This is a genomic window from Streptomyces sp. NPDC102451, assembly GCF_044765485.1.
In the GTDB taxonomy this organism is placed as follows: Bacteria; Actinomycetota; Actinomycetes; order Streptomycetales; family Streptomycetaceae; genus Streptomyces.
In genome coordinates this window covers 1-109,906 of sequence record NZ_JBIWKD010000012.1, presented here as the reverse complement: position 1 = coordinate 109,906, position 109,906 = coordinate 1, and the positions used below count along the sequence as shown (strand labels likewise).

113 protein-coding genes and 1 pseudogene (1 of these 114 cut by a window edge) are annotated in these 109,906 nt (G+C 71.0%); 63 read left to right on the top strand and 51 right to left on the bottom strand.

The features are described from left to right. Nucleotides 1-554, bottom strand: partial view of an acetylxylan esterase gene (locus ACIRD8_RS25090; protein WP_403995929.1) — the 5' portion only. 421 nt of this gene lie to the left of the window's left edge; only the first 554 of its 975 coding nucleotides appear in the window; its start codon is at nt 552-554; its stop codon lies off the left edge, out of view. A gap of 130 nt (nt 555-684) precedes the next feature. Between ACIRD8_RS25090 and ACIRD8_RS25085 the strand changes: the two genes are divergently transcribed. Continuing rightward, a complete protein-coding gene (locus ACIRD8_RS25085) occupies nt 685-972 on the top strand; it encodes a DUF2087 domain-containing protein (RefSeq protein ID WP_403995648.1) in 288 nt (95 codons plus the stop codon). A 75-nt stretch (nt 973-1,047) separates the two neighbouring features. Here the strand turns inward: ACIRD8_RS25085 and ACIRD8_RS25080 are convergent, their stop codons facing one another. Beyond that, nucleotides 1,048-1,872 (bottom strand): aldo/keto reductase, encoded by an 825-nt coding sequence (locus tag ACIRD8_RS25080; protein WP_403995645.1) that lies wholly within the window; start codon nt 1,870-1,872, stop codon nt 1,048-1,050. Nucleotides 1,873-2,143: 271 nt separating this feature from the next. On the opposite strand from ACIRD8_RS25080, the gene ACIRD8_RS25075 reads away from it, so the two are divergent. Continuing rightward, nucleotides 2,144-3,445, top strand: coding sequence for an alpha/beta fold hydrolase (locus ACIRD8_RS25075; protein ID WP_403995642.1), 1,302 nt, complete (start codon nt 2,144-2,146; stop codon nt 3,443-3,445). A 10-nt stretch (nt 3,446-3,455) separates the two neighbouring features. On the opposite strand, the gene ACIRD8_RS25070 is transcribed toward ACIRD8_RS25075, so the two are convergent. Continuing rightward, nucleotides 3,456-4,028 (bottom strand): rhodanese-like domain-containing protein, encoded by a 573-nt coding sequence (locus ACIRD8_RS25070; protein WP_403995639.1) that lies wholly within the window; start codon nt 4,026-4,028, stop codon nt 3,456-3,458. Nucleotides 4,029-4,242: 214 nt separating this feature from the next. On the opposite strand from ACIRD8_RS25070, the gene ACIRD8_RS25065 reads away from it, so the two are divergent. The 8 genes from ACIRD8_RS25065 to ACIRD8_RS25030 all read left to right on the top strand — a co-directional run bounded on the left by ACIRD8_RS25065 (nt 4,243) and on the right by ACIRD8_RS25030 (nt 11,358). Beyond that, a complete protein-coding gene (locus ACIRD8_RS25065) occupies nt 4,243-4,974 on the top strand; it encodes a PIG-L deacetylase family protein (RefSeq protein WP_403995636.1) in 732 nt (243 codons plus the stop codon). 72 nt (nt 4,975-5,046) lie between these two features. Then, complete coding sequence (locus ACIRD8_RS25060) at nt 5,047-5,646, top strand: helix-turn-helix domain-containing protein (protein ID WP_403995633.1); 600 nt, start codon at nt 5,047-5,049, stop codon at nt 5,644-5,646. Between the two features lie 103 nt (nt 5,647-5,749). Next, entirely contained in the window at nt 5,750-6,718 is a 969-nt protein-coding gene (locus ACIRD8_RS25055) for an NADPH:quinone oxidoreductase family protein (RefSeq protein ID WP_403995630.1), read from the top strand. Beyond that, on the top strand, nt 6,715-7,905 hold the full coding sequence (locus tag ACIRD8_RS25050) for an acyl-CoA dehydrogenase family protein (protein WP_403995627.1): 1,191 nt from the start codon (nt 6,715-6,717) through the stop codon (nt 7,903-7,905). Before ACIRD8_RS25055 ends, ACIRD8_RS25050 begins: the two co-directional genes overlap by 4 nt. Then, entirely contained in the window at nt 7,902-9,023 is a 1,122-nt protein-coding gene (locus tag ACIRD8_RS25045; RefSeq protein ID WP_403995624.1) for an acyl-CoA dehydrogenase family protein, read from the top strand. Before ACIRD8_RS25050 ends, ACIRD8_RS25045 begins: the two co-directional genes overlap by 4 nt. 197 nt (nt 9,024-9,220) lie before the next feature. After that, nucleotides 9,221-10,111 (top strand): phosphatidylinositol-specific phospholipase C/glycerophosphodiester phosphodiesterase family protein, encoded by an 891-nt coding sequence (locus ACIRD8_RS25040; protein WP_403995621.1) that lies wholly within the window; start codon nt 9,221-9,223, stop codon nt 10,109-10,111. 136 nt (nt 10,112-10,247) lie between these two features. Continuing rightward, complete coding sequence (locus tag ACIRD8_RS25035; protein WP_099177066.1) at nt 10,248-10,442, top strand: hypothetical protein; 195 nt, start codon at nt 10,248-10,250, stop codon at nt 10,440-10,442. A 166-nt stretch (nt 10,443-10,608) separates the two neighbouring features. Continuing rightward, entirely contained in the window at nt 10,609-11,358 is a 750-nt protein-coding gene (locus ACIRD8_RS25030; RefSeq protein WP_403995618.1) for a hypothetical protein, read from the top strand. Between the two features lie 5 nt (nt 11,359-11,363). On the opposite strand, the gene ACIRD8_RS25025 is transcribed toward ACIRD8_RS25030, so the two are convergent. Together ACIRD8_RS25025 and ACIRD8_RS25020 are read right to left on the bottom strand one after the other, a co-directional pair. After that, nucleotides 11,364-11,981, bottom strand: a complete 618-nt coding sequence (locus ACIRD8_RS25025) for an endonuclease (protein WP_403995615.1) — start codon at nt 11,979-11,981, stop codon at nt 11,364-11,366. Next, nucleotides 11,978-12,160: a hypothetical protein gene (locus tag ACIRD8_RS25020; RefSeq protein ID WP_104782654.1), complete on the bottom strand. Its 183-nt coding sequence runs from the start codon at nt 12,158-12,160 to the stop codon at nt 11,978-11,980. The genes ACIRD8_RS25025 and ACIRD8_RS25020 overlap by 4 nt, the downstream gene beginning before the upstream one ends. Before the next feature lie 127 nt (nt 12,161-12,287). Between ACIRD8_RS25020 and ACIRD8_RS25015 the strand changes: the two genes are divergently transcribed. Beyond that, the gene (locus ACIRD8_RS25015; RefSeq protein WP_403995612.1) at nt 12,288-13,526 is read left to right on the top strand and encodes an aromatic acid exporter family protein; all 1,239 of its coding nucleotides are present in this window, start codon (nt 12,288-12,290) and stop codon (nt 13,524-13,526) included. 6 nt (nt 13,527-13,532) lie between these two features. On the opposite strand, the gene ACIRD8_RS25010 is transcribed toward ACIRD8_RS25015, so the two are convergent. The 5 genes from ACIRD8_RS25010 to ACIRD8_RS24990 all read right to left on the bottom strand — a co-directional run bounded on the left by ACIRD8_RS25010 (nt 13,533) and on the right by ACIRD8_RS24990 (nt 17,001). Beyond that, the gene (locus ACIRD8_RS25010; RefSeq protein ID WP_403995609.1) at nt 13,533-13,760 is read right to left on the bottom strand and encodes a CDGSH iron-sulfur domain-containing protein; all 228 of its coding nucleotides are present in this window, start codon (nt 13,758-13,760) and stop codon (nt 13,533-13,535) included. Further along, nucleotides 13,744-14,427: a HemK2/MTQ2 family protein methyltransferase gene (locus ACIRD8_RS25005; RefSeq protein ID WP_403995606.1), complete on the bottom strand. Its 684-nt coding sequence runs from the start codon at nt 14,425-14,427 to the stop codon at nt 13,744-13,746. Before ACIRD8_RS25005 ends, ACIRD8_RS25010 begins: the two co-directional genes overlap by 17 nt. 46 nt (nt 14,428-14,473) lie before the next feature. Beyond that, complete coding sequence (locus ACIRD8_RS25000; RefSeq protein ID WP_403995603.1) at nt 14,474-15,436, bottom strand: iron-containing redox enzyme family protein; 963 nt, start codon at nt 15,434-15,436, stop codon at nt 14,474-14,476. Nucleotides 15,437-15,547: 111 nt separating this feature from the next. Further along, a complete protein-coding gene (locus ACIRD8_RS24995; RefSeq protein ID WP_403995927.1) occupies nt 15,548-16,567 on the bottom strand; it encodes a PHP domain-containing protein in 1,020 nt (339 codons plus the stop codon). 2 nt (nt 16,568-16,569) lie between these two features. Further along, nucleotides 16,570-17,001 (bottom strand): hypothetical protein, encoded by a 432-nt coding sequence (locus ACIRD8_RS24990; RefSeq protein WP_403995600.1) that lies wholly within the window; start codon nt 16,999-17,001, stop codon nt 16,570-16,572. A gap of 125 nt (nt 17,002-17,126) precedes the next feature. Between ACIRD8_RS24990 and ACIRD8_RS24985 the strand changes: the two genes are divergently transcribed. The 13 genes from ACIRD8_RS24985 (at nt 17,127) to ACIRD8_RS24925 (ending at nt 27,096) form a co-directional block, all read left to right on the top strand. Continuing rightward, nucleotides 17,127-17,447 carry a gas vesicle protein gene (locus ACIRD8_RS24985; protein WP_403995597.1) on the top strand — a complete coding sequence of 107 codons (321 nt, stop codon included), beginning with the start codon at nt 17,127-17,129 and terminating at the stop codon, nt 17,445-17,447. A gap of 32 nt (nt 17,448-17,479) precedes the next feature. Next, nucleotides 17,480-17,929, top strand: coding sequence for a gas vesicle structural protein GvpA (locus ACIRD8_RS24980; RefSeq protein WP_403995594.1), 450 nt, complete (start codon nt 17,480-17,482; stop codon nt 17,927-17,929). A 3-nt stretch (nt 17,930-17,932) separates the two neighbouring features. Continuing rightward, on the top strand, nt 17,933-18,682 hold the full coding sequence (locus ACIRD8_RS24975) for a GvpL/GvpF family gas vesicle protein (protein ID WP_403995591.1): 750 nt from the start codon (nt 17,933-17,935) through the stop codon (nt 18,680-18,682). A 1-nt stretch (nt 18,683) separates the two neighbouring features. Then, entirely contained in the window at nt 18,684-18,938 is a 255-nt protein-coding gene (locus ACIRD8_RS24970) for a gas vesicle protein GvpG (RefSeq protein WP_403995588.1), read from the top strand. 7 nt (nt 18,939-18,945) lie between these two features. Continuing rightward, on the top strand, nt 18,946-19,767 hold the full coding sequence (locus ACIRD8_RS24965; RefSeq protein ID WP_403995585.1) for a histone protein: 822 nt from the start codon (nt 18,946-18,948) through the stop codon (nt 19,765-19,767). Between the two features lie 6 nt (nt 19,768-19,773). Beyond that, a complete protein-coding gene (locus tag ACIRD8_RS24960) occupies nt 19,774-20,838 on the top strand; it encodes an SRPBCC family protein (protein WP_403995582.1) in 1,065 nt (354 codons plus the stop codon). Next, on the top strand, nt 20,835-21,170 hold the full coding sequence (locus ACIRD8_RS24955) for a gas vesicle protein (protein WP_403995579.1): 336 nt from the start codon (nt 20,835-20,837) through the stop codon (nt 21,168-21,170). The genes ACIRD8_RS24960 and ACIRD8_RS24955 overlap by 4 nt, the downstream gene beginning before the upstream one ends. A gap of 19 nt (nt 21,171-21,189) precedes the next feature. Beyond that, complete coding sequence (locus tag ACIRD8_RS24950) at nt 21,190-22,008, top strand: GvpL/GvpF family gas vesicle protein (RefSeq protein WP_403995577.1); 819 nt, start codon at nt 21,190-21,192, stop codon at nt 22,006-22,008. Nucleotides 22,009-22,010: 2 nt separating this feature from the next. Further along, nucleotides 22,011-22,238: a gas vesicle protein gene (locus tag ACIRD8_RS24945; protein WP_403995574.1), complete on the top strand. Its 228-nt coding sequence runs from the start codon at nt 22,011-22,013 to the stop codon at nt 22,236-22,238. Further along, the gene (locus tag ACIRD8_RS24940) at nt 22,235-22,513 is read left to right on the top strand and encodes a gas vesicle protein K (RefSeq protein WP_403995571.1); all 279 of its coding nucleotides are present in this window, start codon (nt 22,235-22,237) and stop codon (nt 22,511-22,513) included. The genes ACIRD8_RS24945 and ACIRD8_RS24940 overlap by 4 nt, the downstream gene beginning before the upstream one ends. Before the next feature lie 212 nt (nt 22,514-22,725). Next, nucleotides 22,726-23,394 (top strand): lytic polysaccharide monooxygenase, encoded by a 669-nt coding sequence (locus tag ACIRD8_RS24935; RefSeq protein WP_403995568.1) that lies wholly within the window; start codon nt 22,726-22,728, stop codon nt 23,392-23,394. Between the two features lie 182 nt (nt 23,395-23,576). Next, nucleotides 23,577-25,250, top strand: coding sequence for an MFS transporter (locus tag ACIRD8_RS24930; protein WP_403995565.1), 1,674 nt, complete (start codon nt 23,577-23,579; stop codon nt 25,248-25,250). A 43-nt stretch (nt 25,251-25,293) separates the two neighbouring features. Beyond that, nucleotides 25,294-27,096, top strand: a complete 1,803-nt coding sequence (locus ACIRD8_RS24925; protein ID WP_403995562.1) for a serine/threonine-protein kinase — start codon at nt 25,294-25,296, stop codon at nt 27,094-27,096. A gap of 68 nt (nt 27,097-27,164) precedes the next feature. Here the strand turns inward: ACIRD8_RS24925 and ACIRD8_RS24920 are convergent, their stop codons facing one another. The 3 genes from ACIRD8_RS24920 to ACIRD8_RS24910 form a co-directional block, all read right to left on the bottom strand. Further along, nucleotides 27,165-27,746 (bottom strand): N-acetylmuramoyl-L-alanine amidase, encoded by a 582-nt coding sequence (locus ACIRD8_RS24920; protein WP_403995559.1) that lies wholly within the window; start codon nt 27,744-27,746, stop codon nt 27,165-27,167. Between the two features lie 88 nt (nt 27,747-27,834). Continuing rightward, nucleotides 27,835-29,127 carry an SWF or SNF family helicase gene (locus ACIRD8_RS24915; RefSeq protein WP_403995925.1) on the bottom strand — a complete coding sequence of 431 codons (1,293 nt, stop codon included), beginning with the start codon at nt 29,125-29,127 and terminating at the stop codon, nt 27,835-27,837. Then, a complete protein-coding gene (locus ACIRD8_RS24910; RefSeq protein ID WP_403995556.1) occupies nt 29,127-31,994 on the bottom strand; it encodes a DEAD/DEAH box helicase in 2,868 nt (955 codons plus the stop codon). The genes ACIRD8_RS24915 and ACIRD8_RS24910 overlap by 1 nt, the downstream gene beginning before the upstream one ends. Before the next feature lie 259 nt (nt 31,995-32,253). Here ACIRD8_RS24910 and ACIRD8_RS24905 point away from each other — a divergent pair, with 259 nt between their 5' ends. From ACIRD8_RS24905 to ACIRD8_RS24895, 3 genes are all read left to right on the top strand, one after another. Beyond that, nucleotides 32,254-33,312 (top strand): fatty acid desaturase family protein, encoded by a 1,059-nt coding sequence (locus ACIRD8_RS24905; protein ID WP_403995553.1) that lies wholly within the window; start codon nt 32,254-32,256, stop codon nt 33,310-33,312. A gap of 95 nt (nt 33,313-33,407) precedes the next feature. Then, complete coding sequence (locus ACIRD8_RS24900) at nt 33,408-33,590, top strand: hypothetical protein (RefSeq protein ID WP_403995550.1); 183 nt, start codon at nt 33,408-33,410, stop codon at nt 33,588-33,590. Continuing rightward, nucleotides 33,587-34,129 carry an MOSC domain-containing protein gene (locus ACIRD8_RS24895; RefSeq protein ID WP_403995922.1) on the top strand — a complete coding sequence of 181 codons (543 nt, stop codon included), beginning with the start codon at nt 33,587-33,589 and terminating at the stop codon, nt 34,127-34,129. The genes ACIRD8_RS24900 and ACIRD8_RS24895 overlap by 4 nt, the downstream gene beginning before the upstream one ends. A gap of 39 nt (nt 34,130-34,168) precedes the next feature. On the opposite strand, the gene ACIRD8_RS24890 is transcribed toward ACIRD8_RS24895, so the two are convergent. Further along, on the bottom strand, nt 34,169-35,059 hold the full coding sequence (locus ACIRD8_RS24890; protein ID WP_403995548.1) for a hypothetical protein: 891 nt from the start codon (nt 35,057-35,059) through the stop codon (nt 34,169-34,171). Nucleotides 35,060-35,266: 207 nt separating this feature from the next. Here ACIRD8_RS24890 and ACIRD8_RS24885 point away from each other — a divergent pair, with 207 nt between their 5' ends. Then, complete coding sequence (locus tag ACIRD8_RS24885; protein ID WP_403995545.1) at nt 35,267-36,172, top strand: oxygenase MpaB family protein; 906 nt, start codon at nt 35,267-35,269, stop codon at nt 36,170-36,172. 60 nt (nt 36,173-36,232) lie between these two features. On the opposite strand, the gene ACIRD8_RS24880 is transcribed toward ACIRD8_RS24885, so the two are convergent. Beyond that, on the bottom strand, nt 36,233-36,832 hold the full coding sequence (locus tag ACIRD8_RS24880) for a class I SAM-dependent methyltransferase (RefSeq protein ID WP_403995542.1): 600 nt from the start codon (nt 36,830-36,832) through the stop codon (nt 36,233-36,235). Between the two features lie 160 nt (nt 36,833-36,992). Here ACIRD8_RS24880 and ACIRD8_RS24875 point away from each other — a divergent pair, with 160 nt between their 5' ends. The 9 genes from ACIRD8_RS24875 to ACIRD8_RS24835 all read left to right on the top strand — a co-directional run bounded on the left by ACIRD8_RS24875 (nt 36,993) and on the right by ACIRD8_RS24835 (nt 45,148). Beyond that, nucleotides 36,993-37,790, top strand: a complete 798-nt coding sequence (locus tag ACIRD8_RS24875; RefSeq protein WP_403995539.1) for an MHYT domain-containing protein — start codon at nt 36,993-36,995, stop codon at nt 37,788-37,790. A gap of 73 nt (nt 37,791-37,863) precedes the next feature. After that, complete coding sequence (locus ACIRD8_RS24870) at nt 37,864-40,452, top strand: nitrate- and nitrite sensing domain-containing protein (RefSeq protein ID WP_403995536.1); 2,589 nt, start codon at nt 37,864-37,866, stop codon at nt 40,450-40,452. Further along, the gene (locus ACIRD8_RS24865) at nt 40,449-40,877 is read left to right on the top strand and encodes a roadblock/LC7 domain-containing protein (RefSeq protein WP_403995533.1); all 429 of its coding nucleotides are present in this window, start codon (nt 40,449-40,451) and stop codon (nt 40,875-40,877) included. The genes ACIRD8_RS24870 and ACIRD8_RS24865 overlap by 4 nt, the downstream gene beginning before the upstream one ends. A gap of 10 nt (nt 40,878-40,887) precedes the next feature. Continuing rightward, a complete protein-coding gene (locus ACIRD8_RS24860; protein WP_403995530.1) occupies nt 40,888-41,295 on the top strand; it encodes a DUF742 domain-containing protein in 408 nt (135 codons plus the stop codon). A gap of 173 nt (nt 41,296-41,468) precedes the next feature. Then, a complete protein-coding gene (locus tag ACIRD8_RS24855) occupies nt 41,469-42,104 on the top strand; it encodes a GTP-binding protein (protein ID WP_403995527.1) in 636 nt (211 codons plus the stop codon). Nucleotides 42,105-42,284: 180 nt separating this feature from the next. After that, entirely contained in the window at nt 42,285-42,695 is a 411-nt protein-coding gene (locus tag ACIRD8_RS24850) for a roadblock/LC7 domain-containing protein (RefSeq protein ID WP_403995920.1), read from the top strand. 106 nt (nt 42,696-42,801) lie between these two features. Then, nucleotides 42,802-43,770: a DUF6397 family protein gene (locus ACIRD8_RS24845; protein ID WP_403995524.1), complete on the top strand. Its 969-nt coding sequence runs from the start codon at nt 42,802-42,804 to the stop codon at nt 43,768-43,770. A 41-nt stretch (nt 43,771-43,811) separates the two neighbouring features. Further along, nucleotides 43,812-44,300 (top strand): GNAT family N-acetyltransferase, encoded by a 489-nt coding sequence (locus ACIRD8_RS24840; protein WP_403995521.1) that lies wholly within the window; start codon nt 43,812-43,814, stop codon nt 44,298-44,300. A gap of 203 nt (nt 44,301-44,503) precedes the next feature. Further along, a complete protein-coding gene (locus tag ACIRD8_RS24835; protein ID WP_403995518.1) occupies nt 44,504-45,148 on the top strand; it encodes an LAETG motif-containing sortase-dependent surface protein in 645 nt (214 codons plus the stop codon). 159 nt (nt 45,149-45,307) lie between these two features. Here the strand turns inward: ACIRD8_RS24835 and ACIRD8_RS24830 are convergent, their stop codons facing one another. Then, nucleotides 45,308-47,401, bottom strand: a complete 2,094-nt coding sequence (locus tag ACIRD8_RS24830; RefSeq protein WP_403995515.1) for a SpoIIE family protein phosphatase — start codon at nt 47,399-47,401, stop codon at nt 45,308-45,310. A gap of 177 nt (nt 47,402-47,578) precedes the next feature. Here ACIRD8_RS24830 and ACIRD8_RS24825 point away from each other — a divergent pair, with 177 nt between their 5' ends. Beyond that, complete coding sequence (locus ACIRD8_RS24825) at nt 47,579-48,637, top strand: enoyl-CoA hydratase/isomerase family protein (protein WP_403995511.1); 1,059 nt, start codon at nt 47,579-47,581, stop codon at nt 48,635-48,637. 83 nt (nt 48,638-48,720) lie between these two features. On the opposite strand, the gene ACIRD8_RS24820 is transcribed toward ACIRD8_RS24825, so the two are convergent. The 3 genes from ACIRD8_RS24820 to rhaI form a co-directional block, all read right to left on the bottom strand. Next, on the bottom strand, nt 48,721-50,202 hold the full coding sequence (locus tag ACIRD8_RS24820) for a rhamnulokinase family protein (protein ID WP_403995508.1): 1,482 nt from the start codon (nt 50,200-50,202) through the stop codon (nt 48,721-48,723). 86 nt (nt 50,203-50,288) lie between these two features. Then, complete coding sequence (locus ACIRD8_RS24815; RefSeq protein ID WP_403995505.1) at nt 50,289-52,334, bottom strand: bifunctional aldolase/short-chain dehydrogenase; 2,046 nt, start codon at nt 52,332-52,334, stop codon at nt 50,289-50,291. Nucleotides 52,335-52,399: 65 nt separating this feature from the next. Continuing rightward, entirely contained in the window at nt 52,400-53,566 is a 1,167-nt protein-coding gene (rhaI, locus tag ACIRD8_RS24810) for an L-rhamnose isomerase (RefSeq protein ID WP_403995502.1), read from the bottom strand. Between the two features lie 249 nt (nt 53,567-53,815). On the opposite strand from rhaI, the gene ACIRD8_RS24805 reads away from it, so the two are divergent. Next, the gene (locus tag ACIRD8_RS24805) at nt 53,816-54,268 is read left to right on the top strand and encodes an SRPBCC family protein (protein ID WP_403995498.1); all 453 of its coding nucleotides are present in this window, start codon (nt 53,816-53,818) and stop codon (nt 54,266-54,268) included. Between the two features lies 1 nt (nt 54,269). Here ACIRD8_RS24805 and ACIRD8_RS24800 read toward each other — a convergent pair whose 3' ends face one another. Continuing rightward, nucleotides 54,270-54,497 carry a hypothetical protein gene (locus tag ACIRD8_RS24800; protein ID WP_403995495.1) on the bottom strand — a complete coding sequence of 76 codons (228 nt, stop codon included), beginning with the start codon at nt 54,495-54,497 and terminating at the stop codon, nt 54,270-54,272. Nucleotides 54,498-54,582: 85 nt separating this feature from the next. Beyond that, nucleotides 54,583-55,068: a hypothetical protein gene (locus tag ACIRD8_RS24795; protein WP_403995492.1), complete on the bottom strand. Its 486-nt coding sequence runs from the start codon at nt 55,066-55,068 to the stop codon at nt 54,583-54,585. Between the two features lie 140 nt (nt 55,069-55,208). Between ACIRD8_RS24795 and ACIRD8_RS24790 the strand changes: the two genes are divergently transcribed. Then, the gene (locus ACIRD8_RS24790; protein ID WP_403995489.1) at nt 55,209-56,078 is read left to right on the top strand and encodes a pentapeptide repeat-containing protein; all 870 of its coding nucleotides are present in this window, start codon (nt 55,209-55,211) and stop codon (nt 56,076-56,078) included. Here ACIRD8_RS24790 and ACIRD8_RS24785 read toward each other — a convergent pair. Together ACIRD8_RS24785 and ACIRD8_RS24780 are read right to left on the bottom strand one after the other, a co-directional pair. Further along, nucleotides 56,065-56,680 (bottom strand): annotated as a pseudogene (locus ACIRD8_RS24785) (TOPRIM nucleotidyl transferase/hydrolase domain-containing protein). The gene ACIRD8_RS24790 and the pseudogene ACIRD8_RS24785 sit on opposite strands and share 14 nt — an antisense overlap. A gap of 106 nt (nt 56,681-56,786) precedes the next feature. Further along, nucleotides 56,787-57,668 carry a SigB/SigF/SigG family RNA polymerase sigma factor gene (locus ACIRD8_RS24780; RefSeq protein WP_403995917.1) on the bottom strand — a complete coding sequence of 294 codons (882 nt, stop codon included), beginning with the start codon at nt 57,666-57,668 and terminating at the stop codon, nt 56,787-56,789. 268 nt (nt 57,669-57,936) lie between these two features. Here ACIRD8_RS24780 and ACIRD8_RS24775 point away from each other — a divergent pair, with 268 nt between their 5' ends. Continuing rightward, nucleotides 57,937-59,112 (top strand): PP2C family protein-serine/threonine phosphatase, encoded by a 1,176-nt coding sequence (locus ACIRD8_RS24775; protein ID WP_403995486.1) that lies wholly within the window; start codon nt 57,937-57,939, stop codon nt 59,110-59,112. Nucleotides 59,113-59,160: 48 nt separating this feature from the next. Here the strand turns inward: ACIRD8_RS24775 and ACIRD8_RS24770 are convergent, their stop codons facing one another. Beyond that, the gene (locus ACIRD8_RS24770) at nt 59,161-59,652 is read right to left on the bottom strand and encodes a MarR family winged helix-turn-helix transcriptional regulator (RefSeq protein WP_403995914.1); all 492 of its coding nucleotides are present in this window, start codon (nt 59,650-59,652) and stop codon (nt 59,161-59,163) included. A 314-nt stretch (nt 59,653-59,966) separates the two neighbouring features. Between ACIRD8_RS24770 and ACIRD8_RS24765 the strand changes: the two genes are divergently transcribed. After that, nucleotides 59,967-60,341: an STAS domain-containing protein gene (locus ACIRD8_RS24765; protein WP_403995483.1), complete on the top strand. Its 375-nt coding sequence runs from the start codon at nt 59,967-59,969 to the stop codon at nt 60,339-60,341. Between the two features lie 25 nt (nt 60,342-60,366). Here ACIRD8_RS24765 and ACIRD8_RS24760 read toward each other — a convergent pair whose 3' ends face one another. Continuing rightward, nucleotides 60,367-60,912, bottom strand: coding sequence for an SRPBCC family protein (locus ACIRD8_RS24760; RefSeq protein WP_403995480.1), 546 nt, complete (start codon nt 60,910-60,912; stop codon nt 60,367-60,369). A gap of 144 nt (nt 60,913-61,056) precedes the next feature. On the opposite strand from ACIRD8_RS24760, the gene ACIRD8_RS24755 reads away from it, so the two are divergent. After that, nucleotides 61,057-62,406, top strand: coding sequence for a radical SAM protein (locus ACIRD8_RS24755; protein ID WP_403995477.1), 1,350 nt, complete (start codon nt 61,057-61,059; stop codon nt 62,404-62,406). Nucleotides 62,407-62,470: 64 nt separating this feature from the next. Here the strand turns inward: ACIRD8_RS24755 and ACIRD8_RS24750 are convergent, their stop codons facing one another. Beyond that, the gene (locus tag ACIRD8_RS24750) at nt 62,471-63,127 is read right to left on the bottom strand and encodes an NADPH-dependent F420 reductase (protein WP_403995474.1); all 657 of its coding nucleotides are present in this window, start codon (nt 63,125-63,127) and stop codon (nt 62,471-62,473) included. A gap of 190 nt (nt 63,128-63,317) precedes the next feature. On the opposite strand from ACIRD8_RS24750, the gene ACIRD8_RS24745 reads away from it, so the two are divergent. From ACIRD8_RS24745 to ACIRD8_RS24735, 3 genes are all read left to right on the top strand, one after another. Continuing rightward, nucleotides 63,318-63,869, top strand: coding sequence for a GH25 family lysozyme (locus ACIRD8_RS24745; protein WP_403995911.1), 552 nt, complete (start codon nt 63,318-63,320; stop codon nt 63,867-63,869). Nucleotides 63,870-64,066: 197 nt separating this feature from the next. After that, nucleotides 64,067-65,797: a cytochrome c oxidase subunit I gene (ctaD, locus tag ACIRD8_RS24740; RefSeq protein ID WP_403995471.1), complete on the top strand. Its 1,731-nt coding sequence runs from the start codon at nt 64,067-64,069 to the stop codon at nt 65,795-65,797. A gap of 36 nt (nt 65,798-65,833) precedes the next feature. Next, complete coding sequence (locus ACIRD8_RS24735; protein WP_403995468.1) at nt 65,834-66,175, top strand: hypothetical protein; 342 nt, start codon at nt 65,834-65,836, stop codon at nt 66,173-66,175. A 35-nt stretch (nt 66,176-66,210) separates the two neighbouring features. Here the strand turns inward: ACIRD8_RS24735 and ACIRD8_RS24730 are convergent, their stop codons facing one another. From ACIRD8_RS24730 to ACIRD8_RS24715, 4 genes are all read right to left on the bottom strand, one after another. Beyond that, nucleotides 66,211-66,588: a VOC family protein gene (locus ACIRD8_RS24730; RefSeq protein ID WP_403995465.1), complete on the bottom strand. Its 378-nt coding sequence runs from the start codon at nt 66,586-66,588 to the stop codon at nt 66,211-66,213. A 24-nt stretch (nt 66,589-66,612) separates the two neighbouring features. Then, nucleotides 66,613-68,445 carry an FUSC family protein gene (locus ACIRD8_RS24725; RefSeq protein ID WP_403995462.1) on the bottom strand — a complete coding sequence of 611 codons (1,833 nt, stop codon included), beginning with the start codon at nt 68,443-68,445 and terminating at the stop codon, nt 66,613-66,615. A 139-nt stretch (nt 68,446-68,584) separates the two neighbouring features. Next, nucleotides 68,585-70,174 carry a sigma-70 family RNA polymerase sigma factor gene (locus tag ACIRD8_RS24720; RefSeq protein WP_403995459.1) on the bottom strand — a complete coding sequence of 530 codons (1,590 nt, stop codon included), beginning with the start codon at nt 70,172-70,174 and terminating at the stop codon, nt 68,585-68,587. Between the two features lie 209 nt (nt 70,175-70,383). Further along, the gene (locus ACIRD8_RS24715; RefSeq protein WP_403995456.1) at nt 70,384-70,578 is read right to left on the bottom strand and encodes an antitoxin; all 195 of its coding nucleotides are present in this window, start codon (nt 70,576-70,578) and stop codon (nt 70,384-70,386) included. Nucleotides 70,579-70,885: 307 nt separating this feature from the next. On the opposite strand from ACIRD8_RS24715, the gene ACIRD8_RS24710 reads away from it, so the two are divergent. After that, on the top strand, nt 70,886-71,692 hold the full coding sequence (locus tag ACIRD8_RS24710) for an SAM-dependent methyltransferase (protein WP_403995453.1): 807 nt from the start codon (nt 70,886-70,888) through the stop codon (nt 71,690-71,692). Between the two features lie 34 nt (nt 71,693-71,726). Continuing rightward, nucleotides 71,727-73,016 carry an FAD-binding protein gene (locus ACIRD8_RS24705; RefSeq protein ID WP_403995450.1) on the top strand — a complete coding sequence of 430 codons (1,290 nt, stop codon included), beginning with the start codon at nt 71,727-71,729 and terminating at the stop codon, nt 73,014-73,016. Nucleotides 73,017-73,042: 26 nt separating this feature from the next. Here the strand turns inward: ACIRD8_RS24705 and ACIRD8_RS24700 are convergent, their stop codons facing one another. The 3 genes from ACIRD8_RS24700 to ACIRD8_RS24690 form a co-directional block, all read right to left on the bottom strand. Beyond that, complete coding sequence (locus ACIRD8_RS24700; protein WP_403995447.1) at nt 73,043-74,032, bottom strand: MASE1 domain-containing protein; 990 nt, start codon at nt 74,030-74,032, stop codon at nt 73,043-73,045. 63 nt (nt 74,033-74,095) lie between these two features. Further along, nucleotides 74,096-74,929: a PP2C family protein-serine/threonine phosphatase gene (locus tag ACIRD8_RS24695; RefSeq protein WP_403995444.1), complete on the bottom strand. Its 834-nt coding sequence runs from the start codon at nt 74,927-74,929 to the stop codon at nt 74,096-74,098. Nucleotides 74,930-75,021: 92 nt separating this feature from the next. Then, the gene (locus ACIRD8_RS24690; protein WP_403995441.1) at nt 75,022-75,501 is read right to left on the bottom strand and encodes a MarR family winged helix-turn-helix transcriptional regulator; all 480 of its coding nucleotides are present in this window, start codon (nt 75,499-75,501) and stop codon (nt 75,022-75,024) included. Between the two features lie 108 nt (nt 75,502-75,609). Here ACIRD8_RS24690 and ACIRD8_RS24685 point away from each other — a divergent pair, with 108 nt between their 5' ends. From ACIRD8_RS24685 to ACIRD8_RS24665, 5 genes are all read left to right on the top strand, one after another. Continuing rightward, on the top strand, nt 75,610-76,020 hold the full coding sequence (locus ACIRD8_RS24685) for an organic hydroperoxide resistance protein (protein WP_359474406.1): 411 nt from the start codon (nt 75,610-75,612) through the stop codon (nt 76,018-76,020). 262 nt (nt 76,021-76,282) lie between these two features. Further along, on the top strand, nt 76,283-76,447 hold the full coding sequence (locus tag ACIRD8_RS24680) for a hypothetical protein (RefSeq protein ID WP_403995438.1): 165 nt from the start codon (nt 76,283-76,285) through the stop codon (nt 76,445-76,447). A 111-nt stretch (nt 76,448-76,558) separates the two neighbouring features. After that, nucleotides 76,559-77,191: an SGNH/GDSL hydrolase family protein gene (locus ACIRD8_RS24675; protein WP_403995435.1), complete on the top strand. Its 633-nt coding sequence runs from the start codon at nt 76,559-76,561 to the stop codon at nt 77,189-77,191. Between the two features lie 264 nt (nt 77,192-77,455). Continuing rightward, on the top strand, nt 77,456-77,692 hold the full coding sequence (locus tag ACIRD8_RS24670; RefSeq protein WP_403995432.1) for a DUF397 domain-containing protein: 237 nt from the start codon (nt 77,456-77,458) through the stop codon (nt 77,690-77,692). A gap of 108 nt (nt 77,693-77,800) precedes the next feature. Next, a complete protein-coding gene (locus tag ACIRD8_RS24665; protein ID WP_403995429.1) occupies nt 77,801-78,748 on the top strand; it encodes a helix-turn-helix domain-containing protein in 948 nt (315 codons plus the stop codon). 94 nt (nt 78,749-78,842) lie between these two features. Here the strand turns inward: ACIRD8_RS24665 and ACIRD8_RS24660 are convergent, their stop codons facing one another. Then, complete coding sequence (locus ACIRD8_RS24660) at nt 78,843-79,658, bottom strand: SAM-dependent methyltransferase (protein WP_403995426.1); 816 nt, start codon at nt 79,656-79,658, stop codon at nt 78,843-78,845. Nucleotides 79,659-80,047: 389 nt separating this feature from the next. Between ACIRD8_RS24660 and hemC the strand changes: the two genes are divergently transcribed. After that, complete coding sequence (gene hemC, locus ACIRD8_RS24655) at nt 80,048-80,983, top strand: hydroxymethylbilane synthase (RefSeq protein WP_403995423.1); 936 nt, start codon at nt 80,048-80,050, stop codon at nt 80,981-80,983. Between the two features lie 62 nt (nt 80,984-81,045). Here hemC and ACIRD8_RS24650 read toward each other — a convergent pair whose 3' ends face one another. The 6 genes from ACIRD8_RS24650 to ACIRD8_RS24625 are packed head-to-tail and all read right to left on the bottom strand — an operon-like array spanning nt 81,046 to nt 86,533. Beyond that, the gene (locus tag ACIRD8_RS24650) at nt 81,046-82,299 is read right to left on the bottom strand and encodes a cytochrome P450 (protein ID WP_403995420.1); all 1,254 of its coding nucleotides are present in this window, start codon (nt 82,297-82,299) and stop codon (nt 81,046-81,048) included. 57 nt (nt 82,300-82,356) lie between these two features. Further along, complete coding sequence (locus ACIRD8_RS24645) at nt 82,357-83,628, bottom strand: cytochrome P450 (protein WP_403995417.1); 1,272 nt, start codon at nt 83,626-83,628, stop codon at nt 82,357-82,359. After that, complete coding sequence (locus ACIRD8_RS24640; RefSeq protein ID WP_403995414.1) at nt 83,625-84,233, bottom strand: GTP-binding protein; 609 nt, start codon at nt 84,231-84,233, stop codon at nt 83,625-83,627. Before ACIRD8_RS24640 ends, ACIRD8_RS24645 begins: the two co-directional genes overlap by 4 nt. Next, entirely contained in the window at nt 84,211-84,576 is a 366-nt protein-coding gene (locus tag ACIRD8_RS24635) for a DUF742 domain-containing protein (protein WP_403995411.1), read from the bottom strand. Before ACIRD8_RS24635 ends, ACIRD8_RS24640 begins: the two co-directional genes overlap by 23 nt. Further along, complete coding sequence (locus ACIRD8_RS24630; RefSeq protein WP_099177138.1) at nt 84,573-84,980, bottom strand: roadblock/LC7 domain-containing protein; 408 nt, start codon at nt 84,978-84,980, stop codon at nt 84,573-84,575. The genes ACIRD8_RS24635 and ACIRD8_RS24630 overlap by 4 nt, the downstream gene beginning before the upstream one ends. A gap of 2 nt (nt 84,981-84,982) precedes the next feature. Continuing rightward, a complete protein-coding gene (locus ACIRD8_RS24625) occupies nt 84,983-86,533 on the bottom strand; it encodes an ATP-binding protein (RefSeq protein WP_403995408.1) in 1,551 nt (516 codons plus the stop codon). Between the two features lie 577 nt (nt 86,534-87,110). Here ACIRD8_RS24625 and ACIRD8_RS24620 point away from each other — a divergent pair. Continuing rightward, complete coding sequence (locus tag ACIRD8_RS24620; protein ID WP_403995405.1) at nt 87,111-87,554, top strand: SRPBCC family protein; 444 nt, start codon at nt 87,111-87,113, stop codon at nt 87,552-87,554. Between the two features lie 46 nt (nt 87,555-87,600). Then, the gene (locus tag ACIRD8_RS24615; RefSeq protein ID WP_403995402.1) at nt 87,601-87,987 is read left to right on the top strand and encodes a VOC family protein; all 387 of its coding nucleotides are present in this window, start codon (nt 87,601-87,603) and stop codon (nt 87,985-87,987) included. Here ACIRD8_RS24615 and bla read toward each other — a convergent pair. Beyond that, the gene (gene bla, locus ACIRD8_RS24610; protein ID WP_403995399.1) at nt 87,975-88,940 is read right to left on the bottom strand and encodes a class A beta-lactamase; all 966 of its coding nucleotides are present in this window, start codon (nt 88,938-88,940) and stop codon (nt 87,975-87,977) included. The genes ACIRD8_RS24615 and bla overlap by 13 nt on opposite strands. A gap of 253 nt (nt 88,941-89,193) precedes the next feature. On the opposite strand from bla, the gene ACIRD8_RS24605 reads away from it, so the two are divergent. The 5 genes from ACIRD8_RS24605 to ACIRD8_RS24585 all read left to right on the top strand — a co-directional run bounded on the left by ACIRD8_RS24605 (nt 89,194) and on the right by ACIRD8_RS24585 (nt 94,509). Further along, on the top strand, nt 89,194-89,961 hold the full coding sequence (locus ACIRD8_RS24605) for a class I SAM-dependent methyltransferase (protein ID WP_403995397.1): 768 nt from the start codon (nt 89,194-89,196) through the stop codon (nt 89,959-89,961). Between the two features lie 71 nt (nt 89,962-90,032). Next, nucleotides 90,033-90,446 carry a thiol-disulfide oxidoreductase DCC family protein gene (locus ACIRD8_RS24600; RefSeq protein WP_403995394.1) on the top strand — a complete coding sequence of 138 codons (414 nt, stop codon included), beginning with the start codon at nt 90,033-90,035 and terminating at the stop codon, nt 90,444-90,446. A 213-nt stretch (nt 90,447-90,659) separates the two neighbouring features. Continuing rightward, nucleotides 90,660-91,109 carry a spore-associated protein gene (locus ACIRD8_RS24595; protein WP_403995391.1) on the top strand — a complete coding sequence of 150 codons (450 nt, stop codon included), beginning with the start codon at nt 90,660-90,662 and terminating at the stop codon, nt 91,107-91,109. A 343-nt stretch (nt 91,110-91,452) separates the two neighbouring features. Continuing rightward, nucleotides 91,453-93,591: an FUSC family protein gene (locus ACIRD8_RS24590; protein WP_403995388.1), complete on the top strand. Its 2,139-nt coding sequence runs from the start codon at nt 91,453-91,455 to the stop codon at nt 93,589-93,591. Nucleotides 93,592-93,732: 141 nt separating this feature from the next. Next, on the top strand, nt 93,733-94,509 hold the full coding sequence (locus tag ACIRD8_RS24585) for a DUF427 domain-containing protein (RefSeq protein ID WP_403995384.1): 777 nt from the start codon (nt 93,733-93,735) through the stop codon (nt 94,507-94,509). Nucleotides 94,510-94,518: 9 nt separating this feature from the next. Here ACIRD8_RS24585 and ACIRD8_RS24580 read toward each other — a convergent pair whose 3' ends face one another. The 4 genes from ACIRD8_RS24580 to ACIRD8_RS24565 all read right to left on the bottom strand — a co-directional run bounded on the left by ACIRD8_RS24580 (nt 94,519) and on the right by ACIRD8_RS24565 (nt 100,126). Continuing rightward, nucleotides 94,519-96,081 carry a mucoidy inhibitor MuiA family protein gene (locus ACIRD8_RS24580; protein ID WP_403995381.1) on the bottom strand — a complete coding sequence of 521 codons (1,563 nt, stop codon included), beginning with the start codon at nt 96,079-96,081 and terminating at the stop codon, nt 94,519-94,521. Between the two features lie 8 nt (nt 96,082-96,089). Further along, entirely contained in the window at nt 96,090-98,135 is a 2,046-nt protein-coding gene (locus ACIRD8_RS24575; protein WP_403995379.1) for a DUF4139 domain-containing protein, read from the bottom strand. An 87-nt stretch (nt 98,136-98,222) separates the two neighbouring features. Further along, nucleotides 98,223-98,798 (bottom strand): RNA 2',3'-cyclic phosphodiesterase, encoded by a 576-nt coding sequence (gene thpR, locus ACIRD8_RS24570; protein WP_403995376.1) that lies wholly within the window; start codon nt 98,796-98,798, stop codon nt 98,223-98,225. 107 nt (nt 98,799-98,905) lie between these two features. Beyond that, nucleotides 98,906-100,126, bottom strand: a complete 1,221-nt coding sequence (locus tag ACIRD8_RS24565; protein ID WP_403995374.1) for an alginate lyase family protein — start codon at nt 100,124-100,126, stop codon at nt 98,906-98,908. Nucleotides 100,127-100,410: 284 nt separating this feature from the next. Between ACIRD8_RS24565 and ACIRD8_RS24560 the strand changes: the two genes are divergently transcribed. Continuing rightward, a complete protein-coding gene (locus tag ACIRD8_RS24560; RefSeq protein WP_403995371.1) occupies nt 100,411-101,004 on the top strand; it encodes a secreted protein/lipoprotein in 594 nt (197 codons plus the stop codon). Nucleotides 101,005-101,067: 63 nt separating this feature from the next. On the opposite strand, the gene ACIRD8_RS24555 is transcribed toward ACIRD8_RS24560, so the two are convergent. From ACIRD8_RS24555 to ACIRD8_RS24545, 3 genes are all read right to left on the bottom strand, one after another. Beyond that, the gene (locus ACIRD8_RS24555; protein ID WP_403995368.1) at nt 101,068-103,302 is read right to left on the bottom strand and encodes an FUSC family protein; all 2,235 of its coding nucleotides are present in this window, start codon (nt 103,300-103,302) and stop codon (nt 101,068-101,070) included. A gap of 207 nt (nt 103,303-103,509) precedes the next feature. Further along, nucleotides 103,510-104,130, bottom strand: a complete 621-nt coding sequence (locus ACIRD8_RS24550) for a dihydrofolate reductase family protein (RefSeq protein ID WP_403995365.1) — start codon at nt 104,128-104,130, stop codon at nt 103,510-103,512. A 312-nt stretch (nt 104,131-104,442) separates the two neighbouring features. Continuing rightward, nucleotides 104,443-105,900: an amino acid permease gene (locus ACIRD8_RS24545; protein WP_403995362.1), complete on the bottom strand. Its 1,458-nt coding sequence runs from the start codon at nt 105,898-105,900 to the stop codon at nt 104,443-104,445. Between the two features lie 301 nt (nt 105,901-106,201). Between ACIRD8_RS24545 and ACIRD8_RS24540 the strand changes: the two genes are divergently transcribed. After that, the gene (locus ACIRD8_RS24540) at nt 106,202-106,516 is read left to right on the top strand and encodes a hypothetical protein (protein WP_403995360.1); all 315 of its coding nucleotides are present in this window, start codon (nt 106,202-106,204) and stop codon (nt 106,514-106,516) included. Between the two features lie 48 nt (nt 106,517-106,564). Here the strand turns inward: ACIRD8_RS24540 and ACIRD8_RS24535 are convergent, their stop codons facing one another. The 3 genes from ACIRD8_RS24535 to ACIRD8_RS24525 form a co-directional block, all read right to left on the bottom strand. Continuing rightward, entirely contained in the window at nt 106,565-107,473 is a 909-nt protein-coding gene (locus ACIRD8_RS24535; RefSeq protein ID WP_403995357.1) for an NAD-dependent protein deacetylase, read from the bottom strand. Nucleotides 107,474-107,610: 137 nt separating this feature from the next. Beyond that, on the bottom strand, nt 107,611-109,002 hold the full coding sequence (locus ACIRD8_RS24530) for a hypothetical protein (RefSeq protein WP_403995354.1): 1,392 nt from the start codon (nt 109,000-109,002) through the stop codon (nt 107,611-107,613). Nucleotides 109,003-109,292: 290 nt separating this feature from the next. Beyond that, nucleotides 109,293-109,682 carry a hypothetical protein gene (locus ACIRD8_RS24525; protein ID WP_403995351.1) on the bottom strand — a complete coding sequence of 130 codons (390 nt, stop codon included), beginning with the start codon at nt 109,680-109,682 and terminating at the stop codon, nt 109,293-109,295. Nucleotides 109,683-109,906: the final 224 nt, after the last annotated feature.

Below are 109,906 nucleotides of genomic sequence, written 5' to 3'. Positions count from 1 at the left end.
CCTATGGCGGCGGTGCGGGACGCGTCGGCCAGCGGATGCGAACGGGCCGCCTCCACCGCGCGTACGGCGTCCGTGATCACTCTGCGGTAGTAGTACGTGGCCGGGTCCTCGATGCCCTGGGTCATGAAACCGGGCAGGGACGGGCCGGAGCCCACCGGGTCGGCGGTGTCGCCCGGGGCCCAGCCGCTGCCCTGGCCCCGGGTGTCCATCACGAAGTGGGCCATGCCGGCCGAGGCCCAGAGCAGATGGGCGTGGGGCAGGCTCCGTCCTCCGCCGTACCCGATGAACTCCACGACCACCGGCAGGGGTTCGGTGGTCCCGGCGGGTACGACGAACCACCCCTTGACCGGGTGGCCGCCGAAGCCGGCGAACGTGACGTCGTACACGTCGACCGTGACCAGGCCGATGTCGGTGCGCAGTTCGAAGCGGGCGTCAAGGTCGTGCGTGCCGGCCTCGTCGAGCGTGGCCGACCAGAACGCGTCGAAGTCCTCGGGCTCCACCGACCGGCTGCGGTAGGCGTGCAGTTCGTCGAGGGAGAGATCGAACAGGGCCATGCTGAACCGCCTCATGTCGTGAGGGTGAATGAATGGTCACACCGTACGACGGTCCGCCCGAAGGTCAACAAGCGCTCGAATCGTGGGAAAAGGCGTTGCCCGGCCGGCGGGCTCCTGAAAGGCTTCCTGCATGTCCGATACGGAACCCCGCGGTTCGCACCAGGTGGCCGCACTCTTCTCGGGCGGGCGCCTGACGGCGATCCCCCGGAAGCCCGCCCGCCGCGAGCAGTTGCTGGTGCATCTCGCGCACACGCTTTTCGAGCGGGATCGCGTCTACACCGAGCGCGAGGTCAACGACGCGCTGCTCACCGTTCACGAGGACTGCTCGGCCCTGCGCCGCTACCTGGTGGTGGCCGGCCTGCTGGAGCGGCCCAGGGACGGCAGCAGCTACCGGCTGGGAAACCCTTCGCGTTCGTGAAGCACGGCTGGGCAGGCGCAGTGCGCCTGCCCGGCTCCGGCGGTTCGTGGCCCGGTGGCGAGTCGTCGGCGCGGGTCAGTTGAGGGTGTCGGGGTCCGGGCCCGTCCGCATGCCACGGTCCAGGCCCGCGATCGCGTCCATGTCGGCGGCCGACAGCTCGAAGTCGAAGACATCGATGTTCTGCCGGATGCGTGCGGGAGTCACCGACTTGGGGATCACGACGTTGCCGAGCTGGAGGTGCCAGCGCAGGACGGCCTGGGCGGGAGTCCTGCCATGGCGTTCGGCGACCGCCACGACCGCCTCGTCGTCCAGCAGCGCGCCCTGCGCCAGCGGGCTCCAGGCCTCCGTGGCGATGCCGTACTCCTCGTGCACGGCCCGCAGCTCGCTCTGCTGGAGCCCGGGGTGCAGCTCGATCTGGTTGACGGCGGGGACCAGGGAACTCTCCTCCCGGAGGCGGCGCAGGTGCGCGGGCTGGAAGTTGGAGACACCGGCGGCCCGGATCCGGCCGTCGGCCAGCAGCTTCTCCAGGGCGCGCCAGGTGTCGGTGTAGAGGTCCCGGGCCGGGGTGGGCCAGTGGATGAGGTAGAGGTCCACATGGTCGAGGCCGAGCTTGGCCAGGCTCGTGTCGAAGGCGGCGAGCGTGGCGTCGTATCCCTGGTCCGCGTTCCAGAGCTTCGTCGTCACGAACAGTTCCTCGCGGGCGATCCCGGACTCGGCCAGCGCGCGGCCGACGCCTGCCTCGTTGCCGTAGACGGCGGCGGTGTCGACGGAGCGGTAGCCCGCCTCCAGCGCGGCGGCGACCGCGGCGGTCGTCTCGTCGTCGGGGACCTGGAAGACGCCGAAGCCGAGCTGCGGGATCGTGACGCCGTTGTTGAGCGTGACGGTGGGGACCGTGGGCATGGTGGGGCCTCTCCTGTGTCGGACCAAATCGATCCGCGTGCGGTGATTGCTGGCGTCAACAATAATTGCACACGCGGGTTAATGGCAAGCGCCGATAAAGTCCGCACCGTCCGTGCGCCCGGACGGGTCCGGCCCCGGCGGAACGCCGACCCTCACCCTCGACCGCAGGGTGAGGGTGAGGCGTCCGGGCGAGGGCCGCACATGGGCCGCGACCGGCCGGAACGCGGCGATGTGCTGAACTGTCCGGGAAGCACCGGATACAGGAGTTCACTTGAGCAGCTATCGCCAGCCCGGCATCGTCCTCACCGACCGACGGTTCACGGTCCCCCTCGACCACGAGGATCCGGGCGGCGAGACGATCGAGATCTTCGGCCGCGAGGCCGTGGCGAGCGGGAAGGCCGCCGAACACCTCCCGTGGCTGGTCTACCTGGAAGGCGGCCCCGGCTTCGGCGCCCGCCGCTTCGTGGGTACGGAGGCCTGGCTCGGGCGGGCGGTCCAGGAGTTCCGTGTGCTGCTGCTCGACCAGCGCGGCACCGGGCTGTCCACCCCGGCCAACCGGCAGACCCTGCCGGTGCGCGGCGGTGCCCGCGAGCAGGCCGACTACCTCGCCCACTTCCGTTCCGACAGCATCGTCCGCGACTGCGAACTGATCCGCCCCCGGCTCACCGGGGGAGCGCCCTGGACCGTCCTGGGGCAGTCCTTCGGCGGCTTCTGCGCCGTTCACTACCTGTCGGCCGCCCCGGAAGGGCTCGAAGCCGTCCTGATCACCGGCGGTCTGCCCTCCCTGGACGCACACGCCGACGACGTCTACCGGGCCGCTTACCCGCGGATCGAGCGGAAGGTGGCCGCCCACTACGCCCGTTACCCGCAGGACGTCGCCCGTGCCCGCGCCATCGCCGCACACCTCGCCGAGCACCGCCCGGACAGTGCCGGGCACACGCTGACACCCGAGGGATTCCAGTCCCTCGGCATCGTGCTGGGCTCCGGCAGCGGCAGCTACCAGCTGCACTACCTCCTGGAGAACGCGTTCGTCGAGGGCCCGCACGGCACCGAGCTGTCCGACGCCTTCCAGGAGGCCATGCGCACCGCCACCTCCTTCGCCGGCCACCCGCTGTACGCCCTCATGCACGAGGTGATCTACGGCCAGGGCGCACGGCCCACCGACTGGGCCGCCGAACGCGTCCGCGCCGAGTTCCCGCAGTTTGACGCCGCCACCGCCCTGGCCGGTGACGGCCCCGTGCTCTTCACCGGCGAGAGCATTCACCCGTGGCACTTCGAGGTCGATCCCGCGCTGCGTCCCCTGCGCGAGACGGCGGAGCTGCTCGCCGCCCGTACCGACTGGCCCGTCCTGTACGACGCGGAGCGGCTCGCGGCCAACGAGGTGCCGGTGGCCGCGGCCGTCTACCACGACGACATGTACGTCGACACCGGCCACTCGCTGCGCACCGCCTCCTCGATCCGCGGGCTGCGCACCTGGGTGACCAGCGAGTACGAGCACGACGGAGTGCGGGCGGGCGGCCCCCGTGTACTGGACCGCCTGCTCGCCCTCGTGCGGGGCGACAGCGACCGTTAGCCGGGCGCGGTCAGCCCTGGAGGGCGTCCAGCGTGGCGTCCAGGCCGGCCGCGGACTGCGGCGCGCGGTTGTACGGGAGCTTCGAGAGGGCGGCCGCCATGCCGCAGGTGTTGCTCACGGCGGAGTAGACGAGTCCGGTGCCGATGCCGGCCGACAGCCACCGTGCCGCCGGGAAGCGACGGCCGGCCAGCAGGCCGGCCACCACCAGTGAACCGGCGGCGAGGCGGACCTGGCGCTCCATCGGCCAGGTCGCCCGGGCGCCCACCGGGCGGTCGAGCCCGTGCCCGTCGCCCTCCCATGCGGAGGTCCCACCGGTCAGGGTGGCGGCGTCGATGTCGGCGTCGGCGAGGATCTCGCACGCCCTGGTGGACCGCACGCCGGAAGCGCACACCACGAGCAGCGAGCCGCGGGCGGAGGCCGACTTGAGTGCGGGCACCGCCTCGGTGAGCCGGTCGAGCGGGATGTTCAGGGCGCCGGGCACGTGTCCGGAGGCGTATTCGCCGGGGGCCCGTACGTCGATGACGGTGAACTCCTCCAGCCGGGCTGCGGCCTCGGTGGGGGAGAGGGAGGCGGGGCTGATCACGAGCGGGGTTCCTTTCGGTCGCCGGAGCGGGGGTCTTCCAGGGTCCTGCTCACCCCGGCGCCCCGGATCGTAATAATACCCCTAGGGGTATCGTCCTCCGGCTCTGCGCGGCCGGTCGTACGACGCGTCCGGCCGGAGCGACTCCTTGCTCCCTGCCCCGAACCGCTTCCGGAATGCACGTATCCGTCACCTTCCGCTGGATAGCCTGCCCGGTATGACACAGCAGCTGGAACCCATGCCCACGGACTGGCGCCGTGCCCTGGCGGTGGTCGCCCACCCCGACGACCTGGAGTACGGCTGCGCCGCTGCCGTGGCCGGCTGGACCGACGAGGGGCGCGAGGTCACCTACCTCCTGGCGACCCGCGGGGAGGCGGGGATCGACACGATCGCCCCGGCCGAGTGCGCTCCCCTGCGGGAGCGGGAACAGCGGGAGAGCGCGGCGGCCGTCGGTGCCGCCGCCGTGGAGTTCCTGGACCACCGGGACGGTGTCATCGAGTACGGCACGGCGCTGCGCCGCGACATTGCCGCGGCCGTCCGCCGTCACCGGCCCGAACTGCTCATCACCCTGAACCACCGGGACACCTGGGGCGGAGTCGCCTGGAACACCCCGGACCACCGCGCCGTCGGCCGGGCCACCCTGGACGCCGCCGGTGACGCGGGCAACCGCTGGATCTTCCCCGAACTGGGCGAGCAGGGCCTCGAGCCGTGGGACGGGGTGCGCTGGGTCGCTGTGGCGGGCACCGACCGGCCCACCCACGCCGTCGACGCGACGCCGGGGTTCGAGCGCTCCGTGCAGTCGCTGCTGGCCCACCGCACCTACATCGAGGTGCTGACGGACGACGACCCGGAGGCGTACTGCCGTACGTTCCTCACCGGCACCACCGGGGCGGCCGCCGAGCGCTTCGGCGGCCGCCCCGCCGTCACCTTCGAGCTCTTCGCCCGCTGACCTGCCCGCCTATAGGCCCGCGGCTCCTGCGCCTGATTGACAAACAGGGTTGCTGATTCTGCAATGGACGTCATGACGGAACAGCACCACGACGACCCGGACCTCGACGCCGTGCTCACCGGCGTGGGCCCACGGCTGAGGCGGCTGCGCAAGGACCGGGGGGTGACGCTCGCGGGGCTCTCCGAGGCCACCGGAATCTCCGTCTCCACCCTCTCCCGCCTCGAATCCGGCGGTCGGCGCCCCAGCCTGGAGCTGCTGCTCCCCATCGCCCGCGCCCATGAGGTGCCGCTGGACGACCTCGTCGGGGCGCCGCCGGTCGGCGATCCCAGGGTCAAGGCGAAGCCGATCGTGCACGGTACGAAGACCTCCCTGCCGCTCACCGCACGGCCGGGGGGCCTCCAGGCGTACAAGGTCATACAGGAGGCACCCTGCACCGAGACGCCCGAGCAGCGCACCCACGAGGGGTACGAGTGGCTGTACGTGCTCAACGGACGGCTGCGGCTCAAGCTCGCCGAGCACGACCTGGTGCTGGCCCCCGGTGAGGCCGCCGAGTTCGACACCAGGCTTCCGCACTGGTTCGGCCCCGCGGGCGACGAGCCGGTCGAATTCCTCAGCCTGTTCGGGCCGCAGGGGGAGCGGATGCACGTCAGGGCCAAGCCGAAGCGGTCGTGAACGGGTCCGGGGCCGGCCGGCCCGAGGTGTTCCCAGACGGGCAAGCGACCGCTTAGTATGCGGCGGAGCAGTGGTAATGCCGACAGTGTTGTGGAGGCCCCTCATGCAGGCATGGCGAGTGCACCGGAACGGCGAGCCGAGCGAGGTGATGGAGCTCGAGGAGACCGACCGGCCGACCCCCGGGGACGGGCAGGTGCTGCTGGAGGTGCGCGCGGCGAACATCAACTTCCCCGACGCGCTGCTCTGCCGCGGCCAGTACCAGGTGAGGCCCCCGCTGCCTTTCACCCCCGGTGTGGAGATCTGCGGCGTGACGGAGGACGGGCGCCGGGTGCTCGCCACCCCTGCCCTCCCCGACGGCGGATTCGCCGAGTACGTCGTGGCGGACGAGGCGGCCCTGCTGCCCGCGCCCGACGCATTGGACGACGCGGAGGCCGCGGCCCTGCACATCGGCTACCAGACCGGCTGGTTCGGACTGCACCGGCGCGCACACCTGCAGGCCGGTGAGACGCTCCTGGTGCACGCGGCCGCGGGCGGCGTCGGCAGCGCGGCCGTCCAGCTCGGCAAGGCCGCCGGCGCCACGGTGATCGGGGTCGTCGGCGGGCCCGAGAAGGCCGCGATCGCCCGCGAACTGGGCTGCGACCTGGTCATCGACCGCCGGAGCGAGGACATCGTCGCGGCGGTGAAGGAGGCCACGGGCGGACGCGGCGCGGACGTCGTCTACGACCCGGTCGGCGGCGACGCCTACGCCAAGTCCGTCAAGTGCATCGCCTTCGAGGGCCGTGTCGTCGTCGTCGGCTTCGCGAGCGGCACCATCCCCACACCCGGCCTCAACCACGCCCTGGTGAAGAACTACTCGATCGTCGGACTCCACTGGGGTCTGTACAACACCAAGGACCCCGCCGCCGTACGCGCCTGCCACGACGAGCTCACCAAGCTCGCGGCGCAGGGCGTCATCAAGCCCCTGATCAGCGAGCGCGTCCCCATGGCCGACGCGGCGCGAGCCGTCCAGCGGGTCGCCGACGGCACCAGCACCGGCCGCATCGTCGTCCTGCCGTCAGGAGGCACCCGATGAGCACCGCCATCGACGCGGCACAGGTCCGCCGCCTCACCCAGGAACTGCTGGCCGCCCACCCGCCGGCCACCACCGATCGCACCGACTTCCTCAAGGCGCGCTTCGACGCCGGCCTGGCCTGGGTGCACTACCCCGTCGGCCTCGGCGGACTGGACGCCCCGCGCTCCCTGCAGTCCGTCGTCGACGCCGAACTCGCCGCAGCGGGCGCCCCGGACAACGACCCGCGCCGCATCGGCATCGGCCTCGGCATGGCCGCCCCCACGATCCTCGGCTACGGCACCGAGGAGCAGAAGCAGCGCTTCCTGCGGCCGCTGTGGGTCGGCGAGGAGGTGTGGTGCCAGCTCTTCAGCGAGCCCGGCGCCGGATCAGACCTCGCCGCCCTCGGCACCCGCGCCGTCCGGGACGGCGAGAGCTGGGTGGTCGACGGGCAGAAGGTCTGGACGTCCAGCGCCCATGTGGCCCGCTGGGCGATCCTGATCGCCCGCACCGACCCGGACCTCCCCAAGCACCGCGGCATCAGCTACTTCATCTGCGACATGACCGACCCCGGCGTCGAGGTCCGGCCGCTGCGCCAGATCACCGGCGAGGCCGAGTTCAACGAGGTCTTCCTCACCGGCGTACGCATCCCGGACAGCAGGCGCCTCGGCCCGGTCGGAGACGGCTGGAAGGTCGCCCAGACCACCCTGATGAACGAGCGCGTGTCCATCGGCGGAGCCCGCATCCCCCGTGAGGGCGGCATGATCGGCACCGTCGCGAAGACCTGGCGCGAACAGCCCGGCCTGCGCACCCACGACCTCCACCAGCGGCTGCTCACGCTCTGGGTCGAGGCCGAGGTCGCCCGGCTCACCGGCGAACGGCTGCGCCAGCAGCTCGTCGCCGGACAGCCCGGCCCCGAAGGCTCCGGCATGAAGCTCGCGTTCGCCCGCCTCAACCAGGAGATCAGCGGACTCGAAGTCGAACTCCTCGGTGACGAAGGCCTGTTGTACAGCGACTGGACCATGCGCCGCCCGGAACTGGTCGACTTCACCGGACGGGACGCCGGTTACCGCTATCTGCGGTCCAAGGGCAATTCCATCGAGGGCGGTACGAGCGAGGTCCTGCTCAACATCGTCGCCGAGCGCGTCCTCGGTCTGCCCGCCGAGCCCCGTAACGACAAGGACGTCGCCTGGAAGGATCTCGCCCGATGACCGCACAGACCGAAGCCGCCCAGGCACCCGACCTGCTCTACTCGGAGGCCGAGGAGGACCTGCGGTCCGCCGTGCGTTCTCTGCTCGCCGACCGGGCCGACGCGCCGACGGTGATCGCCGGGATCGAGTCCGACACGCCGTACGACCTGCGGCTGTGGGAATCGCTCGCCGCGGGCATCGGAGCAGCCGGGCTGCTCGTCCCGGAGAAGCTCGGCGGTCAGGGAGCCACCCACCGTGAGGCCGCGGTGGTCCTGGAGGAGCTCGGCCGCAGCGTCGCCCCCGCGCCGTACCTGACGAGCGCCGTCGTCGCGACCGAGACCCTTCTCGAACTGGCCGCCGACGGCGGCCCGGCCGCCGGGCTCCTGGGCGAGCTGGCGGCGGGCAGCAAGGTCGCCGTGCTCGTCCTGCCGTTCGCCACGGCACCCGCCGACGGGGCCGCGTCGATGACCGGCACCCTGGAGCGGACCGTGACCGGCGTCGCGGAGGCGGCGGCGGCCGATGTGCTGCTGGTGCCCACCGCGGAGGGCCTGTACGCGGTCGAGGCCGGCGGAGCCGGTGTCGCCGTCCAGCCGCTCGTCCCGCTCGACCTGACCCGCCCGCTCGCCACGGTCGCCCTCACCGGGGCCACCGGCACCCTGCTCGCCGAGGCGGTCCCCGCGGCCGCGGCCGTGACCAGGGGCCTGCTGGCCGGTGCCGGACTGCTCGCGTCCGAACAGCTCGGACTGGCCGAGTGGTGCCTGACCGAGACCGTCCGGTACACCCGCGAACGCCACCAGTTCAACCGGCCGGTGGGCTCGTTCCAGTCACTCAAGCACCGGATGGCCCAGCTCTGGCTGGAGGTCGTCTCCGCGCGCGCCGCCGCCCGCAACGCCGCGGACGCGCTGGCGACCGGCAGCCCGGACGCGCCGCTCGCCGTCGCCGTGGCGCAGGCCTACTGCTCCGAGGTCGCGGTGCACGCGGCGGAGGAGTGCGTCCAGCTGCACGGCGGGATCGGGATGACCTGGGAGCACCCCGCGCACCTGTACCTGAAGCGGGCCAAGGCCGACTCGATCGCCTACGGAACCGCGGGTCGCCACCGCGAGGCCGTGGCGCGGCTGGTGGAGCTGCCGGCTCCGTGAAGCGGCGCGTGGCGGGGGCGTGTGCACACACGCCCTCGCCACGCGGGGCGCGGGGGAACAGCAGGCGCAGCGCGACCGACGTACGGACGAAGGGCGTTCCAACTCTTGGCAGGTACCTGCCTTTCGGTCGGTCCCCGCCTCCATACTCGTCGCGTCCCCGTCCGCTCTGCCCCCTCCGACCGCTTCAGGGAGACCCCATGGCACACCTGACCCGTCGCAGAGTCGTCACCACCGCCCTCGCCACGGCCGCCGCGGGAGCGTTCATCCCCGCCCAGACCGCAGCCGCGACCCCCACCGTGAACACCCGCCCCCGTGGCCCGCGGCCACTGGCCCGGGCCCACGCCCACAACGACTACCTGCACCCGCGCCCCCTCCACGACGCCCTCGCGCACGGTTTCACCAGCGTCGAGGCGGACATCTTCCTCGTCGACGGCGAACTGCTCGTCGCCCACGAGGCCGAGAGCCTCGACCCCGCACGCACCCTCGTCTCCCTCTACCTCGACCCCCTGGCGACCCTGGTGCGCGCCAACCACGGACACGTCCACGCCGGGCACCCCGCCCCGCTCCAGCTGCTGATCGACATCAAGACCGACGGCGCCGCCACCTACCTCCAGCTCGACCGGGTGCTCCACCGCTACCGCCACATCCTCACGCGCTCGGTCCACGGCCGGGTCCGCACCGGGGCCGTCACCGCCGTCGTCTCCGGCGACCGGGCCGCCCGCGTCCCGATGGAGGCACAGACCACCCGGTACGCCTTCTACGACGGCCGGCCGGAGGACCTCGGCACCGCAGCCCCCGCCTCCTTCATCCCGCTCATCAGCGGGAACTGGGCAACGAGCTTCAGCTGGCAGGGGACCGGCCCCTTCCCGGCGGCCGAACGCGACAGGCTCCGCACCCTCGTCGCGGCGGCGCACGCGAGCGGACAACGGGTCCGTTTCTGGGGAACGCCCGACCTCGCGGGTCCGGAACGCGACGCCGTCTGGAGCGAGCTCGTCGCCGCGGACGTCGACCACCTCAACACCGACGATCTGGCCGGTCTCGAGGGCTTCCTCCGCCGGCGCGAGCCCGGCAGCCGTCGGAACGGCTGACCGGCGCCGACGGCCGCATCCCGTCACCGTGAGTCAACACCCGTTCGGCGGACACGCCAGTGCGCTGAACGGCCCCTCCGCTGCGCCACACTGGCGGCCGAATGCCGCAATTCCGGCGCGGCGGAGGAGGTTGGCCATGGCCATTTCGATCTCAGTGGTGCTGCTCCTGCTGATCCTCGCAGTGATCTTCCTGCGCAACGGCGGGCTCAAGATCTCGCACGCGATCGTCTGCGCCCTGCTGGGATTCTTCCTCGCGGGTACGAGCATGGCTCCCACCATCCACGAAGGGATCACCGCCACCGCGAACGTGGTCAGCGGCCTGCGGCCCTGACCACACCACACGCACCGCCCGGGTGCGGGAGAATGTCGGCTGATCGCGGCACTGTGCCGCACGAGGCCCGGCGAGGGCGATACCGTCGTCGGAGGGCCCCTGCGCGCGCTTCGTCGACATGGCTTGGACCTGACCGGCCCTCGCCACGCACCTGGAGAACGTATCCATGTCATTCCCGCCCCCCGGACGGCACTCGGGCGCCGCCCACCACGAGTACTGCAACAACGCCCTGTGCTGCCGCTGCCAGCAGCGGCAGTGGACGACGAAACTCGGCGACGAGCGCCTCTGCGGACCCTGCGCCGCCTGCTGCCGCGACTGCGGCCGGGCGCCCGCACCCCACCTGGACGGCCTCGAGAACGGGCTCTGCGCCGAATGCAGGGGCCGGTGCGGACGGTGCCAGCGCGCGCTGCCCGCCGAGGGGCCCTGCAGCTGCCGCAAGTGGCGTGAGCGCGCGGCGGGCGACCCCGTCACGTACATCCTCCAGGCACTTCCGCAACCGCTGGTCCAGGCACTGGGCCACCGCCACCCCCGTACGGTGCACGACCTGATCCACCAGGAACTCGGCCGGCGCACCCCCGACCAGCTGCTGGAACGGCTCGAACGCCGGTGGAACGTCCGCTGGTCCCACGCCCTCCACGAGAAGGACGAGGACGGCCGGCGCCGCTGGGCACCCCAGGAGATCGCCGAGGCGCTCGTGAGCCCCGGCCGCTGCACGGACCCCCAGTGCGAGGACGGATACCTGATCACCGACGACACCCCGTGCGGCCGCTGCCTGCGCCCCACCCACCGCTTCGTCACCTCGGTGGCCGACCGGACGTCCACCTCGGAGCACGCCCGCACGACCGCCGCGCAGATCAGGCGCGCACTCGTGGAGGGCCGCTCCACCAAGCCGGGCAAGCGGCGGCCCACAGGCTGAGCGGTTCAGCCCTTGTCCAGCGCGCCCCGCACCAGTGCCGCGGCGAGCACGGCCGGGTCCTGGCCCTTCGCCAGCCGGCTGAGCTCGTCCGGCGTGGTGGGCAGACCCAGCCGTTCCGCTCCCTGGAGCGCCTTCGCGTCAAGATAGGGCGACGCCTCGGGCCACACCGTCTGCACCTCGCGCAGGAAGATGTCGGCGCCCGTCGGCCCGATGCCGGGGAAGCGCCGGAGCCCCGCACGCAGCGTGTCCATGTCGCCGTCGGCCTCCCGGCGCAGGCGCCGCAGATCCCCGCCGTACGCGTCGAGCAGGAGCAGCGCGCCGTCCCCCAGCTGGGTCGCCGTCCGTTCGTCGTACCGGCGGTAGCCGCCCTCGCCCAGCGCGTCGACACGCTCCTGCCACGTGGCGTCGGCCATACGGCGCGGCGTGCGCAGCCGGTGCGAGAAGAGCGCCCGAGCCGAGGCCACGGCGATGTCCGCACGGATCCGCGCACTCAGCAGAAGGCTCAGGACGAGCAGCTGGTACAGCGGCTGGGGAGTGTCACGCAGCCGGACACCCGCCTCCGCCGCATACGTGGTGCCGTGCCGCTCCAGCAGTGAGTCCAGGGTCCGGCGGGACGACGTCATGTGAACCCGAAGATCCGCGCGATGAAGTACCCGGCGACGACGAGTGAGCCCAGCAGCACCACGGCTGCCCAGAAGACCGGGTGTTCCCAGATCCCTCCGTCGGCGCGTTCGACGTGTGCTTCGCTTATGCAGCCCTCGGCGGGAGGCGTCTCCGTGGGGGGCGTGAGTGAGATAGCCATGTCTCCACCTTCTCTCCGAGCGCCCGCGACCGCGAGGCCGGTGCCGATGGGGGCACGCGTACGTCCGTACGGATTCCGACCGGTCCCCGAACCGCTGCGGGAGCGCGGAACGGGGCACCGTCTAGGAATGCCTGCAGTCTCCACGCCCGAACCCGTCGTCAAACTCGTCCAGCGCACCACCGAGCCGGCCGCGGCCCAGACGCTGCGGTCGACGGCGGCGGCCGTGATCGCCTTCGCGGTGGCCCAGGCGGTCCTGCCCGCCCCGCACCCCGCACCCCTCACCGCGCCCCTCACCGCCCTCCTCGTGGTGCAGGTGACGCTCTACGCCACGCTCACCACCGGGATCCGGCGCGTGAACGCCGTCGTCGTCGGGGTCCTGATCGCCAGCGGATTCAGCTCCCTCGTGGGGCTGAGCTGGTGGAGCCTCGGACTGACCATCTTCACCTCCCTGCTGATCGGACGACTGGTCAGAGTCAACGAGTTCGTACCCGAGGTGGCCATCAGCGCGATGCTGGTCCTCGGCGTGTCGCAGGTCGCCGCCACCGCCTGGGAGCGCGTGCTGGAGACGCTGATCGGGGCCGGCGTCGGCCTGCTCTTCAACCTCCTGCTGGCACCGCCCGTCTGGGTCGAGTCCGCGGGCGCGTCCATCGGCGGCCTGGGGGAGCGGATGGGAAAGATGTTCCGGGCCCTGGGCGAGGAGATCGGCGGCAACCACCCCGTGCGGGAGGCCGCCGCACGGCTGCACGAAGCCCGCCGCCTCGACCACGACATCGTGGAGGTCGACGCATCGCTGCGGCAGGCCGAGGAGAGCCTCATGCTCAACCCCCGCGTCAAGCAGGGGCTGCTCTACCGCGTCGTCCTGCGGACCGGGCTCGACACGCTGGAGATCTGCGCCGTCGTGCTCCGCGTCCTCACCCGCACGCTGACCGACCTCGCCAAGGCGCGCACCGAGGAAGCGCTCTTCCCCGAGGACGTGGCCACGGACCTCAGGGAACTGTTCGGGCACATGTCCGATGCCATCGAGGGGTTCGCGTTGATGATCACCACGCCGATGGCCGAGAGCGGTGAGGAGGCCGAGGAGCGACTGGCTGACGCGCTCGCCCGGAGCCGCGCGACCCGCGACCGGGTGGCGGACCTGCTGCTCGAAGACGTCCAGGAACACCCCAGGCAGTGGCAGCTGCACGGCGCACTGCTCGCCGAGGTCGACCGCATCCTCGACGAACTCGACATCGACAAGCGCACGGAGCGCCTGGCCGAAGAGCTGGACCGCCGTTCGGCCGAGGCCCACGAACGCCACCCCCGGCTGCGGGAGGTGTCCCGCCGACTGCGCGGGGCGAAGCGGACGAGGCCTCGCACCGAGGAGTGAGAGACATCAGTCCGCCGACCGGTGGGACCCCTCGCCCGGCCGCGTACGGCGTCGGTGGCTGGTGTCGCACCACGGGTACATCCGGCTGCGACGGCACATGCAGAGGGCCACGACGAACCGGTCGGAGGTGGCCACGCTGCCGTCCGCGCAGGTGACCTCCACCGGGCCTTCGAGCAGCAGCGGCCCTTCGTCGCCGAGGGTGATCCGGCACGGGCGTTCAGGCTTGTTCGGCACGGATGACCACCAGTTCCTCCGCCGTCGCCGTGCCGTCCACCAGCCCCGTATCCCGGAGCCACCGCAGTCTGGAGCGCAGCACCGGCCCGAGGGGCACCAGGGCCCGGTCGCTGACCTGGGCCCGCAGCCCGGCATCGGAGAGGCGCCGCAGGGTCACGTCGCTGTCGCACAGACCGGAGTGGACGAGCAGGAGACGTCCTCCGGGGCGCAGCGCGGCCGGGGCGGTCCGGCAGACCCGGTCGAGGATCGCCCGGCCGTCGCGCCCGGCCTCCCAGGCCCGCGCCGCACCGTGCCCGGGGAGCCGGCCCAGGGGCGACGGCACGTAAGGCGGGTTGCAGATCACCAGGTCGTAGGACCGGCCGGGCAGTGCCGAGAGGAGATCGCTGCGCCGCACGGTGATGCGCCGACGGTGCAGCAGCGCGTTCAGCCGGGCGGTCGCCACGGCCCGCCGCGCGACGTCCACAGCCGTCACCCGCGCTCCCAGCCGCGCCGCGTGCAGAGCGAGGGCGCCGCTGCCCGTGCCGACGTCCAGGACCTCGGTGCCGGGACCGATCTCCTCCCGGTTCAGCGCCGCCATGAGCAGACGGGTGTCGTGCTGGGGGGCGTACACCCCGGGGAGGGTCATCAAGCGGACGGTACGGGCGTCCTCGGCCACGTCTGCGGACATCTGCGCTCCATTCGGTGGTTCGCCGGCGGTACGGACGGGGCGGTGTTCAGGCCTGCCAGTCCGTGAGCAGCCGGTCTCCGAGCCTGTCCTCGAGACACGAGGTGGCGGTGATGCCGAACGCGACATCGGCCGCCAGTCCGGGTTCGTCCTCGAGCAGACCGCCGATCACGTCGCGGCGCACCACCTGCTCGTGCACCGCGTCCGCCTCGACGTGCTCCGTGTAGAAGAACTCCGCTGCCGGGCCCGCGCCGGTGCGCTTCATGGCATCGGCGAGGCGCCGCGACGCGGGGGAGGAGGTGATCTCGACAGCGGCGAAGTGGCCCACCAGCGAGCCGCGCAGTCGGCGGTGCAGGCCGAACAGCGACATCAGGTTCACCAGGGCCAGCATGGGCGCGCAGCCCTCGTCCAGATAGCGGCCGTACGCGGTGTCGAGTCCCAGATCGGTCATGAGGCCGGCGAACAGCTGAGCATGGACACGGTCCGCGCGCCCGGCGCCGAACTCGTCGTACTCGATCGCCGCCATGCCCGCCTTGGCCCGGCCGCTGAGCCGGGGCAGCACCCAGGCGTGCGGGTCGGCCTCCTTGAGGTGGTACAGCGAACGCTGCATCGCGTAGGCACGCAGATGGCGCAGCTCGCCCCGGTCCTGGAGGAACCACGAGACGCCGGTGCCACGGACCGGTTCCACGAGGAGACCGTCCAGGACCTCCTCCAGGCTCGCGTCCACCGGGGCGTCGTGCCGCAGAGCCGTCAGGAAGCGGTCCTCCATCGCGGCGCGAACCGTGAGCAGGGGCGGATCCCACTCCAGTTCGGGACGTACGCCGCTGAACCCGCGGTAGTGCAGCTCGTAGCAGACGTACAGCGCGAGCTGCAGATCGTCGCCGTAGGGTTCGGCGCCCCGCGCGGTCTCCGGATCAGGCAGAGCGCCGTCGTCCCGCAGGTAGCCGATCACACCTGCGGACAACACCCCGCGTGCTCGCGGAAGGGAAGGGCCCGTGCGGTGAGGTGACATGGCTTTCCTCCTGCCCCGGCATGCCCCGGAGTCACATGGACAACCGAGATCGACTGTACGCCGAAGGCCCGCGACCAGCCTGTCCGCGCCGGTGCACCCCTGCAGGGAGCACTACCGGCGGTGCTTCTCGCCCGTCCACCCCAGGAGCCGTTCCACGGGCCAGGTGGTGACGACACGGTCCACGGGGACCTCGCACTCCTCGGCCCGCGCGCACCCGTAGATCTGCCAGTCCAGCTGCCCCGGCGCGTGCGCGTCGGTGTCGATCGACAGGAGAGCACCCGAGGCGACCGCCTGCCTGAGCAGGCCGCGCGGGGGATCGAGCCGCTCCGGACGGCAGTTGATCTCCACCGCCGTGCCGGCCTCGGCACACGCCTCGAAGACCCGGTCCGCGTCGAACTGCGATTCGGGCCGCTTCTTCCCGCCGAGGAGCCGCCCCGTGCAGTGCCCCAGGATGTCCGCGTGCGGATCGCGCACGGCGGCGAGCATCCGTTCGGTCATCGCGGCCGCGTCCATGCGCAGCTTCGAATGGACCGAGACGACCACCACGTCGAGCCGCTCCAGCACGTCGTGGTCCTGGTCCAGCGAGCCGTCCTCGAGGATGTCGCACTCGATTCCCGTGAGCAGACGGAAGGGCGCCCACTGCTCGTTGAGCTCCGCCACGACGGACAGTTGTTCGAGGAGACGTTCGGTCGAGAGCCCGTTGGCCACGGTCAGCCTCGGGGAGTGATCGGTGAGCACCGCCCACTCATGGCCCAGCTCGGCCGCAGCCCGGCCCATCTCCGCGATCGGACTGCCCCCGTCGGACCAGTCCGAGTGCATGTGGCAGTCACCGCGGAGGGCAGCGAGGAGTGCCTCACCGCCCGTGGCCAACGGCGCCGAAGCCTCTTCCTCGAGCGCCTGGAGATACGCCGGTGTCGCGCCCTCCACCGCCTCGCGGATCACCTTGGCAGTCTTCGGCCCGATGCCACGCACCGTCTCCAGTGAACCGTGTGCCACCCGCTGGGCGATCTCCTCCGCGCTCATGGAGCCGATCGCTTCCGCGGCCGTGCGGAAGGCCTTCACCCGGTACGTGGCAGCCTGGGACCGCTCCAGGAGGAACGCGATCCGCCGCAGGGCGTCCGCCGGATCCACCGTCATGGCCGCGCGGTGTGATGAGGGTGGCCGCGCGTACGGCGGGCTTCCTTCATCTCCGCCTCGTAGAGGTGGCGCCGCCCTCCGACGAGCTCCCGGCGCACCCGCTCCTCGACAGCGACGAACGGCCGGTAGTACGTGTCGTCGTACGCCTCGACGATCTGGAAGGTCCAGCGGCCGGGAATGACGTTGCGGCCCAGGATCTCCCGTTCCACCAGGTCGGCCTGGTCAGCGTGGCCACCCATCCGGAGCAGTTCGACCGCCCGGTCCAGCGTCAGGTCCGCACCGCCCGTGAGCTGATGGAATCCGAAGAGCTGCCCCCGGGCACGCTCCACCCCCTCCAGCGCCTCCGTCAGCGCTCCGAGCGCCTCGACGGCCCCGGATGGCCGTACGTGCTCTTCATCGGGCCCGTCAGGGCCGCGGCTCTCGCTCATGCCTACGACTGTGCACGCGTCGCGGGTGCCGCGTCCCGCCGGAACGGCGAAAGGGTGAGTGCCTCCGCCGGCCACCGGTCCGCCGTCGAGGTGCGCCGGAACCGATCCTGACCAGACTGGATTCCATGGCAGAGAACCGTCGAGCCCGATCCGGGCACACAACGAAAACGGCAGCCCCACGCTCGTCGTCCCGACGCGGCCCCGAGCACGCTGCCCGTGCTGCCAGCGAGAGCCTGGAACGACTGATCTGTCACCCCGCCGAGGGGGTGTCGGCCGTGCGGCGGAACGACGACGGATGGTGCGTCGTCGTCGACGTGCTCGAAGTGCCCCGCATCCCGGACACCACAAGTCTGCTGGCCTCCTACGAGGTGCAGATCGATGAGCGGGGCGAACTCGTGGAGTACAGCAGGGTCCGCCGCTACAGGCGTGGCTCCGCCGACGAATGACCCGTTTCGCCCCTCACCCGGAAGGACACCCCATGACCCCGACCATGTACGCCGACGAAGTCGTCCCCTGCGCGCCCAGGGCCGGCACGCTCTACGACGTCCTGGAACTGATCCTCGACCGGGGCATGGTCATCGACGTGTTCATCCGGGTGTCACTGGTCGGAATCGAGATCCTCAAGATCGACGCGCGCATCGTCGTGGCGAGCGTGGACACCTATCTGCGTTTCGCCGAGGCGTGCAACCGGCTCGACCTGGAGCGCGACTCGGGCAGCACCACCGTCCCCGAGCTGCTCGGCGGGGGCGTCGCCAAGTCGGTCGGCAAGCGCAAGGTGCGGAGGGCGGCGGAGTCCGTGGGGGACACCGTGCGCAACGCGGTGGGTGTCGGCGACGGGGACGACGAGGAGGAGCGGGAAGAACGGCCGAAGAAGCGCCGGGCGCCCGCACGCGACAGTGCGAGCCGGCGCCGACGCGCGGAGGCATGAGCCGTGACCGAGAACGGCGTGTACGTGTACGCGATCATCCCGGCCGGCGAGGCACTTCCGGCAGGCGGGGCCGGCGTGGGCAGCCCTCCGGCCACGCTGCGGCTGGCCGGTGACGGGCGCGTCACCGCCGTCGTGAGCGACGCACCGCCGCAACTGCGGGCCCGGAGACGCGATCTGATGGCACACCAGGAGCTGCTGCTGCGTCTCTCGGACAGCGGCCCGGTACTGCCCATGCGGTTCGGTGTGGTCGCGCCGGACGAAGCCTCGGTCCGTGCGCAGCTGGCCGGCTCGCAGGCCGAGCACCTCGCGACCCTCCGCCACCTCGGCCGGAGCGTGGAGATCAACGTGAAGGCGCTGCCGGCCCAGGACTCGCTCGCCGCCGTCGTCGCGGAGGAGAAGAACGTACGGCGTCTGCGCGAGGAGGTCCGACGGCGCCCCGGCTACGAGGCGAACGTCCGGCTCGGTGAGGCCGTGTCCACTGCTCTCTCCCGCCGGGCGGCCGAGGCGGGGAAGAAGCTCCTTCACCAGCTCACTCCCATGGCCCGTGCGGTGGCCGCCGGGCCGGAGGTCCATGGGTGTGCGCTCAACGTGTCGTTCCTCGTCGACCGGAACGAGAGCGACGCCTTCCGGGCAACGGCGCGGCGGTTCGCCGACGCGAACCGGGAGCGCGTCGAGCTACGTGTAGCCGGGCCGCTGCCCTGCTACAGCTTCGTCTCCTCCCGCAGTCCGCAGCCGACGGCCGCGAGGGTCTGACATGGGACTGTTCAGCGGCCTGCTCCTGCTGCCCCTCGCACCGGTCCGAGGCGTGATCTGGGTCGCCGAGAAGGTGAATGACGCGGCCGACCGCGAGCTGCACGACCCGGGCGTGATCCGGGCGCAGCTCGCCGCGCTCAACCAGGAGCTCGAGGACGGCAACGTCAGCCTGGAGGAGTTCGAACGGGAAGAGGCGGAGCTGCTCGACCGGCTTTACGCCGGGCGAGTCCGCCCCGCGCCGAACCATCGAAGGTGACTCACTCATGGAAGATCAGACAAAGGTGACGCTCGCGGCAGCCGTCGTGGGCGGATACGTACTCGGCCGCACGAAGAAGGGCCGTCTGGCGCTCTCCGTCGCCACCTATCTGGCAGGCAGACGCTTCGGCCTCGAACCGCGCCAGCTCGCCGCCGAAGGCGTGCGCCGGTTGAGCGAGATGCCGCAGTTCGCGGAGCTCCAGGGCCAGTTGAGGGGCGAGGTCCTCGAATCCGGCCGCAAGGCACTGACGGCGGCAGCGGACCGCGGCATGAACTCGCTGGCCGATGCCCTCAGCGACCGGACGGCGCGGCTGGGGGAGCCCGAGGAGGAGGACGAAGAGGAAGACGAGGAGTACGAGGACGACGAGCCCGAGGACGAGGAAGAGGAACCGCAGGACGAGGACGAGGAGGACGAAGAGGAAGAGGAACCCGAGGACGAGGACGAGGAGGACGAAGAGGAAGAGGAACCCGAGGACGAGGAGGAGGACGAGCCGGAGCCGGAGGAGCCGCGGCCGAGCGCCCGCGGGGCCGGCAAGAAGGCCGCCAAGAAGACACCGCCGAAGAAGGCCCCGGCAAAGAAGGCCCCTGCGAAGAAGGCCGCCGCGAAGAAGGCCCCCGCCAAGAAGGCCGCGGCGAAGAAATCGGCACCGGCCAGGAAGAAGGCGGCGGCCGGAAAGAAGTCGGCGCCGGCGAAGAAGTCCGCAGCCCGGAAGGCGCCTGCCAAGAAGTCGGCCTCGGCCAAGAAGTCGTCGGCCCGGAAGACCGCTTCGGCCAAGAAGACGACGTCATCGAAGCGAACCGCGTCCCGGCGCGGCGAACGGCGGAGGTAGACAGCCATGGCAAGGACGGACAAGGAAGAACCCGAGGCGGAGGAGTCGGGCCTCGACCGCCTCCGCGGGGAGCTCTCGAACTTCCTCGGGGCACAGACGGACAAGCTGGCGCAGAAGGCCGGCGACAAGCTGACCGGCCTCACGGGGCAGCTCACCGACATGGCGGAGAACGGCGGTTCGCTGCCTTCGATCGCCTCTCGTGTGATGCAGGGCGAATCCCCGGTGAAGGCCTTCGTCTCGGAGAAGGCCGGGAACGTCAAGGACAAAGTCGTGGACAAGGCCAAGGAGACGTTCGGGGGCGGCGGGGACGGGGGCGGCAAGGGCAAGGGCAAGCCCGGCGGGGGCAAGTCCATGAACATCATCGAGGTCCTCGACGTGGGGGTGCCTCTCCGCACCGCCTACGACCACTGGACGCGGTACGACGAGTTCAGCGGCTTCACGAAGGGCGTGCAGAGCGTCTCGATGAGTGAGGAGATGTCGAGCGACTGGAAGGTCAAGATCGGCCCCTCCTCACGCGGATTCAAGGCCACGGTCCAGGAACAGGTCCCTGACGACCGGATCGTCTGGACCTCCGAAGGGGCCAAGGGCTCGACCCGTGGGTGTGTCAGCTTCCACGAACTGGCGCCGAGCCTCACCCGGATCGTGCTGGTGGTGGAGTACTACCCCTCCGGCTTCTTCGAGAAGACGGGCAACCTGTGGCGGGTGCAGGGGCGCCGCATGCGGCTCGACTTCAAACTCTTCCAGAAGTTCGTCACGCTCACCGACGACGAGCCCGAGGGATGGCGCGGAGAAATTCGCGACGGCGAAGTGGTCGTGTCGCACGAGGAGGCCATGGAGAAGGAGGAAGCGGAGAACGAGGACTCCGAGGACTCCGAAGACTCCGGCTACGAGGACGAGGACGAGGAGGAGCCGGAGGAGGAAGAGGAGCCCGAGGGCGAGGACGACGAGGAGTACGAGGACGAGTACGAGGACGACGAGGAAGAAGACGACGAGGAACCCGAAGAAGAAGAGGAAGAGGAAGAAGAGGAGCCCACGCCGAGGAAGCGACGCGGACGGAGGGCGTCCGGATGACCGATCTCGACCTCGGGCGGGACGCGTACCCCATCCCCGGGCCGCCGAACACCAACCTCGCGGAGATCCTCGAGCGGGTCCTCGACAAGGGCATCGTCATCGCGGGTGACATCAAGATCGACCTTCTCGACATCGAGCTGCTCACCATCCGGCTCCGCCTGTTCGTCGCGTCCGTCGATACCGCGAAGAAGGCCGGCATCGACTGGTGGGAGACGGATCCCGCGCTGAGTTCGCGCGCCGCCCGCGACTCCCTCCAGGCCGAGAATCGCGAACTGCGCGAGCGTCTCGAGGCGCTCGAGTCGAAGACGGACGAGACGTCGGACCACCGATGAGCAAGGAGGACCGAACCACATGACGGAGCGGGGACCCGGACAGGCTCCGGACCACAGCGCCCTCTACGTATTCGCGGTGTGCGACGCACCGGATCCGGCAGCCTTCGCAGGCCTGCCGGGTGTGGCGGCGGGAGAACCGCTGCGCCGACTGCCGTTCGGTGAGCTGACGGCGATCGTCCAGACCGTCCGAGCGGCCGATTTCACGGACGAGGTGTGGCAGGCCCGTATGGCGGACCGCGACGAGCTGGAACGGTACGCACGCGCCCACCACGACGTGGTGTCGGCGGTCGCCGCGTCGTGTCCCACCGTCCCCCTCCCGCTCGCCACGCTCTATCACGGTGAGGACCGGGCCCGGCAGGCCCTCCTCGACGAGACCGAGCGCTTCCGCACCGCTCTGGAGCGCACGGCCGGCCACTCCGAATGGGGCGTGAAAGTATACGCGGCCGAGCCCCCGGTGACCGACCCGGGCCCCGCTCCGCCCCGGCCGGAGACGCCGGCCGGGCGCTCCCGCCCCGCCCCCGGGGCCGGCCTCGCCTATCTGGAACGCAAGCGAGGGGTGCAGGCGCGGCGCGAGCGGCGGCACGAGGACGCACTGCGGCTCGCCGAAACGGTGGATGCCTCGTTCGGGATGATTGCCGCCGCGGGTCGCAGGCTGCGGCTGCACGCTCCCGAGCTCGTGGGAAAGGGCCGCGTCCAGGTGCTCAACGCCACCTACCTGGTGGCGGAGGACCGCGGAGCCGCACTCCAGGAGCTCATCCGGACACTGCGGGACGCGACAGGCGCCCGGATCGAGGTCTCCGGGCCCTGGGTGCCGTACTCCTTCGTCGGTCAGGTGTAGCGATGGAGCGCGAGGTGGTGCCCTGGGACGATCCCGAGCCGCTGAGCGGCCCCATCGGAGTTCCGCTCGTCGACCTGCTGGACCGGCTCCTGGCCACGGGCGTGGTGATCAGTGGGGACCTGGTGATCGCGATCGCGGACGTTCCGCTCGTACGGCTGTCGCTCCACGCCCTGCTCTCGTCCGTCAACGAACGCGTTCCGGCCCCCTGGGCGGACGGAGGCCCGCTGTGAGCACCTCGCGACTCGACGTCGACTCGGACCAGTTGGGACGCGATCTCGTGGCCCTGGTGCTGACCGTGGTGGAACTGCTGCGCCAGCTGATGGAGAGGCAGGCCATCCGCCGTATCGATCAGGGAGATCTCACCGACAGCCAGGTGGACGAGATCGGTACCACGCTCATGATGCTCGACCAGCGGATGGCGGAGCTCTGCGAGCAGCACGGGGTCCGGCCCGAGGACCTCAACCTGGACCTCGGGCCGCTGGGGACCCTGCTGCCCCGCGACTGAGGCGTGAGCGGAACTCGAACGTTCACAGAAGTGCATGTGGACCGACCTGGGCATGGCGGCTGCATGGCGACTCCCGGAGGTCGTCGGCATTACCGATGATGTCGCGTCGGGCATGTTTGAGGCGAGAGTGGCGGGGCAAAGCCCAAGTGGCGCGGGAGCGCTCCCACGCCAGTCAGCAGATCCCCCCACCTCCCGGAAACGGAGATCGCACCATGATATGTCATGATCGTGTCAACTTAGGCGGCTGGGCGCTGCGCCTCGGCGGCGTACTCGTCGCCGCCGTCCTCTGTCTCCTCCCGTGGACAGGTACGGCGAGTGCCCACGGCTCCGTCGTCGATCCGGCCTCCCGCAACTACGGCTGCTGGCTGCGCTGGGGCGACGACTTCCAGAACCCGGCCATGGAGCAGGAAGACCCCATGTGCTGGCAGGCCTGGCAGGCCGACCCGAACGCCATGTGGAACTGGAACGGCTTGTACCGCAACGGGTCCGGCGGCAACTTCCCGGCCGCCGTGCCCGACGGGCAGCTGTGCAGCGGCGGCCGGACGGAGAGCGGACGGTACAACTCCCTGGACACCGTCGGTGCGTGGAAGACCACGGACATCTCCGGTGACTTCACCGTGAAGCTCTACGACCAGGCCAGTCACGGTGCCGACTACTTCCAGGTGTACGTCACCCGGCAGGGCTTCGACCCCACCACCGAAGCGCTGACCTGGGGCGACCTCCAGCTGGTCGCCGAGACGGGCAGCTACGGGCCCAGTCAGAACTACGAGATCCCGGTGAGCACCTCAGGGCTCAGCGGCCGCCACGTGGTCTACACGATCTGGCAGGCGTCGCACATGGACCAGACGTACTTCCTCTGCAGCGACGTGAACTTCACCTGATCCCGCGCCCCTGCTCCGTCCCCAGGCCCCGCCGGTCACCCATGTCCGGCGGGGTCGTCGAACGGTCGTGCACCCAGGCGTGCGTGTGTCGGTCATGTGATCGATTGGCGGTCCGGTGCGGTCCGTCCTAACGTCGATGAGTGGCTGTTCCTCTACACCGCTGACCCGCACGACCCCACGCCATGACCGCATCGCGAGCGAAGTCCGCGCCGATTGCCGCATCCCCGGAGCGGGGCCACGGCAATGGGATAGCCCTGCTCGTCATCGCGTCGTGCCAGCTGATGGTGGTTCTCGACGTCACCATCGTCAACATCGCTCTGCCGCACATCCAGAGGTCCCTCGGCTTCTCGACCGAGAGCCTGTCGTGGGTGATCAACGCCTACACCCTGACGTTCGGCGGGCTGCTTCTGCTCGGCGGGCGGCTGGGCGACATCCTCGGGCGCCGCAGAGTCTTCATCTTCGGCGTGCTGCTCTTCGTGGTGGCCTCGCTGCTGGGCGGCCTCTCGCAGGAATCCTGGCAACTGCTCGCAGCGCGTGCCCTGCAGGGCGTCGGCGGTGCGATCGCCTCACCGACCGCCCTCTCCCTGATCACCACGACCTTCCACGAAGGGCCCGAGCGGAACCGGGCGTTCGGCGTGTTCGCCGCGGTGTCCGCGGGCGGAAGCGCGATCGGTCTGCTCGCCGGCGGCGTGCTGGTGGAGTGGCTCGACTGGCGCTGGGTGCTCTTCGTCAACATTCCCATCGGCCTGCTGATCGCCCTCGCGACACCGCGCCACATCAAGGAATCCGAACGGCACCCCGGCCACTTCGACCTCTTCGGGGCGCTCACCTCCACACTCGGCATGGTGCTCCTCGTCTACGGCTTCATCCGGGCCTCCGAGGACGGATGGACCGACAGACTGACCATCGCGTCCTTCGGCGGCGCCGTGGTGTTCCTGCTTGTCTTCCTGGCGGTCGAACGCCGGTCGAAGCAGCCCATCACACCCCTGCGCATGTTCCGTGACCGCAACCGTGCCGGCGCCTACGGGATGATGCTGTGCCTGGCCGCGGCCATGTTCGGGATGTTCTTCTTCCTGACCCTCTTCGTGCAGAACATCCTCGACTTCAGCCCGCTGCGGGCCGGTCTGGCCTTCCTGCCCGTGAGCGCGATCATCGCGGTCAGTGCGGGCATCGCCTCGCGGTTGCTGCCCAGATGGGGTCCCAAGCCCTTCATGGTGACGGGTGCGATCCTGGCGGCGGCGGGGCTCGCCTGGCTCACACGCACCGATGTCCACAGCACCTACCTGGGCAGCATCCTCGGACCCATACTGGTCTTCGGCTTCGGCATGGGCATGCAGTTCGTCTCGCTGACGCTGATGGCGGTCTCGGGTGTGGTGCCGAGAGAAGCCGGCGCCGCGTCCGGGGTCCTCAACGCCACCCAGCAGGTCGGCGGTTCTCTGGGACTGTCCATCCTGGTCACGGTGTTCGGTACGGCCAGCCGTAACGAGGCGACGGATCAGATACCCCGTTTCCTCGCCGAGGCCACCCCCGCCCAGCAGTTGGAGTTCCGCAGGACGGGTGAACTCCCGGCGCCGTGGGGTGACCAGGTGCTGGCTTCCGGCGTCTCGAGCGCGTTCATCGTCGCCGCCGTCGTCTCCTGCATCGCGGCGCTGATCGCGCTGGTGGTCATCCAGGTCCGTGCCTCCGACCTGGAACGGCTGCGGGGCGGCGTGCCCGTGGGGCCTCCGACGGCCGACGAGGACGCCCCGGACGAAGACGGAAGCGGCCCGCAGGAGGGGCGTGCGGACGACGCGCGCGACACCGGGGTCCCGACACGGAAACGAGGCGGAGGCGAAGGTTCCCCTCCACTTGGGTAGGGTGCCGTTCGCCATCAGTGTCCTTCGGGGGAGATACAAGCAGATGAGTGGTCAGCAGCAGGACCGGGGCAACGGCTCCCAGATCTTCCAGCCACTGGCGGGGGACGACCCGGCCACGATCGCCGGGTACCGGATCGCGGCCAAGCTCGGCGCGGGCGGGATGGGCAAGGTCTATCTGTCGTACACACCCGGCGGGCGGCCCGTAGCGATCAAGGTGATCCGCCCCGAATTCGGTGAGGACGCCGAATTCCGGCGTCGCTTCGCCCAGGAAGTGCAGTCCGCGCAGCGGGTGCAGGGGCTGTTCACGGCACCCGTGATCGACGCCGACACCGAAGGCACACAGCCCTGGCTGGCCACCGCCTACGTGCCCGGCCCCTCGCTCGCCGACGCCGTCGCGGCGCACGGTGCGCTGCCCGTACAGGCCGTGCTCCTGCTGATCGCCGGCATGGCGGAGGCGCTCCACGTCATCCACGGCGCGGGCATCGTCCACCGCGACCTGAAGCCCTCCAACGTGCTGCTCGCCGCCGACGGCCCCCGGGTCATCGACTTCGGAATCGCCTACGCGGCCGACGCGACCTCACTCACCGGCAGCGGCGTGACTATCGGTACGCCGTCGTTCATGGCACCCGAACAGGCCGCTGGGCGCAAGGTCACCCCGGCCACCGACATCTTCGCCCTCGGCCAGGTGGCGGCCTACGCCGCGACCGGGAACCCGGCGTTCGGCGAGGGGACCTCGCACGGCGTGCTCTACCGGATCGTCCACGAGGAGCCGGACCTCAGCGGGGTTCCGGACCGGCTGAGGGAGCTCGTCACCCGCTGCCTCACCAAGGACCCCGCCGGCAGGCCGTCGATCGCCGAGATCATCGAGCTGTGCCGGACCGCGAACGCGGAGACGGTCCTGCGCCGCCCCGAGGACTGGCTTCCCGCGCCGGTGGCCGCCGACATCACCGTACGCACGGCTGCTCCCGCCCCCCTCCAGACCCCGCCGCCTCCGGCGGCCGCCCCCGCCACCGCACCGGGCGCGGCGTACTCTCCCACCGCGCCGGCGGCCCCGGCACCGGCCACCCCGCCCCCGGGATTCGGGCCGCCACAGGCCTACCGGCCCCAGCAGCCGCACCACCCCACGCAGCCGGCCGGTGCGCAGGCGCAGGCCTACGCGCCCACGCACCACGCCGCGCACGCACAGTCCTACCCCGGCCATCCCGTGCCCGCCCCCATGAACCAGGGCCCCGCGCCCAGGAAGAGCTCCGGCAGGCGCGGACTGTTCATCGCCCTCGCGGCGGCACTGGTCTTCGGTATCGCGGGCGGTGGCACCGTGTACCTGCTGAACAAGGACGACCGGAAGCAGACGGAGAGCGGGAGTTCGCCCCAGGGCGGACAGGACAAGGGAGCGAGCGGGACGCCGGACGCCGACGCGAAGCCCGCGGACACGTCGGACGACGCCACGGAGGAGAAGCCCGACCCCGAGCCCGCCGAGTACAACGGCATCAACCTCACCGCCGGCTACCACCTGACGCTCGCCGACGAGGACGTGCGTCCCCAGGAAGGCGAGGACGCCGGGTACGAACTCTCCTACGACACGGGCGGATACCTCGACGCGGAGAGCACCGACGGAAAGCTGGTGCTGCTCGACCCGTCCCAGCAGGGTTCGCTCGAAACCTGCCGGGCCGACACCAGGTTCACGGAGAACATCGCCACCGAGAAGCTCTCGAAGGGCCGTCAGGTCTGCGTGTTCACCGGCACGGGCCACATCGGGCTCGTGACGGTGCAGGGCTTCTCGAACGAGGACTCACCGAGCAAGTACATGACCCTGGACCTGACGGTCTGGCGCAACGCGGCGGTCTGACGACGCCGTCGCCCTCCGGCGGGCGGTGGGGGTGTTCCCGCACCGCCCGCCCGCAGCAGAGGCCGGTCTCAGAGCAGGTTGACGAGACGGATGTAGCGCACCCAGTCCCAGTTGACCCCCGGGTCGGTGTGGTCGCTGCCCGGCACCTCGTGGTGGCCGATGATGTGTGCGCGGTCCTTGGGCAGGCCGTGACGGTCGCAGATGTCCGCCGTGAGCCTCGCCGACCGCTCGTACATGGTGTGGGTGAAGTACGACGGCTGGTCGACCCAGCCCTCGTGCTCGATGCCGATGCTGCGCGTGTTGTAGTCCCAGTTCCCCGCGTGCCAGCCGATGTTGCTCTCCTGCACGCACTGGGCCACGAGCCCGTCACCCGACCGCACCACGTAGTGGGCGGACACCTTCTTGGCCGGGTTCTGGAAGATGCCGATCGTCTCGGTGAACGTCTGCTGGGCGACGTGGATGATGACCCGGTCGACCGGATACTCCGAAGGGCGGTTCGAAACGGTGTAGTTGGACGCGGACGCCGGATACCACTGTGCCTCCGGGTAGTCCGTGTCCGCCGCAGGGGCGGCCACGGCGCGGACCGAGGCCGGAAGGAGCGCCGCGGCGGCCGTGACCGCGGCACCCTGAATTATCCGTCTGCGCTGCATCGGCAACTCCTGTGCGTGGGGAGGTCGTCCGGTCTACGGCACAACACGCGCCGCCCCACCGAACGGTTCCGCACCGGGCGCAGAGCCCTCAGGAACCCGGCACCGTCCAGGCCAGGGCGGCCACCGGATCGTCCTCCGCCGGCCCGGCGGGCACCCACCGGCCCCGCTCCTTGGCGTACGGCCACCATCGCCCGTCGCGCCCGTACCGCAGCTGGGTGCCCGAACCGGCCACGGTCCAGCGGTTGCCGGAGCCGCGGAGCCGGGGTCCTTCGCCCTCCTCCCACGCCGAGGCGAGCTGCGTCCGGGCGCGGGCGAGATCTTCAGGGCCGGGCAGCCACTCCTCCTCGCACACCGCCAGCGCCGCCGTCCCGCCGTACCGCCAGGCCCGCACCGCGACGTCGAGCCCGGCTGGTCCGCGCCCGGCCGCCGCACCGAGACGCGCCGTGAGACGGACGTCGGGCCGGCCGTCGGCGGCCAGCCGCACGGCGTCCTGCTCCGGGGTGAGACCGGCTGCCGGGGCCTGCTGACCGTGACCCGCAGTGAGTGCCTCCGCCAGCATCGCGAACGCCCGTACGGCGCTGTCCGCGGCCAGGAACTCCAGGGCCGAGGGATCGACACCCGCGGCCGGATCCGTCTCCGTGTCCAGCGACGGCGGCAGACCCGGCTCCGCCGGCAGGGGCGGGGGAGGGGGCAGCGGCGGCAGGATGTCCCGTGCCGCGTACGCCTCGTCGGCCCGCACCCCGCGCGGCGCAGGCCCGGCGGCCGGGTCCTCCGCCGACGTCTCGTCACCCGTCCCGTGGCCCGCACGGGCGGCGCTGCGCACCTGCAGCTCGTCCAGCAGCCGCCGCTCGTCGCGCCCCCGCAACAGCAGCAGCACGAAGGGGTCCTGGTCGAGCAGCCGCGCCACCTGATAGCACAGGGCGCCCGAGTGCGGACAGTGGTCCCAGGCCTCGCAGCTGCACTCCGGCTCCAGATCACCGATCCCCGGCAGCAGGTCGAGGCCGGCAGCGGCCGCGTCCTCCACCAGGTGCGGCGGCATCTCACGGTCGAGCAGGGCGGCGATGTGCCCGGACCGTTCGGACGCCATGTCCAGGAAACGGTCCCATTCCTCCTCGGTCAGCTCCTGGAGCAGCACATCACTGCGGTACGCCGTCGAGTCACGGTCCTGAACGACCGCGGTCAGCCGGCCGGGCCGGACGGACACCGCGCCGACCCCGCCCTCCCGGGCCAGCCGCCGCCCCTTCTTGAGCTGCTGACCGTCGAGCGCGGTGTCCTCCAAGGCCTTCAGCCAGGCCCGCCCCCACCAGGACGAGGCGAAGCCCCGGCCCTGTGCCGGCGGCAGGGCGGCAAACGTGCGCTCCGGCCCGTCACCCCTGTTCATCATCGTGCGCCCCCTCGCAGCTCGACCAGTTCGGCCAGTTCCGCATCGCTCAGTTCCGACAGCGCGGCCTCTCCGCTGCCGAGAACCGCGTCCGCCAGCCCCTGCTTCCTGGCCAGCATGGCGGCGATCCGGTCCTCGACCGTGCCCTCGGCGATCAGACGGTGCACCTGCACCGGCTGGGTCTGCCCGATCCGGTACGCCCGGTCGGTCGCCTGCGCCTCCACGGCCGGATTCCACCAGCGGTCGAAGTGCACGACATGACCGGCCCGGGTGAGATTGAGCCCCGTACCCGCCGCCTTGAGGGACAGCAGGAACACCGGGGCCCCGCCCGCCTGGAACCGGTTCACCATGGCCTCCCGCTCGGCGACCGGCGTGCCCCCGTGCAAGAACTGGGTGGGGACCCCACGCGCCGCCAGATGCCGCTCCAGGAGCCGCGCCATCTGCACGTACTGGGTGAACACCAGCACGCTCGCCCCTTCGGCGAGGATTGTGTCGAGCAGCTCGTCCAGCAGCTCCACCTTCCCCGAACGGTCCACGATCCGCGGCTGTTCCTCCTTGAGGTACTGCGCGGGGTGGTTGCAGATCTGCTTGAGCGCCGTCAGCAACTTCATGACCAGCCCGCGCCGCGCGAAACCGTCCGCGCCGGAGATCTCGTCGAGTGTCTCGCGCACCACCGCCTCGTACAGGCCGGCCTGTTCCGCCGTGAGCGAGACGGCGCGGTCGGTCTCCGTCTTCGGCGGGAGTTCAGGTGCGATGCCGGGGTCGGACTTGCGGCGCCTCAGGAGGAACGGGCGGACCAGCGAGGCGAGCCGCTCGGCCGCCGCGGGGTCGTTGCCACCCTCCACCGCGCTCGCGTAGCGGGTACGGAACGTACCGAGCCTCCCGAGCAGTCCGGGCGTCGTCCAGTCGAGGATGGCCCACAGCTCGGAGAGGTTGTTCTCCACCGGGGTGCCGGTGAGGGCGACGCGGGCCCGTCCGCCGATGGTGCGCAGCTGCCTGGCCGTCGCCGAGTGCGGGTTCTTGACGTGCTGCGCCTCGTCGGCGACGACCATGCCCCACGACACCTGCGCCAGCCGGGCCGCGTCGAGACGCATGGTGCCGAAGGTGGTGAGGACGAACTCGCCGTCCGCCAGGCCCTCCAGCGAGCGCGACGCGCCGTGGAAGCGGCGTACCGGTGTGCCCGGGGCGAACTTCTCGATCTCCCGCTGCCAGTTGCCCATCAGGGAGGTGGGGCACACCACGAGCGTGGGCCCCGCTGCGGACTCGACGGCCTGCCGGTGCAGATGCAGTGCGATCAGCGTGATCGTCTTGCCCAGTCCCATGTCGTCGGCGAGGCAGCAGCCGAGGCCGAGCGAGGTCATCGTGTGCAGCCAGTTCAGGCCGCGCAGCTGGTAGTCCCGCAGACTCGCGTCGAGCGCGGCCGGCTGTGCGACCGTGCGGCGGTCCTCCGGCTCCGGGTCGGCGATCCTCTCCCGCAGCTGCTCCAGCCAGCCGGTGGCCGCCACTTCCACCCGGTGCCCGTCCACGTCCGTGGTCCCGGTCAGCACGGCACCCAGCGCGTCGATGGGGGTGACCTTGTGGTCCTGGGTGCCGCGGGCCCGGCGGGCGTCCTCCGGGTCGACGAGCACCCACTGGTCGCGCAGTCTGACCAGCGGCCTGCCCGCCTCCGCCAGCTGGTCGAGCTCCGCCCGGCTCAGCGCCGTGCCGCCCAGCGCGAACCGCCAGTCGAACGACAGCAGCGCGTCGGCCGACAGGAAGGACGGTGTGTCCGCCCCGGTCCGCGCGGTCGTCCCGGAGCCGCCGTCCTGCGGGCCGATCACCGCCCGCGCGGTGAGCTTCCCCGTCAGTCCTCTGGGCCAGTGCACCTGGACACCCGTCGCGGCGAGCGCCCTGGCCGCAGGACCGAGCAGCTCCGCGACCTCCTCGTCGGCCGGCTCGACCGCGTCCGGAACGGCGGCCGACAGGAGCGGCATCAGCGGGGGCCACGCCCGGGCGGCGCGCCGCAGAGCGAGCAGGGCGTCCATGCGGGCGCGCGGACCGAACAGCGAGGCGGCGGGGGAGCGGTCGGCCCACACGTCCGCCGCGTCGGCGACGAGAGCGGGGTCCTGGACGCTGTGGATCTGCAGGACCGCACGGAAGGAGGGCGCAGCACCTTCCGCGCCGTCCGCGTCACCGAGCCCCGAGACCTCGACACGCAGGGAGAGCCGCACGCCCGCATCGTGACCGGCCGCCACATCGGCGGCCCAGGGCCGCAGGCCGGGCAGACGCTGCGCGTCCGGTGCGGCGAACGCCGGTGTGCCCGTGACGAGTTCGGCCGCCGGTGTACGTGGCATCCCGTCCACCACCGCGTCGAGGAACGACCGCAGCAGCGACTCCGGTTCGGCCAGCATCACAGGCCCGGCCGGCCCGTCGAGCGGCACCGCGTGAGCGTCGGGAGGCATGGAAGCCGCCAGTACCCGGATCCGTTCGAGATCGTCGACGGTCAGCGGGCCGGCCCGCCAGGCATCGTGGTCCGCGGGACTCAGCCCGGGCAGCAGCAGTCCGCGCGCGACGAGTTGGAGCGCGAGAACGCCGGCAGCACCCCAGAAGGCGGCGGAGGGCGAGGCATGAGCGCCCGCCCGCGCCCGTGTCAGGACCGGCAGAGCGTCCCGCACAGGCATCGTCAACGCCGGTACCACGTAAGCCCGGACGTCGTTGCCGACGACCGTGAGCTCCGCCGGACTCCCCTGTCCGTGGGGAGGGGTGCTACCGTCCGCATTCCAGAACGCGATCAGGCCGGTACGGGCCGGATCCGCGGGGAGGAAGACTGCGGAGCAGCGGGACAGTTCAGAGATCTCGTTGAGCGTTGCCGCAGGGAGCCTGTGCACAGCGATGTCAGATTCCTCAAATTTGACTAGTGAGCCCGGGGTTCGCCGAGGGTACTCCACCCACGGCCCGTTCCGGGAGAGATGCCCAGTGATCCACCTCACTCATTTCTGCCTTCTGAAGTCTGAGGTACAGCCCGCACCACCACCGGACACGGGGGATTTCCCCCGCACGGCCGGGGTGATGGCGCCATGGCTGCCGCAGGCCCGCTCTCCGTACGTTTGACGAGGTCAGCGCAGATGCCCAGAAACCGGAGACGTCATGCCCCCAGCAGCCACCGTTGCGCCACACCCCCGCGACGGATCGGAGGGCCAGGCGGTCGCGCCGCCCCCCGGAAGCGATTTCGCACCGCTCCTGAAGACCGTCAAGGAGCAGGGGCTCCTGGACCGGCGAACCGGCTGGTACGCGGCGGGGATCACCGCCAACCTGGTCGCCCTCGGCGCCGTGATCACCGGCATGGTGCTCCTCGGTGACACCTGGTGGACCCTCTTCCTCGCCCTGCCCCTGGCCCTCCTGTGGACACGTACCGCCTTCTTCGGGCACGACGCGGGGCATGCCCAGATAACCGGCGACCGCAAGGCCGGACGGGTCATCGGTCTCGTGCACGCCAATCTGTTCCTCGGTATGAACGAGGCTTGGTGGAACGACAAGCACGTACGCCACCACGCCAACCCGAACCACGTGGACAAGGACCCCGACGTCGGGGTGGGCGCCCTGGTGTGGACCCAGAAGCAGGCCGCCCAGCGCGAGGGCTTCGCCCGCTGGCTCACCCGCAACCAGGCGCGGCTCTTCTTCCCGATGCTGCTCCTCGAAGGCATCGCGCTCAAGATCTACGGCTTCCAGTTCCTGCGGCGGCAGCCCGCCCGTGAACGGGCACTGTCCGGCCTCCTGCTGGCCGGCCACCTCGCGCTGTACGCCACGCTGCTCCTGAGCGTCATGTCCCCGGGCAAGGCCCTCGTGTTCGCCCTCGTCCACCATGCGCTGTTCGGCCTCCACCTGGGCATGGCCTTCGCACCGAACCACAAGGGCATGGAGATGCCCGACCCCGACGGCGACCGCTGGGGCCACCTGCAGCGCCAGGTCCTCACCTCGCGCAACGTGCGGGGCGCCTTCCTCACCGACTGGTTCCTCGGCGGCCTCAACTACCAGATCGAGCACCACCTCTTCCCGAGCATGCCCCGTCCCCACCTGAGGCTGGCGCAGCCGCTGGTGAAGGCGCACTGCGCATCGATCGGGATGCCGTACGCGGAGACGGGAATCATCGAGTCGTACCGGCAGGCGCTGGAGCACATGCACGAGGTGGGCGAACCCCTCCGGTAGGCCGTCGCAGGCTTGTGCGCCCCAGCAGGAACGGATGGGGGCGCACAGGCGTTGTCCCAGCAGGAGCGGCTCCGGCCGCGGAGGAGGCATGGATCATGTCGAACGGTGCAAAGATCGCCATCGGGGGAGTGGTCGCGGCAGTCATCCTGATTCCGTTCATCGGATTCTGGTGGTCGCTGCTGGTCCTCATCGGCGTACCCACGGTGGGGTACCTGATGCTCGACCCGTCACAGAGGCGCAGGCTCCGCAGGATCAGCCGTAAGGAGATAGGGCGCTGAACAGCTCGGTCACCGCGGTGAGCAGCAACGGTGTGTACTCCTTCACCAAGCCGAACAGGGACAGCGTCACGCTCCTGGCCGGACTCGGTGTGGAGGGCGACATCCATGCCGGCGTCACGGTGAAACACCGCTCCCGGGTCGCCCAGGACCCCAGGCAGCCCAACCTGCGGCAGGTCCACCTCATCCACCAGGAGCTCTTCGCCGAGCTCGGGGACGCGGGGTTCGAGGTCGGCCCGGGCGAGCTCGGGGAGAACATCACCACCAGCGGGATCGACCTCCTCGCACTCCCCGTGGGCACGCTGCTCCACCTCGGCGACGAAGCCGTCGTCGAGGTGACGGGCCTGCGGAACCCGTGCCTGCAGATCGACAACTTCCGGGACGGTCTGCTCAAACAGGTCGTCGGCCGCGCGGACGACGGCACCGTCGTCCGCAAGGCCGGAATCATGGGCGTCGTCACGACGGGCGGAGTCGTGCGGCCCGGTGACACGGTCAAGGCGGTGCTGCCCGTGGAGCCGCACCGTCCACTGGAGCGCGTGTAGTACGCACGGGCCGTCCGCGGCCCGTGCGTACTACGCGGGTCAGGACGGCCGGACCGCCAGTTCGTCGAGCGACTTCAGCAAGCCCGGCAGCTCGGGGCCGCGGCCGACCGGAATGATCTCGCCCGGTTCCTCGTCCAGCAGGATGAACGCGATGTCGTCGGTCCTGGCCACCAGGGACCAGCCCGGGCCGTCGGCCCGCAGCGTACGGGCCCCGCCAGGGGCGAACGCGGAGCGGATCCGGCCGGGCGGGGGCGGCGAGTCGACATACGCCCGTGCCGCTTCCAGCGCCTTGCGTACGCCGGGGTGCTGCCCTGATCCGGCGGGCTCCGCCGTACTCGTCTCCTCCTCGGCCCGTGCCTCACCGGCCGGGGTGCCGCCGGAAGGGACCTCACCGTCGGACGGTGCGGTCTCCCCGGGCCGTCCGAAAGCCGTCTCGTCGTCGATCTGATCGCGCCACGCGGCCCACTGCAGGGCGATCTCGTCCGCACCGAGGCGCCGCTGCGGCGCTCCCCAGACCTCGGTGTCCGGCGGCGTCAGGGGCGCCGGGCCCTCGTCGTCCGGGCCGGGCACCGGATCGTGCGGCTCGGGCACGCCGGGCGCGGCGACCGCCAGGGCGAGCGGCCACCCCGGGAGCGCGCAGACCACCGAGCGGTCGTCGGGGGAGAGGTCGTACTCCATCCCGCAGTCCCACGAGGCGATGGCGACAGCCACCAGTGACACGTCCTCGACGACCACCGTCCACCGGGCACCGCCGCTGTCCTGGCCGAGCACGAGGCCGTACCCCTCGGCGTACGGCTCGAGACCGAGCGCCGCGCACGCGGCCACGTAGTCGTCGCCCAGCACGCTGGGGAACTGCGCGGGGGTCAGCAGCACCGCGGTCAGCACAAACAGCGCGTCGTCGTCGGCGACCGTGTCGTCCGTCGCAGCCACAGCACCCACCCTCATCCCTGGTCGCTTGTTCCGTCGGCGCACCTTAACTACTCGGTAACCCTGTCGTCGAGGCCCTGACAAGCGATAACGGCCACGTGTCCGGGTGCCGCCGACGGCCGCCGGCGCGCGCCACGTCGACCCTCGTACCGTGGTGCCGCCCTGCCTGGGACACGTAGGGTTGCGATTCCGGCCGACGAGGGGGACAGCATGGTGGAGCGGTTCGAACGCCTGAAGGAGATCCAGCGGCTGGACCCGGAGCGGGACTTCCTGGAGATCTACCGGCTCACCGTTTCGTACGAATTCCCCTGGGACATCACCCGCGCTCTCGAACTCGCCCTGTACCGCACGTACGCCGTCCCCAGCATCGGCCGACTGCTCGCGGAGACAGGTGAACTGACGGAACGTTCACAGAAGAGGTACGACGACACCGCACTTCTTCTCGACACCGTCGTCGAGCAGGGTTTCGACAGCGAGAAGGGCCGCACGGCCGTCCGGCGGATCAACCGGATGCACCGCAGCTACGACATCAGCAACGACGACATGCGCTATGTACTGTGCACATTCGTCGTCACCCCCAAACGCTGGCTCGACACCTACGGCTGGCGCAGGCTGTCCGGCCACGAGCTGCGCGCCTTCGCCGCGTACTACCGCACGCTCGGTGCCCGCATGGGCATCCAGGACGTGCCGCAGACGTACGAGGACTTCGAGCGGGTCCTGGACTCGTACGAGGAGGAGCACTTCGGCTGGGACGAGGGCGCACGCGCGGTCTCGGACGCCACCCTGGCCCTGATGGGCTCCTGGTATCCGCGTCCCCTCGCGCCCGTGGTCCGCAGGGCCGGCCTGGCCCTGCTCGACGACTCGCTGCTGCGGGCCTTCCGGTACGAGCGACCGGGCCCCGTCGCCCGGGGTCTGACCCGCGGCGCCCTGCGTCTGAGAGCCCGCGCCGTACGGCTCCTGCCGCCGCGCTCCACCCCGCACTACGCCCGCCAGAACCCCGAGATCAAGGGCTACCCGGACGGCTACGAGGTGGCCCGGCTCGGCACCTTCCCCACCCCGGGTGTGCGCGGCTGCCCAATGCCGCACGCACGGCCATCGGACGCACCTGCCGAGTGAGTTGAGGACCGCGCGCCCGGCCGCGCAGCGGGTGTGCGCGGCCGGAGCGGTGACCGCCGCTCAGCCGGTCCGTACGGCCAGTGCCAGGAATCGGCTGTCCTCGTCGGTGTATGCGTCCAGCCGCCAGCCGGCCTCGGCCAGCAGGGGCGTGAGACGGGGCTCGGCCCGGAGGTCGTCGTCCGAGAGGGCCCGGCCGTGCCGTGCGGCCAGCGCGGCACGCCCGATCGGATGGAACAGGGCGAGGCGGCCTCCCGGACGCACCACGCGAGCGAGCTCCGAGAGGCCTCGCGCGGGGTGCGGGAGATGCGAGATCAGCCCGGCGGCGAAGACGGCGTCGAGCACTCCGGCGCGCAGCGGAAGCCGCGCGGCATCCGCCAGCAGCAGGGCGCCGCTCGCCTCCCTCCCCGCTCTCAGGGCCGCCTGGAGCATCGCGTGCGTCACGTCGGCCCCGATCACCGTGCCGCCGGGCCCGACCGCGGCACGCAGGGCCGGCAGCGCCCGCCCCGTGCCGCAGCCCGCGTCGAGCACGGCGCCGCCGGGACGCAGCCCGAGCTCGCCGACCGCGGCGGCGTAGGCGGGTCCGTCATCGGGGAAACGGCTGTCCCAGTCCGCCGCCCGGGTGGAGAAGAAGTCCTGGACGTGTGTGTGGTCATCGGCCATACGGACATGATCGCGCAGTCCGGACCCGAGCGAAACGACAGAACCGGTGCACACGTTCGAACGCTCCCTGATCGTTCGGGTACATCTCTCTGTCATATTCCAGCACCTTTCGAACCGGGCCCCCGGCAGGTGCCCCGGAGGGGGCTAGCGTCCCGGATCCATGGGACACCTGGACCACGCCACCTTCGGCTGGCTGACACCCGTGCTGTCGTACGCGATGGCAGCGACCGGCGCCGCACTCGGACTCCGCTGCACCGTCCGCGCGCTCGGCACCAGCGGGCGTTCACGCCGCAACTGGCTGCTCACCGCCGCATCCGCCCTCGGCACCGGCATCTGGACGATGCACTTCGTCGCCATGCTCGGTTTCGGCGTCACCGGTACCGACATCCGCTACGACGTGCCGCTCACCCTCCTCAGCCTGCTGGTCGCCATGCTGGTGGTCGGGGCGGGAGTGTTCACCGTCGGCTACGGCCGCGACCGCCCGCGGGCCCTCCTCATCGGCGGCCTCACGACCGGCCTCGGCGTCGCCAGCATGCACTACCTGGGCATGGCCGCACTGCGCCTCCACGGCACCGTCGCCTACGACCCGCTGCGGGTGACGGTCTCCGTCGCGATCGCCGTCGTCGCTGCCACCGCGGCCCTGTGGGCAGCACTCCACATCAAGTCGCCCGGGGCCGTCGCCCTCGCGTCCCTCGTCATGGGTGCCGCGGTGAGCAGCATGCACTACACCGGCATGCTCGCGGTCGGTGTCCGGGTCACACCGTCGGGAGCCGGACTTCCCGGGGCCACGGTGATGCAGTTCATCTTCCCCCTCGCCGTCGGCCTCGGGTCGTACCTCTTCCTCACCTCGGCGTTCGTCGCGCTCTCACCGCCGGCCCGGGACCACACGGCCGGGGCGTCGGCCACGGGCTCCGACGGCGCCTCCGCCGAACGTCCCGCGAAGGCGCCCGCCATCTGACCGCCGGACCCACGAGTTCGCCTGGCGTACACAGCAAACGGGGCACAGAGCTCCCACCCGGAACGAGGAGGCCATGCCCACACCCCGTACGACGACCCCGGACCCAGGCGCACACACCGGCCGGCCCGTGGCACCGCCGCGAGGACGACGCGCGCACGCCGGACCGCCCGCGGACGAACATCCCGAGCGCGGGACCGGACCGTCCTCGCCCGGCGGGTCCGGGCCCGGACGCCGGTCGCTGCGCCCCCGGACCGTACGGGCAAAGATCATTTCGCTGCTGATGGTGCCCGTCGTCTCCCTGCTGGCCCTCTGGGGACTCGCCACCGTCACCACGGCGCAGGACGTGGCACGCCTGCGTGAGGTCCAGCGCGTGGACAGCACGGTGCGGGCCCCGGTCACGGCAGCCGTCGGCGCACTGCAGGACGAACGCACGGCGGCACTGCGCCAGCTGGCCGCCCCCGGAGCCGAGCACGCCTCGGCCCTGCAGCGGCGTGCCAGGCGGACGGACACGGCACTGGAGGCTCTGAGCCTGGGCGACGGACACACCGTCGCCGACGCCGGCGTCCTTCCCGCCGGACCCGCCGCCCGGCTCAGCGCCTTCCTGGACCGGACGCAGCGACTGCGCACCCTGCGCACCGGCCTCCTTAACCCGCCCGAGGGCGGCTCCGCCGCATCCCGGGCCGCCGCGACACGGACCGCGTACACGCAGTACACCGGGACCATCACCGCGGCCTTCGGGGTAACGGGATCCCTGACCGGCGTCCAGGACGCGGAAGCCGGCTCCGAGACCCGCGTCCTGCTCGAACTGGCACGGAGCGGGGAGATGCTCGCCCGCGAGGAGGCCCTGCTGGCGTCGGCCGCACTGACCGGCACGCTCGACGGGGAGCGACTACGCCTGTTCACCGGCGCCGTGGAGACCCGCCGGACACTGGCCGAAGCGGCCGGAGGCGATCTGCCGGCCGCCGGGCCGGCAGCCTGGCGTGACCTCACCGAGCGCGCCGCCCACCGAAGGCTCGTGGCGGCCGAGGACACCGTGCTGGCCGCACCGCCCGGCCGGCGCGCGGCGAAGGCGGTGTCCGCCGCGGCCTGGGAGAGGGACGCGAAGGCCGTACGCACGGAGCTGCGCGCCATCGCGGCGTCGGCCGACGCACGCGCGGCCGACCGCGCCGACCCCTTCACCCGGGCGCTGTTCAGTCCCGCGGGGGCGGCGGTCCTGCTCGGATTCCTTGCCGTCGCAGCCTCGTTGGCGATCTCCGTACGGATCGGCCGCGGGCTCGTCGTCGAACTCATGGGTCTCCGGGACAGCGCGCTGGAGATCGCCCGGCGCAAACTGCCTCACGCCATGCGGCGCCTGCGCACCGGTGAGGAGATCGACGTACGGGCCGAGGCGCCGCCCGGCCGGACGTCGCACGACGAGATCGGCCAGGTGGGGGAGGCCCTGCACACCGTGCACCGCGCGGCCCTCGACGCGGCCGTCGAACGCGCCGAACTCGCCGGGGGAATCTCCGGGGTCTTCGTCAATCTGGCCCGCCGCAGTCAGGTCCTCGTCCACCGTCAGCTCGCGCTCCTCGACGGCATGGAACGCCGTGCCGAGGACCCGGACGAACTCGGGGACCTGTTCCGCCTCGACCACCTCACCACCCGTATGAGACGGCACGCCGAGAGCCTGATCATCATCTCCGGCGCCGCCCCGGGACGCGCCTGGAGGATGCCCGTACCGCTGACCGACGTCGTACGCGCGGCGGTCTCGGAGATCGAGGACTACGCGCGCGTGGAGGTACGGGCACTGCCGGACGCCCGCGTGAAGGGCGCGGCGGTGGCCGACCTCACCCATTTGCTGGCCGAACTCGTCGAGAACGCGGCCCAGTTCTCGCCACCCCACACCAGGGTGCGGATCAGCGGGGAACCCGTGGGCAACGGTTACGCCCTGGAGGTCGAGGACCGTGGTCTCGGCATGGGCAAGGAACTGCTCGACGAGGCCAACCGCCGCATCGAACAGTCCGAGACCCTCGACCTCTTCGACAGCGACCGGCTCGGCCTCTTCGTGGTCAGCAGGCTCTCCGCCCGCCACCACATCAAGGTCCAGCTGCGCACCTCCGCCTACGGGGGCACGACCGCGGTGGTGCTGCTGCCGACCGCGCTGCTCCAGGGCGGGCTCCCGGAAGGCTCGACGGCCGGCCCGGCGGATCCCCCCGGCCGTACGACGACGGTGGCCAGGGACGACGACGGCCCGGGGCACGGTCACAACCCGCACCCGGCCCGCCCGCGGCCCACCGCCTTCTCCGCACCGGTCGCCGTACCCGCCCTGGAGCCGGGTGCGGACCCGGCGGCGCCGACCGGGCACCGGCCGGGGCCGGCCCCGGTGACCGCGCTGCACCGGCGCCCGCGCCCGGCCGACGAGGACGGCGAGCTGCCCCGCCGGGTCCGGCAGGCCAGCCTCGTACCCCAACTGCGTGAACAGCCGCGCCCGGAGGAGGGTGAGCCGTACTCCGGCGGGCCCGTGCCGACGGCCGAGCGCACCCCCGAACAGGCCCGTGACCGCATGACCGCCTACCGCGACGGATGGGTCCGTGGAGGTGGCGCCGCACCGGGGAAGAGCCCCGGCGGCCGCCCCGCCCCCGCATCCCCGTTCCGTCGGCACACCGAAGGAGACCAGAGATGATCGTGAACGAGAGGCCTTCCCGCCGGTCCGGCGAGCTCGACTGGCTGCTGGACGATCTGGTCGCACGGGTCGTCGAGATCCGGTACGCCGTCGTCCTGAGCAACGACGGTCTGGCCGTTGGCGCGTCCCATGCGCTGAGCCGCGAGGACGCGGAGCACCTCGCGGCCGTGGCATCGGGCTTCAACAGTCTGGCGAAGGGCACGGGACGCCACTTCGGCGCCGGGGGCGTACGCCAGACGATGGTCGAGATGGACGATGGCTTCCTGTTCGTCGTCGCCGCCGGGGACGGCTCCTGCCTCACCGTCCTGAGCACGGCGTTCGCGGACATCGGCCTCGTGGCGTACGAGATGGCGCGGCTGGTGAAGCGGGTGGGCGAGCACCTGGCCTCCCCGGTGAGGCTCGCCGGCCCGTCGGCGACAGGCTGAGGACGGGCACGTGCGCACGAGCGAGGACGGAGTGCCGCCGGGCAGCCAGTGGTACGACGCCGAGGCGGGCCCGCTGGTCCGCCCCTACGCCGTCACCGGAGGCCGGACCCAGGCGGCGCCCACCGGGGCCCGGCTCGACCTCATCGCCCTCGTGGCGGCCGACAACGGCGTCGCCGACCCACAGGGCGACGCGCTGCTGGGCCCCGAGCACAGGGCTCTGCTGGCTCTGTGCCGCGACGAGATCCAGTCCGTCGCGGAGCTCGCAGCGGACGCCGATCTGCCGGTAGGGGTGGTGCGGGTGCTTCTCGGAGATCTGCTCGAAGCGGGCTGTGTCCGGGTCAGCAGGCCGGTCCCGCCCGCGCAACTCCCCGACGAACGCATCCTGCGGGAGGTGATCGACGGCCTGCGGGCGCTCTGACGGTTCCGCTAACTGTCGTGTGCACCGCCTACTCAGGACGGATTGCGCCCCCGTCCGAGCATGGAACGAAAGCGTCCGGACACATAAGTCGAATTCCGTGCACCCTCTCCGGCGGCTGCCCCTGATTGCCATGCTGTCGCCCCTACTGATGGCACCGGCGGGAGAAGTGATCGATGTCCTTCGAGCATGTGGACAGCACAGGTGGGGAAGAGGACGGGGACTCCACGGCCCTCGCCCTGAAGATATTGGTCGCCGGCGGATTCGGGGTCGGCAAGACGACGCTCGTCGGTGCGGTGAGCGAGATCCGGCCGCTGCGGACCGAGGAACTCCTCAGTGAGGCCGGAGAACTGGTCGACGACACCGGCGGGGTCGATCAGAAGACCACCACGACGGTCGCCATGGACTTCGGGCGGATCACGATCCGGTCGGGCCTGTCGCTCTATCTCTTCGGCACGCCGGGGCAGGACCGGTTCTGGTTCCTGTGGGACGAATTGTCACAGGGCGCGCTCGGAGCCGTGGTCCTGGCCGACACCCGGCGGCTCGAGGACTGCTTCCCGGCCGTCGACTACTTCGAGCACCGCCGCATCCCCTTCGTCGTCGCCGTCAACTGCTTCACGGGCGCACGGACCTACGCCGAGGACGACGTCTCGCGCGCACTGGATCTGGACCGGGGAACTCCCGTCGTCCTGTGCGACGCGCGTGACCGCGCCTCCGGAAAGGAGGTTCTGATCCGCATGGTCGAGTACGCCGGACGCATGCACACCGCGCGGCTCCTCGACTCGGTCGGCCAGTCCGCCGGACCCGCGTGAGACGAGGGCCGCGGCAAGGCCATCCGTGTCCCACGCAGTGTGCCGGACGCCCGTCGCGGACGGCGGGCGTCCGGTGGCGCGAAGCAACGCCCCCGGAGTGGGGAGGCGCTTGCCCGCAGGGGAGCCGTACGCAAGGCTTGCGCGGGACGTGGGGAACTGATGAACGGGGAGGACGAGCACATGGCGCTGGACCGGGGACTTGACTGGCTCCTTGACGATCTCACCAGCCGGGTGGAGCACATCCAGCACGCGCTGGTGCTGTCGAACGACGGGCTGGTGACCGGGGCCAGTACGAGTCTGGCCCGGGAGGACGCCGAGCACCTGGCGGCGGTCTCGTCCGGGCTGCAGAGCCTGGCCCGGGGATCGGGGCGTCACTTCGGTGCGGGCAGAGCACGCCAGACCATGGTCGAGTTCGACGAGGCGCTGCTCTTCGTGACGGCGGCGGGGGACGGCAGCTGCCTCTGCGTACTGACCGCCGCCGAGGCCGATGTCGGCCAGGTCGCCTACGAGATGACCCTGCTGGTCAACCGGGTGGGCGAACACCTCGGTGTGACGGCCCGGCAGGGAGCCGAGAGTATCGACCACCTCTGACCTGCTGTTTCTGTGCAGACCCAGCAGTTATCCACAGGCTCTGCGAGTAATTCCTCCCCCGGCTACCGTGGTCACACAGAGTATTCGACCACGGGGGAGGACGGTCATGACCGTTACCGCCGCGGCGACGCCCGTGTGCGTGTCCGCGGGACGGGCGGCGCAGGAACTGACCTTGAAGCGCGGCGAATTCGACCTCGCCGTCCATCTGGGGCTGATCGCCGTGGAACCGGCGGCGGCCGGCGGGAGACCGCGGATCCGCCGACAGGAGATCGACCGGCTGCTCGGGCTGCCGGGATTCCCCGGATCGCTCCGGGACCAGGTGCGTACAGCGGGCACGGCGGAAGGTGCCGCGCTCCTCGGAGTCAGGCCCGTGCGCTTCACCGGCCTGGCCCGCATCGGGTGCGTCTCACCGATCGCGTTCTATCTGAACCGCTACCGCGCGGTGGTCTGGCTCTATCTGGTGGACGAGCTCCTCGCCTTCGCCGCGAGGGAACCCGATCTGATCACGGGGAAGAGCCCGGCGGGGATGCGGACCATGCTGGACGCGGGCACCGACTGGCGTGCGCGCAACTGGCGTGGGCGCAGGATCGACAGGCTGCTGAGCCGGGCGGAGGACCCGTGGGCACGCGCGGCACTGCAGGCGTCCGCCCTGGACCCCGTCCAGCTCGCGGAGGTGGTGGAGGACCCCTACGAGCGGGCCTATCTGGCCCGGGTGCAGCCGGATCCCGACTTCGGCCGCCCAGGATCCGTATCCGGCAGGGAAGCCATGGCGCGGCTGAAGCTGGCGGACGATCCGGACGAAATCCTCTGGCGCCGGGTGAATCTGACGCTGGAGCTGGAACACGCACGCGAACTCCGCCCTGCCCCGCGCCCCGGATACCACCCCGCGTCCCGCCCCTCGGCGGGCAGCCGGGCTCCGGACCGGCCGGCGACCGGCCGGCCGGCACCCGTCGGCCCGGTGCCGGCATCCGATCCGACCGGCCCGGCACCCCGCCGGCCTGGTGGAAGGCCGGCGGCTCGGCGAGGGCTGCTCGTCCGGATCGGCCTGCGCAGGGCGGGACGCAGAGATCGTTAAAGCGATTGCGTGCGGCCGTTCGCCCGGGCATCTTGGCCTCCATGCTGATCAGAGAAGCCACCGAAAAGGACTGGCCCGCAATCTGGCCGTTCTTCCACACCATCGTCGCCGCGGGGGAGACCTTCACCTTTCCCCTGGACCTCGGTGAGGACGAGGCCCAGGGCTGGTGGCTCCTCCCGGACCCGGGCCGTACGGTCGTCGCGGTCGACGACGCCGGGGCCGTCCTCGGTACGGCCAAGATGAACAGGAACCACATGGGCAACGGCTCGCACATCGCCAGCGCCAGCTACATGGTCGACCCTGAGCACTCCGGCCGGGGCGTGGGCAGGGCCCTGTGCGCGTACACCGTGGACTGGGCGCGTACGGCGGGATATCGCGCCATGCAGTTCAACGCCGTGGTGGAGACGAACACCCATGCCGTAGCGCTGTACCGCTCCCTCGGTTTCGAGGTCATCGGGACCCTGCCCGAGGGGTTCAACCATCCCGAACAGGGTTATGTGGGGCTCCACATCATGCACAAGCCCCTCTGAATCCACCCTCACAGTCCGCCGGATCCACTGTGAGCACAGTGGCTTCCGGCCATCCTGGAGTGTCCGTCATGTCACAAGTGGCGTTGATCTGGGCATGGTTGGCACATCGCTGAGACAAGGGGCGGGTGCGCCCCCTGGGGCGGGGGGCAGTACTGTGCGCCCCACCGCCATCCCAGCGGTGAACTCATATGGAGGAAGAATCCATGACCATACCCAGGAGATCGTGGCGCGGCGCGGGAGCATTCGCGGCCGCCGCGGTAGTCGGCCTGGCCGGCGGAGTCCTCTCCGCGAGCCCGGCCGCAGCTCACACCCCCACCTGGGCCGTGACCTGCTCCGAAGTGACGCTCAACCTGACGGCCTACTCGGGCAACGCCACCAACGAGGTGACCGTCTCCGTCGTGGGCGGCGACGAGCTGCTTGCCACGACCAAGTTCGGCCGGGAGTTCAGCACGAAGACGCCGCTCCAGCTCCCCGAGCACGACAAGGAGCTGACCGTCCGCCTCGTCGTCAAGGCCGGGGACAACGACAAGTACTCCGTCGACCAGACGAAGACCGCTCCGGTGTGTGAGGACGACACCCCGTCGCCCACCCCGACCGAGGCGACGCCTTCGGAGGCCCCGAGCACGGAGCCGCCGGCCTCGGAGACCCCCGAGCCGAGTGCGACGCCGAGCGAGACCGCCACGGAGGCCGCACCTGCCCCCGCGGAGCCGAGCAGCAGCGCGCCGGACCTGGCCGAGACCGGTTCGTCGTCCGCCACGCCCGTCATCGGCGGAGCCGCTGTCGCGGTTCTCCTCGCCGGCGGCGGCATCCTGTGGTCCGTCCGTAAGCGCCGTACCGCGCAGCACTGACGCGTCCGAGGGACCCGGCACGGCGGTGGTGACACCGGCGCGCCGGGTGGGGGCGCACCGCAGCAACTCCGTTGCGGTGCGCCCCCGCCGCGTTTCCCGGCCCCGGCGGCGGCAGCGGCCACCGCCGGGGCCGCCGGGGCCGGAGTCGCAGTCGGGGGTTCAGGGGACGGGGCCGATCTCGCACCAGACGGCCTTGCCCTCGCCCCGGGGCTCGATGCCCCAGCGTTCGGCGACCGCGTCGAGGAGCAGCAGGCCACGCCCCGAGGTCGACGTCTCGCCCGGGGTGCGGCGCCGCGGCCAGACACTGGAACGGTCCTGCACCGACAGCCTGATGCGGCGGACGGGCTCCGGCAGCACCTCCAGCGTCAGGACCGCCCCGCCCTCCGTATGCAGCAGCACATTGACCAGCAACTCCCCGGTGACCAGCTCCGCGTCGTCCGCCAGACCCGCGAGGTCCCAGTCCGTCAGCGCCTGACGCACGATCGACCGGGCTTCCGACAGCCCTTGCGGATCCGCCTGATGGATGTACTGGTGAAGCCGGGGAGCGCGCGGAGACCCGAGATCCGGGCTGCGCCGCAGGACCAGCAGCGCCACGTCGTCGCCCGAACCCCACCGCTCCCACAACCGGTCCGACAGATGGTCGGCCAGTGCCTCGGCGCCGTCCGGCCCCTCGCTCACCTCGTGGATCAGCGCCGCGACCCCCGCGTCGACATCGGCACCCGGTTCCTCGACCAGGCCGTCGGTGTACAGGACGAGGGTCTCGCCGGGCACCAGATCGAGGCGGGTCTCCGGATACTCCTCGTCCCAGAAGTCGGAGGAGATGCCCAGCGGCAGCCCCCCACGCACCTGAGGGACCCCGACCCGCCCGTCGGTGTGCCTGATCAGCGGCCCGAAATGGCCGGCCCGCACCACGCGCACCGCCCCCGTGGCGAGGTCGACCTGGGCGTACGTCGACGTCGCGAACCGGTCGGTGTCCAGCTCGGCGAGGAAGCGGGAGGCCCGCGCCAGTACGGTCGCCGGGGGGTGTCCCTCGGCGGCGTACGCGCGCAGGGCGATACGCAGCTGCCCCATGATCGCCGCGGCGTGCGTGTCGTGCCCCTGCACATCGCCCACCACGATCCCGATACGGCCCCTGGGCAGCGTGATGACGTCGTACCAGTCGCCGCCGACCTCCCGCCCGCTCCACGCCGCGTGGTAGCGGACCGCGATCTCGCCGCCCTCGATCTCCTGGATCCGTCGCGGCAGCATGGCCGACTGGAGACCGGTGGCGAATTCACGTTCCTCGTCGAAGAGGATCGCCCGCTGCAGGGACTGGGCCACGATGGCGGCCAGTCCCAGGCACAGGATCCTCTCGTCCGCGCTGAACACCGTGCGTTCGCGGTAGAAGAGGGCGAGTCCACCCAGCGAGCGGGCCTGAGCTATCAGCGGCAGGTAGGCGACGGCCTGGAAGTTCAGCTCGCCGATGTGCGGTTCGAGCGCCGGATAGCGCCGGACCAGCGATCCGAGCGAGGTGATGAACCGGGGGCGCCCGCTGAGAATGGTGTCCCCGAGGGGAAGCGTCGCGTCGAGGTGCCCGGAACCCAGACCTTCGAGGACCTCCACCGAGTCACCGCTCAACGCGATGATCTTGAGCGCGGAGTTCTCCACCAGCCCGAGCGCCAGCCCGTCCGCACCGATCCCGACGAGGCCTCCCGGGCCGGTGAGCGCGGCCGTGACGTCGTCCACGGTCACCGCACGTGACATCGCGGCTGTGGTGCGCTCCACGATGCTCGTCTGGCGTCGGCGCCGCTTTTCCAGATCCAGCACGAAGGCCGAATGGGTGACCTCGGCCGTCGCGTCACGCACCACACCGATGACACGGTGTGCCCGGCCGTCCTCGGACCGCAGGATCCGGGCCTGGACGTGCGTCCACTGGCGGGTCCCGTCCTCCAGGGGCACCTGGAAGTGGACGCTGTAGGAGTTGCTCCCCCCGGAGATCGCCTCGTCGACGGTGACGTCGAGGCGCGCGCGGTCCGTCGCGTCCAGCCGTTCCAGCACCGCCCCGGGCCGCGACTCGAAGGTCGTGGGGTCCAGTCCGAAGACCATGAGCCCGGCTTCGTCGATGTCCAGGGTCCGGGCGTCCAGGTCCCACTCGAAGCTGCCGGTGCGGTTCATGGCGAGGCGCTCCGCCGTGCCGGTCTCACCGGCACGGCGCCGGTCGATCCGGAGCCGCGACGCTGCGTCGTCGCCTGCTCGCCGTGAAGAGTCGGTCATGCCTGCTCCGGAGGTCGTCCGGCGGGGCTGCTGGACGTCGCGGCCCGTAGGACTCAATTGTCTGGCCCGCGATGCTGGAGTGCCACAGCGGTTTCACAGGAGACCCGGCGCCGGGCGCCCGCGACGGCCGTCGCAGAATGGCAGCAGAGATCGTCCACGGCTGACCGGAGCGCACACATGAACGACGACGAGCCCGTCCTGCTGCACACCGAGGGCCACGTCCTGCACATCACCCTCAACCGCCCCCGGGCCCTGAACGCGCTCACCCACACCATGGTGCGCGGAATCGACGAGGCGCTCACCCGGGCCGCGGACGACGACGCGGTCACCGCCGTAGTGATCGCCGGAGCCGGCGACCGGGGCCTCTGCGCCGGCGGCGACATCCGGTCGATCTACGAGGACGCCCGTGCGGGCCGACGCGCCTCCGTGGACTTCTGGCGCGACGAGTACCGCCTGAACGCCCGGATCGCCAGGTTCCCCAAGCCGTACGTGGCGCTCATGGACGGCATCGTGATGGGCGGCGGGGTAGGGGTCTCGGCCCATGGCGACGTGCGCGTCGTCACCGAGCGCTCACGCGTCGCGATGCCCGAGACCGGGATCGGGTTCGTTCCCGATGTCGGGGGCACCCACCTGCTGGCCGCCGCACCGGGCGAGCTCGGCACCCATCTCGCACTCACCGGCAGGGCCATCGGGGCGGCCGACGCCGTCCTGTGCGGGCTGGCCGACCACTTCGTCCCGTCGGACCGCCTCGCAGACCTCACCACCGCGCTCGCCCGGAGTGCGGCACCCGCCGAGGTGACGGCCACCGTGCGGCAGTACGCGACCGACGCGCCGGACGGAGAACTGACAGCTCACCGCGCGTGGATCGACCACTGCTACGCCGCCGACACCGTCGAGGAGATCATCGACCGGCTGGTCGACAGCGGAGTGCCCGCCGCCAAGGAGACCGCCGCCGGGCTCCTCACGGCGTCACCCACCGCGCTCAAGGTCACTCTCGCCGCCGTACGCCGGACGGAGCGGCTCGGCAGCCTCGAAGCCGCCCTCGACCAGGAGTTCCGCGTCTCCTGCCGGGCCTTCACCGGACATGACCTGGTGGAGGGCGTACGCGCCCGGATCATCGACAAGGACCGCGCCCCGCGCTGGAGCCCCGCCGAGCTCCGCGATGTCAGCGCCGCGGACGTGGCCGGCCACTTCGAGCCGCTGGGCGACCAGGAACTCGGCCTGGCTGCGATCTGACCCCTCCTGCCCGCCCACCGCCCGGGCAGGAAGCCCCCCCCCGGCCCCACTCGCCCGCGTGCGCAGGGGCCGGGGCGGGCCGCTCACACCCCTGCCGTCAGCCGGTCCGCCGCCCGGTCCCAGGCCCCCGGGTCTCCCTGCGGCGTGTAGTGGCGCAGTTCCTGCGTGCGCGCGACCAGCCTCCGCAGGTCCGTCAGCCCGCCCACCAGCCCGTGCGCCCGCGCCTGGAGCAGCACATTGCCGAGCGCGGTGGCCTCGGCGGGTCCCGCGGTGACCGGCAGGCCCGTCGCGTCCGCGGTCCACTGGCACAGCAGCTCGTTGCGCGAACCCCCGCCCACCAGGTGGACCCGCGTCAGCTCGCGTCCCGCCAGCTCAGCGGCCCGCCGCAGCGTCCTGCGATGGGCCAGGGCCAGACTCTCCAGCACGCACCGCACATATCCGCCGGGGCCGGCCGGCGTCGCCTGCCCGGTCCGGGTGAGAGCGGCGTCGATCCGCGACGGCATGTCTCCGGGTGCCAGGAACACCGGATCATCCGGGTCGATCACGGCGGCGAACGGCCGGGCACGCCCCGCTTCCGCGAGAAGACCCGCGAGACCCGTCGACGTACCGGCGTTCTCCCACGTCCGACGGCACTCCTCCAGCAGCCACATCCCCATGATGTTGCGGAGGTAGCGCACCGTGCCGTCCACACCGCGTTCGTTGGTGAAGTTCGCGGCCCTCGACTCCTCGGTGAGCACCGGAGCGTCCAGTTCGAGGCCGGCCAGCGACCAGGTGCCGCACGACACGTACGCGAATCCCGGCTCGGTCGCGGGGACCGCGGCCACGGCTGACGCGGTGTCGTGCGACGCGACGGTCGTCACCGGCGTGTGCGCGGGCAGCCCGGTGGAGTCGGCCACGTGAGGAAGCAGGGTGCCCGCGTGCTCGCCCGGTTCGCGCAGTGCGGGGAAGAGCGAACGCTCCAGCCCCAGCCGCCCGATCAGCGTGTCCGACCAGCGGCCGGTCCGCGCGTCGAACAGAGCGGTCGTCGACGCGTTGGTCACTTCCGCGCCCACCGACCCCGTCAGCCAGTACACCAGCAGATCGGGCATCAGCAGCACGGTCCGGGCCGCCGGCCACTGAGCCGTCGAACGGTGGGCGGCCAGTTGGAAGACCGTGTTGAACGGCAGATGCTGCAGCCCGCCGACGCCGTACAGCTCCCGCGCGTCGAAACGGGCCAGAACCTCCTCGGCCGCAGGCGTGTTACGCCCGTCGCGGTAGTGGAACGGAAGGCCCAGGAGCGACCCGTCGGAGTCCAGGAGACCGTAGTCCACGGCCCAGGTGTCGATGCCCACCGAGGCCACGGGACCACTGCGCGCCGCCGCCCGCAGGCCGTCGAGCACACCCTGGTACAGAGCGAGTACGTCCCAGTGGAGCCCGTCGGGGAGCCGGACCGGCGTATTGGCGAAGCGGTGCGCCTCGGTCAGTTCCAACTCGCCGCGACCGACCCTGCCGGTGATCACCCGGCCACTGGTGGCGCCCAGGTCCACCGCGGCGAACACCGGGTCGTGCAGTGAAGTCGCAGACATGGAAAGTCTCAATCATCCGATCCGGGCGGAGCCGCGCCCCGGGTGTGTACGGAACAGCGTCCGGGGCGCGGCAGGGCGGCAGTGGGTCAGCGCAGGAACGCCGCCGCCACACCGGCGTCGACCGGAATGTGGAGGCCGGTGGTGTGGGTGAGGTCGCCGCCCGTCAGCGCGAAGACGGCGTTGGCGACGTGCTCCGGGAGCACCTCGCGCTTGAGGATCGTGCGCTGGGCGTAGAACTCGCCCAGCTTCTCCTCCTCGATGCCGTACGTCGCTGCACGCTGGGCCCCCCAGCCCGCCGCGAAGATCCCGGACCCCCGCACCACCCCGTCCGGGTTGACCCCGTTGACCCGGATGCCGTGCTCGCCGAGCTCCGCCGCCAGCAGGCGCACCTGGTGCGCCTGGTCGGCCTTCGTGGCGGAGTACGCGATGTTGTTCGGGCCCGCGAACACGGCGTTCTTGGAGGTGATGTAGACGATGTCGCCGCCGAGGTTCTGGGCCCGCATCACCCGCGCCGCCTCGCGGGACACCAGGAACGAACCGCGCGCCATGATGTCGTGCTGCAGGTCCCAGTCCCGGGCCGTGGTCTCCAGCAGCGGCTTGGAGATGGAGATCCCGGCGTTGTTCACGACCAGGTCCACACCGCCGAAGGCGAGCGCGGCGGCCTCGAACGCGGCGGCGATCTGCTCCTCGGACGTGACGTCGACGGTCACCGCGACGGCCTTGTCCGGACCGCCGAGCTCCTCGGCGACGGCCGCCGCGTTCACGGCGTCCAGGTCCGCGACGACGACACAGGCCCCCTCCGCGACGAGCCGGTGCGCGATGGCCTTGCCGATCCCCGACCCCGCTCCGGTGACGAACGCGACCCGCGTGGCCAGCGCCTTCGGCTTCGGCATCCGGCGGAGCTTGGCCTCCTCCAGGTCCCAGTACTCGATGCGGAACTTCTCGGACTCCTCGATCGGCGCGTAAGTGGAGACGGCCTCGGCGCCCCGCATCACATTGACGGCGTTGAGGTAGAACTCCCCGGCGACACGGGCTGTCTGCTTGTCCTTGCCGAACGAGAACATGCCGACCCCGGGCACCAGCACGATCGCCGGGTCCGCTCCGCGCATCGCGGGCGAGCCGGACACCGCATGGCGCTCGTAGTACGCCCGGTACGCCTCCCGGTACTCGCCGTGGAGCACCCCGAGCCGGGCCACCGCCTCCTCCAGCGGTGCGTCGGCGGGCAGATCGAGGACCAGTGGACTGACCTTCGTACGGAGGAAGTGGTCCGGACAGGACGTGCCGAGAGCGGCGAGACGGGGGTGCTCCGCACGTGAGAGGAAGTCCAGCACGGGCGCCGCGTCGGTGAAGTGCCCCACCTGGGGGCGGTCCGTGGACGCCAGGCCACGGATCACCGGAGCGAGCGCCGAGGCCCGCTCCCGGCGCGCCACTTCGTCCAGGGCCTCCCGGCCGGGGAGCACGGGGCCGAACGGCTCGGCTCTGCCGTGCTCATCGAGGAACGTCTCCGCGGTGCGGATCATCCAGAGGGCGTTGCGCTCACATTCCTCGGACGTGTCGCCCCAAGCCGTGATGCCGTGACCGCCCAGGACGACACCGACGGCCTGCGGATTGGCCTCCTTGACGGCCGCGATGTCGAGACCCAGTTGGAAGCCGGGCCGGCGCCAGCCCACCCACGCGACCCTGTCACCGAAGCACTCGGCGGTCAGCTTCTCGCCGTCGGCCGCACACGCCAGCGCGATTCCGGAGTCCGGATGCAGATGGTCGACGTGCGCGGCCTCGACCAGAGCGTGCATCGCGGTGTCGATCGACGGGGCGGCGCCCCCCTTGCCGTGCAGGCAGTAGTCGAACGCCGGGACCATCTCGTCCTCCCGCTCCACCCCCGGGTACACGTCCTTGAGCGCTCGCACGCGGTCCAGCCGGAGCACGGCGAGGCCCGCCTCGGTCAGCGTGCCGAGGTCGCCGCCCGAGCCCTTGACCCAGAGCAGTTCGGCCTCGCCACCGGTGACCGGGTCGGTCTCCGTCGCCTTGGCCGAGGCGTTGCCCCCGGCGTAGTTGGTGTTGCGGGGGTCGGAGCCGATCCGGTGGGCGCGCTCCAGGAGCGCGGCGACCTCGGCGTGCGTCGCGGACGTCATGAGGGTTCCTTCACGAAGAGGGTCGGGCGGGTGCGGCTGGACGTACGCGGGCGGGGGAGCGGGGCTCAGGCGCCCCAGCCCGCCTGTTCTCCGCCGACGCGGTCGGCGGCGATGCGCTCCTGGTTTCCGGAGGCGAGGTAGGCCGCGAACGGATCGCGTGCCAGGCCGAGCTCTTCCCGTACCTCGGCGAGCAGCGGCCGCACGTCCGTGTTGAACGCGTCCATCAGCACTCCGTTGGAGGCGAGGACATCACCGGAGCGCTGCGCTCCGGCCAGCGCCTCGGCGTCGATCAGCAGTGCTTTCGCGGTCGCTTCCTGGACATTGGTGACCGAGCGGATGACTGCCGGGATCTTGGCCTCGATGTTGTGGCACTGGTCGAGCATGAAGTTGACGTTGGTCGCGGTCTCCAGGCCGCCGTTCTTGACCACCTCGTGCATGATCCGGAACAGCTGGAACGGGTCGGCGGCGCCTGCCATCAGGTCGTCGTCCGCGTAGAAGCGGGAGTTGAAGTCGAAGGCGCCGAGCTTTCCCTCGCGCAGCAGGAACGCCACGATGAACTCGATGTTGGTGCCCGGTGCGTGATGGCCGGTGTCGACGACGACCTGGGCCTTCGGCCCGAGTTTGAGGCAGTGGGCGTACGAGGTGCCCCAGTCGGGGACGTCCGTGGTGTAGAAGGCGGGCTCGAAGAGCTTGTACTCCAGCAGCATCCGCTGTTCGTCGCCGAGCCGCTCGTAGACCTCGGCCAGCGCCTCGGCCAGGCGGTCCTGGCGGCCCGCGATGTCGTCCTGGCCCGGGTAGTTGGTGCCGTCCGAGAACCAGAGTTTCAGGTCGGGCGAGCCGGTGGCGTCCATGATGTCGACGCATTCGAGCAGATGGTCGGTGGCCTTGCGGCGGACCTTCGGGTCCGGGTGGGTGACGGAGCCCAGCTTGAAGTCGTCGTCCTGGAAGACATTGGAGTTGATCGCACCGATCCGCAGGCCGAGCCCTTCGGCATACCGGGTCAGCGCCGCGTAGTCCTCCACCCTGTCCCAGGGGATGTGCAGCGACACCTTCGGGGCCACCCCGGTGAAGGCGTGCACCTGCGCCGCGTCCGCCAGCTTCTCGAACGGGTCGCGCGGGACACCGGGCTGGGCGAAGACCTTGAACCGGGTCCCGGAGTTGCCGTAACCCCAGGAGGGCGTCTCGATGATCTGAGACTTCAGAGCTGACTTGACGGCCGACACATCAGACATGAACACCTCGTAAGCAGAGTCATCCGGCGACCTGTCAGGATCGGGATGTGAATCGTTTCATCCAGGCGTACGCTAGGTATGGGCACTGCTGCTAGTCAAGCGGCTAGTCAAGTTTCTTCTTGATTTGAATCAATTCATCGCGTGCGGAGCCCTGCCCGTCCCGGCACCATGCAGTCCGCTCGACGAGCCGTTCCGCCGCGACCGGCCGACACTGGGTGCGCTGACCTCAAGAGCCGACTGGAGAACGCCATGGAGAAGGTCTTCGAGAGCTACATCCGCACCACTCCCGAACGCCTCTGGGAGGCGATCACCGATCCCGACATCAGGAGCAAGTACAACTTCGGCGCCCGCGTCATCTCGGACTGGACCCAGGGCTCACGCTTCGAGATGGGCGCCCCCGGTGCTCCCGGCTCACTCGGCGAGGGCCTGAATCTTGAGGTCGACCCGCCGCGCAGGCTCGTCCAGAGCATGGTTGCGCTCTGGAGCGACGAGGCGCGGAGCGAGGGCCCGACCAGGGTCACCTGGGAGATCGAGCCCGTCGGCGACTCCTGCCGGCTGACCGTAACCCAAGACGAGCTCCGCGAGGGCGCCAGTGAGGATCTGTACGGCGGTTGGCCGATGATCCTGTCCGGTCTGAAGACCTGGCTGGAGACGGGGGAGATTCTCACCACCCCCGGCTCCCTCCTGTACGGCAGCGGGTGAGTCAGCGCCCGGAACCCGTCAGGCTCGGCCGGAGCTCGCGTACGAGCGCGAAGAGCCGGTCCTCGTTGCCCGCGAGGCCCGCGCTCCGCAGAGCCGCGTCTGCCTCCTCGATCGGCGAGGCGAGCAGCGGCATGTACACAGGGGCATCGGCCGGGTCGGCGAGCGCGGCGCGCGTGGCCGCCAGCAGACGGATGTACGCCTGGGCCGCAGTGATTTCTGCTTCGTGCATCTCAGCATCTCCCGGTCAGAGGTGTCGGACCGTCAAGCATCCCTCATGGGTCTGACAACGCCCTCGCAACCGCTGCCGAGCGGCCTCATGGCCGGGCCGCGGGCGAGGGCTCGACCTCCAGGAACCGGCGCCGCCGCGGCCCGCGGTACAGCAGGGCCGTCCACCCCAGCCGCCGCAGCACCGCGGCACACCCGGCCAGCGCCTCTTCCTCCTCGTGCGCCGCTCCACTGCCCGGAGGTCCGGCCCACTCGACCCGCACCGAGCCGGACGCCTCGCCCTCGCACACGCGGTAGCCCGTGGCGATGCGCTCCCCGGACGGGCCGACCGCCGACGCGGGTATGCCGGCGGCCTCCAGGGCCAACGCCACGGCCCGCAGCGGCCGGTGCAACTCCCAGGGGGCGGGCGCACCTTCGGGATCCACGCGCCCCGCACGGGTCAGCCGCCGGATCTGGAGCATCCCCTCGAAGGCGGTCCGCACCTCCCCGGCACGCGCGTCCGAACCCCCGTGCACCGCGGGGCCGTCGCCGGCCGCGGGCTCGAATCCCCTCTTCTCTTCTTGCGACGCGCCCATGCGGTGTCCCCTCTGCGGTGCCGAGCCCTGTCGCCAAGTGTGCAACGCCCCACCGACAGAGGCCGCCGGACGCAGCGCCGACGTATGCCCGGACGCCCCCGTAAGCTGGACGGAGACTGCGCACCGGAGGAACCACGCACGTGCCCGACGACGACCCGCCCGCCGTACCCGTCACCGGACGCACCGCCCTGCGCGCCGACTGCGCGAACTGTTTCGGGCTCTGCTGCGTCGCGCTGACGCTGACCAAGTCGGCGGACTTCGCGATCAACAAGGACGCGGGGACCCCCTGCCGCAATCTGGCGGACGACTTCCGCTGCGGCATACACACCCGGCTGCGGCCCGAGGGCTTCTCCGGCTGCACCGTGTACGACTGCTTCGGCGCGGGCCAGAAGGTCTCCCAGGAGACCTACGCCGGCCGGGACTGGCGGGCCGCCGCGGACACCGCCCAGCAGATGTTCCAGGTCTTCCCGGTGATGAGGCAGCTCCACGAACTGCTCTGGTACCTGACCGAAGCCCTTACGCTACCGGCCGCCACGAGCCTGTACGCCGAACTCCGCGACGCCCTCGACACCACCGAAAGCCTCACCCACCTGCCCGCCGGGGAGCTCGCGGAGCTGGACGTGTCCGCACACCGGGACAGGACCGCCGCCCTGCTGCTCCGGGCCGGGGAGCTCGAACGCGCCACGGTCGCCCGGCGCGGGAAGCGCAGCCGACGAGGTGCCGACCTCATCGGAGCCCGGCTCGGAGGCGCCGATCTGCGCGGAGCCGAACTCCGAGGGGCGTACCTCATCGCGGCCGACCTGCGCGGAGCCGATCTGCGCCGGGCGGAGCTCATCGGCGCCGACTTCCGTGACGCAGACCTGTCCGACGCCGACCTCACCGGCGCCCTCTTCCTCACCCAGGCCCAGCTCAACGCGGCGAAGGGCAACGCCGCCACGAAGCTGCCGGACTCCCTGACCCGGCCTCCGCACTGGCCGGACGGCGGGCGGAAGCCGGTCACAGGCCGGTGACGAGGTCGTCCAGCGGGGCCGGTACCTCTCCCGGGCCGAGCGCCTCCACCAGGAGACGGCCGTAACGGATCTTGCGGCCCTTCTTCGTGCCGAGGAAACGCCGCAACTGCTGCTGCCGGGGCCGACCGTGCTGCGCGGGCTGTTGGCGGAACGTCTGCCAGGCCCGGAGGTCGCCCTCGGCGCCGATGACCTCCTCGACCCTCTCCGTGCCCAGCGCGGACCAGTTCGTCCTCCAGGTCCGCCACGCACACGAAGAAGCCCTGCTGCGGCGCCCGGGCCCGCTGCAGCCCGCGGTCGTAGAAGCCCTGTTCGCCCTCGTCGCACAGGCCCCTCAGGCGCAGACCGAGGCCGGGCGGCCCGAGAAGACCGGCGTAGCGGCCGATGCCCATGGCCCCGCCCATCGGTACGACGCACACCCCTTCGGCGGCGAGGTCCAGGCCCCGCCGTGCGGCCAGTGCCTCGAACGCCGCGAGGTCACTCGGCCCCTCCAGCAGAACCGCCGTCCGCAGCCTCAGCCGATCAGCCAGGCCGGCCGCCGGTTCGCCGGGACCGCCGGCCGCCCAGCGGCTGACCGCGTCCTGGAATGCGCGCATGTCCGTCATGGAGAGTGAGTCTGCCTGTCCACCGGCGGTCACGGCGCCCGATTTTCGCTCGCGTGGTGGCCGGTGAGCTCCAGGGCGTGCTCAGGACCGGGGCGTCCTGGAGGGGTCAGGCCAGCATTCCTGCGCGGAGCTTGCCCAGTGTGCGTGTGAGCAGGCGGGAGACGTGCATCTGGGAGACGTCGAGTTCGGCGCCTATCTGTGACTGCGTCATCTCCTGGCCGAAGCGCATCTCGATGATGCGGCGCTCGCGCTCGTCGAGGTCCCCGAGGAGCGGGGCCAGGGCGTGCAGGTTCTCCACCGTCTCCATGGCCGCGTCCGGCTCGCCCAGGATGTCGGCGAAGGTGCGGGTCGCCGAGCCCGTGGTCTCGCTGCCGTCGGTCGGAAGGTCCAGGGACCCCGCGGTGTAGCCGTTCGACGCGATGACGCCCTCGATGACCTCGTCCTCGGTGAGGTCCAGGTGGTCGGCCAGTTCCTTGACCGTCGGGTCGCGGTCCAGGCGTGTGGCGAGTTCGTCCTTCGCCTTGGCCAGGTCGACGCGGAGTTCCTGCAGACGCCGGGGGACGTGGACGGCCCAGGTCGTGTCCCGGAAGAAGCGCTTGATCTCGCCGACGATGTAGGGGACGGCGAAGGTGGCGAACTCGACCTCACGGGAGAGCTCGAACCGGTCGATGGCCTTGATCAGACCGATCGTTCCGACCTGGGTGATGTCCTCCATGTCACCACTGCCGCGGTTGCGGAAGCGGCGCGCGGCGAACCTGACCAGGGAGATGTTCATCTCGATGAGGGTGTTGCGCGCGTACTGGTACTCGTGCGTGCCCTCCTCCAGAACCTGCAACTGCTCGAAGAACAGCGTCGACAGAGCGCGGGCGTCCTTGGGCGCCACCTTGCCCGCGTCCTCGATCCAGGGCAGCTCACCGATGCGCCCCGGTGCAGCCTCCGCAGCTGTCGCCCCGTCAGCCGGTACGGTCCCGGCAGTCTGTTCAGCAATCACTGTGTGTTCCCACCCTCCCTGGTGCTGAGCGCGCTTCGTGACCAGCCCCTGCCCCGCCCCCGGATGCCCATGCGTGATGACACGATTTTTCTTGCTGTGTGGAAACAGTTGTCTCTGGACATCGTAAGATGGGCACACCGGCCACCGGTGCGACCTTTCGGGCGCGCCGTGCTGGATCGGGCACAGGACCCGTACGCTGGAGGCCGACGGCCGGGGCCCACGGACGGCCCGGGTTTTGGCGCAGCACGACGAGAAACAGGATCACGTGGACAGATTCGCTGCCGTCGAGCGGGAGCTGCGTAAAGCCGCACCCCATCTGCTCCTCGACGTCGTCACGGCGGCTCTGCGGGAGCAGTACGGCGTACAGAGCGTGGAGTTGCGGCTCGCCGACTACGGCATGACCGCACTCCAGGTGGTGGCCGAGGTGCCGCTCGCCGAACCGGTGCACATCCATGACAGCCCGCAAGGGCGCGCCTTCGGATCCCAGGAGCCGTACGTCGAGTCCGGCGCCACGCAGGGGCCGGCCACCGCGCACCTTCCGGTGACCGTCCGGGGGGACCGGCTCGGCGTCCTCACCGTCGTGGCACCCGAGAGCAGTTGCTCCGCGGCGGGCCTCGCCGAGATGCAGCAGATCTGCGAAGCGCTCGGCCACGAGATCCTGGTCGCCGAACGGGACACCGACCTCTACCTCCTCGCCCGCCGCGCCACACGGCTGACCCTGGCCGCGGAGATGCAGTGGCAGCTGCTGCCCGGCCGCTCCGTGTCCCGCCCCGAATTCTCTCTGGGTGCCCACCTGGAGCCCGCGTACGCGATCTTCGGTGACAACTTCGACTGGTCCGTCTCGGCCCATCACCTCACGCTCACCGTCACCAACGGCATGGGTGAGGGGATGGAGGCGGCCCTGCTGACGAACCTCGTCGTCAACGCGCTGCGCAACGCCCGGCGGGCGGGCCTCGACCTCCCCGGCCAGGCCAGCCTCGCCGACCAGGCCGTCTACGCCCAGCACCGCGGCGCGCTGCACGCATCGGTCCTGCTGCTGCGCTTCGATCTGGCCTCGGGCGAAGTGGAGGCCGTGGACGCGGGATCCCCCCGCATGTGGCGGCTGAGGGGAGGCGGCGTCGATTCCGTCGACTTCGACGCGCAGCTTCCGCTGGGCATGTTCGAAGAGACGGAGTACGTCGCGGAGCGCCTCCGGGTCGAACCGGGCGACCGGCTGCTGATCGGCAGCGACGGTGTCTACGACACCGCGTCGGAGGCCGGGGAGCTCTACGGGCAGCGCGCCCTCGCGCGGTCGCTGTCCGCTCACCGCTTCCTGCCGTCCGGGCAGGTTCCGCTGGCGGTGCTCCGGGATCTGCGGGACTACCGGGGCCCCGCACCGCTGGACGACGATGCCCTGGTGGTCTGCCTGGACTGGTTCGGGCGGCAGTCCTCCACCGGGTGACGTGTCAGCCTCAGCGGTGACAGGGGGCGGAAGGCCGGTCGACCGGGCTCACCCGGTCGACCGCAAGGGTCTCGCGCCGCCGCTGTCCTGCCCGGCAGCCGCGTTACGGAAGGCCCTGAGCCCTTCGAGGAGCGAGCGCCGCGCCTTGGCCGGCATGGCGTCGATGGTGGACATCAGCACCTCCTCCCTGCGCGTACGCAGGTCGACGAGGTACGCCTTGCCGTGGCTGGTCAGGCGGAGCTCCAGTTCCCGGCGGCTCACCGGGCTGGGGGCACGCTCCACGAACCCCGTGGCCTGCAGGCGGTCGCACAGCCTGCTGACCGAGGGGGACGCCGATCCCAGGGCCTCGGCGAGCATCCGCAGGTTGATGCCCTCCTCGCGGTCCAGCGTGTACAGCACGCGAAGCTGGGAGGGGGAGACCGGGCCCGTCGGCACGGCCTCACGGCCGTGCTCCCAGAGGACTTCGAGGAGTTCGACGAACTCGGAACCCTCGCGGGCCGCATCCCGGGACCGGTGGTCGGGTTCGGGGTTCAGGCCCATGTTGATGACACTCCGATCCGGCATCGCTTCACTCGTCCGTCTGGCCACCGGACCGAGCGAACGAGCCGGGCATTCGATGTGCTCGTATGGAAAGCCAGGACAAAGGTTCCGGGACACACGCGTGGCCCCGGATATCGTACCCCTGTCTGCAGCAGGCGTCCGAGGTCACAGTCGGCACACAGGTAAGTTTCCCCATGGCAACAGTTGTCATAGGGTAAGGTTTCGCAGTTGACATCCGATGTGTGATCTTCCAGCGGGCCCCCGCCGCACCCGCCGCGACGGCGACCCGCTCCAGGCCTGGAGCACTGACACCCATGACCCACAGCCAGACCCTCGAGCTCACCGTCCGGCACCCGGCGGAAGGCGTCGCCGTCCTCACCGTCGCCGGAGAGATCGATGTGGACAGCGCTCCCGCCCTGCGGAGCAAGGCCCTGCAACTGATAAGAGAGGGCAGACCCCACCTGGTCCTGGACCTGGCACCCGTGGAGTTCTGCGACTCCTCCGGCCTCAACACGATGATCGGCATCCTGCGGTACGCGAAGGACCGGCACGGGTCCCTCTGCCTGGCCGCCGCACCGTCACACGTCACGAGGCTGCTCGACATCACGGGCGTCGGCGTCCTCATGCCCGTGGTCCCCACCACGGCCGAAGCCCTGACCCGCATCGTGATGCCCGGCGGCACCCCTTAGGAGCGGGCAGCCCTGGCCCCCGGCCTCACTTCTGGTGAGGGCCGTCCGCCGTGCCGTCGGCCTCTTCGCGGTCTTCCTTCTCCAGCGCGGCCTTGAGGCGCTCCAGTGTCGTACGGATGTTTCCGCGCTGGAACTCAGCGAAGGTGTGGCCGCGCGTCGCGACCCGGTCGAAGGCATTGGCGAGGAAGTCGGGCCACGCCCGCCGGTTGTCGGTCCAGGTCTCCGTGACCCGGGTGGAACCCCCGACCGACTCGAAGCGGTACTCCCACAGGGCGATGGCACCGGGCAGCCGAGGTCGCCGCACCCCGATCGCGTGCACACGGAAGGCGAACCGCTCTCCGGGGTCGGCGGCCGTCACCGTGCACCTGGTCGTCCAGCGGAAGGAACCACGCTTGTTGCGTCCGTCGAAGACCATGCCGACATGGGCTGTCCGGCGCTCCCCGAGTATCCGCGCACCCCGGTTCTCCGGGCTCCAGCGGCCCATCGCCGTAGGGTCGCTCAGCTGTTCGTACACGGCCGACGGTGCCGCCCGGATCAGGATGCTGTCGGATACGGACATGGTGCGGGGCATGAGAGGTACTCCTTGTCCTCGGCCGGCCCGGGCAGCTCACGTAAGCCGGACGGATCATCCGCGAACGCTCGGCGGTACTGGTTCGTTGGACAGTGTGGCGTACACGTATCAGTGTCCTTGACACCGGACCCGAGGAGCCCGCACATGCCAAGCCCCAGTGAACCCGGCCCCACCCGCACCGCCGTCACCGGCGAACGCACGCGTCTGGTGGAGCAGCTCATGGAGCGGTTCCCCCATGTGCCGAGAGAGGCCGTGCTCAAGGAGGACCTGCTGCGCGGCGGCATGGCGTTCGACGAATCCGCCCTCAGCGACAACGAACACGGGGACATCAAACCCAAGTCGTATTTCATCTTCTCCTTCGACCACGGCACGCTGCCCGAACTGGGAGCCGCCGCGCTGCGCCGCCCACCCGAGGAGATCGTGCTCACCGGCGGCCCCTACGACCTCCGCCGTACGGTGGTGTCGGTGCGGGTCAACCCCGCCTCGCCGTACCGCGTCGCAGCCGGAGCCGACGGCGTCCTCGGGCTCTATCTCGACGGGATCCGCATCTCCGACGTGGGCCTGCCCCCGATGCCGGACTACTACCGGCACACCCTGGCCAACGGCAAGTCCGTCATGGAGGTGGCGCCCACCATCCAGTGGGGGTACCTGATCTACCTCACGGTCTTCCGGGTCTGCCAGTACTTCGGTGCCAAGGAGGAGTGCCAGTACTGCGACATCAACCACAACTGGCGCCAGCACAAAGCCGCGGGCCGCCCCTACACGGGTGTGAAGGACGTCGAGGAGGTCCTCGAGGCCCTCGCGATCATCGACCGCCACGACACCGCCAGGACGACCACCGCCTACACCCTCACCGGCGGAGCCATCACGTCCCACATCCAGGGCCGCGACGAGGCCGACTTCTACGGTCACTACGCCAAGGCGATCGAGGAGCGCTTCCCCGGCCGCTGGACCGGCAAGGTCGTCGCCCAGGCGCTCCCCAAGGCCGACGTCCAGCGCTTCCACGACTACGGCGTGCAGATCTACCACCCCAACTACGAGGTGTGGGACCGAAGGCTGTTCGAGCTGTACTGCCCGGGCAAGGAACGCTATGTGGGCCGCGACGAATGGCACCGCCGCATCCTCGACTCCGCCGAGGTCTTCGGCGCCCGCAACGTGATCCCCAACTTCGTCGCCGGAGTGGAGATGGCCGAGCCCTTCGGCTTCACGACCGTAGACGAGGCCATCGCGTCGACCACCGAAGGCCTCCGGTTCTTCATGTCGCACGGCATCACCCCGCGCTTCACCACCTGGTGCCCCGAGCCAACGACCCCCCTGGGGAAGACCAACCCCGACGGGGCGCCGCTGGAGTACCACATCAGGCTGCTCGACGCCTATCGCTCGACCATGGAGGAGTACGGCCTGTCCTCACCGCCCGGATACGGCCCCGCGGGCGCCGGCCGGGCCGTGTTCTCCGTCAGTTCCTTCATGGACAGCCTCCCTGCCGGGAGTTGAGCCCCGGGCCCGACGGCTACGCCGCGCACCGGACCCGCCCGGTGCGCGGCGCCGTCGGCCGCGCTCAGGCGCGCCACTCGGCGGTGCGTTCCGGGGAGGCTTCGGCCAGCGCCTCGGCGATGGCGTCCGCATCGCCCCGGTGTCCGTAGACGGGCGTACCGGGCTGCTGGTGCCAGGAGTCGTCGATGCCGCCCGCGTCCACGGTGTCGAAGCCCAGCTCGTCGATCAGGTCCCGCACCGCCTGCTTGGCCGCCGGGTCGTCGCCGGCGACCGGGAGCGCCTGCCGACCGGGTGCGCCCTGGGGCTGCCCCTTGTCGAGGATGTCCTGGGCGTACGTGCCGTTGAACGCCTTGATCACCGGATGGCCGATCTGCTGCTCGGTCCACCGGCTCTCCGTCAGCCCGTCCTCGATGGCGGCGATACGGCCGTCACGCTGCGGGTAGTAGTTGCCCGTGTCGATGACGGCGACACCGTCCGCCGCGCCGTCCAGAATGCCCGCGGGCAGATCGGGGACCGCCTTGAGGGGAACGGTCACCACGACGATCCGCGCTCCCTGCGCCGCCTCCGCCGCCGTCACCGGCGTGGCACCCGTCTCCTCGGCGAGAGCCTTGAGCGTCTCGGGCCCACGCGAATTGGCGACGGACACGTCGTGCCCGAGGGCGGTGAGCCGCCGGGTGAGATTGCCGCCGATGTTGCCTGCCCCGATGATGCCGATCTTCATGAAGTCCGACCTTCCGATGCCGAATGCCTGGAGTGAAAGGGTCTCGCCGGATCACCAACCCCCGTTGCACAGCAGCTATTCCGGGTCTGCGGAATCGGTTCAGCAACCGGGTTAAGGATGGGCGGGCTCCGGGTGGGCACGTATGGGGGAGAGAAACGGAACCACAATGCCCCACTTGGAGGTGGTGCCCGTGCTGCACGGCGTCGATGTCAGCGCCTATCAGCCGGACTACGACACGGACGGCTCGGACTTCGTCTTCGTCAAGGCGACCGAGGGCCGCACCTACGTGAATCCGAGACTGAAGAGTCAGGTGAAACGCGCCAGGGACGCCGAATGCGTCGTCGGCTTCTACCACTTCCTCTGGCCCGGAAACGTGAAGGAGCAGGCGGAGTACTTCCTCGACGAGACACCGGAGCGGGAGGGTGACCTCCTCGCCGTCGACTGGGAGCAGACCGGCGAGGGGACGCGTGCGAGCAGCGCGGACAAGGACCGCTTCATCCGCGAGGTGAAGAGGCTCAGGCCCCAGCACCGTGTCCTGCTCTACTGCAACCGCACCTTCTGGCTCAACCACGACACGAGCTCGTACGCCGGTGACGGACTCTGGATCGCCGACTACGGCAAGGCGGCCGCACCACGGATCGAGGCGGACTGGCGCATCCACCAGTACACCGACGACCCGCTCGACAAGAACGTGGCCGACTTCCCCTCGCGGAAGGCGATGCGCGACTGGGCGACGGGCTGAGAGGAGGAGCGCGCCCTTGAGCGCGGTCCCGAGGGTGGCGACGCGCTCGTCAACACGGCGTTCGTGGCCATCGGCCAGTGGAGTGTCCTTTGCCAGCCACTGGTGCAGTGCGCACGGAGATGACCTGCGGTCACGCCGCAGGGAGTCCATCCTGGTCGCCGAGTCAGCAGTCGGCCGTCGACCGAAGGAGTGCCGCAGTGACGACGAGGGGTCCCTCAGTATCGGCGGAAGCCGATGCCGCCTACCAGGACGAACTGCCCGTCCGTCGTCGGCAGCCCGGGAACGTGGTCATCAGGTGGCTGACCACCACCGACCACAAGACGATCGGCACGCTGTATCTGAGCAGCTCGTTCGCCTTCTTCATCGTGGGCGGTGTCCTGGCGCTGGTCATGCGTGCCGAGCTGGCCCGTCCGGGTGACCAGATCGTCTCCAACGAACAGTTCAACCAGGCGTTCACGATGCACGGCACGATCATGCTGCTGATGTTCGCGACGCCGCTGTTCAACGGGTTCGCGAACTGGATCATGCCGCTGCAGATCGGCGCGCCCGACGTGGCGTTCCCGCGGCTGAACATGTTCGCGTACTGGCTGTACCTCTTCGGTTCGCTGATCGCGGTGGCCGGCTTCCTCACCCCGCAGGGTGCGGCAGACTTCGGCTGGTTCGCCTACTCCCCGCTCACCGACGCGGTCCGCTCGCCGGGTGTCGGCGCCGATCTCTGGATCATGGGTCTGGCCTTCTCCGGCTTCGGCACGATCCTCGGTTCGGTCAACTTCATCACCACGATCATCTGCATGCGCGCCCCCGGCATGACGATGTTCCGTATGCCGATCTTCACCTGGAACGTCCTGCTGACCGGTGTCCTGGTCCTGCTGGCCTTCCCGGTCCTTGCCGCCGCGCTCTTCGCGCTGGAGGTGGACCGTAAATTCGGCGCACATGTATTTGATGCGTCCAACGGCGGCGCATTGCTCTGGCAACACCTCTTCTGGTTCTTCGGCCATCCGGAGGTGTACATCATCGCGCTGCCGTTCTTCGGAATCGTCTCCGAGATCATTCCGGTGTTCAGCCGCAAGCCGATCTTCGGTTACGTGGGTCTGATCAGCGCGACGATCGCCATCGCCGGCCTTTCGGTGACGGTGTGGGCGCACCACATGTATGTGACGGGCGGCGTATTGTTGCCGTTCTTCTCCTTCATGACATTCCTCATCGCGGTGCCCACCGGTGTGAAGTTCTTCAACTGGATCGGCACGATGTGGAAGGGGTCGTTGTCCTTCGAGACGCCGATGCTCTGGTCCGTCGGCTTCCTGGTCACGTTCCTCTTCGGTGGTCTGACCGGTGTGATCCTGGCGTCGCCGCCACTCGACTTCCAGGTCTCGGACTCGTACTTCGTCGTCGCGCACTTCCACTACGTCGTCTTCGGCACCGTCGTCTTCGCGATGTTCGCCGGATTCCACTTCTGGTGGCCGAAGTTCACCGGCAAGATGCTGGACGAGCGGCTCGGGAAGATGACTTTCTGGACGCTGTTCATCGGATTCCACGGCACCTTCCTCGTGCAGCACTGGCTCGGTGCCGAGGGAATGCCGCGACGCTACGCGGACTATCTCGCCGCCGACGGATTCACCACTCTCAACACGATCTCCTCGATCTCCTCGTTCCTGCTGGGCCTTTCGATGCTGCCCTTCCTCTACAACATGTGGAAGACCGCCAAATACGGCAAGAAGGTCGAGGTCGACGACCCCTGGGGCTACGGCCGTTCGCTCGAATGGGCTACGTCGTGCCCGCCCCCGCGGCACAACTTCCTGACGCTGCCGAGGATCCGCTCCGAATCCCCGGCGTTCGACCTGCACTACCCCGCGATCCGGGCTCTGGAGGAGGAAGCGACCCGTCCTCACGAATCCGCCACCGTGGCTCCCGGGGACAAGCAGCAGTAGAACCCCGGAGCGACGGGTCGAGGAGAGGAGGACCACGTGAAGCCGGACAAGGAGAGTGCCCGGGGCCTCGCTCAGGTGGAGGGCTACCTGCTCTGGAACGCCGAGGTCGAGGAGGCCCGCCGACAGGCCCGCCGCTTCACCGACGCGCTGCCCTGGCTCACCACCGCCCAGCGTGAGGACGTCGAGCGCGTCTACGAGGCGGACAGGATGGAGGTCTGCCGGGAGACGCTCACGAGGATCGCCGGCCGCGCCGTGGAACTGCGGGGCGAGTACACCGCGCGTTACGACCGGCTCAGGGCCCGCTGCGTGGCCTGGACCGTCCTGACCGTCGGCACGATGGGCGGCACCTGCGCCGCCCTGACGCTGATCAGCCGCTGATCCCGCCTCGGGTGCCCGTGCACGGGCACCCGAGGTCAGTGGCGCAGCAGACAGAACGGGTGCCCGGCCGGATCCGCGAACACCCGCCAGCCGCGCGCGTCGTCCCCGCGGTCCAGCAGAGTCGCCCCCAGCGCGAGCACCTGCTCCTGGGCGCGGTCCAGATCCGGCACACCGAAGTCCAGGTGGGACTGCTGGGGGCGAGCGGGATCCGGCCACCTCGGAGGGAGATACTCCTCGACCCGCTGGAAGCAGAACACGAGTCCTGCCGGAGTGTGCAGCGTCGCCCAGTCCTCGCCGAGGGCCCACCGCCTGTCGGGCCGGTCGGCCTCCCCGCCGAGCACGGCCGCGTAGAACGCAGCCAGACGCGCCGGGTCGGGACAGTCCAACACCACGCACTGCAATTCGGCGATCATGCGCAGCATCATAGGGAATGGCGCTCACCGGGCCGGGACCGCCCATGCCCGGTCGAGTTCGGACAGGTGCGTGGCGAGCAGTTCGGCGTGCGGGGACGGCAGTTCGGCCGCCGGGTGGTCCAGCTGCACGGCACACGCAGTCGTGGTGTCGATGAGCCGTTCCAGCGCACCCGCGACACCCTCGGACCCGGCTGAATGCTTCGCGACCGGAGGGAGTTCGGCCGCCGAGACATCGATCGCCGAACGGGCCGCCGCCAGCGACCGGTAGGCCTCGCGGCGCAGTGCTGCCCTTCCGGCACGGTCCGCCCGGGCGTCCAGGACATGCCCCACATAGCGGTGCGCCGCGCCCACGGCCGAGTCGAGAGCCGCCCGCACGGCGTGACCCCGCCGGCCCGGCAGCGGGAGGTGTCCGACGAGCAGCACGGTCACGCATGCGAGGAGGGACTCCACCACCCGTCCCCAGGAGGCGGGCGGTTCACCGCCCAGCACGACGAGGGACAGCACGAGGACGGTGACCACCGCCGTCTGCACGGCGAAGTGACGGGTGGCCACCGGAAGGAGCGCGCCGCAGAGCGCCACCGCCGCGACCAGCGGGCAGGGCCCCGACACGAAAAGGGCCACGACACCGAAGACCGCCGCACCCACGGCCGTACCCACAGCGCGGCACACCACCCGCGAGGCCAGCGGGCCGAGATCGGGCTTGACGAGGAACACGGTGGTGGCGGGCAGCCAGTACCAGTGGTCGTGATGCAGCCACTGCGCCACGACCGTACTCGTCGCGCAGCAGAGCGCGACCCGGAGACCGTACTCACGCCCTGCGGCACTCCACACCCGGCGGAGGACGGGCGGATACGAGCCCGCGCCGCGACGGCCCGGCGCCGCACCCGCGGGGCGGTCGAAGGCCGCCGCGGCCCGCAGCAGGGCGTCGTCCAGAGCCCGCAGCCCGGCATCCGTCCTGGCCGGGGCCGGCAACGGTCCGCAGGGGCCGCCGGTCCGCACCGCCGCCGCCAGCCTGCCGGGGCCCTCGACGATCCTGGCGGGCAGCGGGTCACCGGCCCACGCCAGCGCGGTCGCGGCCTCGGCCAGCGGGAACGCGGCCGCGTACTGGGCGTGCAGCCGGCGCTCGGCCGCGGAGCTTGCGTAGCGCCGCAGCCGTGGGCCGCCCAGCGCGTCCTGCGCCTGGTCGAGCGCGGCACTCAGCGCTGCACGCCCCGCCCGGGCCCGCGGGCCTCCCACCGCCCGCAGGAGGCCCGCCACGGCCTCGTACACCGCGGCGACCGCCTCCCGCTCGCCGTCGAGCCGGTACGGCCCGCCGCCGAGCCCGACCGGCGACGGAAGGACCAGCCGGAGCAGGAGGAGCCACCCCGCACCGGCCAGGAACAGCAGCGCGCGCACCGGGCCGGGCTCGGGCAGCGGCATGCCGGCCCCGATCACCGCCGCGACCATCACCTGTGTGCCGCACGCGGACGCCACGGGCCCCGTGGAACTGACCGCTCCCGCGAGCAGACCCAACAGCCCGAACACGAGCGGCAGGACGACCAGCGACCGGCCGCCGCCAACGGCGGCCGCGATCCCGGTGCCGAGCAGCAGACCGGCCGAGCCGGCCACGGCCGGCAGCCCCAGACGGGCGACCGAGGCGCGGCGGCTGCCGGGCCGGTCGTTGATGCCGGCCAGCATCGCGCCGAGAGCGGCCGGGACCCCGGCGGTCGGCCGCTCCGCGAGCACCGCCACGAGCAACGGCACGGCGGCCAGTGCCCCGCGCAGTACGGCGTTCCACGGGACCGGTCCGCGCTGGGCGCGCAGCGCGTGCGCGAGCCAAGGGGGGAGCCGGGTGGCAAGAAGAGAAGGCGTGGGCACCGTGCTCCTGTCCGCGGAGGGAAGACGATTTCGCCGGCGGACGCCTTCGGCCTGGGCTCGTACCCAGCGTAGATCCCTTACGTGGAGGGCGTGCTACCTGTCCGTTTCCGTGACATGACGGTGTTCCGGACCGTGGGTGTCAGAGGGCGGCGGCGAAGTTCTGGGTCCACACGGGACCGCCGGAGGAGTCCTCCCTGCCGATCCCGATCTCCTTGAAGGAACAGTTGAGGATGTTCGCCCGGTGGCCCTCGCTGTTCATCCAGGAGTCCATCACCGCCGCGGCGGTCTGCTGGCCCTTCGCTATGTTCTCGCCGTACGTGCTCCACCGGTACCCGGCGGCGGTGATGCGCGCACCGGGGTCCGTGCCGTCCGGCGACGTGTGCGAGAAGTAGTCCCTCGCCACCATGTCCGCGGAATGACGCGATGCGGCCTTCGCCAGCAGGCTGTTGCCGCTCACCGCCGCGCACCCTTCCTTCGCCCGCTCGGTGTTGACGAGAGCGATGACCTCTTCGGCCACCGACGGGGCCGGCGCGGCCTTCGGCGCCGGGGCGGGCGCGGAGGACGGCGTGCGCGGCTTCTGCGTCTTCTCCGGGGCGGCGGTGGCGCTCCGGCTCCTGGACGGGGAGGGAGACCTGGTCGCGGACGGGGAGGGCGACGCGGACGAGGGTGAAGGGGAGGGGGAGGAGAGCGACGCCGACGGTGACGACGGCGTCGGGACCGGTGACGACGGGCCGGTGAGCGGAGCTACTGCGGTCGCCGGGTCCTCGCCCGCGTCGTCCGTGTACAGATGGACCGCGGCTCCGCCGCCGCCCAGTACCGCGACCGCGGCCAGACCGGCGACCACCGTGGTGCGGCGGCGGCGTCTGATGCCGTCCCGCCGGCGCTCGGCGCGTCCGGGACCGGACGCGGCGGCAGCCACGGGCAGGAACGCCGTCGGCAGGAGTTCCGCCGCCGGGCCGCCGGCGGACGCCGCCACGGGCACCAGCGCCAGCCCCACCAGCAGGCCCTCCGCCGGCACCAGGCCCGACCGGTGACCCGCACACACCGTGCACTCACGCGCGTGGCGCGCCAGACGCTTGCGCCACAGTGCGGACGGCACGCCGTCCCACCGGGCCGTCAGGTCCTCGAGCAGGACACAGCGCGGCTCGGCCGCCAGCGCGCGCACCACCACCCGGGAGGCCTCCAGCCGCTCCTTCATCCGCTGGACCCGGACCGCGGTGTGCTGGGGGGACAGGTCGAGGGCGCTCGCGACCTCCGCCCGGGACAGCTCGCCGGCTGTCTCCAGCCACCACAGCGACACCAGCTCGCGGTCGTCGTCGTCGAGCCACCGCGTGGCCTCGGCGGCCTCCCGGCGCTGGCCCGTCAGGCCCAGCCGGACGATCGTCAGCTCGACGAAATCGGCGGCGGGATCGACGACGTCGTACGCGTCCTCCATCCGGTCCGCGGATATCTCCCCGGTCCTGCGCTCACGCCAGTGCCCGCGTATCTCGTTCATGGTGATGGCCACGAACCAGGACCGGAAGCTCTTCGGGGTACGGAGCGACGGCAGGCCGCGGAGCATGCGCAGCACACTGTCCTGCACCACGTCGTCCACGTCGGCGTGCCCGTTCAGGGCCCTGCCGACGATGTTGTAGACCAGCGGCAGGTAGGACGCGACGAGCCGGTCCTGCGCCTCGGGGTCGCCCTTCTGCGCGGCCTTGATCAACGCCGTCTCGCGTGTCTCGCCCATGCTGTGCTCACTCTTCCGGGATCCTGTTCCGTCACTTCCCACACTCGGGAGACGCTGTGCGGCGGGGACGATAACAGGAATCCGGTCACGTGCTCGAGATCCGCTCCCGGATCCGGACGCACAGCATGCCCGACCCGGTGACGGCGTGAGCCGTCACCGGGTCGGGCACCGGGATGAGGGTCGGATGGCGAGCCGACGCGCTCCGGTGGTCAGGAACGGGGCGGGTTGTCCTGGTCCCGGTCCGCGCCGAGCTGCTGCTTCAGCTTGTCCTGGCCGGTGTCGACATGCTTGCCGTACTTGCCCTGCGTCCGGTCGTCGATCATGTCTCCGGCCTTGTCGACGCCCTTCCCGGCCTGGTCCTCGTGGCCCTTCAGCATCTTCTTGATCTTGTCCAGCGCGGACATGGCGGATCCTCCTCGTCTCGGCTTCCCCCACCCATCCAGGGTCACCGCACATCGCCTGGTCCGCATCCGCGAGCGCTGCCGTGCGGTCCCGACGCGCGCCCGACGTGTGAAGGCCCGCTGGGTGGGCAGATACCGGGTTACCAGGAGGAGGTGGTGGCCGTGGGCCGCATCCAGATCGTCCGCCGTCCGCAGCCCCCCACGGGGCCGCCCCCGCTGGACCTGCGGACACCGTCCGGACGACCCCTGCCGTACTGAGTTCCGGAGCCACGCCCGGGCGGAGCCCGGCTCCGGTGTGTGAGGCTTCGACATGAGCGATCACCGACAGCCCCCGGCCGGCCGGCTGCGGACGGACGTGCCGCACTCGGCCCGCGTGTGGAACTACCTGCTCGGAGGCAAGGACAACTACCCCGCGGACGCCGAGGCCGGGGAGATGATCCTCAAGGCCTTCCCGGACATCGCGGGCATCGCGCGCGACCAGCGGGCCTTCCTCGCCCGTGCCGTCCGCTTCCTGGCCGCGGAGGCGGGGATCCGGCAGTTCCTCGACATCGGCACGGGGCTGCCCACGGCCAACAACACCCACGAAGTCGCACAGTGGACGGCCCCGGAGTCCCGGATCGTCTACGTCGACAACGACCCGCTCGTGCTGACGCACGCCCGCGCGCTGCTGACCAGCACCCCGGAGGGCGCGTGTGCGTACGTCGACGCGGACGTGCGCGACACCGGCCGCATCATCGAGGAGGCCGCCCGGACCCTCGATCTCGACCGCCCCGTCGGCCTGACCCTGCTCGGCATCATGGGGCAGCTGCCCGACGACGAGGACCCGTGGGGTCTGGTCGCCCGTCTGGTCGCGGAGCTCGCGCCCGGAAGCTACGTCGCCCTCGCGGACGGCACGGACACCAGCGACACGATGAACCGTGCGATCGAGGCGTACAACGCGCATTCCGCGAGTTCGTACCACCTGCGCAGCCCTGCCAGGATCGCCGCGTTCCTCGAAGGCCTGGAACTGGTCGAGCCCGGCGTCGTCAGGACGTCGGACTGGCGTCCCGACCCCGGCATCCAAGGCCAGGACGCCCCGCCGAGTCACGCCGTCAGCGGTGTGGGACGCAAGCCCTGAGGCCGAGACCCGGCGGAGCGTAAGCTCCGGAGACATGATCGACGATTCTGCGCGCGCCCCGTCCACCCGCCGGACGAACTGGGCCCGCAACATCACCTTCGGCGCGGAGCAGCTGCACACGCCCACCTCCGTCGCCGAGCTCCAGGACATCGTGTCGGCAGGGACGGCGGTCAGGGCGCTGGGCACCGGCCACTCCTTCAACACGGTCGCCGACACCCACGGCGCCCTGATATCCGTCGCAGGCCTGCCCCGCTCCGTCGAGATCGACCGGGAGGCCCGTACGGCGACGGTGAGCGCCGGACTGCGCTTCGGGGAGCTGACCGGCATCCTGCACCGCGACGGGTTCGCGCTGCACAACCTCGGCTCGCTGCCCCACATCTCCGTAGCGGGAGCATGCGCCACAGGCACCCATGGTTCCGGCGTGGGGAACCGCTCCCTGGCGGGCGCCGTCAGGGCGCTGGAGCTCGTCACCGCCGACGGCACCGTCGTGTCGCTGCGGCGGGGCGACGCGGACTTCGACGGTGCGGTGGTCTCCCTGGGCGCGCTCGGAGTGGTGACGCGGCTGACCCTGGACCTCATGCCCGCGTTCGACGTCCAGCAGTGGGTCTACGAGGGGCTGCCGCAGGATCAGCTGCTCGGCCGGTTCGACGAGGTGTTGTCCGCGGCCTACAGCGTGAGCCTCTTCACCGGGTGGCACGGCGGCCCGGTCGACCAGGTGTGGCTCAAGCAGCGTGTCGCGGACGACGGCCCCGGTACCGCACCGCACCAGTGGCTCGGCGCCACGCTCGCGGACGGGCCGCGGCACCCCGTCCCCGGTGTGGCGGCGGAGCACTGCACCCGGCAGCAGGGCGTACCCGGCCCCTGGCACGCCAGACTCCCGCACTTCCGGCTGGAGTTCACCCCGAGCAACGGTGAGGAACTCCAGTCGGAGTATTTCGTGGCACGGCACGACGCCGTGGCGGCCTACGAGGCACTCGACCGTATCCGGCAGCAGTTCTCGCCGCTGCTCCAGATCGGAGAGGTACGTACGGTCGCGGCCGACGACCTGTGGCTGAGCCCGGCCCAGGGGCGGGACTCGGTGGCGTTCCATTTCACCTGGGTGCCCGACACCGCCGCGGTCACCCCCGTACTCGGGGCCATCGAGGAGGCCCTCGCGCCCTTCGGGGCCAGGCCGCACTGGGGCAAGGTCTTCACCACTCCGCCCGGCAGCCTCCGGGAGCTGTACGGCCACTACGCGGACTTCGAACGGCTGACCGGGCGGCTCGACCCCGGCGGCACGTTCCGCAACGACTTTCTGGCGGACCACTTCCCCCGTACCGGCTGAGGCTCCGGGGCTCGCGTCGGAGGGCTTCAACCCTGCCCGCTCGGCGGCCCGTCGGGCCGAGCCTTCCCCGGCGGGCCCGGTGCGAGTTCCTCCACGAGGGCCGCCAGCTCCTCGCACGCCACTTCCGTCTCATGGCGGATGTTGTTGTGCTCGGTCACGATCGCGGCGAGCAGGAGCGCGGTCAGTGCCACGCAGCCGTTGAGGACGCACAGGTTGAGCATGACCTCGAGCACCGAGTGGTCGGCGAACGGTCCCACACCCTCGGTTCCGGCGACGATCGCCATCACGGACATCAGGAGGGCGCACGGGGCGCTGCCGGCCAGCTGGAAGCGGAGCGCCGCCCAGACGAGCACCGGGAAGAGAAGGTAGATCATGGACAGCGGGCTCCTGGTCGCGAGAGTCGTCGCCGTGACCGCGACCACCGCGAGCGCCACCGCCTCCGTCCACCGGTCGTCCGCCCTGGGCATGCGGGCCTTCCGCAGGACGAGAAGCAGCGGTGTGACCATGAGCACGCCCATCGCGTCCCCCGCCCACCAGGCCGACCAGACCGGCCAGAAATGAGCAGCTGACAGCGCCCCGCTGAGCATCTGGACCGTTGTGCCCACCGTGGCGCTGATGACCATGCCGCCGAGGGCTCCCAGGAAGACCAGGGCGACCCCGTCGCGCAGGCGGTCCAGCTCCGGACGGAAACCCACCGCGCGGAGGGCCAGGAAGGAGCACAGCGGGGCCAGGGTGCTGCCCGCGGTGATGGCGAGGCCCCAGAAGGTGAGACCGTCGCTCAGGGCGTTGACGGTGAGCAGCGCACCGAGTGCGATGCCGGGCCAGATCCGGATTCCCAGGTACAGCAGGGACGCCAGAGCGATCCCGGAGGGCGGCCAGAGAGGGGTGACGACCGAACCCTGCACCTGGACCTGTCTGACGAGGCCGAGCCGTCCGGACGCGTAATAGGCGGCGGCGATGCCCAGCATCTGCAGAACGATCACGGCTCGGCGTCTGGTTTCCTCGCTGCGGATCACGCATCTCATAAGACACCGCTCATGACGGCAGGCCGTCGTGACACGCGCGGCCGGGGAACGTGCTCACCCAGGGCCCGGGAAGGCGCTGCCGTGGCGCAGAACGAGGACGGCCGCGTCGTCCTCGTGGCCCGTGAACACGGCCGCCTGGAGCACTCGGTCCGCCAGTTCCTCGGCGTCGGCGCCGACGTGGGTGCTCACCAGACGCCTGACCCGGTCCAGCCCGTCGTCGAGCGAGAGCGAGGGCCCCTCGATGACCCCATCGGTGAGCAGGACGAAAGCCCCGGCGACGTCGAGCACGCGACGGGTGACGGGGTAGTGCTGGCGCATCTCGATGCCGAGCGGGAGCCCGCCGGCGTCGGCCGTTATGCCCGAACGCCCGTCGGCCGTCGCCCACACGGACGCGACATGACCCGCGCGGGCGCTCCACAGTTCCCGGGTCCGCGGATCGAGCCGGAGGAACGAGCACGTCGCGAAGAGAGTGGAATCCATCGAAAGGATCAGATCGTTCGTCCGGCCCATCACCTCACCGGGATCGGCGGCCGAACTCGCGATGGCGCGCATGGCGATCCGGATCTGTCCCATGAAGGAGGCCGCCTCCACGTCATGCCCCTGGACGTCGCCTATCGCGAGGCCGAGCGAGCCGTCCGGCAGCACGAAGCCGTCGTACCAGTCGCCGCCGATGTCCAGCCCGTCGCGCGCGGGGGCGTAACGGGCGGCGGTCTGCAGCCCTGCGAAGACGGGGAGCGTCGCGGGCAGCATCTTGCGCTGCAGGGCCTGGGCCAGTTCGACGCGGGCCTGGTGCAGCTCCACCTCTTCCCGGGCACGGGCGGTCAGATGCTGCAAGGTGCTGAGCAGGTCCTCGGCGCTCGCCGACCGGGGAGTTCGACGCCGGTTCATGGGCCGCTCCGCGTTGGGATAGTTTCTGCATCATATTTCGGTGCGGGAACTCCGGCGAGCGCTGTACGGAGGCCAGGCCCGGGAAGGCCGGATCAGCCCGCCCGGCCGAGGGAATCGGTGAGCCGTCCCAGGGTCTTCTGCAGGGCCTGCACCTCCTGGACCGACATGCCCGTGGCCTCGAGGATCGAGCGGGGGACGGGCAGCGCCCGCTCCCGCAGCCCCGCGCCGGCGTCGGTGAGGTGGACCGTGACCGACCGCTCGTCCTCCGGGCTGCGCTCACGTCTGACGAGACCGGCTGCCTCCAGCCTCTTCAGCAGCGGGGACAGCGTGCCGGAGTCCAGGTGCAGCCGCTCGCCGATCGTCTTGACCGGGAGTGGGCCGTGTTCCCACAGAACCATCATCGCCAGGTACTGGGGATAGGTGAGGCCGAGGTCCTTGAGCGCTTCCCGATAGACGCCGCCGAACGCGCGGGAGGCCGCCTGCAGCGAGAAGCAGACCTGGTGGTCCAGCTTGAGCAGTTCCGCGTCCGGCAGGCCGGTCAGACCGGGGGCGGGGGTCGGTGGTGGCGTCATGCGTCCAGGGTAGCCTGCCGTCCACTATTGGGTTGTGCACAATTAAATTGTGTGTCACTCTCAGGGGGTGGCCGGGCCGCGGTCACCCGTACGAGAGAAGGTCACCCCATGGACGCGCTGTACACCGCCGCCGCCACCGCCAACGGACGTGAAGGACGGGCGGTGAGCTCCGACGGGCGGATCGACCTCGCGCTCGCCCTGCCGCCGGCCCTCGGGGGCAACGGTGAGGGCACCAACCCGGAGCAGCTCTTCGCCGCCGGGTACGCCGCGTGCTTCGCCAGTGCGATGAGCTCGGTCGCCCGCGAGATGAAGGTCGACACCAAGGACGTCTCCGTGACGGCCGAGGTCTCGATCGGCAAGGACGACTCGGGCTTCGGCCTTGCGGTCGTCATGCGCGTCGAACTGCCCGAGGCGCTCGAGGGGGAGACCGGCCGGCGGCTGGTCGAGGCGACGCACGCGTACTGCCCCTACTCCAAGGCCACGCGCGGCAACATCGACGTCGAGCTCGTCATCGAATGACGGACCCGGTTCCCCACCTGGCGACGGGTGGGGGAACCGCCCCGCGGAACCCGCGGCATCCGGTTCCGGAGACCGGCGCCGCGGCCTCCGGGCTACGCGCCTTCGGCGTGATCGGTGTCGCAGCCGGCCGCCGCCGACGGCCGGATTTCCGGTGGCCGAGGTCCGTTCCCGGGGTCCGCCCCCCGGCGGCCGGAGGGGAACGCGTACACTCGGCTCCCGTTTCCGCTGATTGGCGGGCATAACCGATCGATAGGCAGTTCACGTGAGTTTCGCAGAGGCATCCGACGCACCGATCTACGCCGGTCTGGTGGAGGAGCAGGGCGACGTTCCGGCCGAGGTGCGACGGGTGGCCGAGGAGACGCTGCTCGAGGTGGAGAGCGTGCTCGACTTCAGCGCGCTGCGCGTACCGGCCGCCGCTGCCCGCTGAGCCCGGGTCCGGACCGCGCCGGGTCCCTGCGGGACCGGTACGGATCAAGCGGGACCTCCGTGGGCAGGATCATCTCCGTCGTCCCCTTGATCCTCACCTCCGGAGCACCGCGTGACCATCGACCTGCACCGCTCGGCCACCGTCCTGTTCCAGGGGGACAGCATCACGGATGTGGGACGGCTGATGGAACCGGACAGCCCTCTCGGTCACGGCTACGTCCGGATGGCCGCCGAACGGGTGCGGTCCGCTCGGCCGGACAGTGACATCACGTTCGTCAACCGGGGCGTCAGCGGCGACGGTGTCTCGCATCTGCGCGCTCGCTGGGGTGCGGACGCCCTGGACCTCGAGCCGGACGTGGTGTCGGTCCTGATCGGCGTGAACGACACCTGGCGCCGCTACGACTCCGGCGTGATCACCTCGGCACGTGCGTACGAGGACGACTACCGCGCCATCCTCACGCAGGTCCGGGAGGAGCTGGACGCCCAGCTGATCCTCATCGAGCCCTTCCTCGTGCCGGTATGGGACGAGCAGTGGGCCTGGCGCGAGGACCTCGACCCCAGGATCCAGACGGTCCGTCGGCTGTCCGAGGAGTTCGGCGCCACGCTGCTGGCGGCGGACGGCCTGCTGAACCAGGCGGCCCGTGCCGCCGGGGGAGCCGAGCACATCGCGGGTGACGGGGTCCACCCGACCCCGCTCGGGCATGCGCTGCTGGCGGAGGCCTGGACGGCGCTGGCCGGACTCTGACGCGCCGTACCGGAAGGGCCGGGGTGGTGAACCCCGGGGACCCGGTCGGCGTGCTCTCCGCGCGCACGGTCGCGATCACTCTCCGCTGAAGGCTGGTCAAGGGTGCCGTAGGGGCCGGATGACCACTAGTATCCTCGCCGACCGCACCTTGGATGCAATTGCATCCGGAATTGCATCCAGGGTATGAGCCAGGGGTACCTGTTCACCCGGTGCGGGCCCAGGTGCACACCAGGAAGTGCCAGCGCGACGAAGAGGACGGACCGCATGCAGCACATCGACAACGGCGTTCCCGCCAACTCCCTGACCGGCGTGGAGTGGAGGAAGAGCCATCACAGCAACCCCAGCGGGAATTGTGTCGAGATGGCGCTCCTGCCCGGCGGATCAGTGGCCGTTCGCAACTCGCGGCACCCCGAAGGGCCCGCACTCGTGTACACCGGAGACGAGGTGCGCGCGTTCCTCGCGGGCGTCAGGGACGGCGACTTCGACGCGATGACCCCCTGAATTCGCGGCAGGAGGGCTGAAAAATACCCGGCACTCTCGCATCGGCCGGGCCCTGACAGGGCTCCTGATGGCACACTGGCGTCACGACGCCCGTCCTCAGGAGTCCGCATGCCCGGCATCGAACCGCTTCAGCCGTCACGGAAGCCGACGCTCACCCCGGCCACGGGGGCAAGTCCCACAGCGCTGCGCCTGGTTCTGGGGGCACAGCTGCGGCGGATGCGCGGCGAGGCGGGCATCACTCCGGAAGTCGCCGCCGAGCGGATCCGCTGCTCGACGGCGAAGATCAGCCGGATGGAGACGGGGCACTCCCCGTGCAAGGAACGCGATGCCGCCGACCTCCTCACGCTCTACGGTGTGACCGACCCCGCCAGGACGGCCGAGTTCATCGACCTGGTGCGCAAGGCAGGGCAGCGCGGATGGTGGCGTACCTACGCCGACGTGCTGCCGGACTGGTTCGAGCCCCTGGTCGGTCTCGAGGAGGCCGCGGCGTCCATCCGTACGTACGAGGGGCATTACGTTCCCGGGCTGCTGCAGACACCGGACTACGCCTACGCCGTGGTGCGTTCCGGGCATGCTCTCGAATCGGAGGAGATCACCCGGCGCCGCGTCGAACTGAGGCTCAGGCGGCAGCAGTTGCTGCTTCGGCGGGACGCGCCGAAGCTTTGGGTGCTGCTCGACGAGGCGGTGCTGATGCGCCCGACGGGTGGTGTCCGGGTGATGCGTGAGCAGCTCGCCCATCTGCTGGAGATGACGGAACTGCCTCACGTGATCGTGCAGGTGGCCCCTTTCGAGGTGACCGCCCACACGTCTCCGGGCAACGGCATCACGTATCTGCGCTTCGCGGTGGAAGGGCTCCCCGACGTCGCGTACATCGAGCACCTGACCAACGCCACGTCCGTGAACAAGCAGGAGAGCACGGACGAGTACCGGTGGATCCTGGACTCGCTCAGCGCCCAGTCGCCGAGCCCGGCCGCGAGCAGGGACCTGCTGAAGAAGGCGCTCGAGCGCTACAGCGAGGACGGTCAGCTCCCTGGCGGCCCCGCTGAGCGACCGTAGCCCAACCACCTGACCCTGTCCGCGGTACGGGGGAGGGTCAGGTGCGCGCGGGAGCCGGCCCCGTCGTCACCGGGCCGGCATCATGCGAACCGCTTCACCACTTGCGGCCGACGCCGCCGTACTCGATCCACTCCTGGGTCTCCTGCTTCGGCGCCAGATCCGAATCCGGCCTCCACGTCGACACCTCGACCAGGCCCGGCTCCAGCACATCGAGGCCGTCCAGGAATGTGTGTACGTCCTCCTGACGGCGCACCCGGCCCCACTGGTTGCCGGTGCTCTTCGCCATGAAGTCCGTGACGAAGTCGCGGACGGCCGCGTCCTCACTCACGAGCTGACACACCACCAGGAAACTCCCCGGAGCGAGACGGGCCGCCACCCTGCGCACCAGACCCGCGGGGTCGTCCTCGTCGGGAATGCAGTGCATCACGGACACGAACAGCGCGGCCACCGGCTCGTCGAAGTCGATGAGCCGGTCAACCTCCGGGTGGCCGAAGATCCCCTCGGTGTCCCGCATATCCGCCTGGATGACCGCCGTCCTGTCGTTCTCCTCCAGTATGGCCTTGCCGTGCGCGAGGACGATGGGGTCGTTGTCTATGTAGACGATCCGGGCGCTGGGATCCACCGACTGGGCGACCTGATGGACGTTGTCCTGGGTCGGGAGGCCGGATCCGTGGTCGATGAACTGACGGATTCCGTACTCGGACGCCAGGTGGTGCACGACGCGCCGCAGGAACCTCCGGTTGTTCACCGCCAGGACCTTGGTGCTCGGAACATGCTCCAGCAGCTGCTCGGATGCCACCCGGTCGGCGGGGTAATTGTCCTTGCCGCCCAGGTAGTAGTCGTACATCCGCGCGACGCTCGGCACGTTCACGTCGATGTTGGTCGGAATGGAGGTTTCCCCGTTGCTCATCCAGCCCTCGCGGTTCTCAGAGAGTGAAATCGGTGTCCGTGAGGAGCCATGCTAGGGATCTCTCCGGGCGGCTGACAGTCCTCGGGGGAGTGAGACAAGGCCGCAGGGGTTCGAATCAGCCACGTGAGGCCGTGGGCGCGACGCCGCGTCAGCGGAACCCGCCCACCGGTGCGGTGCTCGGAGGCGACGGGATGTCAACTCTGCCTGCTGAAATACCTATTGTCGCTCAGCATTCGGAGCTCGGGACCTGAGTACACGTCATGCGGGGGCACTATTCCAACGCGGCTGGAAATCGACGGCGGTTCACCCCGCCGCTTCCGCGGTGGCCCGGGAGCCCGGCGCCGCGTCGGAGGATCGCCGGAGGGGCCCGGCGGTCTATCGTGGGGGCCATGTCCGCCCCTGAGCTGATCCGCATCGTCTCCCGCGACTCACCCATGGCCCTGGCCCAGGTCGAGCGCGTCAGGGCCGAACTCGCGGTCCATAGCCCCTCCATCGCCACCGAGGTCGTCCCCGTCAGGACCACGGGCGACAAGTGGATGGGGGACCTGTCGAAGGTCGAGGGAAAGGGGGCCTTCACCAAGGAGGTCGACGCCGCCCTGCTCGCCGGTGAGGCGGACTTGGCCGTCCACTGCGTCAAGGACATCCCCGCCGACCGCCCGCTCCCCGCCGGAACGACGTTCGCCGCGTTCCTGGAGCGCGACGACATCCGCGACGCCCTCGTCCACCCGGACGGGCTCACGCTCGACCAACTCCCCGACGGCACACGCGTCGGTACCTCATCGGTCCGCCGGACAGCACAACTCGCCGCGTCGCACCCCCACCTGAACTGCGTACCGTTCCGAGGCAACGCCAACCGGCGCCTGGCGAAGCTCGCAGCGGGGGAGGCCGACGCGCTCCTCCTGGCCGTCGCGGGTCTCCACCGCATCGGCCGCCCCGACGTGATCAGCGACATCCTCACCCCGGAGGCGATGTGCCCGCCGATCGGCGCGGGCGTCCTCGCGCTGCAGTGCCGCGAGGACGACACGGAGACCATCGACGCCGTGAGCGCTCTCAACCACCCGGGCACCTACCGGGAGATCACGGCCGAGCGCATGTTCCTCCACGTCCTCCAGGGGCACTGCAACTCGCCGATCGCCGGGTACGCGACGGCACACCGCAACGGAGACCTCTCGCTGCGCGCCTGCGTGTTCACCCCCGACGGCAAGACCGTCCTCAACGCCCACGAGTGGGCCGGCCCCCTCGACCCCGCCACTCTCGGGACCTCCGTCGCGGTCGCCCTGCTGCGCCAGGGCGCACGCGAGCTGATCGACACCATCGCCCACTGACCCCGGGCACGGGCCCCGGAGCCCAGCGGCCCGGCGGTTCCGGTCCGCCGGGCCGCACGGACTCAGGTGCCGAGCCGGACCGGCAGGGTCGATGAACTGTTGGAGAACAGCGACGGCACCGCGACGAGTTCGTCGGGGTCGACAGCCATCGTCATCCCCGAATACCGCTCGAACACCGCCGGCAGTGCCAGTGCCGCCTCCAGCCTGGCCAGCGGCGCGCCGAGACAGAAGTGCGGGCCGTTGCTGAAGGCCAGGTGCCTGCGTTGCTCCCGGGTGATGTCGAACCGGTCGGCGTCCTCGCCGTGCTGCTCCACATCACGCCCCACCGCGCTGAACGGAGCCATGATCGCTTCGCCCTTCGGGATACGCACCCCGGCGATCTCCACATCCTCCAGGGGATAGCGGAAGGGGAAGTTCCCGATCGGTGCGTCCCAGCGGAGCGTCTCCTCCACCACGCTCGACCAGACCTCCGCGTCTCCCCGTACGGCTATCTCCCGCTGACCGGGGTGGGTCAGCAGGGCCCGTACGGCATTGGTGATCAGGCTCAGAGTGGTCTCCTGCCCCGCCGACAGCATGAGCAGCAGCGTGCCCACCAGCTCCTCCTCGCTCAGCGATTCGGGGTCGGCGGCACGGGCCGCGATCAGCGCGCTGGTGAGGTCGTCGCCCGGGTCGCGCCTGCGGCCCTCGACCACCCTGGCCAGCAGCTGGTACTGCTCGATCTGGCTCGCGGTGACCTCCTCCGGCGCGAGGTCCGAGCGGAAGATGTTGTCCATCAGCTCCTGCAGCCGAGGACGCTCGTCCGCAGGGACCCCGAACAGCTCGCAGATGACCTGCATGGGAACGGGGTGCGCGAAGTGCCTGCGCAGGTCGACGCTGCCGTCCGCGTCGGCGTGCGAGGGCAGCTCGTCCAGAAGCTCGTCCACGATCTGCTGGATGCGGGGACGCAGAGCCTGGACCCGGCGTGGCGTGAGGGTCTGGGTGACGAGTTTGCGCAGCCGGCGGTGCTCCTGACCGTCCGAGGTCACCATGTTGGTGACCTTCACCATGCCGATGAGAGGCCAGCCGTCGTTTATCTCCTCCCGGATGATGGCGTTCCAGTTGCGCCAGTTCTTACTGAAGCGAGGGTCGGTGATCATCTCGTTCAGCAGGGCGTGGTCCGTCACCGACCAGGCCAGCACATCCCCGGGCAGCAGGACCTTCACCACAGGACCGAGTTCACGGAGCCTGGCGGCCTCGCCGTGGTGGTCCATCCCATGGGGGTCCAGAGCGACCACAGGGATCCGGTCCTCGGCGGCGGAGTTCGTCTGTGACGTCATACGGGTCTGCTCCTAGTCTCAGGAACGCCGTTCGGCGGTCCTGTCGGATGCGGCGGTTCACCGGCCGGCCCCGCTGGGGACGCGGGCCGGAATGTGGGCGGCGGAGAACTCCGCCGGCAGTGCGACCGGAACCCTGGTCCACGGCGAGGGGCGCCAGGCCAGCTGCTCCGCCGGAACGGCGAGCCTCATGTCCGGCAGCAGATTCAGAGCGGTCTGCACCGCCGTACGGGTGATGAGCCGTGCGGGCACCTGCGCGGGACACACGTGCGGGCCTGAGGAGAACGCCAGGTGGGAGCGGTTGCCCCAGCCGTCCTCCGCCCCGTCCGGCCTGATCCCGGGATCGTCGTTGGCCGCGGCATGCCCCAGGATGAGGCAGTCACCCCGTCGGATGTACCGGCCACCGAGCTCGGTGTCGTGGAGCGCGTACCGGGCCGGCATGTTGTTCATCGGCGGATCGCGCCACAGCGCTTCGTCCAGCGCGTCGTCCACCCCGAGCCGTCCGCCGTGCAGGCGCGCGGCGAAACGCGGATCCGTGAGCATGAGCCGCAGCGTGTGCGAGATCCACGCCGTCACGGTCTCGTTCCCGGCGGAGATCATCACCACGATCGACTGGAGACGTTCCGCCTCGTTGTGCAGATTCGGATGATCGATGAAGACCGTCGTCATGTCGTCGGTGGGATTCCGGCGGCGCTCTCGCACGGTGTCGAGAAGGATCTGCTCGAAGTCGCGGTTCCCCGCCTGGGAGTTGTCCGCGCTGCCGAACAGCGCGATGAGCGCGTCCAGCAGTTCCCGGCCCTCCGTACCGTCCAGGCCGAACAGGGAGGCGAGGGACAGCATCGGGACGATCGTCGCGTACTCGTTGACGAGATCGGCGCTGCCCCGCTCGGAGAACGCCGCGATCAGGTCCGTGCACAGAGCCTCGACCTCACGGCGCAGCCTGCGCTGGTCCATCCGCGCGATCCCGTCGTCCAGAGGCTTGCGCAGACGGCGGTGCTCGGGCCCGTCAGCCCCGATGACATTGGCACGCCACCCCATCATCGGGATGAGCCCCGAGTGAGGGGACACGACGCCCTCGTTCAGATCACGCCAGTTGCGCGCGTCACGGGAGAAGACCTGCTCCTGACGGGTGATCGTCAGCAGTTCCCGGTACCCCATCACCAGCCAGGCGGGGACACCCGGTTCGAGCTCCACCTTCGCCACGTTGCCCCACTGTTCGCGGAGCTCCCGGTAGACGGCCCGCGGATCACGCGAACCGACGACGGAGGGCAGCGACAGCAGGCCGTTGCCGTGCTGCACGTGCGCCGGGCACCCCGGCGGCGGCGTACTCATGAAACGGCCTCCGAGCGCCGGCCCGCACCGATACCCGACACGTGCTCCACCAGCGTGATCAGGGAATCGACCGACGAGACGCGGTCACGGGCGTCGCAGAGCACGATCGGGGTCTCCGGCAGCAGATCGAGCGCGCCTCGCAGCTCCTCCTCCGAGTACCGCTCGCTGTCCGGGAACTGGTTGATCGCCACCGCGAACGGCAGCCCACGGATCTCCAGCTGCTCCAGTACGTCGAAGCTGTCCTCGAGCCGACGGGTGTCGATGAGCACGAGCACACCGAGAGCGCCCTCGGCCAGCCCCTCCCACAGATCCCAGAACCTCCGCTGGCCCGGCGTCCCGAACAGATACATGACGAGCCGCGAACTGAGGGTGACGCGGCCGAAGTCCATCGCCACCGTGGTCGTCGTCTTCCCGTCCAACCCGGCCAGTTCGTCGACCCCCATGCTCGCTTCCGTCATCACCTCCTCGGTGCGCAGCGGTTCGATCTCGCTGACGGACCCGACGAGCGTCGTCTTGCCCACGCCGAACGCGCCGACGACGAGGATCTTGACGGCCTGCTGCACCGTGTCGGGCAAATAGCGGTCAGCGGAGCCGACGGAGACCATCCAGTACCTCCTGTAGCAGTTGCTTGTCGGGCAGTGCGGCCCGTGGAACACCGGAGCGCGCGGACAGATGCCCGCTGTCGACCAGGTCGGACGCCAGCACCTTCACCAGACTGACGGGCAGCCCGAGATGCGCGGCGGCCTCCACCAGGGAGAGCAGCTGCTCACACATCCGTACGAGAGCGGTCTCCTCCCTGGTCGCGGAGAGGGGGAGCGCCCGTGCGGGCTCCACGGCGACGAGCAGGGTCTCCACCCCGATCGTGTTGCGGGACGGCCGGGAGCGCCCCTTGGTGATCACGTATGGCCTTAACGCACCCTCCGAGAAGCCCTCTCCCGCCCCGCTCATGCGGAGCCCTGGCGCGGCGGGCTGGTGAGGTTGCGTGCTCCGATCTTCATCACCTGGGCCTGCATCTGCCTGGCCACCAGCTTCGGGTCGACCACGGGTCCCGTCACGACGGCGAGATGCGCACCGTTGGCGCTGCGCATGAACAGGAAGCCGCCGTTGAACTCCACCATCTGCTGATGCACGGTGCCGCCGTCCTCGCCGAACTCCCGCCCCAGACCACGGCCCAGCGACTGAAGACCCGAGCAGCTCGCCGACAGACGGTCGGCGGAGTCCCGGTCCATACCCTCCGAGCTGGCCAGCAGCAGACCGTCCGAACTGAAGACGATGGCCTGTCGCACACCCGGCACTGCGGCGACCTCGGAGATCATCCAGCCGCGCTGCTCCGGGTTCTCCACGTAATTCATGCTCACTTCTGTCCTTCCGAGGAATCGGGGGATTCGGAGGGGTCGTACGGGGGGTCGTACGAGGCGTGATCCGGGGAAGCGGATTCCGCCGGGGGCGGTGGAGTCCTGCTGCCCTCGAAGAACTGCTCCATCCAGTCGCCGGCGTCCTCGGGCGAACCCGGCGGGGTGACTGCCACCGGCGCCTCTTCCACCGCGGGGACGTATCCGTCACGGCGGGACCGGCGCTGGGGGAGCCGGCGGTGTCCGGCCGGGCCCTCCGCTTCCCGCGAGGGCGGCTCGGCGGCCGGCACCAAGCCGTCCGCGGTCCCCGGTGCGAGGGCGGGAACGGTCGCCTCGGGGGCGGCCTCGGTCCTTACCGGAACGGGCGGGGGAGTGGGAAGCGCCCGTCCCGCCGTCCCGGCGGGCGCGAGCGTCTTCAGGAGCTCCAGCGGTACCAGGATGACCGCACGGACACCCCCGTAAGGCGAAGGCCCCAGATCGACGCCGAGACCGTGACGGTGGGCGAATCGTCCGACGACCGCGAATCCGGTCTGCGGAATCTCACCGACGTCGCCCACGCCCAGCAGACGGCGGCCCGAGACGACCTCACGTGCCTCGGCCAGCCGGTACTCGTCAAGGCCCAGCCCGCCGTCGTCCACCTCGATGACCGCGCCCCGCTGCACCGTACGGACCGTGACCGGCACGCTGGTCCTCGGCGGCGAGTACTCCGTCGCATTGGCCAGCAGCTCCGCGATCAGGTGGATCAGGGGCTCGACCACCGACGCGGTGATCCCGACATCAGGATCGCCGGTGACCTCCACACGCTTGAACGAAACGATCCGGCCCGAAGCCGCCCGCACCACATCGACCAGTGCCAGAGGCTTCTGCCACTGCTGCCCCGGCCATTCGCCGCACAGCACCTTGAGGCTCTGAGCATGCCGGGCCTGCTGCGTCGCCGCATGGTCCACCTGCATGGTGGCCTCGAGGAGATCCGAGTCGGACGGGTGGCGTTCCGCCACACCCGAGACCGTCGCCTGGATCCGGTGCGCCGAGGTCTGGACCCGGCTCGCCAGCTCGACCAGCGCGATGCGCTGCGACTCCTCGCGGTTGTCGACGACCTCGGACACATCGGCGAGCAGCCGTTCGTACCACTTGGCGAGTTCGAGAGCCAAAGGCTCCCCGGCCTCCGGGGACTCGGGGATCTCACCCCGGCCGAGCGCGGCCGGGACCCGCTCCGCCACGAGGAACTCCGCTTCCTGCAACGCGGCCTCCGCCTGCGTGCGTACGTAGGCGTGCCAGTCCGCATCACGGCGCGCGGCCTCTGCCTCGCGCTCACGTATCTCGGCGCGCAGCCGGGCGGCCTCGGCCACGGAGGCCAGATGCTGCCGCCGCAAGGGTATGAGGACGGCGAAGGCGAGCAGGAACGCCGCGGCAAAGGCCACTGCCGCACCTGTGCCGAGACCGGCGACCGGCACGACCGCCGCCGCGAGCGCGACGAAGACGACGACGAGAGCAACCGCCCACAGGCTGCTGCTCCTGCGGGGTGTGACGGGGGATGTGGGGGGACGAGCCATGGAAGACCTTCGAGTCGGTGATAAGTCGGTGCCCGTGGGCTGCGGGGCGTCGGACATCAGGCGACGTGCGGAGAGGGGAGGACCGGACGACCGGCGACGTGGGGCTGCGCGGTCCTGGACGGCCCGCAGGCGTCGCCCCGGTTCGACATCGTGTACATGAGAGGAACCACTCCTGCACCAGAGGTTGTTCAAAGATCGTATCTCCCTCATGGCCAAGCGGAAGCTACGAGCGCAGCCAACTCAACTGATCTACACCGCACTTGGACATGGTCCACCACAGGTCACCGCATATGCAGATCTAGTTGTGCGTGCCGGGAACGCCCTGGGTCGCTCGAAAGGGGAACGGGCCGGCCGGCGCTGTCCTCGGCCCCGCCCGTGACCTGCGCGGTCGACCGCGCATCCGGACCGGGCCGGCCGTGGCGGGCGCCGGCCCGCCCGCCACGGCCGAAGGCACCCGATTGCCCGCCGGACACGCCCGTCCGGCTGCCGAGCGGCCGCGGAGCACGGATCCTGGGAGTCAGCGTCACCCAGGGTGTGCCACGCCGCGTGCCGCGCCCGTCGTACGAGAGGAAACGTCATGGCCCGGTTCGAGGCGACGGTCGACATCGACCGTCCGATCGCAGAGGTGTTCGCATTCCTGGCGGACGGCGAGAACGACAGGAAGTTCAGCCCACGTGTCCAGGACATCGCCAAGTCCCCGGCCGGGCCGACCGCCGTGGGCACCGTGTTCCGCAGCACGGTGAAGGACGCGGGCATGACGACCCGGCGTGAATTCCGGATCAGCGATCTCACCGCTCCGACGCGCATCCGCTGGAACGAACTCTCGACGAACCTCGTGACGGCCCGGGAAGGCGGCTACGACCTGGAGCCCCTGGCGGACGGCCGAACGCGTGTGCGTCTCTTCAACCATCTGGAGGGCCACGGCCTGGGCAAGCTCCTCGTCGGGTTCGCCGCCGCAGCCGCACGGAAGGACGCCCCCGACTTCGGGCAGAGGATCAAAGCCGCCGTGGAGGCCTCCTGACCGGGGTGCGCAGCCACCTGGCACCGCTCCGCGTAGGGTCGAAGCCATGGTGCATGTATTGAGCAGCAGGGTATTGCTGAGGCCCGCCGACCCGGAGGCCTCCCGCGCCTTCTACGGACGGACGCTCGGGCTGCCCGTCTACAGGGAGTTCGGCACCGGACCCGAGCGCGGAACGGTGTACTTCCTCGGCGGAGGCTTCCTCGAGGTGTCCGGGCGTTCGGACGTACCACCGACCGGGACTCTGCAGCTCTGGATGCAGGTCGCCGACTGTGCGGCCGCACACGAGGAGGTGGCGGCCCGCGGTGCAGTGGTCCTGCGCCCGCCGCTCCAGGAACCCTGGGGGCTGATCGAGATGTGGCTCGCCGATCCGGACGGCCACCGCATCGTGCTGACCGAGGTGCCCGCCGACCATCCGCTCCGCTACCGCCCCTGAGCGCCCTTGCGGGCGGACAGCTCCTGGGCGAAGGCGTTGAGCGCGACGCGGGCCGCCTCCGCGACGAGCGCGTCCTGCGGCTCCGCGCCCCGGGCGTCGCGGCGGGAGAGCACGGCCACGGTGATCGGCGCGGAGCCCGGCGGCCGGACGACCGCGATGTCGTTGCGCGTGCCGTAGCCGCCCGTGCCGGTCTTGTCGCCCACCACCCACCCGGCCGGAGCACCCGCACGGATGAGCGCGTCGCCGGTGGTGTTGCGTTCGAGCCAGTCGGTCAGCACGGCCCGCTCGTCCGTACCGAGAGTGCTGCCGAGCGCATAGGCGCGCAGACCGGCAGTCAGGGCGCGAGGCGTACTGGTGTCACGGTGATCACCGGGCGCGGCCTCGCTCAGATCCGGCTCGTAGCGGTCGCACCGCGTGGTGCGGTCACCGAGGGTGACGAGCGCCTCCTGCAGGCCACGCGGGCCACCGAGCTCGTGGAAGAGGAGATTGGCGGCGGCGTTGTCGCTGTAGCGGACGGCGGCATCGCACAGTTCGCGGAGAGTGAGCCCCTTGTCCACGTGCTGCTCGGTGATCGGTGAGTTGGCGACGAGATCATCAGGGCCGTACCGGACGCGCCGGTCGAGTTGCTGGAGCGTGTACCTGTCCAGCAGGGCACCGGCCAGGAGAGCCTTGCAGGTCGAGGCGTAGGCGAAGCGCTCGTCGGGGCGGTGGGTGACGGACAGGCCGCTGCCGGTGTCGACCGCGTACACGCCGAGCCGGGCGTCGAACTTCCGCTCCAGCTCCTCGAAAGCCCGGTCCCTCCGGTGTGCGGCCTCCTCGGACCGGGAGGGCGCTGCCCCGGAGGGAGCCGGCGGCGCGGCGTCAGGTGCCGCCGCGCCGCACCCGGCGAGCGGAAGGACCACGAGGCCGGCCAGCGCGGAGAGCGCGGCACGGCGGGGGAGAGGGGTGGGCACGTGAGTGACGGCTTCCTGGGTCCGAGGGGGCTGCCGCGCATCCGTCCGCGGATCCGCCCCGGCCGGCTCGGACGTCCGGGGGCGTGGGACACGGCCGACAGCGTTCTGGCGCTCCAGCCTAGGACGAGTGGCTCCGTTCTCCACCGAGGCGCGGATCGTGTCGTCGCCGGACTGCCGGTGGACGTCCGGTCAGCAGGCGGGTCGCGGCACCGCCGTGCCGTGACGGGGAACGGGCCGTGCCAGGATGCTCGACATGTCTGCGCGCGCACGGAGCTTCGGAGCAATGGCGGTGGCGTACGAACGGTTTCGGCCCGGGTACTCCGTGGAGCTCTTCGACCTGGTGACGGCATACGCGGGCCGGCCGGCTCGGACCGCCCTCGAAATCGGCGCGGGCACGGGAAAGGCGACCCGGCTGTTCGCCCGGCAGGGTGTCACGGTCACCGCCACCGAGCCGGACGGCGCCATGCTCGCCGAACTGCGCAAACATGTGCCGGCGCACGTCAGGACGGTGCGCGCCGCGTTCGAGGACCTGCGGTCCGACGCGACGTACGGGCTGGTCTACGCGGCAGCGGCGCTGCACTGGACGGCTCCGGAGGGCCGGTGGTCACGCATGGCCGCGCTGCTGGAGCCCGGTGGGGTGTTCGCCTCGTTCGGCGGGCCGGTCCAGTTGGCCGATCCGGCTGTGGAGGAGGCTGTCCGCGCGGCCCGCGCACCGTTCCTGGAGAGTGACAGCATCCCGTCGCCGGACGGGACACCTCCGGGGCACGCCATGCAGTGGCCGGGTACGGAGCTCCAGCGGTCCGAGTGGTTCACCGATGTCCGGCAGTCCAAGATCGAACGGCGCATGACCATGAGTGCTCTCGACTACGTCGGCCAGCTCTCGACCATCTCGGCCTATCTCGTACTGCCGGCCAGGGAACGGGAGCAGGTCTTCGGCCGGATCATGCGCGTTCTGCCGGAGACGGTCGAGATCGATGCCGATCTCACCGTCCATCTCGCGCGTCGCTGCCCCGAGCCGTAGAACGTCTGCTCCGCTCCCGCGGTACCCGGCCCGCGGATGTCAGGGCTGGGTCTCTACGGCATGATGAGGTCATGCGAACGCGACCTGTACTCGTCTACGACGGAGACTGCGCGTTCTGCACCTCCTCCGTGATCTTCGCAGAACGCCATGTCGGGCCGGACTGCGAGATCACCCCGTGGCAGTTCGCGGAGACGGACTCCCTCGGGTTCACGCGGGAGCGAGCGGAGTACGAGCTGTTGTGGATCACGCCGGCCGGAGTGATCCACGGCGGCGCGCAGGCGGTCGCCAAGCTGCTGCTGAACGCCGGAAGGGGCTGGGCCGTCCTGGGGGCACTGCTCACTCTGCCTCCGCTGCGCTGGATCGCTCACGGTGTCTACCGGCTCATCGCCGACAACCGCGAGCGGATGCCGGGCGGTACGCCTGCCTGCGCCCTTCCCGCAGACCGCCGGCCGAGCACCCGGACGACTTCGCACACCGCGCGCTGAGCGCCGGCCGGCCCGGCGGGCCGCTGCGCGATGCCGGAAGCGCACAGGCGCCGAGCGAGGGCCAACGCGCGCACCACGCACCCGAAGACGGCCGGGACACGGCCCGCGCGCCGCGCCGTTCCGTACCTCTGCGTAGATGTGATGCAACCATCAGTCCCCCTCGCGGGTCACATCAAGTGGGAGTAACCGCTCTCAGGGACACAAGGGGGAAATATGCGAATCATGCGTAATGTCGCGGCTGTCGGGGCCGTAACAGCGTTGGCGGTCGGCGGCACGGTCGCGTTCGGCGCGACGGCCTCCGCCGCACCGAACGTCACGCCGCAGGGTGTCTGCGGCAAGGCGTACAAGACCGTGAACTCCGTGCCGGTCGGCTCGCTGGGCACCGTCTACCTGACGTACAACTCGGCCAACGGCAAGAACTGCGTTGCGACCATCCGCACCAACCCGGGCTCGGCCAAGCCCATGTCCACCTACATCTACGTCCCCGCGACCGACGCGTGGGCCGGCGACGACGGGAACTTCACCTCGTACGCGGGACCGGGCTACGTGTACGGCAAGGGCTACTGCGTGAGCTGGGGCGGGAGCATCGCCAACGTGTACGTCTCGGTGGAGAACTCCAACTGCGCCGCACTGAAGGAGCAGCGGGTCACCGAGATCCGCTGATCCCGCCTCGGCGCCTTCAGCTCACGCTCACAGGTACGGGCGTGCTTCCCTCTGAGCCGCAGCGGGGGAGCCGTCCCGTCCTTCCGGAAGCGGCGGGCCCGGCAGGAACGTCCGCCGGGCCCGCCGCCACGCGCGGCCGCCTCTCCTTCCCGGGCGCACCGCCTCCGGCACGGCGAGCGAGCGGTTCGGCGCCGGTCGACAATGGCGGCAGGCAGCCGGAGCCATGAGCGCGGCCGGAGGTTCCTCACCGGGAGAGGGGTGCGCGGCATGAGAACCAGCCACCGCCCGTACGCCGCGCCCGCGCCCAGCAGCGCGGAAGGCCGGGCGTGAAGGGGGCACGGGCGTGACCTCCGCCGGCCGGAGGGCGACGATCCTGCGCAGATCCCTCCGCATCACCGTCGCGGCAAGCATCGGCTTCTACCCGCTCCTGTACGCCGCCGAACGGCCGGTCGCAGCGCTCTACGCACTCTTCGCACCCATCGCTCTCGGCCTGCTCGCCGCCATCCCCGGATCCGGTCGTGGACAAGCCCTCGCCGTACTGCGTGTGCTGCCCCCGGCACTGGTCCTGGCCACCCTGGGGACCCTGCTCGCGGTGGACACCTGGGCAGCGACCGGCGGCATGCTCATGGTCGGCTTCCTGCTGGCGTTCGCCGCGGTGGCCGGCCCACGGCCGGCGGGCGCCGCCCCGGGCCTGCAGCTCTTCTACATCCTCGCCTGTTTCCCGCCCTACGCCCCGGACTCGCTGGGGGAGCGGCTGACGGGACTTACCGTGGGAATCCTCCTTCTCGCGGCCTCCCAGATCCTGCTGCCCGACCCCTCCGTCCCCGCCTACCGTGAACGGCTCGCGAGCGCCCTCGGGACTGCCGCCCGCGGCGCCGCCACCGCCGAAGTGCCGCCGGAGGACCTGCGCGAGGCGGGCGCGAGGATGCGGCTCTCACGTCTCCCGCCGTCGGCCCGCCCCGCCGGTGCGGGCAGGACGGACCGCGCACTGGACCAGGCAGGCCGCGCGGTACGCCGGCTCCTGGACCAGCTGGCAACCCTCGCCGAGCTCACACCGGGAGCCGTCGGCCCGGCGTCGGCCACCCTCCTCGGACAGGTCGCGACGGTGTGCGACGCCTGCGCGCACTCGCTGCGCACAGGGCTCCCCCCGCCGGCCCCCGGAACGCTGGAGCGGGCGATGCGCGGATTCCAGTCGGAACGCATCCGCCTGGCCTCCGGCAAGCCCGCCCCAGGCGCTCCACCGTCCACGCCGGCACCGCCCGGCCGTACGCCCCTGACCGACGTACTGCGACGGCAGTCACGGGTGCTGGCGCTCGCCGAATCGGCACGGATCGTGGAAGTCGCCGTCGACATCGCGGCGAACGGCAGGCCCGAGGACCCGCCCACCCCGCGCGACCTCTTCTGGTACGCGGAGCTCTCCACCCCGAGGCTGTGGGCGCGGCGGGTCCTCGGAAACGTGACGCTGCGGTCGGTGCTCTTCCAGAACGCCGTCCGGATCGCGCTCGGCCTCGCGGCCGCCAGGCTGGTCGCCGGATCCCTCGACCTGGCCCACGGGTTCTGGGTCCTGCTCGCCGTGCTGACCCTCGGGCGTACGACCGTGGGTGCCGCCTGGAAGGCGGTCCGCCCGGCCCTGGCCGGCAACGCGGCCGGGGCGCTGGTGGCGGGAGCCCTCCTGATCGGACTCGGCTCGCACACCGACGCGTACGCCGCACTGCTGGCCCCCGCCATGCTCGTGGGGTTCTCCCTGGGGCCGCTGCTGGGGATCGCGTACACGCAGGGGCTGTTCACCCTGGTCGTGGCGACCGCGTTCGCCCAGCTGGCGCCGGTCACCTGGCGGTTGTCCGAGGCCCGGATGGTGGACGTCGCCACCGGGAGCGTGATCGGCCTCCTGTGCGGACTCCTGGCCTGGCCGGCCGGGGCCCGACGCGAGGTCGTCCGCGCCATGGCCGGGTTGCTACGGACCTGCGGCGGGCTGGTACCGCCCACCACGGAGGAACTGCTCACCCCCTCGCCCGCGCCGCGGGCTTCACCGCAGACCTTGCCGAGCGTGCACCGGCTACGCCTCGCCGAGGCGGCGTACGTCCAGTACCGGAGCGAGTCCGGGACCGCCTCGGAAGACGCCGGCCCCGACTGGCACGCGGTGCTCATCGTCGCCGACCACATGCTCATGGGCGCCTATCGACTGCCCCGCTTCGGTCTCCGGCCCGGCACCGGTCCGCCGAACCCCTCAGCCGCCTGGGCCCGCGCCTCCGCGGCCGGCCTCGAACGGGAGGCCGACCGGATCGCCTCCCTGCTCACCGGGGACCACCCGCTCCCCAGGACGCCTCCCGTGCCCGGACCGGAACGCTGCTCGCCGGCATCGCTCTCCGTCGACCTCGAGGTGTGGATGACCAGCCTCAGCCACCAGTTCAGCCGGCTCGAGGCCTCGGTGGTCCAGGAAGGCGACGGCCAGGGCCCCCCGGGGCATCGGCGGGGCGGTTAGCGGGGCACACGCTCAAGATGCCGTCACTCGCGCATTGAGTAGCATTTCGGTGGGAGGGGGGAGCCCCGGGCCACGGCGTGAGACCCCCTTCGCCCCAGCTCCGGGACGCACCGTGAACGAGTGGGACCGAGGTGACGACCGATGGCGGACGAGAGCGTTCAGTACCCGGGTCCCCTCACGCCTGTCGGGCATGTCGAGCCCGTGCCCCGGCGCATCCGGGGCACGATCGGCGGCCGCCTCGCCTTCGACACCCGTCGCGCTCTCTACGTGTGGGAATGGCCCCCGTACCCCCAATTCAGCATCCCGGCCTCCGACTTGGTCGACGGCGTACTCACCGACGATCACCAGGTCCGGACACTGGGAGCATGGACCGCGCGACGGCATACGCTCCAGGTCGGATCCGAGGTCCGTGAGGGCGCTGCCTGGATCTGGGACGACGACGCCCCAGCCCCTCTGCGCGGCACCATACGTTTCGAGTGGGAGGCGCTGGACTTCTGGTTCGAGGAGGACGAGCCCGTCTTCGTCCACCCGAGGAGCCCGTACTCCCGGGTCGACGCGCTGCGTTCCACCAGCAGCGTTCGCGTGGAGCTGGACGGCGTCGTGCTGGCGGAGGCGCCCAACTGCGTCAAGCTGTTCGAGACCGGCCTGCCCACCCGCTACTACCTCGACCGCACGCGCGTCGACTGGGCCCGGCTGCGTCCCTCCGACACGGTGACCCGCTGCCCGTACAAGGGCACCACGACCGGCTACTGGTCGTTCGACGGGGACCTCGCCGTACACGAGGACATCGCCTGGGCGTACGACTTCCCGACGATCCAGGTCAACCGAATCGCCGGCCTGGTCGCGTTCTACAACGAGCACGTCGACCTCCACGTCGACGGCACGCCGCTGCCGCGGCCCTCCCGAACGGGCCCGTAGAGCAGCGGCTCAGAGCCCGGTGACCTTGGCGCTCGCCGAAAGCTCGTAGACGAAGGTGACCGTTCGGTGGCCGTCGGGTGGGAGTGTGACGTCCCAGCGGGCGATGCCTTCGGCGTCGACCGTGCCGGGCTCGGGGGAGCAGGACTCCCCGCGCAGGCGCACCTCCACGGCCGAGACCTCGGAGACCGGAAGCCGCTCCCGAAGCGTGACCACCCGGTCCTCCAGCTCCCCGGGCGCGGAGAACCGGGACAGGTGCAGCCGGACCGTGCGGGTGATGACGGTCCGCTGGGTGATTCCGGCCGTGTCCCGCGTCTCCTCGGAATGCCGGACCACCCGGTGGTCGTCACAACTGCCGAAGGCGAGCTCGACCGGGGCGCCGGGCGCGGTGAAGTCCAGCGTTCCACGGCCGGCGAATCCGCTGCCGCGGACCAGGTCCACGGGCCCGGCGAGCAGCGCATGGCCGGCCAGGTTGTCGAACCGTACGACCCGGGTGACCAGAGGAGACAGCTCGGGCGAACAGGCGTACTCACTGCGTGCGGCGGTGGTGAAGGTGGACAGCGGCACGCGGTGCGCGCGTCCGTCAGCGGGCACGGAGACCCGCGCGGGGGACCGCAGCACCCGTACCTCGCCGCCGTCGTCCACCCCCGGCAGGCCGACGACCGGAGCCGGACCGAGGTTCCCGATCTCCTCCTCGCGCAGCTCGACGCCGACTGTGCGGCGCTCCTCGGCCGAGCGGTCCATGAGGGTCAGCCGGTCCTCGCCCAGGTGCGGTGGTTCGGTCGCCAGTGCGGACCGCGCCGTCGACAACGTCAGCCGTACGTCCGACCAGTCCTCTCCCGTGCGCTGCCAGACCATCGCGTCCGTCTCCAGCGTCAGGGAGCCGCCGTCGAGCACCGCCCGGTAGGCGGGCCGCCACAGCGCGCACGAGGTGAGGTGACTCAGCCGCAGCCCGACCGGGCCGGCGACCGAGGCCTCCACGGTCAGTTCGACATGGCCGACGAGTTCGGCGGGCTCCTCCTCCGATGCGTGGACGGCTCGCTCGGTCTGCCCGAGCTCATCGGAGAGGGCGGCCAGCGCGGCCTCCACGGTGCGCAACTGCTCACCGCACGAGGCCCGTTCGTCGTCGACCCGGTCCAGTTCGGCGGTCCAGCGGGCGCTGTCCGTCTCACCCGTGCCGGCTCCCTCGCCGATTTCCCGCAGCAGATCGGCGGCGAGCCGGCCGAGCAGCTCCCCGCGGGCCTGCAGCCGGTCGCGCCGCTGCTCCAGGGAGAGTTGCTCACCCCGGAGGGTGTGCACCCGCAGGCGCAGAGCGGAGTCGTCCCCGGCGTGAGGTACCGGCCCGCGCGGCGTCCAACTGCGGGTGAACCGGACGTCGAGCACGGTCGCCGGGTGATCGGCCGACAGCTCGGCATGGAGGGTCCGGTCGACGGCCAGCGCGCTGACGGGGCCGAGACGCAGCCGCTGGACCCCTGCCTCCAGGTCGAGTACGACGGCACGCTCGACGTGTGCGCGATCCTCCAGACAGGTCACCGCGGTGACGGGGAGGGCGATCGGCTTCGGAGTCGTGGTCATGGCGTGTGTCAGCTCCTGCGGTTGCCGCCGACGAGGGCCTTGCCGGCCGGCATTCGGATCTCGTAGCCGCCGTCCAGCACGGCGGTGCCCCCGGCGGGCAGGTCCACCCGCCAGACGCGGGTGCCCAATGCGTGACGATCGGGCCCCGGACCCTCCCCGGGTGCCGTCCAGTCGGCCCGCTCCTCGATCCGGACATCCGGTTCGGAGGTGACGGGCACCCGCTCGCGGACCTCGAGGGCGACGGGCCCGCCGAGCCGGTTGGCCAGTTCCACATGGACGCGGTGGTCGAGCACGGTGGTGCTGTTGCGCAGACCCGAGGTGGACTCATGAACACTCGTACGGCGGACGACCTGGATGCCCTCGGCGGGCCCGAGTCCCACCCGGCGTACGCCGCCCGGGGCGAGTGTGGGCAGGGCGGCGGTCAGCAGGAAGTCGTCGTCGACGGTGACTTCCACCGGGCCGGCGAGGAGGGCCTGATCGGTGGTGTTGGAGAGCACCAGCGTCGCGTACACGGTCTGTTCCACGGACGGTACGCAGAGGTACTCGGTGTGCATGCCGACGCCGATCTCGCCGACGGTGACGGTGTGCCAGGTGCCGTCCGAAGGGATGTCCGCGCGGGCGGCCGTGTCGAAGCGGTGGTCGAACGAACCTGCCGACTCCCGGGGCCGTACCGCATGTCCGGGCAGTGGCAGCGCGGCCACCGATTCGGCACGGCGCCGGTACTCGGCCGCCACCGGATCGAAGGGGGCGCCGGGGAACAGCCTCCCCCTGCGGCCTCCCTGCTCGTCGGGGCCGCACAGGACGAGAGCGGCGTAGTCGAGCTCGGCGCCGCTCGGCTGCGGAGAACCGGAGGCCGGAGCCGGGGGCGCCGCGGCTCCGGGGGCCGCGGGTGCCATGGCGGCGGGAGCCGGGGAGAATCCTGCACCGCGCCCGCCGCCCGTACGGGCCCGGGCCGACTGCGCCGGGGCGGGCACCTGGCCGGCGAAGAGCTCAGGAGCTGCGCCGCCCGCTGCCGGCAGCGCAGCAGCCGGGGGCGCGCCGTAAGCCGGCGGAGGCGGCGGCGGAGGTGGCGGAAGTGCCCCGGCCGGGGCGGCGACGGGCACGGGTGCCGTGGCAGGGCCTGGAGGCGCCGCGTCGTACCCGGTGAACAGATCGGCGAGACCTGCCGGGGGTTCGCGCCAACCAGAAGGTGCCGAGGCGGGCTGACGGCGTCCGATCCGGAGCGAGCGGAGCCTCGGCAGGCCGGTCCCGCGCCGCAGGTCCGCCGTGGCCAGGCCGACGGCCACGCCGGTCCAGTCCTCGCCGGTGCGCTGGGCCACCGAGGCCCGCAGCACCAGCCGGCCGCTGCGCTCGCCCTGACGGTAGGTGAGCCGGTAGGCCGGCGCCCAGAGGGCACCCGGAACCCCGTACTCGAGCGCGATCTCCACCTCGGCCCCCGGGTCGTCGGCGCCGGACACGTCGACGGTCAGGACAGCCGAGACGGTGGTCTCCACGTGCGCCGACGGCATGTCGGTGGACGAGCGGGCGAGCTCGTCCAGGGCGACATCGCGTTCGTGCTCGGCGGTACGCAGCTCCTCCTCCAGCTCGACGAGGCGGGTGTGAAGTCCCGTCAGCCGCTCGTCCACGAAGCCGCCGAGCTCCAGCCACGCGTCGACCGGGGTACGACGGTGTCCGTCCTCACGCCTGCGGGCCGGCGGGACGGGGCGCAGAGACCTGACCTCCTCGATGAGACTCAGCTGGTGGTCCCGGCGCCCTCGCGCCGCCGCGCACTCCTCGCGCAGCCGCTCGACCCGGCTCAGCAGCCCGTCGGGCGCGGGCGTAGTGAGCGGCTCGGCCTCGACCTCCACCCGGGCCTCGCTGACACGTACCCCGTGGGCGCCCTGAACGCGGGCCCGCAGCGAACCAGGGTCCAGCGAGCGGGGCAGCCCGGTGACCCGCACCCTGCCGTCCGGCGGGACGCTGCCCCGGGTGAGGCGGCGGCAGACCGCGCCCTGCTCGTACACCACCACGGAGTCGAGGCTCGACTCCCACTTCTGAACCGTCTCGACCGTCATGCGTGCGCCCCCCGTCGGTGCCGGGTCCAGTTTATGCACGGCGTGTCCCCGCCGCCCCGGCCGGTGGCGGGGACGCCCGCACGGGCCTCACCCGAGGGGCCAGGCCTCGATGTCGCGGTAGTGGATCGGGCCACGGCTGCGGCCGGCGTTGCTGCCGACCAGGTGGAGACGTCCGGCGGGCCACCGGAGGCCGGTGAACCCGGTGAACCCTTCGGCGATCTCGGCAGCCGAGGTCCGGTCCCCACGGCGGGCACGGGCCAGTGTCAGGTGGGGCCGCAGAGGCCGTTCCACGAAGGCGACACCACAGCCCTTGACGGCGGAACGCACGTCGGCGGCGAGCATGTGCAGTTCGTCGAGGTCCCCCTCGATCCCGCTCCACAGCACCCGGTCGTCGAAGACACCGCTGCCGCGCAGCGCCAGAGAGGGGGGCCGATGGTCGGCTGCGAGGCCGGCGAGCGGCCGGTGCAGGAGCGGAACGGTTTCGGCCGGAAGCTCCCCGAGGAACGCCAGGGTGATGTGCCAGTCCTCGATGCGGTTCCACCGCATCTGAGGGTGCGTGTCGTAAGCGGGGCGCAGCTCCCGCGCCAGTTCTTCCTTCGCGTGGTCGGGCGGGGCGAGGGCGATGAAGACGCGAACGGTCGCGGGCTGGGTCTGTTCGTTCACACAGCACTTCGTACAGCATCCGGCCGGTCGGGCGATGGACGGGGGGGAGCACCCCCCGCGGTGCCGTCGTGGACCGCGGAGGGGCGACACCGGCCGTCACGGCCGTCTCAGTTCGGGTTGTCGCCGTGCGTCAGCGTCTCCCAGGCCACGAAGAGGTTGTTGCTGCCGGCCGGACGGTTCCGCTCGGTCAGCCGCTGGGTGTTGGTCATCGCGGTGCCCAGACGATTGTGCAGGGCGTTGTAGCCGACCTCGGTGACCGGGCCGAGGCCCGTGTGCAGCGTTCCGCCGCACAGCCAGCCCGGGGCGGGCTCGCCGAGCTCGTACTTGGACTGGAAGCCGAGCGCCTGCCGCAGCCGCTCGCCCACGTCCGTACCGTAGAGGTCCTGGCCCTGGATCCGGCTGGTCTCGGCGATGTGGGCGATGGCCGAGATGCCGTAACCGGTGTGCGTGAAGTCGCGGCAGGTCTCCTGGGTGAGTCCGGTGACGAAGGTGGACTGCCCCTGCCAGTAGTTGACGATCTTCGCTGTGGTGTCGAGGTTCTGGCTCGGCACCGTCCTGGGCACGGCGCCGTCGGAGGCGAGGTACACGTACGCGGCCGTACGCGTCCGGAACTTCGCCATGGCCTTGTCGTAGGACGTCCTGTCGTCGAGGAAGACGGAGATGCCGACGGCGGCCTCCATCATCGACAGCTCCCAGTTGCCGTTGGAGTTGGAGCCGTTGATTATCTTGGGCAGATAGACGTCGCGCAGCATGGTCGCGAAGCGACCCGAGTTGGACCACGTCCCCGTGTAGGTGTGCTTGATGATCTCGGCCGCCTTCGGCCAGGAGGAGCCGGCCCAGCCGGTCTGCAGCGGGGCGTTGCTGTTGGTGTGGTCCTTGATCACCGCTGACCAGGCGTCCATCAGCTCGATCGACTTCTTCGCGTACCGCTCGTCGCGTGTGATGTACCAGGCGAGCGCGTTGGTGTACGCGGCTATCGCGTCCTCACGTTCGTCCGTGCAGCCGTAGTTGGGGTTCGAGTAGGAGCCGCACTCGACGGTCGCGCGGGGCTTGGCGGCGCGGTTCGGATCGGCGTACTTGCTCGCCATCATCTGGTCGTACGCGCCCTTCCAGGGCTGAGCGCCGGCGTTGACCCTGCCGCGGGTGAAGTCCAGCTGTCCCCCGGAGACGGTGACTCCGGGGTGCGCGAAGGCGGCGGGGGCGGCCTCGGCGTGCTGGCTGCCGGGCAGGGCGAGGAAGCCGGCCACCAGGGCGGCGGTCGCGGCGGCGGCGGTGACCAGGAGCGCCGGGCGCCGTCCGGTGCGGTGCGATGCGGAGATGTCAGGCATGTGGGGGGCCATCCGTTCGTGTATGTGAACGATGCACTGGATGTTGAACACGTGCGCTGACCGGTGACCATAGGTACAGACCAGAACCCAGTCAAGACCCCGCAGTGGATCCGCAACTCAACTGCCGTTCATGGATGCAAACTTGGAGAAGGGTGGCGAAGGAAGCGGGGAGTTCCGCCGTGCGAGCGGTGACCCGACGAGGGCGGACGTCGTTGTTCCGCTGACCGATATCGCACGGCTGGTTTGGGGTAATGATGGTGACGGCTCGGCAGAAGTGTTCCCGGGTGGGCGTCACGCTCCGCTGCGGTGCTGCGACGTTCGTTCTCGTGCTCGCCGGCTGCGGCGGCGGTGGCGGTGAGCACGACAAGGGCGACGCGAAGCCGTCCGCGGGCGCTTACGCGGCGGCTGCGACCACCGGCCCCGGCGCACCGGTGTCCTCGGCGGCGCACCCACCATCGGCGCCCGACGAGGCCGAGGCCCAGGTCCTGAAGGTGTACGACTCGATGTGGGCGGAGCAGATGAAGGCGTACCGTGCCGCCTCGGCCGAGGGGACGGACCTGAAGCTGTACATGGCCCCCGACGCGTTGGGCGCCGTCGAGGCGGACCTGGACCGTATGAACAAGGAGCGTACGCAGATGCGTGGTGACCTCCGGCATGCACCGGAGGTCACCACGCTCGCCCTCGGAGCGCGGCCGCCCACGGCGACGGTGAGGGACTGCGTGGACTCCTCGAGGTGGCAGACCCTCGACACGACGACGGGCTGGCGCCTCCCGCCGCCTGCCGGTCAGCCGGTGAGATACGTGGTCACCGCGAAGGCGGAGCACGGGGAGCGGTGGACGGTCACCGAGTACGCCGCGGACAGGACCCGCCCCTGCTAGGACCCCGACGTGCACCGGGCGGCGGACGGGCGGGGCGACCGCGCCCGGCCCTGCGGAGTCCCCTCAGCCGCGTACGGCCTTCGCGTCGGTGCGCTCGGCGACCGGTACGTCCAGGGGTCGGGCGAGCCCGACCACCCCTTCGTCGAGACGCTGCAGATGACGCAGCACGCGGAAGGTCACCGTGCCGGAAGGCTCGGTGCCGGATCCGTCGTCCCGCAGCGTCGAGGCGATACTGGCACCGGACTCGACCTCTCCCCGGCCCCCCTCGTCCTCGACGTACGCGGCGAGCACCTCGATGTTGTGGGCGATGCGCTGCCCTGCCCGGTGGAGCCGGGGGTCCGCCGCGATGGTCTTGCTGTGCGGCACGAGCTCGGCCGTCGCCGCGAGCGAACGGGCGTGGTAGGCGCACGTCTCCAGGAGCGCCACCAGATAGCGCACGGTCCGGCGCCGGCCGCGCAGCGGGGTGATCGGGTACGTCAACGGGCCGGTGGAGTCCCGCAGTTCGTCAAGGGCCGTGTCCAGACCGCGTGCCTTGCTGAGCAGATCGGAGGCGGGCCCGCCGCTGAGCTGCTCCACCGCAGCCGACGCGACGTCCCCCAGCCGTTCCAGGACGGTCCCCAGCAGCTCGTCGGTGCGGCGGTCGGTGCGCACCGGCAGCACCAGGACGGCGGCGATGACGCCGCACGCGGCGCCGATCGCGGTCTCCTCGATGCGGAGCACCAACACGTCGGAGCTGTACGAGTTCAGCAAGGTGTACAGCAGGCCCAGCATGGCCGTGACGAAGAAGGACATGACCGCGTACGACAGCGGAGCGGTGAAGAACATCGCGAAGATGAAGACGAGCACCAGCGCGAACGAGACCCAGGTGTGGTCACCGACCAGCCCGGCCAGAGCGACTCCGGCGACGGCGCCGAGAAGGGTGCCCAGGAGCCGCCGGTATCCCTTGATCAGGATCTCACCGGTGGAAGCGGTGTTGAGGAAGACCACCCAGCACGTGAGAACGGCCCAGTACCAGCGTTGGTCCGAGAGGAGCTCACCGCCGATCATGGCCAGCACCGAACCCACCGAGACCTGGAACGCCGCCCTCGTGGTGGGGCGCCGCAGCCCGGCCGGGTCCTCGTCCTCGGGCGTCTCGGAGGAGGCGAGCGCGATGTCCTCCGCGTCGAACTCCTCGCGGGAACGGGTGGTGGCCGGGGAGTCGTCGGACTCGTCCTGAGGACCGTCCAGCGCGAGCCGCAGCCCCAGGACGGCCCGGGCGGCCTCACCGATTCCGCGGAACGCGTCCTGGATGCCCGAGGGCGCGGCCGGAAGCCTCTCCTCGTCGCGGTAGCCGAGCAGCCTGTTGCGTATGTGGGCCACCGCCGTGCCCCCGTCGAGCGACGCGGGCCGGCTCACCAGGAGGTGCAGGGCCTTGAGGTCCCGGCGCAGGGCGATGGTCGCGTCGTCCTCGGCCGGCCTCCAGTCCCCGGTGAGCGGCACCGGCGCGTGCGGCAGATGAAGGGTCAGGGTGTCCGCGCGCTCCACACTGCGGGCGTTCAGCAGGAGCATGCCCAGTCGCTCCGTGGCGATCTCGGCGTCCGCGACCCGGCGTTGGACCAGCGCCGCCTTGTCGGCGTCCTCGGTGCCCTCCTCCAGGCGGCCCTGGATCATCAGCGCGGCTTCGTGCAGCCGCGCCGTACGCAGCCGCATGTCGTCGAGCACCTTCTCCAACTGCCCGGGACCGGCGTCGAGCAGCTCGATCTGCACGGAGACGAGCTGGGCCAGACGCATCCGGAAGGCGTCGCGCAGCCGTGTCAGAACGCGTTGGGGTGTCTCCGGGACGACGCCGAACCGCACCACCGCGCTGCAGCCGAACCCGACGGCCAGGGCCAGATACAGCGCCGGCAGGGCGGGCGGCGCGGCACCGACGAACAGGGCGAGGAAATAGATCTGGAAGCCGATGAGCCCGAGCGCGGTGGCGCGCTCGCCGAACCGCCGGAAGTAGACGGCACCGAAGATGAGAACCACGAAGAACAGGTCCCCAGCGACGACCCGGGAGTTCAGCAGAGCGGCCAGCGACATGGCGGCCAGCGCGACCGGCAGACCCAGGGCGAGCGTCACCGCCTGGTCGCGTACCAGCTTGTCCTTGATGGCGAAGGTGGCCGTCATCGCGGTCATCGCACCGGTGACCATGTGGGAGACGTCGGTGCCCAGCAGGGCCAGAACCACCAGGGTGAGCGCGATCGCCGCGACCGTCCGTAGCCCCGCAGTGAGGCGCAGCAGCCCCGGATCGGACGCCGCGAACCGATCCCACACCATGGCCCCGCCCCGCCGCCGCACTGCCCTCACCCTGCACTTTCTTCCGTTACCAGCCCTGATCCACGTGCCGTTCAGCATCGCACGGCGGGCAACCCGAGGACGAACGGCCTGGGCCGGACCGGAACCGACGGACGGCGATGACGAGGTCTGCCCGGGTGGGGGAGTGGCGACGGACCGGCGTTCGTGCGACCGCGCCGCGACCAGCTCTCAGGACCGCACGCGATAGGTCACATGGGTAACGGAGTTCGCTGCTCGCGACTCCACCTGCTCGAGATCCATGGGTGGCACGCCGTCGAACAGCCGCGTGCCCGCGCCGAGCGTGAACGGCACGATGTGCAGCCGCAGCTCGTCGATCGAGCCTGCGGCGAGGTACTGGTTGATGGTGGTCGCGCCCCCGTGCACCGACACGTCGAGGTCCCCGGCCGCCTCGCGAGCCTGCCGCAGCGCGTCCTCGATGCCACCGGTGACGAAGTGGAACGTGGTGCCGCCGTCCATCGGCTGCGGGTCGCGCGCATGGTGGGTGAGCACGAAGACCGGTGCGTGGTACGGCGGATCGTCGCCCCACCAGCCGTTCCACCGCCGATCCCACGCACCGCGTACGGGACCGAACATGTTGCGCCCCATGATGAAGGCGCCGACCGTCTCCAGCCGGTCGAGCTCGGCCTGCCGCCGCTCGGGGGTCTCGAACATCCAGGAGTGCAGCCGGTCACCCCAGCCGTCGCCGGCGTCGTCGCCGAACGGGCGCTGCTCGGACTGGTGGAGCCCGGCCGAGTACCCGTCGACCGAGATCGAGAGATCGCAGGTTACCCGGCCCGAATGTGTGGTCACTGTGCCGTCCTCCTCGGTGGTGGCGGTCCTCCGTCGCCGTCGCGCCGATCCGTGCGCCACGGGGCTGACCGCCCTGGGGCCCGGGAACTCATCGCACGCGATCCCACACGATCACGGTTCGGTGACCCGGGACAACGCGTGACGGGGGTTCGGGTGACGGCCCCTTGGCCTGCTCATGGACCCGGCGCCCGGCGCCCGGCCGCGAACGCACTCGGCAAGCACCACGCGGCGCGTGCGGCCCCCACACCCGCAGGCAGGGAGCCGCACACGGTTCAGCGCGGACGGCGGCTGCCGGAGCCGCTGCGAGAGGGATCAGGCGTCCTGCCTGGCCCGCCCCATCTCGTGCACCCGGCCGCGTACGAGGAACCAGCCGCCGACCAGCGCGGCCGCGATCAGCGGCAGGAGCATCACGGTCGTCCGTCCCACCCCGCCGCCCCACCACATCAGGAACGCCACGCCCGCGAGAAACAGCAGCGTGACGATCTGGGTGTACGGAGCCCAGGGAAGGCGGTAGGCGGGCCTCGTGACCAGGCCGTTCTGCGAGCGGTGCCAGAACAGCAGGGAACAGAGCATGATCATTCCCCATGTCCCCAGGATCCCGATCGACGCGAAGTTCAGCACGATCTCGAATGCCTGCCCGGGCACCACGTAGTTCAGCCCGACGCCCAGCACCCCGAAACCCGCGGTCAGCAGAATGCCGCCGTAGGGAACCTGCCCCTTGTTCATCAGCCCGGTGAAGCGGGGCGCGGAACCCGACAGAGCCATGGACCGCAGGATGCGGCCGGTGGAGTAGAGGCCGGAGTTCAGGCTGGACAGAGCGGCGGTCAGCACGACCAGGTTCATCACGCCGGCCGCACCCGGTACGCCGAGCTTGTCCATGACGGTGACGAACGGGCTCTGGTCCCCGGAGTAGGCGGTGTAGGGCAGCAGCAGCGCCAGCAACACCACCGAGCCGACGTAGAACAGTCCCACCCGCCACATGATGGAGTTGATCGCACGCGGCATGATCTTCTCGGGGTGCTCGGTCTCACCGGCGGCGACACCGCACAGCTCGACGGACGCATAGGCGAAGACGACACCTTGGATCACGAGCAGCATCGGAAGCGTGCCGACGGGAAAGACGCCCGTGTCCGAGACCGTGGACAGGCCCGGGGTGTGGCCGTCCACCGGATGCTGGGTGACGACGAGGAAGATCCCGATCAGCATGAAGGCGACCAGGGCCGCCACCTTGATGATCGCGAACCAGAACTCCATCTCGCCGAAGTACTTCACCGAGATGAGATTGGCCGTGAGCACCACGGCGAGGGCGATCAACGCGAGGATCCACTGCGGGATATCGCTGAACATGCCCCAGAAATGGGCGTATGTCGCTGCCGCGGTGATGTCGGCGATGGCAGTGGTCGACCAGTTGAGGAAATACAGCCAGCCGGCCGCGAATGCGCCCTTCTCACCCATGAACTCACGGGCGTAGGAGACGAAGGCGCCGGACGACGGGCGGTAGAGGATCAGCTCACCCAGCGCGCGTACGACGAAGAACGCGAACACGCCGCAGACGGCGTACGCGATGGCGAGCGAGGGGCCGGCGTCGGCGAGACGGCCGCCCGCACCCAGGAAGAGCCCGGTGCCGATCGCGCCGCCGATGGCGATCATGTTGATGTGGCGGGACTTGAGGTCCTTGCTGTAACCGGCATCGCCGGCGTCCACGTGGGGGGAGCTCGCCGGTGCGTCAGCGGCGAGCTGACCGGCTGCTGTGATGCTGCCGTCACTCATGGAGGGGGTTCGCCTTTGTGAGGGGAAGATGGCCGGTCCCGGCCGGGCCCGTGGGGGTGGCACCCGGCGATGGCTCGAAGGCGCATGATCAGGAACCCTGTGATTCTGGCAGCGCACCCTGCCTTACGAAAACAAATCTGAGGTATTTTAGAGGTTTCGGCACAGCAAAGTAAGCGAGGTCTCTCGTGGGGCAGGGTGTGGCCTGCGGGGCGGCCTCTTCACCGCCGCGTGCGCGCACGGTACGAGGGATGTCATGATCATGCAGGCGTCCGGCGTGGGTCCGGCGCACGGGGGAGGGACCATGCCGCTCTACATCGTCGTTCCCGTGGTTGTGCTGGCGTTGCTCATCGCTGCCTCCGGTGTGGCAGCCGTCTCCCACGGCTGGGTGCTCCCCACGAACCGGCGACCGGTCCGCCGCCCGCGCCTCTACGGCTGGGCCCAGCTGATCGTTTCCTTCGCCCTGTGCTGGCAGATGGTCTTCCTGCTGGTTCTCAGCGACTCCGATACCCGCCGGTGGGGGACCCTGGCCGGCAGCGCACTGCTGCTGACCGGTCTCGTCGCGATGACGGTGAGCCATGGCAGGGGCGGTGATCGCCAGGGCGGCGGCACGCCCTGAGCGATGTGTGCTCAGCAGGGACGGGCGCGGCCGGTGCTGCCGGTCACCTCAGACGGACCCAGCTGCGGCTTCGCCATCGAGGGGGACGCCCAGCCGGCCGGCCACGGTGGTGAGAGCCGCACCCAGCGGCAGCGCGACGCGGGTGACAGCATGACGGTCCCCTCGGGTCGGGTCCTGGTTGACGATCAGCACCGGCTTTCCGGCCTGGGCCGCCTGCCGGACGAACCGGAGCCCGGACATCACTGTCAGTGAGGAGCCCAGGACCAGCACCGAGGCCGCCTCGCGGACCAGTTCGCGACAGTGCTCGACCCGCCCTGGGGGCACGGATTCGCCGAAGAACACCACGTCCGGTTTCAGGACGCCGCCGCAGACCGTGCAGGGCAGCACGCGGAAGTCCCCGACCTGTTCGTCGGTGAGGTCGGCGTCACCGTCCGGGTTGATCCCGGCGGCCACCGGCCTGAAATCCGCATTGGCCTCCTCCAGCCGCCGCGCGAGCTCGCGGCGCGGGCTGAAGACACCGCAGGAGAGGCAGACGACCCGGTCCAGGCTTCCGTGGAGTTCCACGACGTCCTCGCTGCCGGCGGCCTGGTGCAGACTGTCGACGTTCTGGGTGATCACACCCGAGAGCCGGCCGTGCCGTGCGAACGCGGCCACCGCACGATGCCCGGCATTGGGGCGGGCACGGCCGAAGGTACGCCAGCCGAGGTGGCTGCGCGCCCAGTAACGGCGCCGGGCCTGCGCGCCGGCGGTGAAGTCCTGGTAGGTCATCGGGGTGTGCCGGCTCAGGCTGCCGCCCTCGCCCCGGTAGTCCGGGATGCCCGACTCCGTGGAGATGCCGGCCCCGCTGAGGACGAGCACACCGCCGGTGTCCAGGGCCTCGGCGATCGGCTCCAGGTCAGTGGTGCCCGGAGGCAGGCCTTCCGTGGGAATCCAGCTCAGAGTGGGGCGCGTACGCATGCTCCCAGGGTACGGAACACTGCGACTGTCTCGGCCGTACTGTTCCCGGCCGGCGTGCGGGGACGAGCGGAGGCGAGGCATGGGAGGCCGGCCGGGGTGTGCGGAAGTCCGGAGCGGACCGGGCTCCGGCTCGGGGCTCAGTCGCCGCCGCAGCTCGACCCGCAACTGGTGCCACAGCCACCCCCGTTGTGCCGGTTGCCGGAGTCGTTCCCGCGCCCCCTGGCCGACGAGCCGCGCGGTGGGTTCCTGCGGCGCTCCTCCGCCTCGCGCTGCGCCTCCCGGTGGCGCTCCGCTCTCTCCCGGCCCTCGCGGAGCCGCTCACGCTGCCGAGCAGGGCCGTCCGCCGGTTCCCACGGGCCCAGCCCGTGGCGGCGGTCCGGGCGGAGCGGGACAGTGGTCACGGTCGCGTACATCCGCCCCATCTCCTGGTGGCGGTGGTATTCGGCGCAGGCGTATTCGAGGACGACTTCGTCGCCCTCCGTGGGGGTGCCGTACAGGACCGCTTCGAAGGGCTCGTGCTTCGGGTCGATGTCGTGGTGCCCGTTCCCCACCCCGTACGCCGAGCTGCTGCCCAGGAGCCGCGTCCCGGCGCTGGTGTCGCTCTTGCGGGGAACGTAGGCGATCAGGGGGGCTGCCGTGCGGGTGAGGGCGTCCGCGCACACCCAGTGGCGTCCGTCCGCCCTGGCGCGCACGCCCACGACCAGGGCCGGCTGGGGTTCCCCGTGCAGTCGTCGGGCCGCACGGTGGGCGAGCTGGCCCCGGCCGTAGAAGGTCGAACCGGCGACAAGGAGCACCAGTCCGATGCCCTGCTGCCCGACCGCGTCGTAGGCGACGCCGGACGCGGTCGGTTCCCCGAACAGGCCGTCGGTGAGGATGGCTGCGGCGACCAGACAGAGCGCCAGTCCGAGGTAGACCTGCTGGTGGCCGCGGTGGCCGTCCGATTCCGGGGTGCCTTCGGGCAGCGGGAAGCGGCGATCTCCCGCAGCGGCGAGGGCCAGGGCCCGCTGCCGGCGTCGGGCCCGCAGCCGCAGGCAGCCTCCTGCGAACGCGACGGCGCAGGCGGCGAGGACGACCAGCCACCCGGCCCTCGCAGCATGGTCCACGTCGCCGGGCCGGGCCAGTGTCAGAACCGCTTCCACAACGACGAACACAGCCGCCGGTACGGCCGCGAACGGAACGTACCGATACCAGAGCGGCAGGGCGGTCAGCAGGATCAGACCCGGATACCTCAGCCAGTCCGTCCCACCCCCGGGCCCGCTGTGCCAGGCCGCGGACGCGGACGAGAGCCCGAACAGCAGGACGTACGCCGCCGCCACCAGGACGGCCAGGACCCAGCCGCCCACGACCGGGGCGAGAACGGTCGGGACCGCCGCCTTCCGCCACCGTTCGGCGTCGGCCACGGCCCAGGTGGCGACGCCGCCTCCGGACACGGACCGGGAGGCGACACCGTTCCCGGTCACGGACCAGGTGCCGACGCCGTCTTCGGGCAGAGTCCCGGTCGGCAGATGCTTGATGTGATACGCCGTCACCGAACCACCGCCGTGCGCCATCGTATGCCCATCCCGCACGTCCCCCCACGCTCGGTCCCCCGTGCATTCCCGGCCAGTCTGCCCGCGACGGTCCTCCGCCCAACGCGCTTGAGCGCGTTCCGGCCAAGCCTTTCCGGTCCGTAACGGCGCGCTCACCGCCTGCCACCATCCCATGGCGTCGCCGTTTCGGCCAAGGGCGGTGATCGACCAGGCGCTCCAGGAGCGCCCGGAGGCCGGTATCCGCAGTCCGACGGACCTCACGAGATGCTCTGGAGCGGGCGACGTAACCCTCAGCCTCGGAAGTACCGCATGACCGCGTCGTCGAACTCGTCGGTCCAGTCCAGGGATTTCGGCGGCTCATAGCCGGCCGCCCGCACATGCTCGACGAACTCGGTCGGTATCTCCAGCTGCTGTTGCGCCAGATATTCGATGGAGTCGACCCGCCAGACCCAGAGGCCGTCCGAGTGCAGCGACGGACCGCCGGGGATCAACCGCTGCTCGTCGAAGAGATGCGGGGTGCCCTCCATGACGTCGATCACGCCGGGGCCCTTTCGGAGGTACTTGAGCACGGCTTCACGATCCGGAATGTGCTGCGCGGCCACCGACTCGTAGACCGAAGGCAGATGGTCGAGTCCGCCCTCGTACATCTCCCGGTAGATTCCTACCGTCTTCAGCTCCATCGCTGACCCCTGGATCCGGTGACTGCCGACCGGCATGTCTCTTGGCTTCGAACCTACGTGTGTTCCGGCCCAGTTCGCTTTGCGCCGACCTGAGTTCAAGACCAGGCCCCGAAGTCTGATCGGGCTTAGAGGGCGTTAAGTCCGTTTCTGGTAGCGGCCGCGTCCGGGCTGTTCGAGGAGTCCCTGGCGGACGAGTCTTCCCAGGCGGGAACGGGTGACGTTGA

What these genes read in the sequence shown, in the direction of transcription:
- ACIRD8_RS24850 (WP_403995920.1), top strand. Translation starts at nt 42,285, where the DNA reads ATGGCGCTGGACCGGGGACTTGACTGGCTCCTTGACGATCTCACCAGC.
- ACIRD8_RS25080 (WP_403995645.1), bottom strand. Translation starts at nt 1,872, where the DNA reads ATGCCCACGGTCCCCACCGTCACGCTCAACAACGGCGTCACGATCCCG.
- ACIRD8_RS24665 (WP_403995429.1), top strand. Translation starts at nt 77,801, where the DNA reads ATGCCCGGCATCGAACCGCTTCAGCCGTCACGGAAGCCGACGCTCACC.
- ACIRD8_RS24545 (WP_403995362.1), bottom strand. Translation starts at nt 105,900, where the DNA reads ATGAGTGACGGCAGCATCACAGCAGCCGGTCAGCTCGCCGCTGACGCA.
- ACIRD8_RS24770 (WP_403995914.1), bottom strand. Translation starts at nt 59,652, where the DNA reads ATGGGCCTGAACCCCGAACCCGACCACCGGTCCCGGGATGCGGCCCGC.
- ACIRD8_RS25035 (WP_099177066.1), top strand. Translation starts at nt 10,248, where the DNA reads ATGGCCATTTCGATCTCAGTGGTGCTGCTCCTGCTGATCCTCGCAGTG.
- ACIRD8_RS24955 (WP_403995579.1), top strand. Translation starts at nt 20,835, where the DNA reads ATGACCGATCTCGACCTCGGGCGGGACGCGTACCCCATCCCCGGGCCG.
- ACIRD8_RS24690 (WP_403995441.1), bottom strand. Translation starts at nt 75,501, where the DNA reads ATGACGCCACCACCGACCCCCGCCCCCGGTCTGACCGGCCTGCCGGAC.
- ACIRD8_RS24950 (WP_403995577.1), top strand. Translation starts at nt 21,190, where the DNA reads ATGACGGAGCGGGGACCCGGACAGGCTCCGGACCACAGCGCCCTCTAC.
- ACIRD8_RS25020 (WP_104782654.1), bottom strand. Translation starts at nt 12,160, where the DNA reads ATGGCTATCTCACTCACGCCCCCCACGGAGACGCCTCCCGCCGAGGGC.
- ACIRD8_RS25055 (WP_403995630.1), top strand. Translation starts at nt 5,750, where the DNA reads ATGCAGGCATGGCGAGTGCACCGGAACGGCGAGCCGAGCGAGGTGATG.
- ACIRD8_RS24845 (WP_403995524.1), top strand. Translation starts at nt 42,802, where the DNA reads ATGACCGTTACCGCCGCGGCGACGCCCGTGTGCGTGTCCGCGGGACGG.
- ACIRD8_RS24800 (WP_403995495.1), bottom strand. Translation starts at nt 54,497, where the DNA reads ATGCACGAAGCAGAAATCACTGCGGCCCAGGCGTACATCCGTCTGCTG.
- ACIRD8_RS24815 (WP_403995505.1), bottom strand. Translation starts at nt 52,334, where the DNA reads ATGACGTCCGCGACGCACGCCGAGGTCGCCGCGCTCCTGGAGCGCGCC.
- ACIRD8_RS25085 (WP_403995648.1), top strand. Translation starts at nt 685, where the DNA reads ATGTCCGATACGGAACCCCGCGGTTCGCACCAGGTGGCCGCACTCTTC.
- ACIRD8_RS24840 (WP_403995521.1), top strand. Translation starts at nt 43,812, where the DNA reads ATGCTGATCAGAGAAGCCACCGAAAAGGACTGGCCCGCAATCTGGCCG.
- ACIRD8_RS24615 (WP_403995402.1), top strand. Translation starts at nt 87,601, where the DNA reads ATGGTGCATGTATTGAGCAGCAGGGTATTGCTGAGGCCCGCCGACCCG.
- ACIRD8_RS24980 (WP_403995594.1), top strand. Translation starts at nt 17,480, where the DNA reads ATGACCCCGACCATGTACGCCGACGAAGTCGTCCCCTGCGCGCCCAGG.
- ACIRD8_RS24715 (WP_403995456.1), bottom strand. Translation starts at nt 70,578, where the DNA reads ATGTCCGCGCTGGACAAGATCAAGAAGATGCTGAAGGGCCACGAGGAC.
- ACIRD8_RS24875 (WP_403995539.1), top strand. Translation starts at nt 36,993, where the DNA reads ATGGGACACCTGGACCACGCCACCTTCGGCTGGCTGACACCCGTGCTG.
- ACIRD8_RS24960 (WP_403995582.1), top strand. Translation starts at nt 19,774, where the DNA reads ATGGCAAGGACGGACAAGGAAGAACCCGAGGCGGAGGAGTCGGGCCTC.
- ACIRD8_RS24650 (WP_403995420.1), bottom strand. Translation starts at nt 82,299, where the DNA reads ATGACGTCACAGACGAACTCCGCCGCCGAGGACCGGATCCCTGTGGTC.
- ACIRD8_RS24880 (WP_403995542.1), bottom strand. Translation starts at nt 36,832, where the DNA reads ATGGCCGATGACCACACACACGTCCAGGACTTCTTCTCCACCCGGGCG.
- ACIRD8_RS24760 (WP_403995480.1), bottom strand. Translation starts at nt 60,912, where the DNA reads ATGCCCCGCACCATGTCCGTATCCGACAGCATCCTGATCCGGGCGGCA.
- ACIRD8_RS24540 (WP_403995360.1), top strand. Translation starts at nt 106,202, where the DNA reads ATGCCGCTCTACATCGTCGTTCCCGTGGTTGTGCTGGCGTTGCTCATC.
- ACIRD8_RS24645 (WP_403995417.1), bottom strand. Translation starts at nt 83,628, where the DNA reads ATGAGTACGCCGCCGCCGGGGTGCCCGGCGCACGTGCAGCACGGCAAC.
- ACIRD8_RS24750 (WP_403995474.1), bottom strand. Translation starts at nt 63,127, where the DNA reads ATGAAGATCGGCATCATCGGGGCAGGCAACATCGGCGGCAATCTCACC.
- ACIRD8_RS25000 (WP_403995603.1), bottom strand. Translation starts at nt 15,436, where the DNA reads ATGTCACCTCACCGCACGGGCCCTTCCCTTCCGCGAGCACGCGGGGTG.
- rhaI (WP_403995502.1), bottom strand. Translation starts at nt 53,566, where the DNA reads ATGTCTGATGTGTCGGCCGTCAAGTCAGCTCTGAAGTCTCAGATCATC.
- ACIRD8_RS25005 (WP_403995606.1), bottom strand. Translation starts at nt 14,427, where the DNA reads ATGTCCGCAGACGTGGCCGAGGACGCCCGTACCGTCCGCTTGATGACC.
- ACIRD8_RS25065 (WP_403995636.1), top strand. Translation starts at nt 4,243, where the DNA reads ATGACACAGCAGCTGGAACCCATGCCCACGGACTGGCGCCGTGCCCTG.
- ACIRD8_RS24985 (WP_403995597.1), top strand. Translation starts at nt 17,127, where the DNA reads ATGGCAGAGAACCGTCGAGCCCGATCCGGGCACACAACGAAAACGGCA.
- ACIRD8_RS24825 (WP_403995511.1), top strand. Translation starts at nt 47,579, where the DNA reads ATGAACGACGACGAGCCCGTCCTGCTGCACACCGAGGGCCACGTCCTG.
- ACIRD8_RS24565 (WP_403995374.1), bottom strand. Translation starts at nt 100,126, where the DNA reads ATGCCTGACATCTCCGCATCGCACCGCACCGGACGGCGCCCGGCGCTC.
- ACIRD8_RS24835 (WP_403995518.1), top strand. Translation starts at nt 44,504, where the DNA reads ATGACCATACCCAGGAGATCGTGGCGCGGCGCGGGAGCATTCGCGGCC.
- ACIRD8_RS24970 (WP_403995588.1), top strand. Translation starts at nt 18,684, where the DNA reads ATGGGACTGTTCAGCGGCCTGCTCCTGCTGCCCCTCGCACCGGTCCGA.
- ACIRD8_RS24685 (WP_359474406.1), top strand. Translation starts at nt 75,610, where the DNA reads ATGGACGCGCTGTACACCGCCGCCGCCACCGCCAACGGACGTGAAGGA.
- ACIRD8_RS24600 (WP_403995394.1), top strand. Translation starts at nt 90,033, where the DNA reads ATGCGAACGCGACCTGTACTCGTCTACGACGGAGACTGCGCGTTCTGC.
- ACIRD8_RS24990 (WP_403995600.1), bottom strand. Translation starts at nt 17,001, where the DNA reads ATGAGCGAGAGCCGCGGCCCTGACGGGCCCGATGAAGAGCACGTACGG.
- ACIRD8_RS24930 (WP_403995565.1), top strand. Translation starts at nt 23,577, where the DNA reads ATGACCGCATCGCGAGCGAAGTCCGCGCCGATTGCCGCATCCCCGGAG.
- ACIRD8_RS24945 (WP_403995574.1), top strand. Translation starts at nt 22,011, where the DNA reads ATGGAGCGCGAGGTGGTGCCCTGGGACGATCCCGAGCCGCTGAGCGGC.
- ACIRD8_RS24935 (WP_403995568.1), top strand. Translation starts at nt 22,726, where the DNA reads ATGATATGTCATGATCGTGTCAACTTAGGCGGCTGGGCGCTGCGCCTC.
- ACIRD8_RS24720 (WP_403995459.1), bottom strand. Translation starts at nt 70,174, where the DNA reads ATGGGCGAGACACGCGAGACGGCGTTGATCAAGGCCGCGCAGAAGGGC.
- ACIRD8_RS24765 (WP_403995483.1), top strand. Translation starts at nt 59,967, where the DNA reads ATGACCCACAGCCAGACCCTCGAGCTCACCGTCCGGCACCCGGCGGAA.
- ACIRD8_RS25060 (WP_403995633.1), top strand. Translation starts at nt 5,047, where the DNA reads ATGACGGAACAGCACCACGACGACCCGGACCTCGACGCCGTGCTCACC.
- ACIRD8_RS24900 (WP_403995550.1), top strand. Translation starts at nt 33,408, where the DNA reads ATGTCGAACGGTGCAAAGATCGCCATCGGGGGAGTGGTCGCGGCAGTC.
- ACIRD8_RS24630 (WP_099177138.1), bottom strand. Translation starts at nt 84,980, where the DNA reads ATGAATTACGTGGAGAACCCGGAGCAGCGCGGCTGGATGATCTCCGAG.
- ACIRD8_RS24585 (WP_403995384.1), top strand. Translation starts at nt 93,733, where the DNA reads ATGGCGGACGAGAGCGTTCAGTACCCGGGTCCCCTCACGCCTGTCGGG.
- ACIRD8_RS24830 (WP_403995515.1), bottom strand. Translation starts at nt 47,401, where the DNA reads ATGACCGACTCTTCACGGCGAGCAGGCGACGACGCAGCGTCGCGGCTC.
- ACIRD8_RS24920 (WP_403995559.1), bottom strand. Translation starts at nt 27,746, where the DNA reads ATGCAGCGCAGACGGATAATTCAGGGTGCCGCGGTCACGGCCGCCGCG.
- ACIRD8_RS24820 (WP_403995508.1), bottom strand. Translation starts at nt 50,202, where the DNA reads ATGTCTGCGACTTCACTGCACGACCCGGTGTTCGCCGCGGTGGACCTG.
- ACIRD8_RS24660 (WP_403995426.1), bottom strand. Translation starts at nt 79,658, where the DNA reads ATGAGCAACGGGGAAACCTCCATTCCGACCAACATCGACGTGAACGTG.
- ACIRD8_RS24705 (WP_403995450.1), top strand. Translation starts at nt 71,727, where the DNA reads ATGATCGACGATTCTGCGCGCGCCCCGTCCACCCGCCGGACGAACTGG.
- ACIRD8_RS25050 (WP_403995627.1), top strand. Translation starts at nt 6,715, where the DNA reads ATGAGCACCGCCATCGACGCGGCACAGGTCCGCCGCCTCACCCAGGAA.
- ACIRD8_RS24670 (WP_403995432.1), top strand. Translation starts at nt 77,456, where the DNA reads ATGCAGCACATCGACAACGGCGTTCCCGCCAACTCCCTGACCGGCGTG.
- ACIRD8_RS25030 (WP_403995618.1), top strand. Translation starts at nt 10,609, where the DNA reads ATGTCATTCCCGCCCCCCGGACGGCACTCGGGCGCCGCCCACCACGAG.
- ACIRD8_RS24855 (WP_403995527.1), top strand. Translation starts at nt 41,469, where the DNA reads ATGTCCTTCGAGCATGTGGACAGCACAGGTGGGGAAGAGGACGGGGAC.
- ACIRD8_RS24595 (WP_403995391.1), top strand. Translation starts at nt 90,660, where the DNA reads ATGCGAATCATGCGTAATGTCGCGGCTGTCGGGGCCGTAACAGCGTTG.
- ACIRD8_RS24755 (WP_403995477.1), top strand. Translation starts at nt 61,057, where the DNA reads ATGCCAAGCCCCAGTGAACCCGGCCCCACCCGCACCGCCGTCACCGGC.
- ACIRD8_RS24640 (WP_403995414.1), bottom strand. Translation starts at nt 84,233, where the DNA reads ATGGTCTCCGTCGGCTCCGCTGACCGCTATTTGCCCGACACGGTGCAG.
- ACIRD8_RS24535 (WP_403995357.1), bottom strand. Translation starts at nt 107,473, where the DNA reads ATGCGTACGCGCCCCACTCTGAGCTGGATTCCCACGGAAGGCCTGCCT.
- ACIRD8_RS24795 (WP_403995492.1), bottom strand. Translation starts at nt 55,068, where the DNA reads ATGGGCGCGTCGCAAGAAGAGAAGAGGGGATTCGAGCCCGCGGCCGGC.
- ACIRD8_RS24805 (WP_403995498.1), top strand. Translation starts at nt 53,816, where the DNA reads ATGGAGAAGGTCTTCGAGAGCTACATCCGCACCACTCCCGAACGCCTC.
- ACIRD8_RS24695 (WP_403995444.1), bottom strand. Translation starts at nt 74,929, where the DNA reads ATGAACCGGCGTCGAACTCCCCGGTCGGCGAGCGCCGAGGACCTGCTC.
- ACIRD8_RS24865 (WP_403995533.1), top strand. Translation starts at nt 40,449, where the DNA reads ATGATCGTGAACGAGAGGCCTTCCCGCCGGTCCGGCGAGCTCGACTGG.
- ACIRD8_RS24710 (WP_403995453.1), top strand. Translation starts at nt 70,886, where the DNA reads ATGAGCGATCACCGACAGCCCCCGGCCGGCCGGCTGCGGACGGACGTG.
- ACIRD8_RS24915 (WP_403995925.1), bottom strand. Translation starts at nt 29,127, where the DNA reads ATGAACAGGGGTGACGGGCCGGAGCGCACGTTTGCCGCCCTGCCGCCG.
- ACIRD8_RS24925 (WP_403995562.1), top strand. Translation starts at nt 25,294, where the DNA reads ATGAGTGGTCAGCAGCAGGACCGGGGCAACGGCTCCCAGATCTTCCAG.
- ACIRD8_RS25045 (WP_403995624.1), top strand. Translation starts at nt 7,902, where the DNA reads ATGACCGCACAGACCGAAGCCGCCCAGGCACCCGACCTGCTCTACTCG.
- ACIRD8_RS24525 (WP_403995351.1), bottom strand. Translation starts at nt 109,682, where the DNA reads ATGGAGCTGAAGACGGTAGGAATCTACCGGGAGATGTACGAGGGCGGA.
- ACIRD8_RS24605 (WP_403995397.1), top strand. Translation starts at nt 89,194, where the DNA reads ATGTCTGCGCGCGCACGGAGCTTCGGAGCAATGGCGGTGGCGTACGAA.
- ACIRD8_RS25040 (WP_403995621.1), top strand. Translation starts at nt 9,221, where the DNA reads ATGGCACACCTGACCCGTCGCAGAGTCGTCACCACCGCCCTCGCCACG.
- ACIRD8_RS24885 (WP_403995545.1), top strand. Translation starts at nt 35,267, where the DNA reads ATGGTGGAGCGGTTCGAACGCCTGAAGGAGATCCAGCGGCTGGACCCG.
- ACIRD8_RS24555 (WP_403995368.1), bottom strand. Translation starts at nt 103,302, where the DNA reads ATGGTGTGGGATCGGTTCGCGGCGTCCGATCCGGGGCTGCTGCGCCTC.
- ACIRD8_RS25015 (WP_403995612.1), top strand. Translation starts at nt 12,288, where the DNA reads ATGCCTGCAGTCTCCACGCCCGAACCCGTCGTCAAACTCGTCCAGCGC.
- ACIRD8_RS24965 (WP_403995585.1), top strand. Translation starts at nt 18,946, where the DNA reads ATGGAAGATCAGACAAAGGTGACGCTCGCGGCAGCCGTCGTGGGCGGA.
- ACIRD8_RS25025 (WP_403995615.1), bottom strand. Translation starts at nt 11,981, where the DNA reads ATGACGTCGTCCCGCCGGACCCTGGACTCACTGCTGGAGCGGCACGGC.
- ACIRD8_RS24635 (WP_403995411.1), bottom strand. Translation starts at nt 84,576, where the DNA reads ATGAGCGGGGCGGGAGAGGGCTTCTCGGAGGGTGCGTTAAGGCCATAC.
- ACIRD8_RS24730 (WP_403995465.1), bottom strand. Translation starts at nt 66,588, where the DNA reads ATGATCGCCGAATTGCAGTGCGTGGTGTTGGACTGTCCCGACCCGGCG.
- ACIRD8_RS24580 (WP_403995381.1), bottom strand. Translation starts at nt 96,081, where the DNA reads ATGACCACGACTCCGAAGCCGATCGCCCTCCCCGTCACCGCGGTGACC.
- hemC (WP_403995423.1), top strand. Translation starts at nt 80,048, where the DNA reads ATGTCCGCCCCTGAGCTGATCCGCATCGTCTCCCGCGACTCACCCATG.
- ACIRD8_RS24905 (WP_403995553.1), top strand. Translation starts at nt 32,254, where the DNA reads ATGCCCCCAGCAGCCACCGTTGCGCCACACCCCCGCGACGGATCGGAG.
- ACIRD8_RS24620 (WP_403995405.1), top strand. Translation starts at nt 87,111, where the DNA reads ATGGCCCGGTTCGAGGCGACGGTCGACATCGACCGTCCGATCGCAGAG.
- ACIRD8_RS24625 (WP_403995408.1), bottom strand. Translation starts at nt 86,533, where the DNA reads ATGGCTCGTCCCCCCACATCCCCCGTCACACCCCGCAGGAGCAGCAGC.
- ACIRD8_RS24870 (WP_403995536.1), top strand. Translation starts at nt 37,864, where the DNA reads ATGCCCACACCCCGTACGACGACCCCGGACCCAGGCGCACACACCGGC.
- ACIRD8_RS24575 (WP_403995379.1), bottom strand. Translation starts at nt 98,135, where the DNA reads ATGACGGTCGAGACGGTTCAGAAGTGGGAGTCGAGCCTCGACTCCGTG.